Below are 112,826 nucleotides of genomic sequence, written 5' to 3' on the forward strand. Positions count from 1 at the left end.
CACTCCTTCTGCCTACGCAGTTATAAGTGTGTTGCATCGACCGGTTGAATCCGCCGCCGAGTGCGGCCCTCGGAGAGCATTCTGCCCCGCTCGAGCCGGGCCCGGTCTGGCCCGTCCGCCCCAGCCTGGCAAAGACTCGACGATTGCCACTGGAAGGCGCACCTTCCGCAAGGCTTCAGGCTACGCCTTGCGATCCGGCGGGGAAGAGGCGTGCCGCCATGGATCACGATGAGCGCAGGTAGCGACGCGCGACGCTGGCGCCCTTGCGCGCGCCGACATGGCCCGCCGAGCAAATCCTGACGCTAGGGGTCAATTTGGCGAGCTGGGCGGCGGCCGGGACCGAAACACACCTCTAAGTCGTTGATTTCAAAGAAATCACTGTTCCATTCCTAGTGAAAAAATTCCATGCTCAATGGAGATCGACACATGCTGTGGACATGAATAGGTCGAACAGACAAGAAAACCTGCTGCATGCCGCTGACCGCCATCTTGATCATGCGAGCCCTTCGACCCATTGCTGGCGCCAGGCCGGAGCTTCGAAAGGGACTGCAAAGTACTGGGTCTCGCGCGCGACCTTTCCGTCCCGGAATTCCATGATGCTCACCGTGAAGGCGCTCTTGCCCTCATAGTCGATCGCATATTCGGTCACCCAGAGATTTCCCTCTCCTACGATTCGCCGGACAACAAACCCTGAAGGCTTGCCTGGGTGATGGCTTCGAAGCGCTTGCAGGTTCTGTCGCCCGTGGATGACCTCGCCCGACTGCGGGTAGATGCACGCGGCGTCGTCGTGATAGATCTCGTGCTCAGCGACCTGGTCGCCCGCAGCGGATGCAGCCCAGTGTCGATCGATAGCCGCTCGAACCGTCTGTTCTTCCATCATCGATCTCCATTCGGGTTGGCCTGGTTCCTACCAGACACGCCACCACGGCTTGCTCCGGGCATCTTTCGCCACCGGTGCTTCCTCAAGCAGCATCTGGCCGTCCGCGCCGTAGAGCTCCGACTCTTCTCCCTGCACCTTGGCCGAAACGGCCTGGGCGAGTCGCCACATCTTGCGCCGGATTTCTTCGTCGGGGTTCTTCGCGACGAAGTTGCCTTGGTGATGCCACATCCAGGCCATGTTCCCGTCGACGCCATGCTGGGAGTATTCGAGCCATACGGCCATGCTCTGGTCATTGACGCGAAGCACGTCGCCTTCGGTTGTTGTTGTTGCTTCGGCGTATCCGTCGAGCCGCATTTCCTTGTCGGCATGAACGAGGTCGATCCACTCCTGCAGGGAGATCTCAGGGCCGTCTTCGCTGAACCAGTCTTCGCGGCGCGTGATGTAGATGTTGTAGCTCATGTCAAAGCGCATGCTCCCGCAGAAACCGATCGAGCTGGTGACTGTTGGACAACCCCAGCTTCGCAAACACATGCGCCCGGTGCGTTTCCACCGTGCGCTGCTCCAGCGGGGCGAGTTCCAGCGCGATCTGCTTGTTGGGCTTGCCTTCGGCCACGAGGCGGGCCACCTGCATCTCGCGCGGCGTGAGCTTGTCCCACAGCGCCTGCGCTGCTTGCCGTGCCTGCCGGCGCACGGCGTTCTCGCCGGCCTGCCGCAGCGCGCGGGCGATGTTGTCGAGAAGTTGTTCGTCGCTGCAGGGTTTCTCCAGCCAGCCGAAGGCGCCGTTCTGCACGGCCTCCACCGCCATGGGGATGTCGCCGTGGCCGGACAGGAAGATCACCACCAGCGGGCTTTCCTGTGCACGCAGCGCGTCGAACACCTGCAGGCCGCTCATGCCTTCCATGCGCAGGTCCAGGATGGCACAGCCCGCGCGCTGGAGGTCGGCGCCTTCGAGGAAAGCCTCGCCGGAGGCGAAGGTCTGCACCGCATAGCCGCGCGACAGCAGCAGCAGGCCCAGCGAGCGGCGCACGGCCTCGTCGTCGTCCACGATGCACAGGTTGTTGGCAAGAGCGTTCATGGCGGTGAAATTTCCAGCGCAAGGGTAAAGACTGTGCCACCGCCGGGCCGGTCGGCAAAGGAGAGGCGGCCCCGGTGGGCTTCGACGATGGTGCGGCAGATGTTGAGCCCCAGGCCCAGGCCGCCGGCCTTGGTGGTGAAGAAGGGCGCGAACACCTGCTCGGCCAGGCTGACATCGATGCCCGGGCCGTGGTCGGCAATGCGGATGCGCATGCGCCCGTCGAGCACCTCGGCGTCGATTTCCACCACGCGTTGGTCCTGCGGCGTGGCCTGCATGGCCTGCAGGCTGTTGGAGAGCAGGTTGAGCAGCACCTGCTCGAGCAGCACGCGGTCGCCGCGCACCGGGGGCAGCGTGGCGGGCACGCGCACTTCGGCGCGCACCTGGCGTTGGCGCATCTCGCCCTGCAGCAGCGCGAGCACGTTGGTCACCAGCGCCGCCACGGCGCAGTCTTCGGTGCCGACGGTGCGCTGGCGCACGAAGCCGCGGATGCGACGCACGATCTCGGCGCTGCGCTGGGCCTGCGCCATGGTCTCGTCGAGGCTGCTCACCAGCAGCGCCTGGTTGCCCTGCTCGGCAAAGGCCTTGGCCGCGCTCGCGAAGTTGCTCAGCGCCATCAGCGGCTGGTTGAGCTCGTGGGCCAGGGTGGATGCCATTTCGCCGAGGCTGGCCAGGCGCTGGGCGTGCTGCAGCTGCTCGTCGTTCTGGCGCTGGCGCAGCTCGGCGCGCTTCTGCTCGGTGATGTCGACCACGGAGCTCATCCACCCGCTGTGCCGGCCGTCGGCGTCGATCAGCGGCGCGGTGTAGACCATGGTGATCACCTCGCGCCCGTCGCGGTGCCGCAAGCGCGACTCGAAGCCCGAGCGCGCGGGCTGGCCGCTCATCATGGCGTCGTAGTGGTGCCAGTGCCGGGGTACGTCGTCGGGGTGCCAGTACGGGTAGGGCGGCAGCCGGCCGAGCAGCTCGTCGGCGCCATAGCCCGTCATCTCGCAGAAGGCCGGATTGACGTAGGTGATTCGGCCTTCGAGGTCGCGCGCGCGCATGCCGACCAGCAGCGAGTCTTCCATTGCCTTGCGGAAGGCGTGGGCTTCGTCCAGTGCGTGGGTGCGTTCGCGCACGCGCAATTCCAGGTCGCGGCGTGCGTCGCGTTGCTCGGCGAAGCGGCGTTCGCGCAGCTGCCAGTACAGGCCGCCGAGCAGCAGCACGCCTGCGACCAGCAGGCCCAGCATCCAGGTGCGTTCGCGCGCGCGGTCGACTTCGGCGTGGTCGGCCATCACCGTCAGCGTCCAGCCGAGGTCGGGCAGGGGCTCGTCGACCGCGAGAAAGCGGCGTGTCTTGCCGCCGATGCTGGTGCGCACCAGGTAGCCGGGCTGGTCGCCGCCGCGCTCGAGCTGCCACGGCAGCAGCGGGAAATCGGTGCGCGCGCCGTACTGCTGGTCGCGCCGAATGCCTTCCACGTCGGTGGGTGACAAGGCGCGCGTGGCCCGGTACATCCACGGCGCGACCGAGCTCAGGAACACGATGCCGCGCGCGTCGGTCAGCAGGATCGGGTCGCGCACGAAGGTCCAGGCCTCCTGCAGCTGGCGCAGGCTGACCTTGACAGTCACCACGCCCAGCACCGCGCCGCCGTCCGGCCGCACCGGTGCCGAGATGAACAGGCCGGGTTCGCCGGTCGTCTGGCCGAGGCCGTAGAACAGGCCGCTGCGGCCGGCGCGCGCATCGCGGAAGTAGGGCCGGTTGGCGTAGGACTCGCCGACGAAGCTCTGCGGCGTGTTCCAGTTGCTCGCGGCCAGGGTGAGGCCTTGCAGGTCGCTCAGGTACAGCGCGTCGGAGCCGGCCTGGCGGTTCACTTCCTGGATGTAGAGATTGGCGCGCTGCTTCACGGCGGCGTCCTGCGGGTGGGCGAGCGCGGCCAGCACTTCGGGGTGCAGGCCGGCGGTGAAGGGCAGGTAGCTGTATTTGCCGGCGGAGTCGCGCAGGCCGAGCACATGCACTTCCATGGCGCGGCGGATCGAGTCGGCCTGGAAGTTCGCTTCGCGCACGGCGGCCCATTGGCCGGCCAGGCCGATCAGCAGCAGCGCGAGCGCGCAGGCGGCCGTCCATGCGGCCACGTTGCGGTAGCGCAGGCGGGGCGGGGGCGCGGACGGTTCTGGCGGTTCGGGCGTGGTGGGCGGCATGGAGAAAAACGGCGCCGGCCGGCGCGGCGACCGGAATTTTGCCCTGATCGGCACGGGAGGCAGGATCCTGGCTGCCGGCCGCCGTTACCGCCCTGTCGTCATGAGGCGGCGGCACTGAGCAGCTGCCGCTGCGGCGTGCCGCGCTCCAGCTGCCCGGCCAGCGCCTGCCAGCGCACCCGCGCGGCCACCACGCTCTCTTCCTTCACATGCCCGAAGCCGCGAATCTGCTCCGGCAGCCGCGCCAGCGCGAGCGCGCTGTCGAAGTCGATGCGGTCGAAGCGCTCCAGAATGTCTTCGACCATGGCCCGGTAGTCCTCGATCAGCTGGCGCTCCATGCGCCGCTCGGCCGTGCGGCCGAACACGTCGAACGCCGTGCCGCGCAGCCCGCGCAGCTTCGCGAGCACGCGGAACGCGCGCATCATCCATGGCCCGAAACTGGTCTTCACCGCACAGCCTTCGGCATCGCGGCGGCCGAGCACCGGCGGCGCAAGGTTGAAGCGCAGCACGGGCTTGCCCTCGAACTGCTCGTTGAGCTTTTCCATGAAGCGCGGATCGGTGTAGAGCCGCGCGACCTCGTACTCGTCCTTGTAGGCCATGAGCTTGAACAGCCCCGAGGCCACGGCCTTCGCCAGCACGGTGCCGCCGCGCTCGCGCTGTTCGAGCACGCGCACGCGCTCGACCAGTTCCGCATAGCGCTGCGCATAGGCTGCGTTCTGGTACGACGCGAGGAATGCGGTGCGGTCCTTCACCAGTGCCTCGAAGCTCTGCGGCCGCTGCAGCGCCACGACCTTCTGCGGCGAGGCCTCGCGCGTCACCGCCGCGAGGTCGAGCGCCGCCTTGCGGCCCCAGCGGAATGCCGCCTGGTTCGCCTTCACGGCCACGCCGTTGATCTCGATGGCCTTGTCCAGCGCCTGCGCCGACAGCGGCACGAAGCCCTTCTGGAACGCGAAGCCCAGCAGGAACAGGTTGGCCGCGATGGCATCGCCCATGAGCCGCGTCGCCAGTTGCGTCGCGTCGACGAAGTCGACGCGACCTTCCACCGACTCCTCGATGAGTGCGCGCACCTGCGCGGCCGGAAACTGCCAGTCGGGCTGCTGCGCGAAGTGCCCGGTCGGCTGCTCGAAGGTGTTGACCAGCGCATAGGTGCGCCCCGGCCGCATGCGCGCGATGGCGTCCGGCGCGCCGGCCGTGAGCATGTCGCAGCCCAGGATCAGGTCGGCTTCGCCGGTAGGGATGCGCTGCGCCTTCAGTTGCGCCGCGTCGCGCGCGATGCGCACGTGCGAGGTCACCGAGCCGTTCTTCTGCGACATGCCCGTCATGTCGAGCACGCTCACGCCTTTGCCCTCGAGGTGCGCCGCCATGCCGATCAGCGCGCCGATGGTGATGACGCCCGTGCCGCCGATGCCGGTGATCAGGATGTTGTGCATGCCGTCGAGCGCGGTCTGCTTCGGCTCTGGCAGCGGTGCTTCCTCGGCCGCGGACTTCGCGGTCACGGGCGCCTGTTTGCGCGGCTTCACGCCTTCCACGGTCACGAAGCTCGGGCAGAAGCCCTTGATGCAGGATTCGTCGGCGTTGCAGGCGCTCTGGTCCACGCTGCGCTTGAGGCCCAGGTCGGTCTGCTTCGGCAGCAGCGCCGTGCAGTTCGACTGCTCACCGCAGTCGCCGCAGCCTTCGCATACCGCGTCGTTGATGAACACGCGGCGCGCGGCCTGCGGGAACTCGCCCTTCTTGCGCCGGCGGCGCTTCTCGGCCGCGCAGACCTGGTCGTAGATGAGCACCGACACGCCCTCGAACTCGCGCAGCTCGCGCTGCACCGTGTTCAGTTGGTCGCGGTGGTGCACGGTGAGCACGAAGCCATCGCGCTCTGGCGGCAGCATGCTGCGATCGGCCCAGCGCGTCGGGTCCTCGGCCACCAGCGCGAGGCGCTTCACGCCCTCGGCCGCCATCTGGTGTGCGATGCGCGGCACGGTGATCGGGCCGTCGACCGGCTGGCCGCCCGTCATGGCCACCGCGTCGTTGTAGAGGATCTTGTAGGTGATGTTCACGCCCGCCGCCACGGCCGCGCGGATGGCGAGCGAACCCGAGTGGTAGTAGGTGCCGTCGCCCAGGTTCGCGAACACGTGCCTGCGCTTCGAGAACCATGCCTGCCCCAGCCAGGGCGCGCCTTCGCCGCCCATGTGCGTGGTGGTCTTGTTGTGCTCGGGGTAGATGGCGGTGGCCATCACATGGCAGCCGATGCCCGCAAGCGCGAGGCTGCCTTCGGGCACCCTGGTCGATGTGTTGTGCGGGCAGCCCGAGCAGTACCAGGCCGGTCGCGAAGGCGTGGCCACGGCCTTGCCGAGCACCACGTCCTTCGCGTCGAGGATGGCCAGCCGCGTGCGGATGCGGTCGCTGGTGTGGAAGCGCGCCACGCGAGCGGCAACGACGCGCGCGATCTGCGCCACCGAGAAGTCGGCCGTGGCCGGCAGCAGCCACTTGCCGCGTGGATGCGCGCCCCATTCGCCCTGTTCGTCGAACTTGCCGATCACGCGCGGGCGCACGTCCTCGCGCCAGTTGTAGAGATGCTCCTTGAGCTGGTACTCGACAATCTGGCGCTTTTCCTCCACCACCAGGATCTCTTCGAGCCCGTCGGCAAACTCGCGGATCGAATCGGGCTCCAGCGGCCAGGGCATCGACACCTTGAAGAGGCGAATGCCGATGCGCGCGGCTTCGTCCGCGTCGATGCCCAGCTCTTCCAGCGCCTCCAGCACGTCGCGGTACGACTTGCCGGAGGCCACGATGCCCAGGCGTGCCTTGGGTGAATCGATGGTCACGCGGTTCAGCCGGTTCTCGCGCGCATAGGCGATGGCGGCGTAGATCTTGTAGTCCTGCATCAGCGCTTCCTGCTTGCGCGCCTGCACGCCGAGCGTGTCGGTCGACAGGCGCGCATGCACGCCGCCGGGCGGAAAGACGAAGTCCGAGGGCAGCCGCGTGTGCACGTCGAGCGCACCGGCGGCGATGGAGCCCGACGACTCGACCGTGTCCGCCAGCGCCTTGAAGCCGACCGGCAGGCCGGCGAAGCGCGACATCGCAAAGCCGTGCAGGCCGAGTTCGATGTATTCCTCCACGCTCTGCGGATAGAGCATCGGGATCATCGAGGCCGCGAACAGGTGGTCGCTCTGGTTGGGCAGCGTGGAAGAAGAAGCGCCGTGGTCGTCGCCCGCCACCAGCAGGACGCCGCCGTTGGGCGAGGTGCCCGCGTGGCTCATGTGCTTGAACACGTCGCCGCAGCGGTCCACGCCGGGCGCCTTGCCGTACCACATGGCGAACACCCCGTCGACCGCCGCTTCGCCGGTCAGGTGCACCTGCTGCGTGCCCCAGACGGCGGTGGCGGCCAGTTCCTCGTTCACGCCGGGCAGGAACTTCACCGCGTTGGCTTCCAGCTGCGGCTGTGCCTTCCAGAGCGCCTCGTCCAGGCCGCCGAGCGGCGAGCCGCGGTAGCCCGAGACGAAGCCCGCGGTGTTCAGTCCCGCCTTCCGGTCGCGCCATTTCTGCACGAGCATGAGGCGCACCAGTGCCTGGATGCCGCTGAGGTAGATCCGGCCTTCGGTGGCCGTGTATTTGTCGTCCAGCGCAACGCTGGCCAGTTCGTGGGATGCCATGACAGAAAAAGACTCCGGGTAGGACTCGTGGAATGCGGGCATGGCCCCGGTAGGGTGCCGGCCTGCGAAACGCCCCGCCGGGGTAGGCGGCGAGGCAGCAACGATTCTTCCGCCGCGCGCGCGGAAAGTGCTTCTTCGTTTTGGCCGGCTGGCAGGGTTTGCAGAAGATCTGTCTTTTTCTGCGGCATCCGGCCGAAAGGATTTCGTCGGCGCTCCGGCGCCGCGCCGGCCGCACGAGCCGGCCGCACAATGGCGGCCCCGCAGAACGACGAGAACCCGATGAGACCCGACCTCGATTCGCTGGCGCTTTTCCTGCGCGCCATTGAGCACGGCAGCCTGTCGAAGGCCGCCGCCGAGAGCCACATGGTGCTGTCGGCCGCGAGCCGCCGCCTGGCCATTCTCGAGGGGCACCTGGGCGTGGCGCTGCTGAACCGCACGTCGAAGGGCGTGACGCCCACCGGCGCCGGCGAGTCGCTGGCCATGCATGCGCGCCAGATCCTGCGCGACGTCGATCGCATGCGCGCCGACCTGTCCGACTACGCGCAGGGCGCCACCGGCCGCGTGCGCCTGCATGCCAATGCCTCGGCCATGGGCCAGTTCCTGCCCGACGACGTGGCGAGCTTCCGCGTGCGCTACCCCGAGATCCGCGTGAGCGTGGAGGAGCACCGCAGCGTCTACATCGTGCAGGCCATCCGCGACCGGCAGGCCGACGTGGGCGTCATCACCAGCGAGGCGGTCGACCCCGCGCTCAACTTCATTCCCTACCGCACCGACCGGCTGGTGGCCATCGTGCGGCAGAAGCATCCGTGGCGCGGGCGCGAGGTGTCCTTCGAGGAACTGCTCGACTTCGATTTCGTCGGGCTGGAGGACGACTCGGCCATCTCCCGCACGATGGAAGACGCCGCCATGAGCGCGCGCAAGGTACTGCGACTGCGTGTGCGGGTGAAGAGCTTCGAGGCCGTGTGCCGGATGATCGAGGCGGGCATGGGCGTGGGCATCCTGCCCGAGGGCGCCGCCGTGGCCTATCGCAAGGAGATGAAGCTGCGCTTCATCAATCTCAGCGACGCATGGGCCTCGCGCCGCATGTACCTGTGCACGCGGCAGGAGGCGCTGACGTTTCCGCAGCGCCGCCTGGTCGACCACCTGCTGGCGCGCGGCATTCCCTAGCGCACGGCGGTCAGCCCGGCGGCTGCCGGCGCTTCGCGAGCCAGTTCCACCCGGCGCCCGCGGCCATCAGCACACAGGTGCCGAGGAACACGGCGCGCATGCCCACGTGCCCGCCCACGAAGCCGCCGAGCAGCGGCCCCGCGACCTGGCCGGTGTACTGCGCCGAGGTCGAGTAGCCGAGCATGTTGCCGGCCACGCGCTCGGGCACGTTGTGGCGGATCACGCTCGCGATGCACGGCAGCAGCCCGCCGAGCGACAGCCCCATCAGGAAGCGCAGCACCACCAACTGCCAGCCCGAGGTGACGAAGGCCTGCGGCACCAGCAGCACCGCCGACACCGCGAGGCAGCCGACGATCACGTTCCAGTGGCCCACCCGGTCGGCCAGCTTGCCGAGGCGCGAGGCCGAGAGGATGCTGCCCAGCGCGGCCGCGGACATCACGAGGCCGGCGACCATCGTCACGCGGTTCGGGTCCTCGACCAGCGTGGCCACGTACACCGTGATGATCGGCTCGATCGACATGTTCGCCAGCATCAGCAGCATGCCGGTGAAAAGCATCGCGACCAGCGGCCGCTTGTCGGGCACCGCGGCCCAGCCGGCTTCGGCCGCGCCGCGCTGCTTCGACGCGGCGGGAGTTCTCCTTTCCTCGCGGATCAGGAAGGCGGTGGCCAGGAAAGCCACGAAGATCATCGCGCCCGCCGCGAAGAAGGTCGCGCGGATGCCGATCAGCGGCGGCAGCACGCCGCCCACCAGCGGGCCCACGAGGTTGCCCGCCATGATGGCCGACGACATGGTGCCCAGCGCCCAGCCGGTGCGCGCCTTGGGCGTCTGCGTGGCCACGAGCACCATCGAGCCCGAGGCATAGCCGCCCAGCAGCCCGGCCAGCAGCCGCAGGCCGACGAGCTGCCACACGTTGCCCGCGATGCCGATGAGCGCCATCGCCACCGACATGCCCAGGCTCGCGCGGATCAGCATCGGCTTGCGGCCATAGCGGTCGGCCAGCCGGCCCCACAGCGGCGCCACCAGCGCGGCGCTGAAGAAGGTCGCGCCATAGGCCGCGCCCGACCATTGCACGATGGCCGCATGGTCCTTCACGCCCAGCTGCTCGACGTACAGCGGCAGGAACGGCAGCAGCAGCGTCATCGCGATGATGGTGGTGAAGGAGCCGAACATGCACACGGCGAGGTTGCGCTGCCAGTGGGTGTCGGTGGCGGTGTCCGCTGCTTCTGTTGCGGCGGCGTCTGTGGTCGTCGGATTCGTCATGGGGCGGGCCCATTGTGTGACGGCGCGGGCGATGGCGCGCCTGCCGATTGGCGGCGGGGCCCATCGCCGTGCGGGAAGGGCGCGCAGCGGCGGCCCGCTCAGGTCAAAGCGGCCGGACCTGCCATGCCGAGTCAGGCCCGAACAGTGCCTGGCACTTGGGGCATTCCTCGGAGAAGAACGGAATCGTCGCCTTGCACGATGGGCACACGCCCATGCGCACGGGGGCCTCGAAATCGCCCGCCATGGCCGTGCCGGCGAACGGGCCGAACGGTGCCGGTGGTGGCGCGAGCGGCACCAGGGAAGTGAGCAGTCGTTCCTTCAGCGCGGTGCGCGTCTGCTCGTCGAGCCCCTCGCGATCGACGTATGCATCGACGGACTTGCGCCGCTTCTCGAGCCAGTCCGGCTGGTTCTGGCGCCAGACGGTGAACGCCTCCGCCAGCAACATGCGCAACACGGCCGGCGACAGGCCCGTGAAGAGCAGGTGCAGCTCGCCGACGTGCGTGACCAGCGAGATGAAGGTCTGGGCGCTCGGCTGCGTGGTCGAGCTGGTGACCTCCTTGTTGGTGGAGCCGCCGGACAGCAGGCCACCGAACAGGCCGAAGTCCGGGTAGGTGTGCCCCGTCGTCGTGATCGCGTGATTGCCGAGCGAGAGTTCGGCCAGCTCGAAGTAGGGCACCGCCACGGGCTCCCGGCCTTCCACTGCCACGGCCACGCAGGTCGTGCCGAAGGCCAGCGCGACCTTCTCGTCTCTGAAGAAGGCATAGCCTGCCGCGCTCACGACCGTGCATTTCGGCAGCGTGGGCGTGTTCGGCAGCGGCGCGAAATCGAAATCGAGGCGCAGGGGTGACGTCATGGCGGCCGTGGCCGGGGATTTTCAGCGGGTCTTGACTTGCGAGCGCACGAACTCGAACACCGAAGTCTTCTCGCTCGCCGTCACCTCGAGGCGGATCACGTCGTCGGGCCGGGGGTTCGGGTCGCAGCAGTTCTTCAAGACCAGGTCGCCCGTCACCATCTGCAGCGGCTCCACCGTGTTCAGCTGCAGGATCGAGTTGGCCGACTGCTCCTGGCTCTCCGCGTTGTATTCGATCTGCCGGATGCCCAGCACCGTGGCGCCGCCCACGGCCGCGCCGGCCAGCATGCCGGCCACGGGGTCGTAGACGCGCACCGTGTTCGTGCCGGCGAAGCTCGTGATGCCGTGGCGGCCGACCACCGAGCCTGAGTAGTTCTGGCGGTAGGTCTGGCGCGAGGCACCATAGGCCGCCGCGCCGGCGGCCAGTCCGCCGATGATGGCCAGCGCCACCTGCTTGGCCTGTTTCTCCGACTGGATCTCGGCAATGCGCTCGCTGTAGGTGTAGATCTGCACCGGCGCCCCGCGGAAATAGGCCTTGACGTTGTCGGTGCTGAAGTTCACGGGCGCGGCCGTGTTGTTCGCGTAACCCAGCGTGAAAGTCGGCTGGGTCGGGCCCTGCATCTTGAAGCGCGAGTAGACGAAGAGCTCGCGCGATTCGTCCTTCTCGGTCAGCGTACCCACCCCGTCGGTGTACTTGATTGTCTGCGCGGTGTCCTGGCTGGGGCGCGGTGTGTAGGTGATGTTGGCCGTGGCGCAGCCGCTGACGAACACCGAGATGGCAACGACGCAGCAGAGGGTACGCATGGAAGAGCCGCTGCGGGACTCCAGCCGGACAGGGGAGGGTTCGAATTTGCGCTGCAATGCGCCGCTGACAGCAATCACCGGGACTCCGTTCGTTGTGCTGGGGTAAGACTTGGCCCGGTGGCCGAACTGACCAGGGCCTGACCGCACAATCGTAACTTAACGTATCTAAATGTCAGAGGATCGTTACTGACAGCAGTGTGGCTGCGCAGGCCAAGGTGGGAGCTTCTGTGAATTTGTTCACGAATTGCCGACGTCAGGGTGCCACAGGCTGCCCCATGCGCCGACCAGCGCGATGAGCCCGCCTGCCATGACCACTGTGACAGCCGCGCCGAGCCCGCCGAACAGCAGCGCGCCGAGCCCCGCGCCGGCCATCATGGCCGCGGCCGTCAGCGCGAGGCGCAGGCGGATGATGCTGGCGAGTTCGGCGCCTTCGAGCCGTGTCTGCAGGAAGGTCATCATGGGGATGAAGAACATCGGCCCGCCCAGGCCCGACACGAAGGCCGCGGCCATCATCGAAGGCAGCCATGCGGCCTGCGGCAGCAGCCAGAACGGCAGTGGCACCACCGCCAGCGCACCGCCGAGGACGACGTAGCCGTTGAACATGAAGCGGCCGAGCCGCGCTGGCCGGTGGGCAGCCACCCAGAAGTTCGACAGGAAGTCGCCCGCGCCGTATGCGGCCACAAGGGCCGCCACCGCGCCGAGGCCGCTCAGGCCAAGGCCCGACAACCCTGTCTGCGCGACCAGGAACGGAAGGCCGAGGCTCACGCCGATGGTCCAGGCTGCAAGCACTGCGGTGTTGGCCAGCAGCAGGAGGCGGATGTCCTTGTGCCGGACCATGAGCGTGGCACCCTGCATCAGGCGCCGGGAGACCGGCACCGGCGGGGCGGGCGCGGCGGGCCTCTCTCCGAGCTTGCCGAGCTTGCCCATCGCGGCCACGGCCCATGCGGAAGCGAGAAAGCTCACGGCGTTCACGGTCAGGAAGTGCAGCACCGGCAGCACCGCGGCCAGCAGGCCGGCGGCGAAGGGGCCGGTCAGCCGCGACAGCCGCGTCGTGGCGTCCAGCAACGCATTGACGCCCTGGACCCGCTCCTTCGTTCCCGCCACATGTGGAATGCTGGACAGCAGCGCAGGCTGGAACAGCGCGCTCAACGCCGCCAGCGCCATTGCCGACGCGACGAGGCTCCAGAGCGTCAGCCCGTAGATGCCCGCGAGCACCACGGGCAGCACCGCGACGAGCGCCGACACCAGGTCGGTGCCGATCATCGTGGCTCTTGGCGAGAGGCGGTGCGCGAAGAGCCCGGCACCCAGGCTCACAACCAGCACCACCGCGTGCTGTGCCAGGGGCAGGAGGCTGGCGCTGGAGCCGGCAACTTCGATGGCGAGCCACAGCACGGCCATGCGGTTGAGCTCGCTGCCGAAGCCGGAGAAGGCGAGGCCGGCCCACAGGCATGCGGTGCGGCGTTCGCGCAGCAGTTCGATGAACGGGTGCATGGCGCGATTGTGCGCATTCGGCCCGCCAGCAATCTCGCCACCTGGTTGCCGCCCCGCAGGATGGCCACGGCCTGTATGGCGGCGGTCGTATGATCATCCGGCACCATGCGCAACTCACTCGACTTCAGTTCCTGGCAGGGCCTTCTGACAACGCTGCTGGGCCTCGTTGTGGTGTCCCTGGTGGCGGTGGGCATCCGCCTCGTCGTAATGCACGGCGTGCAGCAGCGGCGCGAGCGGCAGAACCGCCAGATCAACGAACGGCTCAAGACGCTGATCGCAGCCTACAAGGTGCTTGGCGGTTCTTTCACGGGAGACCTGTCGGTGGATCCCAGCCATCTGCGCGAACTGCGCGCGCTTGAAGGCGCGGAGACGTCAGCGCTCACCGCCTCCGATCGGCGCCGGCGCATCCGTGATGCGGTCGAGGCTGCGCTGTCGGACGTCATCCTGCTGGGCACCGAAGAACAGGTGCGCCTCGCGGCGCAGGCTGCCAACGACATGGTGGCAGGGAGGCCGGTGGAAACGGCGGAATTGGTGGTGTCGCTGCGCCTTTTCATCCGTGACGTGCTCGACCTCGATCCGATCCCGCCGCATCTCGGCATTCCCAAGCAGGGCCCGGTGCGGGCCAAGGGTGCTGGCTCGCGCGAGGGCGGAGGAGGGAAGGGCAGCGGGGGTTCAGGAAGAGGCAGTGGTGCGGAGGGCGGTGGTGGCCTTGGCGCGGGCCTGCCCGGCGAGACCGCGCACGACCCCGCCTCGTCCTAGCGCAATCGTCGTTGCGGTCAGATGCGGTGCGTGCGGCGTGCGTACAACATCGCCAGCGCCAGCCCTGTGACAGCCGCGCCGCCCCATGCAAAGGCCGGGCTGCGAAGCGCGCGTTGCAGGCGTGCGCGGCGCCCCTGCTCCTGGGCTACGCCGGTTGCGGCCTGCTCCTTGGGCGAGAGCGGGCGCGCGACGTTGGGGTTTTCTTCGCCCTCCAGCACTGCTTGCGAAATATCGAGCGGGGTCAGCGAGTCGTTGACGGTGGATGCGGTCATGGTGGCTGGCCTTTCTTTCTTCTCTCGGTGATGAAACTGTGGCCCTAGGCTCGCGCAGCCCGGCGCCGCGGCCCTAAGGCGAAGCGCCGACATTGAAGTAGGCCAATGCCCCGGCCGCGTCGTGGGCGGCGCCCCGGCTTAAAATGCCGCTCCCTCGCAGCCGGGCGTCCCGGCCGGCTGCGGGGTTTTGCATTTCCGGGGCCATGTAGAGGAACACCATGTACAAAAACCTCGCGGGCCGCGCCGTTCTGGCGTGGGCAGCCGCCTGTTTTTTATCTCCCGCCTTTTCGCAGCCGCAGCCGCAGCAGCAGGCCCCCAAGGCACCGCTGAAGATCGGCTTCGTCTATGTCACGCCGGTCACCGACGCCGGCTGGGTGCGCCAGCATGAAGAGGGCCGCAGGGCCGTCGAGGCGGCGCTCGGCGACAAGGTCAGGACCACTTATGTCGAGAACGTGGCCGAAGGCGCCGATGCCGAGCGCGTGATCCGCGACCTCGCGCAGCAGGGCAACCGGCTCATCTTCACGCCGAGCTTCGGCTACATGGAGCCGACGCTGAAGGTGGCGAAGGACTTCCCTGACGTGAAGTTCGAGTCCATCACCGGCTACAAGGCCGCGACCAACGTGGCGACGGCCAACGCGCGCTACTACGAGGGGCGCTACCTCGCGGGCATCGCGGCCGGCCGCATGACGAAGACCAACGTGGCAGGCTACGTCGCGGGCTTTCCGATTCCCGAGGTGCTGCAGGGCATCAACGCCTTCACGCTCGGCATGCGCTCGGTGAACCCGGGTGCCAAGGTGCACGTCGTGTGGCTCAACGAGTGGTTCGATCCGCCGAAGGAGCGCGACGCGGCGATGGCGCTGTTCAACCAGAACGCCGACGTGGTGGCCTTCCACACCGGCTCCACGGCCGTGATGTCCGCGGCGCAGGAGCGCGGCAAGCTGGCCATCGCGTACCACTCCGACATGCGCAAGATCGCGCCCGACGCGCAGATCGTCGCGGTCACGCACCAGTGGGGCGGCTACTACACGCAGCGTGCGAAAGCCGTGCTCGACGGCACCTGGAAAAGCGGCAGCCTCTGGGGCGGCGTGAAGGAAGGAATGATCCGCGTGGGCGACTTCGGCACCAAGGTGCCCAAGGCCGTGCAGGACGAAGTGCTGGCGCGCCAGAACGACATCGCCGCCGGCAGGCTGCAGCCGTTCCGTGCGGTGGCGGCCGATGTGCGCGACAACGATGGCCACGTCGTGATCGCCAAGGGGGCCCAGCTGGGCGACGAGCAGATCCTGAAGATGAACTGGCTGGCGGAGGGCGTGCAGGGGCGGGTGGGGCGCTGAAACACGTCGGCCCGGTGGCGCGACCACCGGTGGCCGCCGGTGCTGGATCGCACCATCATTCCCAACGGCGCAGCACCTGGTTCAGGCCTTGGGCCTGCGATGGCGCCGGTCCTTGAATGTTCGATGGTGTCCGCGAAAAACGCGGCGCTGGTGCGGGGTGTGCCACGCCGTCCACATCGACGAACGCATCGCGCGCGACCTGATGCGGGTGAGCGCGCGCCTCGCCGAGTGCGAGCACCGGCGCGAAGCAGGCGTCGCTTCCTTCCAGCAACGCAGTCCATTCGTCGCGCGTGCGGATCAGGAAGATGCGCTCCAGCTCCGCACGCAAAGCGGGCCAGCGCGCCCGGTCGTTCTGCGCATCGCGCAGGGCGGGGTCCACGCCGAGGCGTTCGCACAGGTCCGCAAAGAACTGGGGCTCGATGGGGCCTATGCACACATGCCGCGCGTCGGCCGTCGCGTAGGTGCCGTAGTACGGTGCCCCGCCGTCCAGCGCGTTGCGGCCGCGCTGCTCGACGAAGGTTCCGCGCAGTGCGCTGCTGGCGAACAGGCTCATCAGCGAGTTCACTCCGTCGGTGATGGCCGCATCGACCACCTGCCCCCGTCCCGAGCGCTTCGTCTCGTGCAGCGCCGCCAGGATGCCCGCGACCAGGTACAGGCTGCCGCCCCCGTAGTCCCCGACCAGATTGAGCGGCGGCACCGGTGCGCCACCCGGGGCGCCGATGGCGTGCAGGGCTCCGGTCAGCGCGATGTAGTTGATGTCGTGGCCGGCCGACTGCGCCAGCGGTCCGTATTGGCCCCAGCCGGTCATGCGGCCGTAGACCAGGCGCGGGTTGCGCGCCGCGATCACGTCGGGTCCCAGGCCCAGGCGCTCCATCACCCCGGGGCGAAAGCCTTCGACCAGCACGTCCGCGCGGTCCACGAGTTGCAGCACCTGCGCGCGTGCCTCCGGGCTCTTCAGGTCGGCGAGCACCACGCTGCGGCCCCGGCCGGTGATGTCGCTGCGGTCGCCGAGCTTGCGGCCCGGCCGGTCGATGGTGACCACGTCGGCGCCCATGTCGCTCAGCAGCATGCAAGCGAAAGGACCGGGTCCGAGCCCTGCGAACTCGACCACCTTCAAGCCTTCGAGAGGCCCGCTCATGACGCACCCCTCAGCCGCCATTGGAGCAGCGAGAACGCCGGTTGCGCTTGCGCGTGATGCTCGTACACACCCTCGACTTCGGCGCCCATGGCCACTGTCTGCATCGGGTCGCCCAGCAGGTTGCCGACCATTCGCACATGGCCGGCGTCGGGCAGCTCGACGAGCACCACCAGGTAGGCACCCCGCCCTTTCAGGGCCGCATGCGCCGGGTGCCATACACGCTCCCAGCTGAAGATGCGCCCGCGCGGCGCCACCTCTTCCCAGGCCGGGTCGAATGCGTGGCAGCGGTGGCACAGCCATTCGGGGCCGAATTGCCAGGTGCCGCATGCGACGCAATGCTGCACGCGCAACCGGCCCTCGCGAAGGCCCGACCAATAAGGCGCCGAGAGGCCGTCGGGCTCCGGCACCGGAACCGGCAAGCCGGGCGGCAGGTAGTGCGTGGTCGTCGTGTCGTTCACAGCACGTTCTCCGATGCCAGCAGCAGGTCGCTCACGGGGGTGACCATCGGCCCGCCGATCACCAGCGCCACGTCGCTGCGGCGGGCCTGGCTGGTGGAGGTGCCGCGCACCTGGCGCACGGCCTCCAGCACCAGCTCGAAGCCGTGCATGTAGCACTCCGCCAGGTTGCCGCCGCTGGTGTTCAGCGGCAGCCGGCCCGCGGGCGCGAGCAGGTTGTCGAGCGTGAGGAATTCGTTCGCCTCGTCGGGGCGGAAGAATCCGTGTTCGGCCAGCGCCATCGCCACGCCGCCGGTGAAGTTCTCGTAGCTTTGCACCACGCCGACATCGGCGGGCGTGATGCCGGCCATGGCGTACAGCTCGGGTGCCACCGTGGTGAAGCTCGCGCTCGCGTAGTCCGGCGCATTGTGGGGAATGGCGCCTGCGCGGTAGCCCGAGCCGGTCGCCGCGCCGAGCAGGTAGGCAGGCTTGCACGCGAAGTCTTTTGCGCGCTCGGCGGCCACCAGCACGATGGCCGCGGCGCCGTCGTTTTCCATGCAGCAGTCGTACAGGTGGAAGGGCTCGCAGATCCAGCGGGAGGCGTCGTAGGTGGCTGCGTCCAGCGGCTTGCCGTGCATCACGGCACGTGGGTTCGCTTGCGCATGATGGTAGGAGGCCATGGCGATGGCGCGCATCGCTTCCTGCCGCACACCGTGCTCGTGCATGAAGCGTTGCACGCGCATGGCGAAGCGTTGCGGCGGCGAGAGCACGCCGTAGGGCATCAGGTAGGCCTTCTCGCCGGAGATGGTGTCCACGCCCTGCACCTGGCCGAAGCGGCCGTTCTGCCCTTGTGCCAGCGCGCGGAACACCACCACGCAATCGGCCAGCCCGGCGGCAATGGCTGCCGCGCCGTTGGCCACGGCCGCGCAGCACCCGCCGCCGCCGCCGCCCCATTGCATGGTCGCGCTGCGCAGGCGGTGTGTGCCCAGCGCTGCCGCCAGGCGCGATGCGTCGCTGCGGTCGTCGCTGTACGAGGCGAAGCCGTCAATGTCCCTCGGGTCGATGCCCGCGTCCGCGCAGGCCGCGATGATCGCCTTCAGCGCGAGCTTGAACTCGGCGTCGGGCGACTGCCCGTGCTTGTAGTACGGCGTCTCGCCGATGCCGACGATGGCGACACGGCCGCGCAGCGACCTTGGCGTCATGCTGGCGCGCCAGCGGTTTCGTGCCGCACGGCCGGTGGACCGAAGGCGCCGGCCTGGGCCAGCCCTGCCAGCCGGACGTCGTCGTAGCCGAGCGCCTCGCGCAGCACTTCATGCGTGTGCTGCCCGACGGTGGGAGCGGCCACCGGGTCGGCGATGGGCGTGCGGCCAAAGCGAATGGGCAGCGCCATGTTGGGCACCCAGCCGACGCCCGGATGCGGAATGCGCGTGACCAGCCGCCGCTCGCGCGCCTCCGGAGAGCGAATCGCCTCGCCCACCGAGCGCACCTCTCCGCACGGCACGCCGGCCGCGCGCATGCGCGCCTGCCAGTGCGACCACGGCTGCAGCGCAAAGGCTTCGCCCAGGAGCGCAAAAAGTTCTTCGCGCCGCGCGGAGCGCTCGCGTCCGTTGGCGAAGCGCGGGTCGTCGGCCACGTCCGGCCGCTCGATCACCTGTGTCATCAGCCGCTGGAAGATCTTGTTGTTGCCGCAGTTGATGTAGAACGAACGGTCTTGCGCTTCGAACACGCCCGAAGGGCAGGTGTCGGGGCTGGTGTTGCCATGGCGCTGGGGCTCGGCGCCGCTGAACACATGCTGCAGCGTGGCGTAGCCCGTCATCAGCACGGCGTTGTCGAACAGCGCGACTTCCATCGACTGGCCGTGTCCGGTGCGCTCGCGCGCCACCAGTGCGCCGAGTATGGCGTTGGACGCCATCATCGCGGTGCTGATGTCCATCACCGGTGACAACGCGCGCACGCCCTGCCGGTCGGCATAGCCGTTCATCGACACGAAGCCGCTCTCGGCCTGGGCAATGGGGTCGAAGCCCAGGCGGTCGGCAAATGCACCTTCGCGTCCATAGGCCGAGACCGAGCAATAGACCACCTCCGGGTTGGTCCTGCGGATGCTTTCGTAGTCCAGGCCGAAGCGCTCCATCACACCGGTGGAGAAATTCTCGACCACCACGTCGGCCGTGGCCACCAGCGCGCGCGCCACTTCCAGCCCTTCGGGTGTCTTCAGGTCGAGCGCCACGCTGCGCTTGTTGCGGTTCGACCAGAGAAAGGGCGCGCCCTGGGCGAGCTCGGGGTGTACCGGCGGGTATTGGCGAAAGTCGTCGCCCCGCCCGGGGGCCTCGATCTTCAACACGTCCGCGCCCATGTCGGCCAGCATCATGGTGGCGAACGGGCCCGCGATGAAGTGCGTGAAGTCGACCACCTTGATGCCTTCGAGCGCCTGCGGCGCGCCCGCGGGGCGGGGCGTGTGTTCGGGGAAATCGGTTTCGAGGTTTTCAAGCATGAAGGTGGTTCTCACATCTGTATGTTGGCTTTGCGCACGACCGGGCCCCACTGCGCCATTTCGTCGCGGATGAGCTTCTCGAGTTCCTGCGGCGTGCTGCTGCGCGCCTCGACGTTGCGCTCGGAGAACATCTTTCGCACTTCGGGTCGCGCGACAGCGGTGCTTACCGCGGCCTGCAGCCTGGCGATGACGTCCTGGGGGGTGTCCTTGGGCGCGAGCACGCCGAACCATGCCGAGCTCCTGAAGCCTGGCAGGTCGTCCGCGATGGCCGGCAGGCCCGGCACCGTTTCGGTGGGCTTGAGCGTGCCCACCGCGAGGTAGCGCACCTTGCCCGAATTGACGAGCGTGGCGCCGTCCAGGCCGGTGACGAAGGCGGCCTGCAGCTGGCCGCCGGCAAAGGCCGTCATCATCGGCGCGCCGCCGTTGTACGGAATGTGCTGCAGCTTCAGGCCCGCGGCCTCGTTGAAGTATTCGGCCGTGAGGTGCGACAGCGAACCGTTGCCGACGGAACCGATGTTCAAGGACGTGCCGTTCTTCTTCGCGTACGCGAGGAACTCCTTCATCGTCCTGGCGGGGCTGTCGGCGGGCACGGCCAGGATCATCGGCGTGATGGCCACGGTGGAGACGGGCCGCAGGTCCTTCAGCTCGTCGTACGGCACCTTGCGCATCAGCCCGACCACGGCGTTGGGGCCGGTGTTGCCGAACACCAGCGTGTAGCCGTCGGCCGGGGCCTTCGCGACGTAGTCCACCCCGATGGTGCCCCCCGCCCCGGGTTTGTTCTCGACGATGACGGTCTGGCCCAGCGTCTCGCTCATCGATTGCTGGATGGCGCGCGCGAGCTGGTCGGTGCTGCCGCCGGCGGCATACGGCACGATCATGCGAATCGGCTTGCTCGGGTAGTTGCCTTGGGCGAATGCGGGCGACACGCCGGCCGCGAGCCACATGCACGCGGTGCACAGCAGGGTGCGTCGGGGGAGGAATGCGGGTTTCATGGTGAGGTCTCCTTGTTTTCGTGAATGCGTGGGCCGGTTCAGGTCGGATCGATTCAGTTGCCGAGCACGGTCGACCAGTAGCTGCGGGCGCGGTCCATGTGCTGCAGGATGAGCAGCTGCGCCTTGGCCGAATCTCTTGCGCGGATGTGTTCGAACAGCCGGCGGTGGTCGCGCAGCGAGGCCTTGCCTTGTGCCGTGTCCTCGAACATGGCCTGGCGGCGCTCGCCCGTGAACCGGTAGAAGGCATGCAGCACGCGCACCAGCACCGAGTTGTGCGTGGCGTTGACCAGCGCGATATGGAACTCGGTGTCGGCGGCGGCGATGTTTCCGTGTTGCAACAGCACTTCTTCGGTACGCCGCAGCACGGCTTCCATGCACTCCAGGTCGGCGTCGGTGCGGCGCTGGCAGGCGAGGCCGGCGGCCAGCACCTCCAGATGACCGCGCACTTCCATCGTCTCCGCCACCTCCGCCGGCGTGGGCGTGCCGCCCATGTCGGTGAGCATCACCAGCGCCTCGAAGCTGGATTCGCGCTCCACGTGCCGCAGATAGATGCCCGAGTTGGGCCGCGACTCGACGATGCGCAGCGTGACCAGCGTGGCGAGCGCCTCGCGCACGGCGTTGCGGCCCACGCCCAGGCGCTCGGCCAGGTCGCGCTCCGAGGGCAGCCGATCGCCGGGTTGCAGGCGGCGGTCGCGCAGGTACGCCAGGATGCCGGCAATGGCGCCCTGGCCGGCGTGGCTGCCGGCAGGTTCCTGCGCATCGGCGGAGTGGGCGAGCTTGGTGGCCATGGTGTGCCTGCCGCTCAAAGGTCGAGCACCAGCGTCTTCGAGCGCGCGCCGGAGCAGCAGATCATGATGTTGTCGTTGGCCTGCTTTTCCTCGGCGCTCAGGAAGTCGTCGCGATGGTCGGGCTCGCCCGCGATCACCTTGGTGCGGCAGGTGCCGCACACGCCGGCGGTGCAGGCGTACGGAACGTCGACGGCGTGGTCGAGCAGCGTGTCGAGAATGGTCTTGCCCGGCGCCACGGCAAGGCGCTGGCCGCTGCGCTCCAGCACCACGTCGTAGCCGCCTTCGGTGGCGGCCTCGCTGGCGGCGGCGAAGCGCTCGAAGTGCACCGTGGCCGCGGGCCGCGAACCACAGGCTGCGAGGAAGGCGTCGATCATGCGCGCCGGGCCGCAGCAGTACAGGTGCGTGCCCTTTGGCGCCTCGCGCACGATGGCGGCGATGTCGAGCCGGTCAGTGCGCGAAGAGCCGAAGCAGAAATCGACCTCGCGCCCGTCGCCCGCCATGGCGCGCAGTGCGTCGGCGTAGGCGGTCTCGCGCGGCGAGCGGCTCGCGTAGTGCAGGCGCCACGGCCGGCCGAGCTCGCGCAGCCGGCGCAGCATCGACATGATCGGGGTAATGCCGATGCCGCCCGCGATGAACACGGAATGCGCCGCGTCTTCCATCAGGGCGAAGTCGTTGCTCGGCGGCGTGGCGCGCAGGCGGTCGCCCACGCGCGGCGTGGCGTGCATCCACGCCGAGCCGCCCTGGCCTTCGGCGTCGCGCTGCACCGCCACCACGTAGCGGCCCCCGTCGGAGGGTGCGTTGACCAGCGAATAGCTGCGCACCATGCCGTGCGGCAGGTGCAGGTCGATGTGCGCGCCGGCGGTGAAGGCGGGCAGCGCGCAGTCGTTGGCCGAAACGAACTCGTACGACGCGATGCCCTCCGCCTCCAGCCGGATCTGGCGCAGGCGCAGGTCGATGGGAGCGGGCATGTTCATGGCGTGTAGCCGAAGTCGGCGCCCAGCCGCGCGGTCATCGCCTCGCGCCCCGAATCGTTCCACGACTCGCTGGCAGGCAGTGTGAGAGACACCGCGCGCACCATCGGCAGGTCGGGGTCTTCGATGCGCGGCGGGCGCTGCTGGCGCACCGAGAGGTTGCGCACGGTTTCCAGCAGCAGCCGGCGCGTCATGGCGATGCCGGTGTCGCTCATGCCCAGGTGCTCTTTCGATCGGTCGTAGATCGGCGCGACGCCCGACTGGCAGGCCGCATCCTGCACCCACAATCCGGGCAGGCCGGAGAACCACGTCTTGGTCTGCGCGTCGTAGTTGAAGAGGAACGCGCTCTGCAGGTTGAATTTGGTCCAGTACTTCGCGTAGGGCTCAGTGGGCGGGCGCGGCGCATAGGCGTTGACGCTCGGGTGGCCGGTCTCCCGGCCCGCGTGGCCGTTGTCGAAGATCTTGCGGGTCTTTTCGTAGAACGGCTGCGTCGGGTGGTACGAGAACATGATGCACAGGGTGTGGTGGTCGTCCAGCGGCACCCAGGCGTGGCCGCTGAGCTCGGGGTACTGCGACTGCGGCGGTACCAGCGTGTAGAAGGGCAGAAGGAACTGGTTCACACGCCAGTAGTGCGTGCGCTCGTCGAGCACGCGCTTCGAAGCCACGCTCATGCCGAAGTCCTGCCGCTTGCATTCGAAGGTGGGACGCAAGTCTTTCTTGGCGGTCCAGTCGCTGATGGCGCCCTGCTGGTCGATGCGCCCGTGCAGGATGGGGGCGTGCGCCGAGTCGATCTCGCCTTCCACCGCCTGCAGCCAGTTGCACTCCTGCACGCGGAAGCTCACGTACACGTTCTCCTCGGGCACCAGGTTCCACTCCAGGTTGGGCAGCGGCGGCAGGTTGTCGCGGTCGGGTCCCATGTAGGTCCAGGCGATGCCGTTGCGCTCGCGGCAGGGGTAGTTCTTGATTTGGACCGTGTCCTTCAACCGGCTCTGCGCGGGCTCGGCCGGCGTATCGAGCACATGGCCGTCCACGCCGAACTTCCAGCCGTGGTAGATGCAGCGCACGCCGCAGTCTTCGTTGCGCCCGAAAACCAGCGGCGCGCCGCGGTGCGGGCAGGCATGGTCGATCAGGCCGACGCGGCCTTCGCTGTCGCGAAACGCCAGCAGCTCTTCGCCCAGCAGGCGCACGCGCTGGGGCTGCCCGTCGGCCTGGAGATCGCGGCTGGGCAAGAAGGGAATCCAGTAGAGGCGCATCAGTTGCCCCATCGGGGTGCCGGCGCCGACGCGGACCAGGGTTTCGTTGTCTTCGTGGGAGAGCATGGAAGCAGATTCCTTATGGAGCAGGTGCGGGGCGGACACGGGCCCTGGTTCTGGTGTGTCCACTTTGGAGAACCAAATTGGTAGAACCAATGCTATCTTTCGGCAGCTGGGCCTGTAAAGCTGGAAGATCAATAACCTTTAAAATGGATCAACCATAGGAGTTTTTATCGATGGACCCTGAGACAAGGAATGCGCACGACGCCGCCAATGCCGCGCAGGCCGCCGCCTTCGACGCCGTGCTCGACGCCCGCTACAGCTGCCGCGGCTATCTCGCGGAGCCTGTGCCGCGCGAGGTGATCGACGCCATCCTGCGGGCCGCGCAGCGCACCGCCTCGTGGTGCAACTCGCAGCCATGGCAGATCGCGGTGACCAGCGCGGCCGCCACCGAGCGCTTGCGCCTGGCCATGGCCACCCCGGAGGCATCGGCCGACCCGTCCTTCGACATCGCGCCCCCCGCCGAATACCGCGGCGTGTACCGCGACCGGCGGCGGGAATGCGGCTTCCAGCTGTACGAAAGCGTGGGCATCGCGCATGGCGACCGCGAGGCCTCGGCACGGCAGGCTGCATTGAACTTTGGCTTCTTCGGTGCGCCGCACATGGCGCTGGTCACCACCGAGGCGGTGCTGGGCACCTACGGCGTGCTCGACTGCGGCGCATACGTGAGCAACTTCATGCTGGCAGCCCGCGCGCGGGGCGTCGCGAGCATTGCGCAGGCGGCCATCGCTTCGCGCGCGAAGTTCCTGCACCGCTGGTTCGACGTTCCGGAAGATCGCCAGGTGGTCTGCGGAATTTCTTTCGGCTACGAAGACACGGCGCACCCTGCGAACCAGTTCCGCACCTCGCGCGCCACCCTCGGCGAAGCGAGCCGCTGGATCGACTGAGCGAGGCGGTGGCCCGGCAGCCCGGGCTCTGGAGTGACGCTCAGAGCTTGATGCGACCGGAAGCCACCAGCTTCTTGGTCAGCTCCAGCTGCTCGGCGAGAAAGGCCGAGAGCTTGGCCGGGCCCCACCCTGCAGGCTCGAAGCCCAGTTCCAGCAGCTTGGGAGCCACGTCAGGCAATTTGACGATGCGCGCCATCTCGGTCGAGAGCTTGTCGATGATCGCCTTCGGTGTGCCGGCCGGTGCAAACAGCGCACCGAAACCCGGCATCACGACCTCGGGGTATCCGGCCTCCGCGAAGGTCGGCACGTCGGGATACAGCGGAAACCGGCTCGGGCTTGCGACTGCCAGCGCACGGATTTTTCCGGGGTAGCGGGAAACGCCCCCCAGCGACACGACTGCCGTGTCGATCTGGCCGCCGATGAGGTCCTGCAGCGCGGGTGCTTCACCCTTGTAGGGCACATGCACCGTCTCGATGCCCGCCGTCATGTTGAGCAACTCGCCGACGAAGTTGCCGCCCGATCCGGGTCCGTACGAGCCGTAGGAAATCTTGCCGGGCTTGCTCGTGGCGAGGTCCACCAGTTGCTTCAGCGTCTTGATGTTCAGCGATTCGCGTACGCCGATGGCAATCGGCGTGAGCGCCAGCATGCTGATGGGCGCGAGCTCCGACATTTTGTAGGTCTGGGTGGGTTGTAGCACCAGGTTGCTGATCAGCGCGCTGTAGTTGACCAGCAGCGTGTAGCCGTCGGGTGTCGCCCGCGCCACGGTGGCGGCCGCAATGGCACCGCTCGCGCCGGCCCTCGATTCGACGATGCTCGGCTGGCCCCAGGCCTCGGTGAGCTTCTGTCCGATGACCCGCATCATGGTGTCGTGCCCCCCGCCGGCCGCCGTCGGGATGATGAACTTGATGACGTTGTTCGGATAGGCCGGGTCGGCCCAGGCGAAGGAGGGCAGGGAGGCGGCCCCCGCGATGGCGAGGCCGGTGGCGAGGGTATGGCGGCGCGCTGGGTTCATCGGATGTCTCCTGGTTCGTCTTTGATTTGCATTGGTTGAACCATAATTAGTTCTGCGACAATGGTCAATCCGCACCTGCCCGGGCAGGCACACTGTCGGCTCCGAGCCCAGCGCTTCCATCGTTCGTGACCTAGAGGAGGAAAAAGCCATGTCGGAAACCACCCCCGTTTTTGCGCCCGTGCGCATGCGCCGCGCATTCGAAGCCATCTGCGACCAGATCCGCCAGCAGCTGGCGGACGGCCAGCTCGCCGCGGGTGACAGGTTGCCCAGCGAAAAGGAACTGTCGGAGCAGTTCGGCGTGAGCCGCAGCGGCGTGCGCGAGGCATTGCGAAGCCTCGAGATGGCCGGCATGGTGGAGGCGCTGACCGGCATCAACGGCGGCTTCTACATCAAGCAATCGCATCCCGACGGCATCACGCAGGCGGTGCGCGACATGGTGGCCCTCAACCAGGTTCCGGTGTCCGACGTGACCGAGGCGCGCATCCTGCTGTGCGACCTGGCGATCAAGCTGGCCTGCGAGCGCGCCACCGACGAAGACTTCGCGGCCATCGAGGCCGACATCGACCGCTTCGCGGAGCTGGTCAGGCAAGGCAAGCCGGTGCGCGACAGCGCGCTGATCACCGAGTTCTACCGGCTCATCGGCCGCGCGACGCACAACGAGGTGATCGTGATGCTGATCGACGCGCTGTCGGAGATATTGCGCGGGCTCATCGCGCAGCTGCAGGCGCCGCACAGCAACGTGGTGCAGGTGCGCCGCAAGGTGCTGCGCCTCATGCGCGATCGCGATGCGGCCAAGGCCAGCGCGGCGTTGGCCAAGCACCTGACTGCGCTGCACCTCCTGCTGGAAGACATGGAGCGCAAGAAGGCGCAGCGCTGAGCCGCGTCAGCGGGGCAGGCCGAGCCCGCGCTGGGCGATCAAGGTTCGCTGGATCTCGTTGGTGCCGATGCTGATCACCCACATCAGCGAATGGCGCAGGTTCTGCTCGATGCGGCCCTGGAGCAGGGCGCCGGGACTGCCTTCCGACAAGGTGCCTTCCATGCCGAGAATGTCGAGCGCCACCTCGCCGAGGCGCTCCATCAGTTCACCCGAGTACACCTTGCTGGCGGCCGCGTCGTGCAACGGTGTTTCGCCGGCGTCCACGCGCTCGGCGCAGTGCATCATCATCTGGCGCCCCACCTCGATCTGCGCCGCCAGTTTGCCGATCTGTTCCCGTACCAGCGGATCCAACCGCATCGCACGCCCATCCAGCTGCGCGCCGCGGATGTAGTCACACAGCAGCTCGAAGGCGTGCGCAACCTTCATCACGATGCCCCCGCCGATGAAGCCGCGCTCCGTGGCCAGAGCACCTACCAGCACCTTCCAGCCGCCGTTCAGCTCGCCGACCATCGCATCGGCGGGGACGCGCACGTTGTCGTAGAACACGTTGGCGAAACTGCCGCCGTACATGGTCGTCGAGGTCTTGACGGTGATGCCGGGCGTGTCCATCGGCACGATGAACAGGCTCAGCCCGGCGTGCGGGGGGCTGGCGTCGGGGTTGGTGCGGGTGGCCAGCAGCATGTATTCGCCCCAGTAGGTGGTGGTCCAGATCTTCTGGCCATTGATGACGTAGTGGTCGCCGTCGCGCACGGCGCGGGTTCGCATGGAGGCCAGGTCGGAGCCTGAATCGGGTTCGCTGTATCCCATGCCGTAGATGGCCTCGCCGCGCAGGATCTGCGGGAGGTAGCGCTCCTGCTGCGCCGGCGTGCCGTGCACCTGCAGCATGGCCGCCTGCACGGGGGCGCCGGCACGCGGCGCTTCGGCGCGCTCCATTTCCTCGACGAACGCGAGCTGTTCGAACGCACCCCGCGCTTGGCCGCCGAAGCGCTCGGGCCAGCCCAGTCCGATCCAGCCGGTCTTCCCCAGGTCGCGCGCGAAGTCGCGGTCGTACTCTCGCTGCTTGAATCCCAGGCGGTCGTGCGCTGCCTTGCGTTCACCCGACCAGTGCACCTTCAGCCATGCGCGCACCTCTTCGCGGAAGGCGTTGCCCTGGGCCCCGAGGTCGTATTCGGGCAGCGCGTGGGGCACCTCGCCCAGGAAGTAGTCGGCAAGTTCCTCCCTGGCACGGCGCATGCCGCCGTGGCGCAGCACGTCGAGATGGACCTGCTTGAAATGCCGCGGCGCTTCGTGCTCTTCGCTGTAGCCGATGGCTCCGAAAGTGTGCTGGGTCTCGAGCGCCACTTGGCGCAGGGTGTCGCCGGCGACCGCGCAGGCGGCGTGCGCGAAGACGCGCCAGTTGCCGGTGCCCAGATCGTGCTGCCGCGCGGCATTGGCCAGCGTGAGCTGCGCGCCCATCAGCGCGATCTGGTTGTTCGCGAGCTTGTGCTGGATGGCCTGGAAGCTCCCGATCGGGCGGCCGAACTGCTTGCGCTCGCCGGCGTACGCGACCGCCATCTCGAAGGCACGCGCGGCGGCGCCCTCGGCGCGCGCGCACAGCGCCAGGCGGCTCATGAGCTGGAGGTCGTCCAGCGCCTGGGCCGATACGGCGAGCAGCGTGGCCGGCACGTCGCGCAGCGTGACGCGGCACATGCCGCTGGCGCCCATGGCCGGCGTGGCGTCGATTCGCACGCCAGGGGCGCCGGCGTCGACCAGCGCGAGGCCCGCGGCGGCCGCCGTGCCCGAGACAGCGACTGCGAAATGGGTGGCGCTGTCCGCCGCCTCCAGGAAAGAAAGCTCGCCGGTCACGCTGCTGCCGGCCAGGGTGGCGCTGCCCGCGCTGCGGTCGCCGTCGAAGGCGCCGAGTGCCAGTACCACGCGCGCCTGCCCGGTGCGCGCCGCTTCGAGCAGCGCGTGCTCGTCGCCAGCCGCGGTGCGCAGGGCGGCCAGATGGAGCAGTGCGATGTGATGCAGCGGCACCGGGCAGGCGGCGCGGCCCATCTCCTCCATCGTGATCACGATCTCCCGCAGGCCGCCCTCGCTGCGATCGCTGCCGAGCGCGGTCAGGCCCTGGTCGGCGAGCTGGCGCCACGCCTCTTTCACGCGGCCGGGGTCCCTCGCCCATTCCACGGCGTTGGCGCAGGGCCAGTGCCTGGACAGGAAGCCTCGCACCGAATCGCGCAGCATGGCGCGTTCTTCGTCACTGGGCATGTTGTGCTGCATCGTCGGATTCTCCTGAAAGTCATCAATGGTACAACCATTGTGAATTTACAGGGCGGGGGAGTAGACGCTCGGCGGTGCGAGTCCGCGCATTTATCATTGGCTCAAAGGTCCAACTTTTTATGGGTTCTCCGGGAGAAACAACATGAACGCCAAAGAATCGCAAACCACGCAGCCGCAGGCCGCAGCGCCGGTGTCGGCCGCGAGGTTCCAGGTCATCCGCTCGGCGCGAGCCTTCGAGGAAATAGCCCAGCAGATACGCACAGAGCTGGCGCAGGGGCGGCTCAAGGTCGGCACGCGGCTGCCGTCGGAGCGCGCGCTGTCCGAGCAGTTCGGCGTGTCGCGCAACACCCTGCGCGAAGCGCTTCGCTCGCTGGAGCACGCCGGGCTCATCCGGCTGCAGAAGGGGGCTACCGGCGGCGCCTTCATCAGCGGGCGCAGTGGCGACGCGATCGCCACGGGCCTGATGGACATGTATCACATGGGGGCCATCCAGCCCGAGCAACTGACCGAGGCGCGCATCTGGCTCGAGTCGATCCTGGTGCGCGAGGCCTGCGCGCGCGCCACGCCGGCCGACATCGAGGCGCTGAGCAGCAACATCGACGCGGCCGAGGAGGCCACGCGCAATGACGACTTTCCCGCGCGCGCCGCCACCAACCTCGAGTTCCACCGCATCCTGGCGCGAATGACGGGCAACCCGATCATGGTGATCGTGATGAACGGCGTGCTCAACGTGCTGGCGGAGTTCATCGGCCAGGTCGGCCACTACGAGAACGCCTACGTGCTGCCGTCTCGCCGCCGTTTCCTGAAGCACCTCGCCGCACGGGATTCGGACGCCGCGGTGGCGGAGATGGAATCCATCCTCAAGCGACTGCAGCGCAGCTACTTGTCGAAGATCGAGGGCGGCGATGCGCAGGAGGCCGAGGCAGCTCCGGCCGCCGCGAAGACGCGCGCCAAGCCGGCCGCCAAATCCCCCGCCAAGCCGGCATCCAAGCCCGCAGCCAAGCCAGCCGCGAAGACGCCGCGCTAGCTGTTCCAGCAGCCCATCGCCAACCGCTCGCCGAAATGCGAGCGGTTTTTTTTTGTCCGACCCGAGGCCAATCCCGCTTGACAGCGCGCAGTCGAATTTCTAGCATTTAGCAATGGTTCAACCAAAAATGGGTTCTATGACGCAAGACAACGACAAGCCTTCGACGGGAGAGTTGCTCGCCGTGTTGCTGGCGCGTGATTTCGAGGACGGTGAAAAAGTCATCATCGGAACCAACTCCGATATCCAGCTGGCCGCCTGCAACCTCGCGCGAAAAATGCAGGCGCCGCGGCTGTGGTGGATATCAGGCCCCGGCGGCATGGTCAACCCGGTGCGCAACCACCTGCTGTCCACCGCCGACTCGGAGAACATCGAGTCTTCGGAGGCCTGGATGGACCTTCCGAACATGATCGACTTCATCGACTGGAAGATCCACTTCTTCGACTTCGCGATCCTGTCGGCGCTGCAGGTCGACCGTTTTGGCAACATCAACACGGTGGTGGTCGGTGACCAGGCAAAGCCGAAAGTGCGCGGCCCCGGCACGGTCGGCATCAGCGCACTGTGCGGGCTGGCCAAGCGCTTCTACGTGGCGCTCACGCGCCATGACAAGAGCGCCTTCGTGCCCCGCGTGGACTTTCTCTGCGGCCCCGGTCACATGGAAGGCGGCAACTCCCGCGAAGAGGCCGGCCTGCCCGCGGGCGGCCCGAAGCTGGTGGTGTCGCCGCTGGGCGTGTTCGACTTCGAGCCGGTTTCCAAGGCCATGCGCGTGCGCTCGGTGCATCCGGGCGTGACGCTCGAACAGATCCATGCCGCCACCGGTTTCGAGATGCGGGTCGACGGCACGCCGCCCGTCACCGCGATGCCATCCGCAGAAGAGCTGCATCTCCTGCGCACCCACGTCGACACCCGCGGCACCCTTCGCCGCAAATTTCCCTGACAAGGCGCCTCATGAGCAACAAGAACAAACTGATTTCGCTGGACGAGGCCGTGGCGGTCGTCAAGGACGGGGACCGGGTGGGCCTGGGCGGCTGGATCTTCAATGCACAGCCGATGGCGCTGGTGCGTGCACTCATCCGCAAGGGCGTGCGCAACCTCGACCTGGTCCCCGCGCCCGGCTCCATCGCCCCCGACATGCTGATTGGCGCCGGTTGCGCGCGCAGCACCGCCTGCGTGTTCATCAGCTTCGAGCAGTTCGGCCTGGCCCCGCACTTTCGCCGCCAGGCCGAGGCCGGCACGCTGAAGGTGTACGAACTCGACGGCCCTGGCATCGCCGGCGGCCTGCGCGCCGGCATCTGCGACATGCCGTGGACCGCCATTCCGGACCTGGGCACCGACCTGCCGCGCCACACGCCCGAGCACTATTGGCCCCTGCCGTCGAAGCCCGGCGAGCGCAGGATGCTGGCCGCCGCCGCCATCAAGCCGGACGTGTGCCTGCTGCATGCCCAGCAGGCCGACGAATACGGCAACGTGCAGTACCTGGCGACGCCGTTCTTCGACGCCATGCTCGCGCAGGCTTCGCGCCACGTGATCGTCTCGGTCGACCGCATCGTGTCGAGCGACACCATCCGCCGCTCGAACCACCTGACCAAGCTGCCGAGCGTGATGGTCGATGCCGTGGTGGAGGCGCCCTACGGCGCGCACCCCACGTCGTCGCCCTCGCTGTATCGCGCGGACGAGCGCCACCTGAAGGAGTACGTGAAGGCCAGCGTGAGCGACGAAGCCTTCGCCGCGTACCTGAAGCGATACGCCCGCGATGCGGGCACCCACGGTGACTACCTCGATACGCTCGGCGCGTCCCGCCTCGCGGGGCTTGCCGTGTCCGAGTCGAACCTCGCCTGAAAGCCACCCGATGAGCAACACCCCAGCCGCCAAGCCCGGCATCCTGGACGGCGTGCGCGTCCTCGACTTCACCGCGATGATGTCCGGCCCGTACTGCACGCGGCTCATGGCCGACCTCGGTGCCGAGGTCATCAAGGTCGAGCCGCCCGAGGGCGACTACATCCGCCTGCGTGCCCCGCGCCGGGAAGGCCGAAGCACCTACTTCGCGCAACTCAACGCCGGCAAGAAGAGCCTGGCGCTCGACCTCAAGAAGCCCGAAGCCATCGCGCTGATCCGCGAGATGGTGTCGAAGTGCGACGTGGTCGTCGAGAACTACCGTCCCGGCGTCATGAAGCGGCTCGGGCTCGACTACACGTCGCTCTCCGCGCTGAACCCGAAGCTGGTGTACTGCTCGATCTCGGGCTTTGGCCAGGAAGGCGACTGGGCTGGCCGAAGCGCCTACGCGCCGGTGTTGCATGCGGCCAGCGGCTACGACATGGCCAACCTCGACTACCAGGAAGGCGATGTGGAGCGGCCGTTGAAGAACGGCATCTTCGTGGCCGACGTGCTGGGTGGCTCGCTGGCGTTCGGTGCAGTGCAGAGCGCGCTGTTTCGCGCCGCGCGCACGGGCGAGGGCGACCACGTCGACCTGTCGCTGATGGATGCGATGCTCGGCATGCTGGTGTACGAATGCCAGGAGGCGCAGTTTCCGGCCGAGCGGCGCCGGCCGCTCTACCGCCCCACGAAGGCCAGGGACGGTTTCCTGCTGATCGCGCCCGTGAGCCAGAACAACTTCGAGGCGCTCGCGCGCGGCACCGGGCACCCGGAGTGGATCACCGATCCGCGCTTCGCCATCAGCCATGACCGCGAGCACCACTGGGGCGAGCTGATGCAGTTGCTGGACGACTGGGCCGGCCCGCAAAGCGCGGCCGAATGCGAGGCGGCCATGAACGCGGCCGGCGTGCCATGTTCGCGCTACTTCACCGTGCGCGAGGCGATGCAACTGCCGCCGCTGCAGGAGCGGCAGGCGTTCCAGACCATCGACGACGGCTCGGGGCCTTTCCAGGTTCCGAACCCCGCCTTTCGCTTTGCCCGGACCGCCGCGCATGCGCGCAACAGCGTGCCGGCGCTGGGCGGCGACGGCCCCGCGTTGCTCGGCAGCCTGCTGGGCCTGAGCGACGAACGCGTTGCCGCATTGCGGGAAAGCCGCACGCTGCACGTGCATGGGTGACAGAGGGCTTTTTTCGTGCACAAGAACAGGAGACAAGCATGCCGACGATCGAATGGAAGCGTCTTTTCAGACCAAGGGTGAACGCAAAGGCGAAGGCCAGGCTGCTGTGGACCGCGCTGCTGGCCGCGGGCGCGATGGCATTGCCGCAGGCCGGCATCGCGCAAGCGTCGAGCTTTCCCAACAAGCCGATCACCATCATCGTGCCGTACCCGCCGGGCGGCACCACCGACGTGCTGGCGCGGGTGCTGCAGGAGCCGATGCAGCGCTTCCTCAAGCAGCCGGTGATCATCGAGAACAAGGCGGGCGCTTCCGCGGTGCTGGGCACCAAGTTCGTGGCGAAGTCGCCACCCAATGGCTACACGCTGCTGTTCCCCAACAACGGCCTCGTGATCTCGCCGCAGGTGTCGAAGGATGCCGACTATGCGCCGCTGAAAGACTTCGCGCCCATCTCACTGGTCTCGCTGCAGCCGATGATCCTGGTGGTGAACCCGGCGGTGCCCGCCAAGTCGGTGCAGGAGCTCATCGACTACGCCAAGGCCAACCCCGGAAAGCTCGACTTCGCAACCGCCGGGCCGGCCTCGTTCGGCCACCTGGCGACCGAACTGTTCAGCCGCCGGGCCGGCATCCGGATGACGCACATCCCCTACAAGGGGCAGGCGCCGACCACGCAGGCGATCCTCACCGGCGAGTCGAAGGTGCTGCTGAGCACGAGCTCGTCGCAGATGAACGCGTTCATCAAGGACGGCAAGGTGCGGCTGCTCGGTGTTTCTTCACTGCAGCCGTCGCCATTGGCGCCGGGCGCGCCGCCCATTGCGAACACGCTGGCCGGCTTCAATCCCGAGGTGTGGTTTGGGCTGTTCGCACCCGCCGGTACGCCGCGCGATGTGGTGGCCAAGCTCAACGAGGCCATCGTCAAGTCGCTGGCATTGCCTGAAGTCAAGGAGAAGTTCGAAACCGCCGGCGCCTTTGCGACGGGCAGCACGCCCGAGCAGCTCGGCGCGCGCATCGCCGAGGAATACGGCACCTGGACGACGGTGATACGCGAGGCGGACATCAAGTCCGAATAGGCGCCTCGCTTCTTGCACCGGCAAGCAAAAAGGGCCGCGACAATCGCGGCCCTTTTGTCGTCCGCGTCCGCTCAGGCAGGCTTGAACATCGGGATCGCGAAGCCGCCTTCGGCCGGCTTGAAGCTGACCTCGACCCGGTCACCGATGCGCAGCGCATCGAGGTCGCAGTCGACGATGTTGGTGAGCATGGTCAGGCCCTCGTCCAGCGTCACGTAGGCGAGCGCATAGGGAATGGGCCCGGCCCGCCGCGTCACGCTCACGCTGTAGATCGTGCCCTTGCCCGACGCGTCCACCCATTCGGTGTCGCCCAGGCAGTAGGGGCACAGCGCGCGCGGATACCAGTGCAGCTTCGCACAGGCGGTGCAGCGCTTGATGCGCAGCACGCCTTCCTTCGCGGCGCTCCAGTAGGCCTCGGTGGCCGCATCGACAATCGGCGCGCCCAACGGGCGCTCTTGGTACATCGTGGTCATTTCAGCTTCTCTCCATGATCAATGTGGCGCTGCCGTGGCGTGAGCCCAGCAGGCCGCCGGTGCCTTGGGCCAGCGCAAGGCGGCAGTCGGGCACCTGCACCTTGGGGTGCGCTTCGCCGCGCAGCTGGCGAACCGCCTCGATCACCTTGGTGATGCCGCCGCGGTTGGCCGGATGGTTGTTGCACAGGCCGCCGCCGTCGGTGTTGAACGGGAGCTTGCCGATGCCGGAGATGAGGTTGCCGTCCATCACAAACTTGCCGCCTTCGCCTTTCCTGCAGAAGCCCAGGTCTTCCAGCTGCATCAGCACGGTGATGGTGAAGCTGTCGTAGATCGACGCGTACTGAATGTCCGCCGGCGTCACGCCCGCTTCCGCGAATGCGATGGGGCCAGACACGGCCGCGCCCGAGTAGGTGAGGTCGACCTGCCCGTTGGCCTGGCCCTTCACGGTTTCGCCCGCGCCGAGCACGGTGACGATGGGGCGCTTCAGCGCGCGCGCGATTTCGGGGCGCACCACCAGCAGCGCGCCGCCTCCGTCGCTCACCACGCAGCAGTCGAGCTTGTGCAGCGGGTCGGAGATCATGGGCGAAGCCAGCACCTCTTCCACCGTGACCGGTTCGCGCAGCATCGCATTCGGGTTGTGCTGCGCATGCGCCGCGGCCGCGACCTTGATCCATGCGAGCTGCTCGCTGGTGGTGCCGAACTCGTGCATGTGACGCGCCGCGGCCAGCGCGTACATGTTGACGGTGACGGGCGCATAGGGCATCTCCCAGGGCACGTCCGGCGTGGCCGCGGTCACGTTGCGCGGACCCGTGCCCACGGTGCTGGCCTCGCTGCGCGGGCGGCCGGCCAGCGTGATCAGCGCTACGTTGCACTTGCCCGCGGCAATCGCCTGCGCCGCATGGGAGACCTGGATCAGGTAGGCGGAGCCGCCCGTGTCGGTGGTGTCGACATGGCGCACCTTCAGCCCGAGGTAGTCGACCATGCTGAGCGGCCCGAGGCCGGGCGCGTCGCCGGCGCAGAAGTAGCCGTCGACGTCCTGCAGCGACAGGCCGGCGTCGGCCAGCGCGCCGCGCGCGCATTCGGCGTGCAGCTGCGCCACGGTCTTGTCGGGTGCCTTGCGCGTGGGGTGTTCGAAAGCGCCCGCGATGCAGGCCTGTCGTTTGATGCTCATTGATTGCTCCGTGTTCTTCCCCGTGCGGGGCCATGAAATCGACCGGATCCAGCGTCTCGCAAGGCTTGACGGTGTTTCGGTCTCATCATTATCATTGGTTCAACCAAAATAAATCAAGACGCAAACGCGTTCGGCGATGAACCAGAACCTCTACGCGCAGTTCGAGCAGCGCTTTCCGCACGACGACGGCGCCCCCGCCATGGTGTTGCCGGGCGGGCGGCTCTACACCTACGGCCACTTGAAGAGCGAAAGCGCGCGCTACGCGCGGCTTCTCACGTCGCTGGGCGCGCAGCCCGGCGACCGCATCGCGGTGCAGGTGGAAAAGTCGGCTTCGGCCGTCTTCCTGTACCTGGGCGCGCTGCGCGCCGGTTGCGTCTTCGTGCCGATGAATCCCGCCTACCAAAGCGTTGAACTGGCCCACTTGCTGGGGGACGCGCGGCCGCATGTGTTCGTGGTCCGTCCGCAGGCCGCGGCCCAGGGGCGTGTGCTGGCCGCGGCAGCCGGCGTGCCCCATGTACTTGAACTGGGCGATGACGGGGAAGGCGAAATTGCGCAGGCCGCGGCCCGGCAGGTGCCGCGCTCGGCCATCGCGCAGCGCAGCGCCGACGACCTGGCGGCAATCCTGTACACGTCCGGCACGACGGGGCGGCCCAAAGGCGCGATGCTGACACACCGCAACCTGGGCGTGGGCGTAAGCACGCTGCATCGGTCCTGGGCGTTCGAGCCCGGCGACGTGCTGCTGCACATCCTGCCGATCTATCACTTTCACGGCCTGTTCGTTGCGTTGCACTGTGCACTGTGGAACGGCAGCGCGATGCGGTTCGAGCCGCGATTCGATGCCGCGCGCGCCGTCGCGTTGCTCTCGTCGAGCACCGTGTGCATGGGCGTGCCGACGCATTACGTCCGCATGCTCGGCGAACCCGGGCTCGACGTCGCCGCATGCCGCGGCATGCGGCTGTTCGTCTCGGGCTCGGCTCCCTTGCTGGCGGACACCTTCAACGCGTTCCGGCGACGCAGCGGCCACGCCATCCTCGAGCGCTACGGCATGACGGAGGGCGGCATGTTCGCGTCCAACCCCTACCTCGGGGAGCGCCGCTGCGGCACGGTGGGCCGTGCGCTGCCCGGTGTATCGCTGCGCGTGGTCGATGCCGGGGGCGCGCCGGCGGCGCCGGGAGAGACGGGGCAGATCCAGGTGAGGGGCGCCAACGTCTTCGCAGGTTACTGGCGGCTGCCGGAGAAGACCTCCGAAGAGCACACGGCCGACGGCTTCTTCAAGACCGGCGACCTGGGCCGGTTGAGCGAAGACGGCTACCTCACCATCGTGGGGCGCGACAAGGACCTCGTCATTTCGGGCGGACTCAACGTCTACCCCAAGGAAATCGAGGAGGTCATCGACGCGTTGCCGGGCGTGCGAGAGTCGGCCGTCATCGGGCTGGCGCATCCGGACTTCGGCGAAGCGGTGGTTGCCGTGGTGGTGCGCGACACGTCGATCGACTGCACCGCGGTCCCGCAGGCCGCGGACGTTGTCGGTGCGGTGAAGGCCAGCCTGGCGGCGTTCAAGGTGCCCAAGACCGTTCATTTCGTCGAGGAACTGCCCCGCAACGCGATGGGCAAGGTGCAGAAGAACCTGCTGCGCGAACGCTTTGCTCCCGGCCCGGGTGCAAGTGCAGCAAAGAACACCAGAAAGAAGAGACAACATGACCCCGCATGAGCTCAGCACGTGGCCGCACAGCTTGCCACGCGACATCGATATCCCACCCACCAACCTGTGTGCCAACCTCCTGGTGTCGGCCATGCGCTACCCCGACAGGGCCGTGCTGGTCGACGACTTCGGCAGCCTCGGCTACGCCGAGCTGGTCGATCAGGTCGAGCGCATCGCAGCATTCCTGCAGAACGAACTGGGTGTGCAGCGCGGCGACCGGGTGCTGATCTACCTGCAGAACGGACGCGGCTGGATCGCGGCCTACTTCGCCATCCTGCGCATCAATGCGGTCGTGGTGCCGGTGAATCCGATGAACAGGCGCGACGAGCTGCCGCACTACCTCAGCGACACGGGCGCGGTGGCTGCCTTCTGCAGCGCAGACAACGTGGCGGAACTGCTTGCCGCGCCTGCGGCCCAGCAACTGCGCCGCGTGATCGTGGTGGGCAACCCGGGGCCGGCCGAGATGCAGCCCGAATCCGCGCAAGGTCCGTCGCGCACGACAGGCCTGCGCCGCGTGCTCGCCGCGGCCTCCGGCGCGTTGCAGCCGCTGGAGCATCTGCCGGACGCGCTGGCCCTCATTCTCTACAGCTCGGGCTCCACCGGTGCGCCCAAGGGCTGCATGCATACCCACCGCACGCTCATGGCCAGCACCGTGATCGTCGCGCACTGGATGGGGCTGGTGCCGCACTCGGTCCAGCTGGTGGCGCTGCCTTACTTCCACATCACGGGCATGCAGAACCTGATGAACGCGCCCATCTACGGCGGCGGCACGCTGGTCCTGATGAAGCGCTGGAACCGCGACGAAGCCGCGGAGCTCATCGCGCGCCACCGCGTGAGCCATTGGACGGCGATGCCGACGATGGTGATCGACTTTCTCTCGAGCCCGCGCCTTGCGGAATACGACCTGAGCTCCGTGCGGCGCATCGGCGGCGGCGGAGCAGGCATGCCCGAGGCGGTGGGCGAACGCCTGAAGGCGCTGACGGGGCTGGACTTCCTGGAGGGCTACGGCCTCTCGGAAACCGCGCACGTGTCGGGCAATCCGCCTGCCGCGTTCAAGCGGCAGTGCCTGGGCGTGCCGCTGTTCAACACGGACCTGCGCATCGTCGATCCCGACACGCTGGCCGAGCTGCCGCCCGGCGAGGTGGGCGAGATCGTGATGGCGGGGCCGCAGGTGTTCGTCGGCTACTGGCGCAACGAGGAGGCCACGCGCACCGCCACGCTGGAGATGGACGGCAAGCGCTTCGTGCGCAGCGGCGACCTCGGCCGGCGCGACGAGGAGGGCTACTTCTTCATCGTCGACCGCCTCAAGCGCATGGTCAACGCGTCGGGCTACAAGGTCTGGCCGGCGGAGGTGGAGGCGATGCTTCACGAGCACCCGGCCATCGCTGAGGCATGCGTGATAGCGGCCGTCGACGCCTACCGCGGGGAGACGGTGAAGGCGGTGGTCGTGCTGCGCGATGCGCAGGCCGGCGTGCGAGAGGCCGACATCATCGAGTGGGCCCGCAACAAGATGGCCGCCTACAAGTACCCGCGCCTGGTCGAGTTCGTCGCGGAACTGCCGAAGTCGCCTACCGGAAAGATCGCCTGGCGCCAGCTGCAGGACGCCGAGCGCGCGAAAACCCTGCGTGCCGCGGCTTGATGCCGGCACCAAATCCAAATATCATTGGTTCAACCAAAACGAAGCAACAGGATTTCCATGCAGAATCTAGTCACTCTTGAAGGCCGCACGATCATCGTCACCGGCGCGGGGCAGGGCATTGGCAAGGCCATCGCAGAACTGGTCGTCGACATGGGCGGCAACGTGGTTGCCGTCGACCTGAATCCCGATACGCTCAAGTCCGCGATGGCCGAGCTTCCTTCGGCACGCGTGCAGCAGGTGGTCGGCAGCGTCACCGACGCGGCGCTGGCGGCCAGCGCGGTCGAGGAAGCGGTGACCCGCTTCGGCGGCGTGCACGGCCTGGTCAACAACGCGGGCATTACACGCCCCGCCATGATCGAGAAGATGACGGCCCAGCAGTGGCAGGACGTGATCGATGTGCACCTGACCGGCACCTTCTTCTGGCTCCAGGCCGTGGGCCGCCACATGGTGTCGCGTGCCAAGAACGGCGACACCAGCGGCGGCGCCATCGTCAACATTTCCTCGGATGCGGGCCGCAAGGGCTCCATCGGCCAGGTCAACTACGCGGCCGCCAAGGCGGGCATGCTCGGCGTCACCATGACGGCGGCGCGCGAATGGGGAAAGTACAACATCCGCACCAACTCGATCTGCTTCGGCGTGGTCGAGACGCCCATGACCGAGGTGGTGCGCGGCGAGAAATTCCGCGACGGCATGCTGGCGCAGATTCCGCTGGGTCGCTGGTCGACGCCGCAGGAAGTGGTGAAGACGGTGTGCTTCCTGATGTCCGATGCTGCCTCGTACATCACCGGGCAGCACCTGGGGGTGAACGGCGGCTTCCACATCAGCCTGTAGGCGCCCGACCGTGAAGACGCGCCTCACCGAACTGCTCGGTATCCGCTATCCGATCGTGCAGGGTGGCATGCAGTGGGTCGGCCGCGCCGAGATGGCCTCGGCCGTATCGAACGCTGGCGGCCTGGGCATGCTCACGGCGCTCACGCAGCCCACGCCCGAGGACCTGGCGCGCGAAATAGAGCGCTGCCGCGGCATGACGGACAAGCCCTTCGGCGTGAACGTGACCATGCTTCGCAGCGTGAATCCGCCTCCCTACGAGCGCATCTTCGCCACCATCGTCGAGAGCGGCGTGAAGGTCGTCGAGACCGCGGGCAACGTGCCCGCCGAGGTGGTCGCCCTGCTCAAGCGCAACCGCATCGCCGTGCTGCACAAGTGCACCTCGGTGCGCCACGCGGTGGCGGCGGAAAAGCGCGGTGTGGATGTCATCAGCATCGACGGCTTCGAGTGCGCCGGCCATCCGGGCGAGGACGATGTGCCGGGGCTGGTGCTGATCCCGGCCGCCACGCGTGCGCTCGGAATCCCCGTCATCGCCTCGGGCGGCATTGCCGATGGACGCGGCATGGCCGCCGCGCTGGTGCTGGGCGCCGAGGGCGTGAACATGGGCACGCGCTTCGTCTGCACGCAGGAGGCGCCTGTGCACGACGCCATCAAGCAGGCGCTGGTGAATGGCAGCGAGCGCGACACGCGTCTCATTTTTCGCAGCATGGGCAACACCGCGCGCGTGTTCGCGAACGCGGTTGCGAACGAGGTCATCGCCGCCGAGCGGCGCCCCGGCGGCTGCGCCTTCGAAGACGTTCGCGCGCTGGTGTCCGGCGCGCGCGGCAAGGCTGCGCTCGAATCCGGCGAGGTGGACGCCGGTCCCGTCTGGGCTGGCCAGGTGATCGGATTGATCGACGACGTGCCGACGTGCGCAGCGTTGCTGGAGCGCATGGTGGCCGAGTGCCGCCAGCAACTCGCACGCGCGGCTGCATTCTTCTAGCCGCCGACTCGCATGCGAGATCTTGGCACCGAAGCGCTCGCAGGCTTCATCCGCGCGCACGGCCGACGTTCACAGGGGCGGTGCCGTGCCCGGATTCATTTCTCTCCAATGACCAGACCATGTTCATGCCCCCCGACAGCAGACTGCATCTCGATCCGCAGGACGAGTACACCCACACGCCCGAAGCGGCCGGCAACTACAACGAGAGCATGTACTTCAACGCCTTCGACACGGCGCGAGGCATCGGCGCGTGGATGCGCCTGGGCAACCGGCCCAACGAAGGCCATGCCGAGATGACATGCTGCGTGTACCTGCCCGACGGACGCGTCGGCTTCATGTACGGGCGCCCGCCCATCTCCCACAACGAGGCCATGGACGCGGGAGGCCTGCGCTTCGAGGTGCTGGAGCCCTTCAAGCGCCTGCGCGTGAGCTACGAGGGCGAGCTGCTGATCATGGACGACCCGCATGCCATGGCCGACCCCGGCAGTGCCTTCAAACGGTATCCGAAGCGGCGCGCCGCCATCTCGCTCGACTACGAGGGCATCTCGCCGATGCACGGTGGGGAAATCGTGGCGCTCGACGGCAGTCGGCTCGAGCTCGACCCAGAGCACTCGGTCTACCGCGGCCATACCGAGCAGAACATGGCGGTGCGCGGCCACATCACCGTGGACGGCGTGCGCCACGAGATCGACGGCTTCGGGTACCGCGACAAGTCGTGGGGGCCGCGCCACTGGCACAGCTTCTATTGGTACAAGTGGCTCCCCGTCACATTCGATCGCGGTTTCGGCGTGCTGCTGTCCGTCAAGGGACGCAAGGGCGGCCTGCCCAACAACGTGAGCGGCAACGTGCTGCGCAACGGCCGCTACGAACCGGTGCTCGAAGGCCGCATCGCGACCGTCTACGACGACAAGTACTACCCGGTGCGCTTCACCGCGCTGGTTCGCACCGCCGAGCGCAGCTACACGCTCGAAGGCGAGGTCGGCGCGCTGGTGCCGTTGCGCCACAAGAGCGCCAGCGGGGAGCCGGGCGCCTATACCCGCATCACCGAAGGCATCACCACCTACCGGTGCGAGGGGCGCACCGCGCTGGGCATGTCGGAGTATTGCGACGTGATGGTCAATGGCACGCCGATCTCGGTGCTGGAGGAGCCCGCATGAACACGCTGGCCTACGCTGTGGAAGACGGCGTCGCGACGCTGACGCTGAACCGGCCCGAATCGAAGAACGCGATCAGCCCCGAGATGGCCGACGAATTGGGCGAGCTGCTGGCGCGCATTCGCGCGGACGAAGCGGTGCGTGTGCTCGTCGTCACGGGTGCGGGCGGCGCCTTCTGCGCCGGTGGCGACGTCAAGGCGATGGGCGAGGGCGGCCCGCGCACGCCCGAACAGCGGCGTGCCGGCATGGCGCGCTATACGCGCATCTGCACCGAGCTGATGGCGCTCGACCGGCCGGTGATCGCGGCGGTCGACGGCGTGGCCTTCGGCGCGGGTTTCAGCATCGCGCTGATGTGCGACATCGTGCTGCTGAGCGATCGCGCGCGGCTGTGCATGGTGTTCCAGCGCATCGGCCTGGTGCCGGACATGGGGGCCTACTACACGCTGCCGCGCGTGGTGGGCCTGCAGCGTGCGAAGGAGCTGATTTTCTCCGCGCGGGAGATCGACGCGGCCGAGGCGCTGCGTCTGGGCATCGCGATGGAGGTGCTGCCCGCCGAGAGCCTGATGCCGCGCGCACGCGCCATTGCGCGCAGCTTTGCCGGGGCCTCGCCCGTGGCCATGAGCGTCTCCAAGCGGGCGCTCCAAAGCTCGCTCGGCAGCGACCTGCCGACCATGCTGGAGATCGAAGCCGCGGGCCAGGCGCTGGCTTCCAACAGCGAGTACGCCAAGGAAGCGGTGCGCCGCTTTGCCTCGCGCGAGCCCGCCCAGTTCCGCTGGCCGGCGGCAGGCTCGTGAACATCACATCGCTCCACACTGAAACACAAGGAACAGCAGATGCTCGACTATCGCAAGGCACGTGACTGGCACTCAGGCGACGTGCAGCACGTGTACACCCCCAAGGACACGATGCTCTACGCGCTGGGGCTCGGCCTGGGCGCCGACCCGCTCGACGAGAGGCAGCTGCGCTTCGTCTACGAAAAGGAACTGGTGGCGCTGCCGACCATGGCTGCCGTGCTGGCCTCGCCAGGTTTCTGGATGCGCGAGCGCAAGGAGATCGGCATCGACTTCATGAAGCTCGTGCACGGCGAGCAGTCGGTGCGCCTGCATGCGCCGCTGCCGCCGTCAGGCACCGTGGTCGGGCGCACGCGCGTGACTCGGGTGGTCGACAAGGGCGAAGGCAAGGGTGCGATCCTGCATGTGGAAAAGGAACTCGTCGGTGCCGCGCAACAGCCGTTGGCCACGGTCGAGAGCGTCTACTTCCTGCGCGGCGACGGCGGCTTCTCCAGTGCGGACGGCCAGGCCGACGAGCCCGCGCCCGCTGCGGCAGCCATGCCCGAGTCGGCGCCCGAACTCGTGCTCGACCTGCCCACGCGTGCTGACCAGGCCTTGCTCTACCGCCTGTCGGGCGACATCAACCCGCTGCATGCCGAGCCTGCCTTCGCAGCCAAGGCCGGCTTTGCACGGCCCATTCTTCACGGGCTTGCGACCTGGGGCATCGCCGGGCGCGGCTTGATCGCCGCGTTCGCGGATTTCGACGCGACGCGCCTGTCGGCCATGCGCGCGCGGCTGTCGGCACCGGTCTATCCCGGCGAGACCATCCGTCTGGAAGGCTGGCGCGACGGCGGCGAAATCGCTTTCCGCGCGCGGGTGGTGGAGCGCGATGTGCTGGTGCTCACGAACGGCCGGGCCGAACTGCGAGGCACGTCGCGTTGAGAGCCTGGCAGGTCGAAGCACTGAGCGATCCGGGCCGGATGCGGCTGGCCGAGCTGCCGGTGCCCACCCCGGCGCACGACCAGTACCTGGTGAAAGTGGAGGCAGCGGGCCTCAATTTTCTGGACACGCTTGCCATCAAGGGCCGGTACCAGACCAAGCCGGCCCTGCCGTTCACGCCCGGCGTGGAGGTGGTAGGCACCATCGTCAGCGGCGAAGGTGCCGGCACGCGCGTGGCCTGCGCCACGCCGGCCGGCAGGTTCGGCGGCTTCGCTGAATATGCGCTGGTGCCGCGTGCCGAGGCGATGCCCATCGCGTCCAACGTGGCGCCCGGTGCCGCCCTGGCGTTGCGCGGCAACTACCCGACCTCGCTCTACGCCCTGCGGCATGCCGGGCGCCTGCAAGCAGGGGAAACCTTGCTGGTGCACGCTGGCGCCGGCGGTGTCGGCAGCGCGGCTGTGCAACTCGGCAAGCTGATGGGCGCGCGCGTCATCGCCACCGCGGGCAGTGCCGCCAAGCGCGACGCCTGCCTGGCACTCGGCGCGGACGCGACCATCGACTACACCGACGCGAAGTGGGTCGACGAGGTGCGCAAGCTTGCACCGCAGGGTGTGGACGTGATCTACGACCCGGTCGGCGGCGACATCGGCGCGCAAAGCGTGCGCTGCCTGGCCTTTGGCGCGCGGCTGCTGGTGATCGGCTTCGCCAGCGGCGCGTTGACGCCGTTGCCCGCCAACCGCCTGCTGCTGGCCAATGCCTCGGCCGTCGGTGTGTTGTGGGGCGAGGTGCGCAAGCGCGAACCGGCGCTGGCGCGGCAACTGGGCGAAGAGATTCAGGGCTGGTACCTGTCGGGGCGGATTCGGCCGCTCGAGGCCTCGGTGTTCGACTTCGAGGATGCGCCGGCGGCGCTCGCGGCGCTGGAACGGCGGCAGACCTCGGGAAAGGCGATTCTTCTGTTGCGCCGTTGAGGCGTGCGTTCCCGCCGCGCCTGCGTCATAATCAATGGTTCTACCAAAGGAGATATCGTGGATTTTGACCTGCCCCCCGAAGCGGAAGAAATGCGCGTTGCCACGCGCGACGCCGTCGATGCGTTGCTCAAGCTCGAAACGCGCTACCAGGAAACCGGCGAAGTGCCTGAGCAGGTGGAGGCCACCCTGCGCGAGATGGGCTTCTACGGCATGTCGATTCCAGAGCCCTATGGCGGCATGCCTGTCGACCACCTCACCAGCGTGGCGGTGCAGCTCGAGCTGGCGCGGCTGCCGCCGCAGTTCTGGCCCTTCGTGCGCTCCGCGCTCGGGCCGGGCGTGCACATCATCGTGGACCATGGCTCGGAAGCCATCAAGAAGAAGTGGCTGCCCGAGATTGCATCGGGACGTTCGCGCAACTGCATTGCCATCACCGAGCCGCACGCCGGCTCCGACGCCGCGAAGATGACGACCACGGCGCGCCGCGACGGCGACCACTACGTGCTCGACGGCGTGAAGACCTTCATCTCGAACGCCAACCATGCGCATTCGATCACCGTGCTCGCCTCCACCGACCGTTCGGCCGGCAAGAAGGGCATTTCGGCCTTTCTGCTGGACACGACCACGCCCGGCTTCAAGGTCACGCGGACCATGCCCACCATGGGCTGGATGGACGACAGCCTGTGCGAGATTTCCTTCACCGACTGCCGCGTTCCGGTGGAGAACCTGCTGGGCGAAGAGGGGCGCGGTCTTTCGTATGCGATGTCGGGGCTCAACGAAGGCCGGCTGAATGTGGGTTGCCAGGCGCTCGGGCCGGCACAGATTGCGCTCGACGAAACCATCGAGCATGCCAAGACGCGTGTCACCTTCGGCCAGGCGCTGGGTGAGCACCAGGCCATTCAGCACATGATCGCCGACATGGCCATGGACCTGCATGCGGCGCGCATGGTGCTGTTCGAGGCCGTGTGGCGCGCCGCGCGCGGCGAAGACGCACGAATGAAGGCGTCGATGGTGAAGGTGATCTGCACCGAGGCCGCATGCCGCATAGCCGACAAGGCGCTGCAGATCTTCGGCGGCTCGGGCTATTGCCGCGGCACCATCGTGGAGCGGGTATACCGCGACCTGCGCGTGCTGCGCATCTATGAGGGCGCGTCGGAAATCCACCGCAACATGATCGCCAGGCAGCTGCTCGCCTGAACGTGGCGCCGTCCGTGCCCGGCGCGCTGCCGGGCACGGGCCTCAAGCCGTCAACGCATCAGCTCGCGTGCGATCACCACGCGCTGGATCTGGTTCGTGCCCTCGAAGATCTGGTTGAGCTTGGCGTCGCGCATCATCTTTTCCACGGGGTAGTCCTTCACGTAGCCGTAGCCGCCGAAGACCTGCACCGCGTCGGTGGTCACCTTCATCGCCACGTCGCTCGCGAAGCACTTGGCCATGCTCGCGAACTTGGGCAATTGGCTCCAGTCGCCGATGTCGGCGAGCCGCGCGGTTTCGTACACCAGGCAGCGCGCGGCCTCGATCTGCATGGCCATGTCCGCCAGCATGAACTGGATGCCCTGGAACTCGATGATCGCCCGCTTGAACTGCTTGCGCTGTCTGGCGTAGCCCAGCGCCGCATCGAGCGCGCCCTGGGCCAGGCCGACCGACGCGGCGGCGATGGCGGGGCGATTGAGGTCCAGCGCGCGCATGGCCGAGCGGAAGCCCTTGCCTTCCTCGCCCAGGCGGTTTTCCGTCGGCACGCGCACGTTGTCCAGGTACACCGGCACGTTGATCGTGCCCTTCATTCCCATCTTGCGTTCGTTGCGGCCGAAGGTGAGGCCCTTGCTGTTCTTCACGTCCACGATGAAGGGGCTGATATCGTCGGCGCCGCCGCGCTCACCGGTCTTGGCGAACACCAGGATGTAGTCGGCGCGGCTGCCGAAGGTGCACCACTGCTTCTGCCCGGAGAGCACGTAGCTCTCGCCGTCGCGCACGGCGCGCGTGCGCATGCCGCCGACGTCGCTGCCGCAGTCGGGCTCCGAGATGGCGATGGCGGTCACGGTGCGGCCTTCGGCCAGCAACGGCAGAAAGCGCTGCTTCTGATCCTCGGTGCCGAAGTGCATGATCGGCAGCGCGAACATGGTGTTCATGCCCGCCATGAGTGCGCACGACTCCGAAACTCGTGAGAGTTCTTCCCGCGCGATGCACACCATCGTCAGGTTCGCGCCCGGGCCGCCGTATTCCTCCGGCACCCAGAGCTGCAGCAGGCCCATGTCGCCGTAGACCGGAATCAGCTCCTCGGGAAAACGGTCGTTCTCGTCGATCTCCGCGGCGATGGGCGCGACGTGGCGCTCGACCATGCGGCGCACGCCGTCGCGGAATGAAATCTGTTCTTCGGTGAAGTTCATGCGGGTCTTTCGGTATGTGGCCACTTCGGGTTGTTGATGGCGAGCGCCTCGCCCAGGCCTTGGCGCAGCTGCGCGGCCAGGTCGGCGTCGATGGGTATCTCGCCTGCGCGGATGGCGTCGGCCAGCTCGCGGCTCACGGCCTTGGAGGCTTCATCGTGCGGCTGGCCGAGGCGCAGTTCGCGCTCCACGATGCGCAGCACGTTCGCCGTCACGCGCGCCTGGAAGCGGTGGTAGCCGTCCAGCGTGGGCAGCAGTTCGTCTTCGAGGTAGCGGGCGGCGGCCAGCAGCAGGGTGCCGGCGGGAGGGACGGAGTTCGGCATGATGGGGTCAGGCCTCGATGAGTTGGAAGAAGTCCCACAGCGGCTCTTCCATGCGCCGGCCGACCGCGCACAGTTCCAGGCTTGCGGGGCTGCCGTCGGCTCGCACCGAAAGCCCGCGCCGCACGCAGCCGATGGCCCACTTGAGGTTGGAAAAGGCCTCCCAGAAGCGCACGCGCAGCGGGTCCACCGGCCTGCCGCTCGCGCGCTCGTAGGCCGCGTACAGGTCTTCGCGCGCCCCGAAACCGCCCGCCTCGCCCGCGCCGCCGAAGCGCCAGGTGCGCATGCACAGCACGCCCAGGTCCTGCATCGGGTCGCCGACCCGGGCAATCTCCCAGTCGAGCACGCAGCGGATGCCTTCGGTGCCGACGATCAGGTTGCCCGTGCGAAAGTCGGAATGCACGAGTGCGTCGGGCCAATCGACCGGCAGGTTCTTGCGCACCCATTGCACCGCGTACTCGAGCGCCGGATGGCTGAAGCCCGTTCGCGCCAGCAGGCCGGCGTACACCTCGAGCTCCCGCGCGGGCGAGAGCCGCTGCAGAAAGGGAAGCTCGGCGACCGGCATCGAGTGGATCGCCGCGAGGATGGTCCCGGCCTGGGCGGCCATCGCGCGACGGGCCCCGGCATAGGCCGGGTCGGACACGAGCTTTCGCCCCAGCGTCTCGCCCTCGACGCGTTCGGTGACGTAGCCGCGCTCGAGGCCGTCGTGCACGTCGAGCACGGCGAGCACCGCGGGTGCCGGCACGCCGTGCGCGCGCGCCGCGATCATCACGCGCGCGTCTTCGGCCGCGTCGAGCTTGGGCGCGGCGAGGCCGGGGGATGCCGATGCCGACGCGGTCATTGTGGGCATCTGCTGCAGGATCATCGGGCGGCGCCCGTCAACCGTGAGCAGGTCGAACGACCAGGTCGTCTTGGTCGCGCCGCCGGTGAGCCGGCGCAAGTCCTCGACGCTGCCATGCAGGCCCGCATGGCGCTGAAGCGCGAGGGCGAGGCGGCGCGCGATGTGCGGGGCGTCCACGTCAGATCTTCCGGCCCGCGGCCTGCCAGAACGGGTCGCGCAGCCGGCGCTTGAAGATCTTGCCGCTGTCCTCTCGCGGCAGCGCGGCATGGAAGTCGAAGCGGCGCGGCACCTTGTACCTGGCGATGCGGTCCTCCAGAAAGGCGCGCAGCGCATCGGCGTCGGGTGCGGTGCCGGGCATCGGCTCGACGGCCGCGGCCAGCGATTCGCCCATTTCCTCGTCGGGTATGCCGAAGACGGCGCAGTCGCGCACGAGCGGACACTGCAGCAACACGGCCTCGATCTCGGCCGGATAGATGTTCACGCCGGCCGAAATCACCATGTCGGAGCGGCGGTCGCACAGGTAGAGGTGGTCGTCCTTCACGTAGCCGACGTCGCCGCAGCTGATGAGGCCGTCGCGCTCCACCTCTTTCCGCTTTTCGGGATGGTTGTGGTACGTGAAGTCGGCGTAGGCCGGCACGCGCACGAAGATCTCGCCGACCTCGCCGGGCGCCACCGGCTGGCCGTCTTCTCCGTAGAGCACCATGCGCGCATCGGGGTTGAGCCGGCCCACGCTGCCGGGGAAGGCGAGCCAGTCTTCGGGCGTGCTGAGCGTGGCGGTGCCGACCTCGGTGCCGCCGTAGGTCTCGTAGACCACCGGGCCCCACCAGTCCATGAGGGCGCACTTGGTCTCGGCCGAGCAGGGCGCGCCGGTGTGTGTCACCCACTTCAGGGAACTCAAGTCGTAGCGCTCGCGCACGTCTTCGGGCAGCTTGAGCATGCGCACGAACATGGTTGGCACGGCCACCATGTGGCTGATGCGGTGCCGCTCGATGGCGGCGAGCACGGCCTCGGCGTCGAACCGGGTCTGCATCACCAGCAGGTCGCAGATCGGCAAGGCCTGGCGTGCGTAGGCGTTGGGCGAGGAGTGGTACAGCGGGCCGCCGATGAGCGCCCGCACGCCCGGCTGCAGGCCGTAAACGCGGCGCATCAGCTGCACGTACGCGGCAGCCTGTTCCGGCGTGGCCGCGTCGCGTTTCACGCCCTTGGCCCGGCCGGTGGTTCCCGAGGTGTAGATCATGGTCGCGCGGCTGCGCCGCGGCGGGCCGTCCCATGGCGCGAAGGCTCCGAGCCAGGCGTTCCATTCCGCCGCATCGGCCGGCACCTGCGTCGCGGCTTCGGCCAGCGAGAAGGCGCGGACCGCCTCGGGCGGCGTGGGCACGGTGATGACCACGGTGCCAGCGGGAATGTGTTCGCGCACCGGCGCGAGAAGGTCGGCATGCCCGACCACCACCTTCGGCGCCACATCGTTCAGTATGTAGAGCACCTCTTCGGGTTTGCCGTGCCAGTTGATGGGCACCGCGTAGGCGCCGAGCGCGGCGGCCGCCTGCTGCGCTTCGAAGAAGGCGAAGTCGTTGCGCAGCAGCAGCGCGATGGCATCGCCTTCTCGCACGCCCGCCGTATCGAAGCCGCGCGCGGCGCGCAGCGCGCGCTGCATCAGGGCGTCGCGCGCCATGCTGCGCTGGTCGAGGAACACCTGGCTCATGTCTTCGTGTCTCCGTGGTCTGCGATCAAGAGCCAGGCTCTTGCAGAAAGGCCAGGTTCCGTCAATGGTTCAACATATGATAAATCTTGCTTCGCCGTGGTGGCAAGGGGGCGATCCCGATGCAGGCGCCAACGATCAAGGCGCGCAGTAAGGCCAATCGGGTTGTGAGGTTGCGCCATTGAGCGCAGCCTTCCGGGCCGGGACACTGACTGCATCATGAGCCAATCACCCTGGATGACCCCGGAACTCGAAAACTTCCGCGACAACGTACGGCGCTTCTACGACAAGGAACTGGTGCCCAACGAAGAGCGCTGGGGCCGCCAGCAGCATGTGGACCGCGAGGTCTGGCGCAAGGCCGGCGCTGCCGGCCTGCTTTGCGTGGGCATCTCGGAGGAATATGGCGGCGGCGGCGGCAACTTCATGCACGAGGCCATCCTGTTCTACGAGCAGACCCTGGCCATCGTGCCCGGCCTGGGCAACGGCGTGCACACCGGCATCGTCGCGCACTACCTGGAGAATTTCGGCACCGAAGCGCAGAAGCAGCAATGGCTGCCGCGCATGGCGAGCGGTGACCTCGTGGGAGCGCTGGCCATCAGCGAGCCCGGCGCGGGCTCCGACGTGCAAGCCATCCAGACCCGCGCGGTGCGCCGGGACGACCACTATGTGGTGAACGGCGCCAAGACCTTCATCAGCAACGGCCAGCTGGCCGACCTGGTGTGCGTGGTGGTGAAGACCGACCCCTCTGCGGGCTCGCGCGGCATCTCGCTGCTCATGGTGGAGACCGCGAAGGTCCAGGGCTTTCGCCGCGGCCGTGTGCTCGACAAGATCGGCATGCATGCGCAGGACACCTCGGAGCTGTTCTTCGACGACATGCGCGTTCCCTGCGCCAACCTGCTGGGCCCTGAAGAGGGGCAAGGCTTTCGCCAGCTCATGAAGGAACTGCCGCGCGAGCGCGTGGTGACCGCGATGAGCGCGCAGGGCTCCATGGACCGGGCCATTGCGGAAACGCTGGCCTACGCGCGCCAGCGCAAGCTGTTCGGCGACACGTTGTTCGACTTCCAGAACACCCGCTTCAAGCTTGCCGAATGCCAGACCAAGGCCACCGTGTCGCGCGCCTTCATCGACCGCTGCATCGACCAGCTCGCGCGCGGGGAACTCGACGCCACCACCGCCGCCATGGCCAAGTGGTGGTGCACCCAGACCTGCGGCGAGATCGTCGACGAGTGCCTGCAGCTGCACGGCGGCTACGGCTACATGACCGAGTACCCGATTGCGCGCATCTACCAGAACGTGCGCATTGGTCGCATCCTGGCGGGCAGCAACGAAGTGATGAAGGAACTCGTGGCACGCGACATGCGGCGCGCCTCGGAATGAGTGCCCCCGGCAAATGAATGACGACATGAACGACGCATTCCGCCCCCGCATCCTCGAGGGCAAGGTCGCGGTGGTTGCCGGTGCGTCCAGCGGCATCAATCTTGGCATCGCGCAGCATCTGTGCCGCGCGGGGGCCAGGGTGGCCATTCTGAGCCGCAGCGCAGAGCGCATCGAGGTGGCTGCGCGCGCTGTCTCGCCCGACCCTGCCGAGGCCATCGGCTTTGCCGCGGACGTGCGCGACTACGACGCCGTGTCGAGCGTCTTCTCCAGGACCGCGTCGCGCTTCGGGCCGATCGACATCGTTGTCTCCGGGGCTGCAGGCAACTTCCACGCGCCGGCCGCGCAGCTGTCGCCGAACGGGTTCCGCACGGTTATCGAAATCGATCTGATCGGCACTTTCAACGTGCTGCGCGCGAGCTTCGAGCACTTGCGCCGGCCCGGCGCTTCCCTCATGTCGATCACCGCGCCGGGCGGTAGCCATCCCTCGATGTTCCAGTCCCATGCCAATTCGGCCAAGGCCGGCATCAACATGCTCACCAAATGCCTGGCCATGGAGTGGGGGCCAGGTGGTGTCAGGGTGAACGCGATCTCGCCGGGGCCCATCGCGGGCACCGAGGGCATGGCGCGACTGGCGGCCACGCCGGAACGCGAAGCGCTGCTCAAGGGCCGGCTCGCGCTGCGCGATTACGGCAGCAAGCGCGACATCGCCGATGTGGCGCTCTTCCTGTGCAGCGACAACTCGCGCTACATCACCGGGACGGTGATCGACTGCGACGGTGGCAGCGCGCTGGGCGATGCCTCGGGCGACGCCTTGGCGCCGCCCGCCCTTGCCGCTGGCAAGCCCTGATTGACACCGATATGGCCAGCTCACTAGCATTGGATCAACCATTAAAAAGAGTGCTTCGGCTCGTCCGCACTCAAGGAGACTCCATGCCGTCAGCTGCTTCCGCCACGCCAGCCGCGTATGCCCGGCCCTTGCTCGACAAGGCGCATGCCGAGGACAGCCCGCCCCGAGGTCTTCATCACACGATCCCCATGTGCTACGTGCTTTCCTTCCTGGGCGGCGCGCAGGACCGTGGCATGGATGTGCCCGCTCTGCTGGCGCGCCACGGCATCTCTCCCGCGATGATCGATTCGCCGCTCTCGCGCGTTTCGGTGGCGCAGTTTGCCGCGCTGCTCAAGCACCTGCGCTGGCGCATGCGCGACGAACTGCTCGGCTTCGGAAGCCGGCCCGTGAAGCTCGGCACCTTCGTGCTCGCAACGCGCCAGATGATGCGCTGCGCCACGCTGGGCGAGGCCTTGCGCGTGGGCTTCGGCATCTACCGCCTCGCCATCGACGAATTCAGCGCCCACCTGCGAATCGAAGGTGCGATGGCGCGCGTGGTCATCGGCGAGACTGCCGAGGGTCGGCGGCCCGGGTTCATCCAGTCGGCATTTCTGTACTGGGTGCTGGGGCTGGCGTCATGGCTGGTGCAGCAACGCATCGCGCTGCGCGAGGCCGCGCTCAGTCGCGACCTGCCGTCCGAGTCGTACCGGGAGAGCGGCCATCTGTTCAATGTTCCGATGCGCTTCGGCGCTCCCACCTCGAGCATCGCGTTCGATGCAAGCTGGCTCGCCGAGCCGGTCATGGCCGACCCCCTGCACCTTCAGGCGTTGTCCCGCGAACTGCCGGGTGCGCTGCTGGTGCGCTTTCGCGACCACTCGAGCCTGACCGAGCGCGTGCGCCTGCGGCTGCAGCACCAGCTTGCGGCGGGCCTGCCATCGCTCGAGCAGACTGCCTGGCACCTGAAGATGACGCCGCATTCGCTGCGGCGTCGCCTGGCCGAGCACGGCACCAGCTTCCAGGGCATCAAGAATGCGCTGCGCCGCGACGCGGCCATCGAGCTGCTGACGCGCTCCAGCCTGCCCTTGAGCGACATCTCGCAACAACTCGCCTTCTCGGAGCCCAGCACGTTCCATCGCAGCTTCAAGCTGTGGACCGGCGTGGCGCCGGGCGAGTACCGCCGCGTGCACGGCACCGCTCAGGCGGGCCCGGAGTGCGCCTGAATCCTCCCAGTCTTCCGACCCATCCAAGAAAAAGCCGGCCATGAACCATCCGTCGATCATCGCGCGCTCGCATCCCGACAAGACCGCTGCCCTCATGGCGCAATCGGGAGAACGCCTGTCCTACGCCCAGCTCGAGGCGCGCTCCAATCAGGGCGCTCACTTCTTGAGAGCGCTCGGGCTGAAGGCCGGCGACCATGTCGCGGTGATGCTGGAAAACCACCTGCGCTTCTTCGAGGTGTATTGGGCCACGCAGCGCACTGGCCTCTACTTCACGCCCGTGAGCACGCACCTCAGCGCGCAGGAGGCTGCCTATATCGTGAACGACTGCGGCGCGCGCCTCGTGGTGTCCTCCGCGGCGCTGGCCGACAAGGCGCTTGAACTCAAGGCGCTTTGCCCCGGGGTCGAGCATTTCGTCTGCGCCCACGGCCGCATCCCGGGCTACGCCTCTTGGGAGGAGCACACGGTCATGCAGCCCGAATCCCCGGTCTGCGACGAGGTGGGGGGGCACAACATGATGTATTCGTCGGGAACCACCGGCAAGCCCAAGGGCATCAAGGTGCCCTTCGCGAACAACCCGATCGGCGCAATCGTGCCGATCATGCAAGTGTTCGCACGCAGCTTCGGCTACGGCCTGGACACGGTCTATCTCTCGCCAGCGCCCCTCTATCACTCGGCACCGCTGGGCTTCTGCGCGACGGTGCAACGGCTGGGCGGCACCGTGGTCGTGATGGAGAAGTTCGAGCCCGAGGCTTTCCTGGCCAACGTGCAGGAGCACAGGGTCACGCACACCCAGGTCGTGCCGACCATGTTCGTACGGCTGCTGAAGCTGCCAGCGGAGGTGCGCGCCCGCTACGACGTGTCTTCGCTCGTGTGCGCGCTGCATGCCGCCGCTCCCTGCCCCGTGGAGGTGAAGCAACAGATGATCGACTGGTGGGGCCCCTGCATCTTCGAGCAGTACAGCGGCTCCGAAGGCATCGGCTGCACCATGATTTCCGCGCCCGAATGGCTGGCGCACAAGGGTTCGGTGGGCCGCGCGCTGATGGGAGACGTGCGCATCGTCGCGGAAGATGGCAGCCTTCAGCCGACCGGCACGGCGGGCGCGGTGTACTTCGCCAACAGCCGCCGCTTCGTCTATCACAACGACCCCGGCAAGACAGCGCAGGCCTTCAACGAACAAGGCTGGTCGACGCTCGGCGACGTGGGCTATCTCGACGAGGACGGCTACCTCTACCTGACCGACCGCAAGGCGTACATGATCATTTCGGGCGGGGTCAACATCTACCCGCAGGAAGCAGAGAACGCCCTGGCCCTTCACCCCGATGTGGCCGACGTGGCGGTGTTCGGCGTGCCCAACGCGGAGTTTGGCGAAGAGGTCAAGGCGGTGGTGCAGCCGGCCGACTTCGCGCGCGCAGGCCCGGCGCTGGAGGCCGAACTGATCGCCTATTGCCGCGAGCGCCTCGCTTCGATCAAGTGCCCGCGCAGCATCGACTTCGAGGCGCAGCTGCCGCGCCAGGACAACGGCAAGCTCTTCAAGCGCCTGCTGCGCGACCGCTACTGGGCCGGACACGCGAGCCGCGTGATCTGAGCCACCCACCTGCACGGAGGCCTCGATGCAACACGACACGGCGTTCGACTTCGCCGGCAAGACCACGCTCGTCGTCGGCGGCACCAGCGGCATCGGCAACGGCATCGCGCAGGCCTTTCGGGCCGCGGGATCGGCGGTGCATGTATGGGGAACGCGCGCTGCCCCCGGTGACTACCGCACCGACGAGGGCAGCGATCTGCGTGGCCTGCATTTCTCGCGTGTCGACGTCTCGGACGCGGCCGCCGTCCATGCCTTCGCGCCCCCGTTCGATCGGCTCGACGTGCTGGTGCTCGCGCAGGGCGCTGTCGAGTACCGCCGCGCCGAGTTCGAGGACGCGACCTTCCGCCGCGTGGTCGACGTCAACCTCAATAGCGTGATGGCCTGCGCGAGCGTGTTCCACCCGCTGCTCAAGGCGGCGGGTGGCGCGGTGATCGTGGTGAGCTCCATCTCGGCCTACCGCGCCGCGCTCGGCACACCGGCCTATGCGGCGTCGAAAGCCGCGGCGCTGTCGCTCACGCGCTCACTCGGCGCGGCCTGGGCCACGGACGGCATTCGCGTGAACGGCATCGCGCCCGGGCTGGTCGCCACCAAGATGACCCGCGTCACCACGGACAACCCGCAGCGGCTCGCGGCGACCGTCGCGCGCATTCCGGCCGGACGCGTCGCCACGCCCGCCGACATGGCCGGCGTGGCGCTGTTCCTTGCTTCTCCGCTCGCGCGGTACGTGATCGGCCACACCATCCCCGTCGACGGCGGGCTCAGCGCCTGAGGGCGTTGCACAACACCAGGAGACAACACATGAGCTGGGGATTCGAGACCGACGAGGCGTTCCAGAAGGAACTCGACTGGATAGACGACTTCGTGCGCAACGAGGTGGAGCCGCTGGACCTGCTGCTGGACAGCCCCTACAACGTGGCCGACCCGGCCCGCAACCGGCTGGTGCGCCCTCTGCAGCAGAAGGTGCGCGAGCGCAAGCTCTGGGCCTGCCACCTCGGCCCCGAACTGGGCGGGCAGGGCTACGGGCAGGTGAAGCTGGCGCTGATGAACGAGATCCTCGGGCGCTCGGGCTTCGCGCCCACGGTGTTCGGCTGCCAGGCGCCGGACTCGGGCAACGCGGAAATCCTGGCGCACTATGGCACCGAGGCGCAGAAGAAGCGCTACCTGCATCCGCTGCTGGCCAACGAAATCGTCTCCTGCTTTGCCATGACCGAGCCGCAGGGCGGCTCCGACCCGCAGGTCTTCACCACGCGTGCCGAACGCGATGGCGACGACTGGCTCATCAGCGGACAGAAGTGGTTCGCATCGAACGCCAACTACGCCTCCTTCTTCATCACGATGGCGGTGACCGACCCGGACGTTTCGGCCTACAAGGGCATGTCGATGTTCATCGTGCCGGCCGGCACGCCCGGCCTGAAGATCGTGCGCGACGTGCACCTGGCCGGCCGCAAGGCCCACGGGCATGGCCACGGCTACCTGGATCTCGACCATGTGCGGGTGCCGTCCGACCACATGCTCGGCGGGCCGGGACAGGCCTTCGCGGTCGCGCAGACGCGCCTGGGCGGCGGGCGCATCCACCATGCGATGCGCACCATCGGGGAGGCGCGCAAGGCTTTCGACATGCTGTGCGAGCGCGCCGTGTCGCGGCGCACGCAGCACGGCAGGCTGGCGGACAAGCAGCTGGTGCAGGCGATGGTGGCCGACTCCTGGATCGAGCTGGAGCAGTTTCGCCTGCTGGTGCTGCGCACCGCGTGGCTGATCGACAAGCACAACGACTACCAACTGGTGCGCAAGGACATCTCGGCCGTGAAGGCGGCCATGCCCAAGGTGCTGCACGACATCGTGGCGCGCGCGATCCAGGTGCATGGATCGCTGGGACTGACCGACGAGATGCCGCTGGTCGAGCAGATGGTGTCGTCCCTCATCATGGGCCTGGCCGACGGACCGACCGAGGTGCACAAGATCACGCTTGCACGCGAGTTGCTCAAGCAGGTGGCGCCGTCCACTGCACTGTTCCCCAGCTACCACCTGCCGCGTGCGCGCGAACGCGCAATGGCCCTGTACGGCGCGGCGCTCGAAGGCGCCGACGGGCTTTGAGCGGGATGCAGGCCGCGGCCGACGCGCAGGCGTGGCATGAGCTGGTCGACCCGGCGGCGCTGGCCGCGTGGATGGACACGCAGGGCCTGCGCGGGCGCGAGGGTGGCGATATCACCCACGCCACCTTGCTGGCCGGCGGCACCCAGAATGTTCTGCTGAAATTCGAGCGGAGCGCGCGCAGCTTCGTGCTGCGCCGCCCGTCGCGCCACCTGCGGGCCAACAGCAACGAAACCATGGGGCGCGAGGCCCGCGTGCTGGCCGCGCTTGCGGGCAGTGCCGTGCCGCACCCCGTCTTCATTGCAGCCTGCGCCGATACCGCGGTGATCGGCGCGGCTTTCTATCTGATGGAGCCCGTGGACGGTTTCAACGCCGCCCACGCCGGCTTGCCGGCGCTGCATGCGTCCGATCCTCTGTTGCGCAGGCGCATGGGTTTTTCGATGGTCGATGCCATTGCCGCGCTCGCGGCGGTCGATGTGGCGGCCGTCGGCTTGTCCGACTTCGGCCGCGCCGAGGGTTTTCTCGAGCGGCAGGTTCCACGGTGGCGCAAGCAGCTAGAAGGCTATGCCGCATGCGAAGGCTGGCCCGGTCCGCAGTCGTTGCCCGAGGTGCGCCAGGTTGGCGACTGGCTCGACGCGCATCGACCGGCTGCATTCACGCCTGGCCTGCTGCATGGGGACTTCCACATTGCCAACGTGATGTTCCGCCACGACGGGCCCGAGCTCGCGGCCGTGGTCGACTGGGAACTCGCGACGGTGGGCGACCCGTTGCTCGACCTGGGCTGGCTGCTGGCGACATGGCCGCGCCCTGACGGCTCTCACCACACGCTGAACCGGATTCGGCCGTGGAACGGATTCCCGCTGGGGCTGGAACTGGTGGAGCGCTATGCGCAACGCAGTCAGCGCGACCTTTCGGCCATCCGCTGGTATGCGGTGCTCGCCTGCTACAAGCTGGCGATCATCCTCGAGGGCAGCCACGCCCGTGCCTGCGCGGGCCAGGCGCCGCGCGACACCGGCGAGCGGCTGCACGGCGCCGCACGCGGCCTGTTGCGGCGCGCTGTGGACTGGATCGAGCACCCATGAACCGGCGCGCGCGTGGTCGGCGAGGTGTTCGGCGCCTGCCTGTTCGCGACGAACGACTTCGGCCGCATCAAACGATCAACCCAAACGAAAGACACGTACATGCCAGGACCGCTTGCAGGTATCAGGGTGCTCGAAGTCGCGAGCATCGGCCCCGGGCCCTTCTGCGCCATGATGCTCGCTGACATGGGGGCCGAGGTGATCCGCATCGACCGCCGTGCCGACGTCGGCCGCACGCCCTGGGTGCCGCCGCGCGCCGACATACTGTCGCGCGGGCGGCGCTCGCTGGCGCTCGACCTCAAGCAGCCCGAAGGCGCGCAGGTGCTGCTCGACATGGCCGCGCAGGCCGACCTGCTGGTCGAGGGCTTTCGCCCCGGCGTGATGGAGCGGCTTGGCGTGGGGCCCGAAGCCTGCCTCGCGCGCAACCCGAAGCTGGTGTACGGCCGCATGACCGGTTGGGGCCAGAGCGGGCCGCTCGCACAGGCGGCCGGCCACGACCTCAACTACATCGCCCTCAGCGGCGCATTGCACGGCATCGGTCATCCCGACACGGGTCCTGTGCCGCCGCTCAACCTCGTGGGCGATTTCGGCGGCGGCGGCGCGATGCTGGCCTTCGGCCTGGCTTGCGCGCTCATCGAGGCACGCGGATCGGGGCGCGGCCAGGTGGTCGATGCGGCGATGACGGAAGGCTCGGCGCTGCTGATGTCGATGTTCTACAGCACCCATGCGGCCGGCCGCTGGCATCGGCTGGGCGAGAACATGCTCGATGGCGCGGCGCATTTCTACGGGACATACCGCTGCGCCGACGGCCGGTGGCTTGCGCTGGGCTCGGTCGAGCCGCAGTTCTACGCGCTGCTGCTCGACACGCTGGGCATCGGGAACGCCGCCGAGTGGCCGCAGCACGAGCGCGCCCGCTGGCCCGAGCTCAAGCGCAAGCTGGCCGAGCGCTTCGCCACGCGTACCCGGGACGACTGGTGCGCGCTGATGGAGGGCACCGACATCTGCTTTGCGCCTGTGCTCGATCTCGACGAAGCGCCGCGCCACCCGCACGCGGTGGCGCGCGGCAGCTTCGTGAGCGTCGATGGCACGGTGCAGCCCGCACCGGTGCCGCGCTTCAGCCGCAGCCAGCCGGCGACGCCGCACGGCGCACCGGTCGTCGGCGCGCACAGCGAGGCCTTGCTGGCGGCCTTCGGCTTCGACGCCTCGCGCGTCGAGGCGCTGCGCGCCGCCGGCGTGTTCGCGCAGGCCGCGTCATGAAGCGCCTGGCGGGCCGCTCGGCCATCGTGACCGGCGCGGCGTCGGGCATCGGCGCGGCCACGGCAAGGCTGTTCGAGGAGGAGGGCGCGCGCGTGCTCGCGGTCGACCGCGATGCGGCACTGCTGGCCGAAACGCATGCGGGGCGGGACGGCATTCGCACGCTGGCGCAGGACCTGACCGGCGAAGATGCGCCGCGTGCCGTGGTGACAGGGGCGCTCGCCGCATTCGGCGCCATCGACATCCTGTTCAACAACGCCGGCACCAGTGCCAACAGCCTGGCCGAGGCCATGACCGACGCGCAGTGGGACAACGTGCTCGACGTGAACCTGCGATCGATGTTCCGGCTCACGCGCGAGGCCATCCCGGCGCTGAAGCAGCAGGCCGCGAAGACGGGCCGGGCGCGCATCCTGAACACGTCGTCGGTGATGGCGCGCGACACCGACATCGGTCTGTCGGCCTACGCCGCCTCCAAGCACGGCGTGGCGGGTTTGACGAAGACGCTGGCGCTGGAGCTCGGCAAGTTCGGCATCACGGCCAACCACATCCTGCCGGGCGCCATCGTCACCGGGTTGACGCGGCGCAGCTTCGAGCAGGCGCACATCAGCGCGGTGTGGGAGAAAAAGGCCGCGCTGCGCCGGCTGGGCCAGCCTGGCGATATCGCGCGCGCCGCGCTGCTGCTGGCGAGCGACGAGGCCGACTTCATCACCGGCCACGGGCTGGTGGTGGACGGCGGGCTCACGCTGCGGGCCTGATCAGCCGCTTGAGCCGGTCAACGATGAACAGGTAGCCCTCGGCGTCGCGGTGCACGAGGTCGCCGGTGCGCAGTAAGCGACGGCCGTCGATCTCGCGGAAAGCCTCTGCGTCCGCCTGCGGTTGCAGACGGCCATCGATGCGGTCTCGGTCATGCCCCAGCCCTCGAGGTAGCGCACGCCCAGTTCGTCGGACAGGCGCAGGCTCACCGCTTCGGGCAGGCCCGTGCCCCCGCCCGTGATGGTGCCGAGGCTCGCGATGTCGAACGCGCCCTTGGGCCAGAACGGCGAAGGGGCGCCTCGAAGCGGGGCGAGGGCATCGGCGATGGTCGGCATGGTGCGGCTTTCAGTGTCCGGTCCAGCGCGGGGCGCGGCGCTCGGCGAAGGCCCGCGGGCCTTCGAGGTAGTCATCGGTCTTCACAAGGCGCGCGATGGCGTCACGTGCCAGCGCCTGGAGCGCCGCCTCGTCCAGGTCGGGCGCACGGCGCGCGACGGCCAGGCTCTCGGCCACCGCGAAGGGCGCGTTGGCGCAGACGCGCCCTGCCAGTTGCAGCGCGCTGTGCAGCACCTCGCCGGGCGCGACCACGCGATTGACGAGGCCCAGCGCCAGCGCCCTGTGCGCATCGATGGGGTCGCCGGTTGCGATCATCTCCAGCGCAATGGCTCGCGGCAGCGAGCGCGGCAGGCGGTAGATGCCCCCAGCCGCGGCGATGAGCCCGCGTTGAACCTCGGGCAGGCCGAAGATGGCGTGCTCCGAGGCCACTACCAGATCGCAGGCGAGCATGAGCTCCAGGCCGCCGGCCACCGCCGCGCCATTCACCGCGGCAATCCAGAGCTTGCGCCGCCGTGCGTTCACGAAGCCTGCAAAGCCGCCGTCGGGCGTGGAGCGTGCGCTGGGCGCGCTGCCCCCGGCCAGCTCCTTGAGGTCGGCACCGGCGCAGAAGGCTTGGCTGCCGGCACCGGTGAGGATGGCCACGCGGATCTCCGCATCGGCCTCGACGGCCTGTACATGCTGCTCCAGCGCCCGTGCGAGCGCGGCATTGACCGCGTTGCGTGCCTGCGGGCGGTTGAGCGTCAGCACCGCGATGTGCACGCCGGCCCGGTGAAATTGGACGACATCTTCAGGGTTCATGAGGTTCCTTCTGCGGTGATGCAGCCATGCAGCGATGCAGCGATGCAGCGGTGCATCCGGCAGTGCCGGGTAGGCGTTTCGGCCAACGCAACTGCGCGACTGCGCCATTGCGGGACGGGGCGGGCACTTTCCATACTGGCCGCAGGCGGACATCGATCCGCCGTACAACCACCCTGGAGACAAGACATGCATCCTCGATCCCGTTGCGCGCGGCTGTCGCGCCTCGCTGTCGGTGCCGCGTTGCTGGCCGCGGCGCTGGCGTCGCATGCGCAGGACTACCCCACGCGCGCCATTGCTCTGGTCGTGCCCTTTCCCGCCGGCTCGCCGACCGACGCCATGGCGCGAGAGATCGGGGCCGACCTGCGCGCGACGCTCGGCCAGCCGGTGGTGGTGGAAAACCGCTCCGGCGCCAGTTCGCTCACCGGCACGCAGTACGTTGCACGCGCCGCGCCCGACGGCTACACGCTGCTGCTCATGACGACCAGCCATCTCATCAACGCGCAGCTGCAGCCCAAGCCGGGCTACGACCCGTTCGACAGCTTCGTGCCGGTGACGGAGCTCATCAAGTCGCCGGTGGTGTTCGTGGTGCGCTCGACGTTGCCGGCGACGAACATGGCGCAATTCGCCAACTACGCCAGGGGCCGTTCGGTGTCCTATGCCACCTGGGGCATAGGCTCCAACACCGACATCTACGGCGCGATGATTTCCGACGCGATCAAGGCCGGACTGCTGCGCGTGCCTTACAAGGGCGAAGCGCCGCTGGCCAACGACCTGCTCGGCGGCCAGGTCGACAGCGCGATGATGACCGTCGGCATGTACAAGGCCCAATCGAAGACCGGCAAGCTGCGCGCGCTGGCGGTCAACGGCCCGAAGCGGCTGGACGCGTTTCCAGAGCTGCCCACGCTGCTGGAGTCGGGTGTTCCGGGGCCCAGCGTGGCCGGGTTCGCGGGCATCCTGGCGCCGGCGGGCACGCCGGCGGCCATCGCGGACAAGCTGGCCACGCACATCCAGCAATACATCCAGAAGCCCGAGGTCGCGGCGCGCTGGAACGAGCAATGAGGTTTCCAGGTGTCCCCGGTTCATCGCGCGGCGTTCGGCGAGCTGATGCGCAAGGATGCCGTGCGCTGGAGCGAGGCCATCAAGTCGGCCGGCATCAAGCTGGACTGATCGAAGCGCGGTGCGCCGCATGGGCTGTGTCGGTCCATCGCGCTTCGGTTCCGCGCACCTGCACGTAGAAGCTTTCGAAGCCCCTTGCCTCACTCGAAACGCTCGTTTGCCGCAGCCTTTTCCTGCAGCAGGGGCGGCGGCGCGAAGCGGCTTCCGTAGCGCTCTGCCAGCACGGTGGCACGCTCGACGAAGCGCGGCAGCCCGTAGGCATTGATGTATTGCACCGTGCCCCCGGTCCAGCGCGGATAGCCGACGCCGAGGATGGAGCCGACGTTGGCGTCGCGCGCCGAGGCGAGCACACCTTCTTCGATGCAGCGCACGGCCTCTATCGCCTGCACGAACAGGAAGCGCTCCTTCAGGTCGTCGAAGGGCACCGCCTTGCCGGAGGGCGGAAAGTGCTTGGCCAGGTCTGGCCACAGCGTCTTCGGCTCGCCGGGCGGGTAGTCGTAGAAACCTCCACCGCCCGCACGGCCGGGGCGGCCCAGGTCGGCGACCATTTTCTCGAGCACCGCCCATGCCGGGTGATGCGGCAGCGGCTTGCCTTCGGCGGCAAGGTCGGCGGCCGCCTGCTTTCGCACGGAAAGCGTGAGGCTCATGGCCACCTCGTCCATCACCGCAAGCGGGCCGACCGGCATTCCAGCCTGCAGCGCCGCGTTCTCGATGGTCGCGGCATCGACGCCTTCGGCCAGCATGGCGGCGCCTTCACGGGTGAAGGTGCCGAACACGCGGCTGGTGTAGAAGCCGCGGCTGTCGTTCACGACGATCGGCGTCTTGCCGATCTGCTTGACGAAGTCGTAGGCGCGCGCGAGCGTCTTGTCCGATGTGCGCTTGCCCTTGATGATCTCCACCAGCGGCATGCGGTCCACTGGCGAGAAGAAGTGCAGGCCGATGAAGTTCTCTTGCCGCTCGTACGCTGTCGCCAGTCCGGTGATGGGCAGCGTCGACGTATTGGAGGCCATGACGCCGCCGGGAGCCAGGTGCGGCGCGGCTTCGCGCACCACCTGTGCCTTGAGTTCGCGGTTCTCGAACACCGCCTCGATCACCAGGTCGCAGCCGGCCAGGTCGGCGGCGTCGGCGGTGGGCGTGATGCGCTGCAGCGCGGCCTGCATGCGCTCTTCGGTCATCGCGCCCTTGGCCACTTGCCTGGCGAATACTTTTTCGCTGTAGGCCTTGCCCGCCTCCGCCTTCTGCACCGTCGTGTCTTTCAATACGCAGGCCACGCCGCGCGTGGCGCAGGCGTGGGCGATGCCCGCGCCCATCATGCCGGCGCCCAGGATGCCAACTTTCGAGAAGGTCGCGCGCGGCACGCCTTCGGGGCGGCCCTTGCCGGACTTGGTCTCGTTCATCTGGAAGAAGAAGGTCGTGATCAGGTTCTTCGCGACCTGCCCGGTCACGAGTTGAACGAAGTGACGCGTCTCGATGCGCAGCGCGGTATCGAAGTCGACGCTGGTGCCTTCGACGGCGGCCGAGAAAATCGCCTCGGGCGCCGGGTAGCAACCCTTGTGTTTGCGGATCAGGGTGACGGGCGCCGTCTTCAGCCATGCAAGCGGTGCCGGTGCGCCCGCGGTGGCGCCCGGCAGCCGGTAGCCCTTGCGGTCCCAGGGCTGGGTGGCGTCGGCGTGGCTGGCGATCCATTCGCGTGCGAGCGCCAGCAACGCGGGCATGTCGCCGGCCACGCCGTCGACCAGGCCGAGGGCCTGCGCCTTGGCAGGCGAGAACGACGTGCCGTCCAGCAGGAAGGGCATGGCCTTCTCGAGCCCGAGGTGGCGCACCATGCGCACGATGCCGCCGCCGCCCGGCAACAGCCCGAGGCCCACCTCGGGCAGGCCCAGGTCGAGCTTGGGGTCGTCCAGCGCAAAGCGCGCATGGCAGGCCAGCGCCAGCTCGAAACCGCCGCCCAGCGCCGTGCCGTTGAGGGCCGCCACCACGGGCCGGCCCAGCTTCTCGAGCCGCCGCATCGTCGCCTTCATCGCCATCGCGCGGTCGAACACGGCCTGGCCGTCAGCCGGCCCCACGGCCAGCAGGTCGTTCAGGTCGCCGCCGGCGAAGAACGTCTTCTTTCCAGAGGTGAGGATGACGCCGGCGATGCCCTCGCGCTCGGTCTCCAGCCGCTCGACCGCGTCGGCCAATGCCTGGCGGAACACGCCGTTCATGGTGTTGGCGGCCTGGCCGGGCATGTCGATGGTCAGGGTGACGACGCCCGTGGCGTCCATGTCGAAAGTGATCGCTGTCATGGGATGTTGCTCAGAGTCGTTCGATGATGGTGGCGATGCCCATGCCGCCGGCCACGCACAGCGTGACCAGGCCGCGCTTGAGCTGCCGGCGCTCCAGTTCGTCGAGCAGGGTGCCCAGCAGCATGCAGCCGGTGGCGCCCAGCGGGTGTCCCAATGCGATGGCACCGCCGTTCACGTTCACCTTCTCGGGCGGCACCTGCATGTCGCTCATGAAGCGCAGCACCACCGATGCGAAAGCCTCGTTGACTTCGAACAGGTCGATGTCGTCGACGGTGAGGCCGGCCTTGCGCAGCGCAATGCGGCTGGCGGGCGCGGGTCCGGCCAGCATGATGGTGGGCTCGGCACCGACCACGCCAACCGACACGACGCGCGCGCGCGACACGAGGCCCAGTTCGCGGCCCTTGGCCTCGGTGCCGATCAGCATCAGCGAAGCGCCGTCCACGATGCCCGACGAGTTGCCGGCCGTATGCACGTGGCGGATGCGGTCGACCTGCGGGTACTTGAACTGCGCGATGGCATCGAAGCCGAACTCGCCCTGCTGGGCGAACGCCGGCTTGAGGCGGCCGAGCGAGTCGGCGGTGGTGTCGGGGCGGATGTACTCGTCCTGCGCGAGCACGGCAAGGCCGTTCGCGTCCGTCACCGGCACGACCGACCGGTCGAACCAGCCCTGGCTGCGCGCGTTCGCGGCCTTGCGCTGGGAGGCGGCGGCGAAGGCATCGACGTCGTCGCGGCTGTGGCCGTCCAGCGTGGCGATCAGGTCGGCACCGATGCCCTGTGGCACCGGCTGCAGCCGGAAGTTGAGCGGCGGGTAGGTGTCGCGCGCATTGGGTGCGCCCCCCATTGCAACGCGCGACATCGACTCCACGCCACCCGCGACCACCAGATCTTCCCAGCCCGATCGCACTTTCTGCGCCGCGATGTTGACGGCCTCCAGGCCCGAGCCGCAGTAGCGGTCGAGCTGCACGCCCGGCACGCGCCAGTCCCAGCCCGCATAGAGTGCCGCGGTCTTGCCGATGCACATGCTTTGCTCGCCGTAGGGCTGCACGCAGCCGATGAGGGTGTCCTCGATCTGGGCGGTGTCGAGGTCGTTGCGGCGCTGCAGCGCCCGCATCAGCCCGCCAAGCAGCGCGACGGGGTTGACTTCGTACAGGCTGCCATCGGCCTTGCCCTTGCCGCGTGGTGTGCGCAGTGCATCGAAGATCATTGCTTCCTGCATGTATTTTTCCTTCTTTCGGTAGACGTGTCGGGGGCGTTGCGAGTGAGTTCGCCCGTGCTGCACCCAGTGTGTGTGGGCAGTGCGGCAAGCTCAATGACGGATGAGCGCAATGTCATTGGCGGGAATGAGCAAGCGACGCATCCGCTGCAATCAGCAAAGCGCACTGCGGCGGTTCAGGGGTCCTGCCGCGCGCCATCGTCGAAGGTGAAGACCACGCGGCCGAAGCCGGCGCGGTCGTTGGTCTTTTCGGCCGCCTCGTCGAAGCGCTCGACCGGCAGCACATGGCTCACCAGCGGTCGAATGCGGCCTTGCCCATGGAGCGCCAGCACCTCGGTGCGCAGCGCATGCATGAGCGCCGGTGTGCGTTCGCCCGCCTGCCGCGCGTCCACGCCCACCAGCGAAGCGCCCTTGACGATGCTCAGGTTCGACTTCAGCACGCCGATCTCCCCGCCCGCGAAGCCCACCATCAGGTGGCGTCCGCCCCAGGCGAGGGTGCGAAACGCCGCATCTGTCGCATCGCCCCCGATCGGGTCGTACACGACGTCCACGCCGCCTGGGGCGGTCAGCGCCTTGACGGCGGCTTTCCAGTCGCCGGTGGTGTCCACCACCGCATCGGCTCCGGCGGCCAGTGCCGAGCTGCGCTTCGTATCGGTCGATGCGGCGGCGATCACGCGGGCGCCGAGAATCTTGCCGAGCTGCACCGCGGCATGCCCCACGCTGCCGGCCGCTCCCAGCACGAGCAGGGTTTCGCCGGGGGAGAGCTGGGCGCGCGATCGCAGCGCGTACAGCGACGTGAGGTAGGGCGCGAGAAGCACCGAGGCTTCTATCAAGTCCGCCTGCGGCGGCAGCCCGAACGCCAGCGATTGGGGAATGCAGATGTATTCGGACCACGCCCCCATGCGCGTGCCGCAGACGCGGTCGCCCAACCGCAGCCGGCCGTCGGCACCGTCACCCAGGGCATCCACCACACCGCTGAATTCGCTGCCCGGGACAAAGGGCGTGGGAGGTCTGACCTGGTACCCACCCCGTGCAAGCAACAGGTCGACGAAGGAGATGCCGCAGGCGCGGACCCTGACGCGCACCTGGCCTGCGGAAGGTTCGGGGATGGCCGCGTCTTCGAGCCGGATTCTGTCTTCGGGGCCGTATCCGCGCACCAGCAGCGTTTTCATTCAGGCGTGTCTCCGGTGGCGTTCGCTTACTCGATGCGGATCGAGCTGTCCTTCTTGATGGCGATCCATTGCTGCCTGGCTTTTCTCATGACGTCGCCGAAGGCCGCGGGCGAGAGCGGCGCGGCGACTTCCAGCGCGTTGTTCGCCATGTCCTGGCCGAACTCCGGCGTGGCCATGATCTTGTAGATGACGGCGCTCAGCCGGTCGACCACCGGCTGCGGCGTGCGCGCGGGGGCGAAGATGCCGCAGAAGGTTTCGGTGCTGATGCCCGGAACGCCGAGCTCCTCGAAGGTGGGGATGTCCGGCAGGCCCTTCCAGCGCGTGCGCCCGGAGGCGGCCAGCGCGCGAATGCGGCCATCGCGCCCGTACTGCACCGCGGTCGTGCTGGAGACGACGGCGGCATTCAGGCGGTCGCCCAGCAGGTCGGGAAGCATGGGGGCCTCTCCCTTGTAGGGAATGTGGTTCATCGTGATGCCCGCGCTGCGCGCCAGCATCTCGCCGAAGAAGTGCGAGCTGGAGGCATGCCCGGTGGTGCCGAAGCTCAACGGCGCCTTGGCGGCCTTGGCCTGCTGGATGAAGCTCTCCAGCGTCCTGGCGCCTTGCGGCGGCACGGCCCAGATGGCCGCGATCTCATACAGCCGGGCGACCGGCGCGAAGTCTTTCAGTGCGTCGTAGTTGACGTTGGGCAGCACGATGGGGTTGCTGACCAGCGCGGTCATGTTCATCAGCAGCGTGTAGCCATCGGCCGGCGCGCGCGCGACCAGGCTGGAGCCGATCAGGGAGTTGGCGCCGGGCCGGTTGTCCACGATGACCGGCTGCCCCAGTTCTGCCTCCATGCGGCGGCCCAAGGACCGGGCGATGGCGTCCGTCTGCCCGCCCGCGGGAAAGGGCAGCACGATGGTGATGGCCTTCGACGGCCAGGGGGCGTCCTGTGCGACGGCTGCATTCAGCGCGGGCAAGGAAGCCGCCAGCGCCAGCACCTGGCGGCGGTTGAGTGTCATGGTGTCTCCGTTTTTCTGGGGAAAGGCCGCGGACCCATGCGGTGCGGCCCTGTCATGCCGAACCCAGCGGTGCGCAATGGCCAGTGTGGGCCTGCGCCGCAGCTGGCTCAATGACCGTTGCGCGCAAAGTCGTTGGCTGGAATGCGCAGCCACCATGGCTCGTGCGGCGGGGCATTTCGGCCTGTTTGGCGGGCGCTTGCGGTCATGGTCCGCGAGGCTTGCGCGATCTAACCTGCGCCGCAACGACATCGAGAACGGAGACAAGCATGCGCGCAGACCAAGACACAGCCCTTGCGCCCGGTACCGTGGCGGACACCGACGACCCGGCGTCGCGCATCGCGCTGCGGGTCGCGGCACGGCGCGACGAGGCGCAGGGCATCGTTTCATTCGAGCTGAGACATCCCGAAGGCCTGGCGCTGCCGCCGTTCGACCCCGGCGCCCATCTGCTCGTGGAAGCCGCGCCCGGCATGACGCGCGCCTATTCGCTGTGCAACGACCCGGGCGAGCGCGACCGTTACCTGATCGCGGTGCTGCACGGTGCGGACCCGCATGGTGGTTCGGCCGCACTGCACCGGCACCTGGTGCCCGGCATGACCCTGCGCGCCAGCAAGCCGCGCAATGCGTTCGCCATGAGTCCGGCCGCGCGGCGGAGCATCCTGCTCGGTGGCGGCATAGGCATCACGCCGCTATTGGCGATGGCCGAGCTGCTGGCGTCGCGCCAGGCGGATTTCAGCTTGCACTATTGCACGCGCGACGCGGCCCGCACGGCGTTCGCGCAACGCATCGCCAGCTCGCGCTTCGCGGCGAACACGCAGCTTCACCATGATGACGGACCCGCATCGCAGCGCTTCGACGCAGAGCGCGTGCTGGCGCGCCCGGATGCGCACACCCATGTCTACGTGTGCGGGCCGGCGGGCTTCATTGCGCATGCGATGTCGACCGCGCAGCGCCTGGGCTGGGCCGAGAGCCAGTTGCACCGCGAGTACTTCGCCGCGCCCGCGATCACAAAAGGGACTGTCGCCGACGGCGTCTTCGACCTGGTTCTGGCGTCGAGCGGCCGCCGCATCGCGGTGAACGCGGGCCAGAGCGCGGCCCAGGCATTGCAGGAAGCGGGCGTGCCGCTGGTGATGTCGTGCGAGCAGGGCGTTTGCGGCACCTGCGTGACCACGGTGCTGCGCGGCACGCCCGACCACAGGGACCACTACCTCACGCAAGAGGACCGGCAGCGCAACGACTGCTTCATGCCGTGCTGTTCGCGCGCGTTCGGCGGCGAACTGGTCCTCGACCTCTGACAGTTCACGCATTTCGACAACCCTAGGAGACAGACCCGATGAGCATTTCCGACATCGACGGTGAAATAGCCAGCCACCAGCTCTACGCAGATCCGCTGCGCATGCATGCAGTGTTCGACAGGCTGCGCCGCGAAGACCCGCTGCACTGGACACAGGCGCCCGGCCATCCGCCGTTCTGGGCCGTGAGCAAGCACGCCGACGTGGTCGAGGTCGGCAGGCACCCCGACGTGTTCGTCGCCGCGCCCAAGACCTTCCTGCTGGACGACGAGGACCTGCGCGTGCGCATCGCCGAGACGGCGGCCACGGGCGGCAAGCTGGTGCGCACCATGATCCACATGGACGACCCGGACCACAGGAAATACCGCGGGCTGACGCAGTCGTTCTTCATGCCCGCCAACATCAAGCGGCTGGAGACCATCATCCAGGACCGCGCGCGGGCGTTGGTCGGGCGGATGCTCGAACGCGCCGACGGATGCGAGTTCTGCAACGAGATCGCGGTCTGGTTCCCGCTTCAGATCATCATGACCCTGCTCGCGGTGCCCGAGAAAGACCACGCCTACCTGCTGAAGCTCACGCAGCAGTTTCTGGCGCCCAAGGACGCGACCCTCAAGCGCGACGGCCCCGAGGCCCAGGGCAAGGGCGCGGTGGCGCGGGAGTATTTCACCTACTTCGGCAAGATGCTGGCAGAACGCCGCGCAGCGCCCCTCGCAGACGACCTGGGCTCGCTGATCGCCCATGCACAGGTCGACGGCAAGCCGCTGGAGACGATGGAAGCGGTGTCGTACTACGTCATCCTGGCGACCGCCGGGCATGACACCACCAGTTCCTCGATGGGCAGCGGCCTGTACAACCTGTTGCGCCAACCCGGTGAGCTGGAGCGCCTGCGCGCGCGGCCGGAGCTGATGGCGTCGGCGGTGGAAGAGATGTTTCGCCATGGCAGCCCGGTGAAGCATTTCGTGCGTACGGCCACGCGCGACTACGAACTGCGCGGCAAGACCATCCGCGCCGGCGACGAAGTGGCATTGATGTATCACTGCGCCAACTTCGACGAGGAGGTGTTCGACGACCCCAGGGCCTTTCGCGTCGACCGCGCGCCCAATCGGCAGATCGCGTTCGGGTTCGGCGTGCATGCATGCCTCGGGCAGAACCTGGCGCGCAGCAGCATGCGGGCGTTCTTCACGGAGCTGCTCGCGCGCACCGCGCACATCGAACTGATGGGCGAGCCGGCTTTCATCGCGAGCAACCAGGTCGGTGGGTTGAAGGCGCTGCAGGTGCGCACCACCCCCCTGGCGGCGAGCGCGACGGATGCGCAGCCGGCGGGAGCGGCCGCATGACGATCCGACCCGAAACGCAGGTCCTGCCGGCACCGGCCATGACCATCGGCGGTCGCGCGGTGCGGGCCACACAGACATTCGACGTGGTCGACCCTGCCATCGGCCAGGTGTTCGCGCAGGCGCCCGATGCGAGCGATGCGCAGCTCGATGCCGCCGTGCAGGCGGCACGCGATGCCTTTCCCGCCTGGGCGGCACTGCCCTGGGGCGAGCGCCAGGCCATGCTGGCCCGTGTGGCGGGCATCTACATGGCCAACCAGGAAGAACTGGCGAGGCTCCTGACGCGCGAACAGGGAAAGCCGCTGGCGCGTGCCCGCTCCGAGGTTGCGGTGGCCGCGCACTGGTATGCCGAGTTTGCGAAGATGGCGCTGCCGGAGCTGGTACTGCAGGACACCGCGCAAGCCCACGTGGCGGTGCGCCGCGTACCGGTGGGAGTGGTGGGGGCCATGGTGCCGTGGAACTACCCGGTGGTGCTTGCCGCCTGGAAGATTGCGCCGGGCCTGCTCGCCGGCAACACGATGGTGCTGAAGCCCTCGCCGTTTACGCCGCTCGTCACGCTGCGCCTGGGTGAGTTGCTGCGCGAGGTCCTGCCGCCCGGCGTGCTCAACATCGTCAGCGGAGGCGAATCGCTCGGCCCGCGAATGTCGGCGCACCACGGCTTCGACAAGCTCTCGTTCACCGGGTCGTCAGCCACGGGCCGCGCCGTGATGCGTAGCGCCTCCGGCACGCTCAAGCGCCTGACGCTGGAGCTGGGCGGCAACGACGCCGCCATCGTGATGCCCGACGTCGATGTCGACGCGGTGGCCAAGGAATTGTTCTGGGGCGCCTTCGTCAACAGCGGGCAGATCTGCATCGCCGCCAAGCGCCTCTACATCCATGAGGCGATCTATGCGCGCATGGCGAAGGCGCTGGTGGCACTGGCTGAAGCCACCCGCATGGCGCCAGGCGACGCGGAGGGCGCGGAACTGGGGCCCGTGCAGAACCGCCGGCAGTTCGACCGGCTGCGCGAGCTGCTGGCCGACTGCCGCCAGCGCGGTTTGCGGCTGCTCAGCGGCGGCGAGCCCGCGTCCGGACCCGGCTATTTCTTTCCGGTGACGCTGGTCGACAACCCGCCGGACGACGCCCGCGTCGTGCGGGAAGAGCCTTTCGGACCGATCCTGCCGCTGCTGAAGTTCCGCGACGTGGACGAGGTGGTCGCGCGTGCGAATGCGTCGGAGTATGGGTTGGCAGGCTCGGTCTGGTGCCGCGACGAAGCGCAGGCGCTGGCCATCGCGCGGCGGCTGGAAACCGGGACGGTCTGGATCAACGAGATCCAGACCGCTTCGCCGCACAAGCCCATGGCGGGCCACAAGCAGTCGGGGCTGGGGGTCGAGAACGGCCTGGAGGGTTTGATGACCTACACCCAGCCGCAGACGATTTCGCTCAGGCGGGCCGCCTGAGCGCTGCTGAAGCCCAACACAACCACACGCACAAGAGAACCCATCATGCAACTCAAAGACAAAGTCATCCTCGTCACCGGCGCGGCCAGCGGCATCGGGCGCCAGGCCTGCCTGACCCTGGCGGGCGGTGGCGCGCGCATTTTCGCGAGCGACCTCGACGGCGCCGGCGCTGCCGAGACGGCAGGCCGTATCGAGGCCGAAGGCGGCAGGGCCGCGAGCTTTGCGCATGACGTGACCGATGCCGCCGCGTGGACACGCGTGATCGGCGAAATCGAGCGGCAGGCCGGACGGCTTGACGGACTGGTCAACAGCGCCGGCCTGATGGTCGTGCGGCCGTTCAAGGAAACGGACTTCGCGCTCTACCGCCGGCAGCAATCGGTGAACGTCGACAGCGTGTGGCTCGGATGCCAAGCGGCACAGGCGCTGCTGGCAAGCACGGCTCGGGAAGGCAAGGACCGTGGCACGACGGCCTCCATCGTCAACATCTCGTCCATCCTCGGACAGAAGGGCGGGAGCATGCATTCGGCCTATTGCACCTCGAAGGGCGCGGTGCGGCTCATGACGAAGGCCCTGGCCGTCGAGTTGGGGCGGCTGCAGATCCGGGTGAACTCGGTGCATCCGGGCCTGGTCGAAACGCCGCTGGGCATCGGCTCGATGCAGGACATGATCAGCCACGGCGTGCCGCTGCCCTCGATCGAGGCCGCGGTCGGCATGGTGGCGCAGCGCACACCGCTCGGGCGCATGGCGCAGCCTGCGGACGTGGCCAACGTGATCGCGTTCCTCTGCGCCGACGAGTCGGCCTACGTCACCGGCACCGAACTGACGGTGGACGGTGGCTACAGCATCAACTGAGCGTCGGGCCGGTGCGCAGGCGCCGGTACGCGAGCGGCGTCATGCCCGTGGCGCGCTTGAAGGCGCGATGGAACGCGCTGGGCTCCGAGAAGCCCAGGCGGTAGCCCACCTCGGCCACGCTCAGCTGTGGCTGGTTCAGCAGCCGCATGGCGGTGTCGCGCCGCAGCGAGTCCACGATGGCGCGATAGCTCTGGCCTTCCTCGTGCAACCTGCGGCGCAGCACCTTGGCCGTCTGGCCCATCGTCGCGGCGAGTGCGTTGAGGCCTGGCAACTGGGCAATGTCCCAGCGCCGCAGGCAGCGGCGCACTTGCAATGCAAGGGGAACATCCTCGCTGTAGGGCGCCACGCGCCGCAGCGGCCAATGGAGGATGAAGATCTTCAAGCCTTGCATGTCGGCGACCAATCGAGCTTCGAGCCAGCGCGCGTCAAACGCGATGCGGCTCGGTGTGCCCCGGCGAAGCGGCGCCTCGAACAAGGTGTCGGCCGGTGCAAGGTCGGGGTAGGACACGGGCAGCGTTACCTCGCGCAGTGCGATTGGCCGCTGCACCATCCACGACATGAGACCGATCGCTCCATACAGCAACACCAGGTGGCCGGTCGCGCGGTACCGGTCGGGCGGCGTGAGGTCCACGATTTCCAGCGTTGCGGCGTCGCCCTCCACGCGCAGCCTCGGCGCAAAGTCGTCCAGTACGAGGCGGTACAGGCTGCAGCCCAGTCGCATCGCCTCGCCGAGGTTGGCGCAACGCAGCATCTGCCGGGCAACGAGCAGGAAGGTGCCCACGCGCACCGGCCGTGTGGCGAGGCCCATCATCTCGTCGCGCAATGCGCGCTGCATGCCGCGCAGGGCGCGCGCGAATTGCACCAGCGTGACCACGTGCGAAGGGTTGTCGAGCTGCGCGGGCGTCAAGTGGCAGCGGCGCAGCAGTTCTTCGGTGTCGCAGCCCCTGGCCTGCGCGGGCGCGAGCAGCAGGCGCAGGTAGCGCAGGGCAAGGCCGTCGCCGCCGCCTTTCAAGTGAACGCGGGGTCGGTCCACCACGGATAGAAGTCGGGCATGCCGGTGCTCACCTTGTCCGGGAACCTGGCGGGCCGCTTCTCCTTGAACGAGGTCACGCCCTCCGCGCTGTCGGCGGAGCCGCCGCGCGATTCGAGCCCCGCGCTCTCCAGCCGGTGCGCTTCCATGGGGTGGCTGGCGCCCAGCATGCGCCACATCAGTTGCCGCGTGAGGGCCACGGACACCGGCGCGGCGTTCTCCGCGATGTCCAGTGCCTTTGCCTGCGCGCGCGCAAGCAGTTCGCCCGGTTCGCACACCTGGCTCACGAGCCCGCCGGCCAGTGCCTCGGCCGCATCGAACACCGTGCCGCCCAGACTCCATTCGAGCGCCTTCGAAATGCCCGCCACGCGCGGCAGGAACCAGCTGGCGCATGCGTCGGGCACGACGCCCCGGCGCGCGAACACGAAGCCGAAGCGCGCGTCGCTGGACGCGATACGCACGTCCATCGGCAGCAGCATCGACGCGCCGATGCCCACGGCCGCGCCGTTGATCGCACCGATCAGCGGCTTGGTGCAGGCAAACAGGCGCAGCGCGAGCACGCCGCCGCCGTCGCGGCCGGGCTCCTCCCCCGGCTCGGGCGCGCGTGCCGGCGACGACGTATCGAAAGCCCGCGCGCCTTCCGACAGGTCGAACCCCGCGCAGAAGGCGCGGCCCGCGCCGGTGACGACGATGGCGCGCACGGCGTCGTCGGCGTCGGCCAGGTCGAGCGCCCGGCATAACTCGCGACGCATCAGGCGCGTCATGGCGTTGAGCTTCTCGGGGCGGTACAGCGTGAGCGTGAGGACCGGCCCGGAAAGATCCCAGCGGATGGTTTCGAACACTGCCTCGCTCATTGCATCTCCGCCAGCCGCGTCGCCTGGGCCTCGACGTCGCCGAAGAGCTGGTCGATCAGCGTCAAGCGGCGCAGGCAGTGGCCCACGGCGTATTCCTCGGTCATGCCGATGCCGCCGTGAAGCTGGATGGCTGCGTGGCAGAGGCTGCGGCCATGCCGGCCGATCATCAGCTTGGCGCGCGCGAGGTCGGCGCGAGCATCGTGCGCATCGAGGCCGTCCGCTGCAATGGCCGCGGCGATCGCCATGCTGCGGCACATCTCGAGGCTGACCAGCATCTCCGCCGCCCGGTGGCGCAGCGCCTGGTTTTCGCCGATCAGGCGGCCGAACTGCTTGCGTGTGTTCAGGTAGTCGATGGCGAGCCGGTAGGCCGATTCCATGGCGCCCACGGCATCGGCGCAAACCGCCGCGGTGCCAGCCGCCAGGGTGCCCTCGATGGCCTTCAGCGCAGTGGCGCCGTCGCGCGGATCGCCGAGCGGCAAGGCCGCTGCCGCGCTGAAATGGAGTTCACCGCCCGGCGTGTCGTCCACCATGCGGTGGGGGCGGCAATCCACGCCTTGGGCGGAGGCGTCGACCAGGAAGAGGGCGAGGCCGTTCGCATCGCCCGGGGCGCCCGCGGTGCGCGCGCTGACCACGAACCGGTGCGCGGCCGTGGCGTGCAACACATTGCACTTGGCGCCGTCGAGGCGCCATTGGCCGCCGTCCTGCCGTGCCGTGGTCTCCACCCACAGTGCAGCCTGGTGCCCGCCGGCTTCGTCGTGCGCCCAGGCCAGGCGAACCTCGCCGCTGGCCACATCGGGCAGCAACTGCGCCTGCACGGCGTCGTTTCCGGCCAGCCGCAGTGCGGTGCCGCCGAGCACGATCGATGCGAGAAAGGGCTCCAGCGACAGCGCGCGGCCCAGCTCCTGCATCACCGGCAGCAGGTCGACCGCGCCGCCGCCGAAGCCGCCGTGTGCCTGCGGCAACGGGAGGGCGGTGAGCCCGAGCTCGCCGAGTTGCCGCCACACGGGCTGGCTCCAGCCGGCGGGCGTGGCGGCGATGGCGCGGCGCTGCTCGAAACCGTAGACGTCGCCCAGCAGGCGGGCCAAGCTGCCCTGCAGCGCTTGCTGCTCTTCGTTGAGTTCGAAGTTCATCGTGACCTACCCCAGGATCGTCTTGGAAAGAATGTCCTTCTGGACCTCGCTCGTACCGCCGTAGATGCTGGCCGCGCGGCTGTAGAAATAGCGCATGGCCAGCGGGCCCGCCCAATGCCCGGCGCCCTCGCCGTCGTGCGGGCGGCGCTCCATGGCCGCGGGCCCCGCGATGCGTTGCAGCAGCTGGGCGATGTCCTGCTGCAGCTCGGTGCCCTTCAGCTTCAGCACGGAAGCGAAGCCGGGTACCTTCTGCGCGGTGTCGGGCGACAGCAGAAAGCGCCAGTTGGTGATTTCGAGCGCGCGGATCTCGGCGTCGAGCATGGCGATTTCGCTGCGCAGCCTGGGGCTGTCGAGCAGCGGCTTGCCGGCCTGGGTGCGCTTGCCCGTGAGTTCGCGGGCATAGTCCAGCCGCTCCCTGCACAGACCCACGTTGGCGATGCCCGTGCGCTCGTTCATCAGCAGGTATTTGGCGCAGTCCCAGCCGCGGCCTTCCTCGCCGACCAGGTTGTCGAGCGGCACGCGAACCTCGTCGAAGAAGACCTCGTTCAGGTGATGCTGGCCGTCAATCGACGTGATCGGTCGAATGGTGATTCCCGGCGTGCGCAGGTCGATCAGCAGGAACGAGATGCCGTGCTGCTTCCTGCCCTCGCTGTCCGTGCGCACCAGCGCGAACACCCAGTCGGCCAGGTGCGCCGTGGTGGTCCAGATCTTCTGGCCGTTGACGACGTACTCGTTGCTTTCGCGCCTGGCGGAGGTGCGCAGCGAGGCCAGGTCGGAGCCCGAGCCCGGTTCGGAGAAGCCCTGGCAGAACCAGATGTCGAGGTTCGCGAGCTTCGGCATGAAGAAGCGCTTCTGCGCCTCGGTGCCGAACTTCAGCAGCACCGGCCCAAGCATGCCGACATTGAACACCTGCGGCAATGGCGCGGGTGCGCGAAACAGCTCGTCGAGCAGGATCAGCCGCTCGGCCTGGCCGAGCTCGGCGCCGCCGAACTCGCGCGGCCAATGCGGCGCCGCCCAGCCTTTCTCGTTGAGGATGCGCTGCCAGGTCACGGTGTCCTGCTTGCGCGGCGGATGGCCCAGGCGCAGGCGCTCGCGAATGTCTGCGGGAAGCCGGTCTTTCACGAACTGGCGTACTTCGTTGCGGAACGCGGCTTGGTCGGGGGTGAGGTCTAGATCCATCGAGCGGGTGGCTGTGCCTGAGAGTTGCCTCGAAGGATCATAGCCGATGAATCGTCATTGGATCAACCATTTGAGGACGTGGTGACGGATGGGCGCCGCATTCGGCAATGCCGGGAGTGCGTTCGGCATATAGCACTCATATGCGCATGGAAATTGCGGTTGTCCGGCGCTGCATTACCCTCCGCAACCACGATGAAAAAAGCCTACCGCGCCTCCCTCCTGCGATTCGATGCCCACGGCCAGCCTGTTTTCGATGAAGACGGCCTGCTGGTGGTCGCCCCCGACAGCACCGGCCGCCAGCGCGTGCTCGATGCGGGCAGCCATGCCGCCGTCGCGCCGCGCCACCCGGACGCCCACACGACCCACCTGCCCGGGCGCATCCTCGCGCCGGGCTTCGTGGACATGCACATCCACTTCCCGCAGACGGACATCATCGGCTCGCCCTCGCCGGGGCTGCTGCCCTGGCTCGAGAACTACACCTTCCCCGAGGAAGGCCGGTTCGCCGACCCCGCGCACTCGAACGAAGTGGCCGACGTGTTCTTCGACGAGCTGCTGCGCAACGGCGTCACCACCTCGCTGACCTTCGCGACCTCGCACGTGGCCTCGGTGGATGCCTTCTTCGAGGGCGCCCGGCGCCGCGGCCTGCGCATGATCACGGGCAAGGTGCTGCAGGACCGCAACTCGCCCGACGGCGTGCGAGACCAGACCGAGCAGAGCCTGATCGACAGCGAGGCGCTGATCCGCAAGTGGCACAACACCGACCGGCTGGGCTATGCCATCACGCCGCGTTTCGCGCCCGCGAGCACCGATGCGCAGATGCGCGGCGCGGGCGAACTGGCGGCCAGGTACGCCGACACATGGATCCAGTCGCACGTGGCGGAGAACCGCGACGAAGTGAGCTGGGTGCGCGAGCTCTACCCGAAGGCGCGCTCCTACCTCGACGTGTACGCCGGCTTCGGCCTGATGCGCGAGCGTGCGGTGTACGCGCACTGCATCTACCTCGACGACACCGACCGCGCCCTGCTGCGCGACACGAAGACGGCCGCCGCGGTGAGCCCGACCAGCAACCTGTTCCTGGGCAGCGGCTTCTTCGACTTCGGCGCGGCCGACCGCGTGGGCTACCCCTACGGACTGGCCAGCGACGTGGGCGGCGGCACCAGCTTCAGCCCGTTCCACACCATGATGGCCGCCTACTACGTGGGCCGCGAGGGCCAGACCAAGACCGGCCTGAGCATCGCGCCATCGGAGCTCTGGTGGCGCCACACCGGCGGCGCCGCGCGCGCTCTGGGGCTCGACGGCGTCATCGGCAACCTGCAGCCCGGCTGCGAAGCCGACTTCCTGGTGCTCGACCCGGCGGCCACGCCGCTGCTGGCGCGCAAGACGAAACGCGCCGACACCTTGGAGGAAATGCTCTTCGCGATGATCGTGCTCGGCGACGACCGGGTGGTCGAGCGCACGGTGATCTCGCAGGCTGGCTGAGGCTCGAGAGGGCGAGCCCACCCATGCCACAATCGCCGACCCAGCGAGCGCGGCGCAACCTCTTCCAGGAACACCGCGGAACCGGCTTTGCCGGGCCGCTGGTGTTGCCCCTTGAGGGGTTGGCGTAGCGACACGAAGTGCGCGAAGACTGGGGTGTTTTTCAATGTCTATCAAGAGCGACAAATGGATCCGGCGCATGGCCGAGAACGAAGGAATGATCGAGCCCTTCGAACCGGGCCAGGTGCGCGAGTCCTCTGGCCACAAGATCATCAGCTACGGCACCTCGAGCTACGGCTACGACATCCGGTGCGCGCCCGAGTTCAAGGTCTTCACCAACATCCACAGCACCGTGGTCGACCCCAAGAATTTCGACGAGAAGAGCTTCGTCGACATGCATGGCGACTACTGCATCATCCCGCCCAACAGCTTCGCGCTGGCGCGCACCGTCGAGTACTTCCGTATCCCGCGCAACGTGCTCACCATCTGCCTGGGCAAGAGCACCTACGCGCGCTGCGGCATCATCGTCAACGTCACGCCCTTCGAGCCCGAATGGGAAGGCTACGTGACGCTCGAATTCAGCAACACCACGCCGCTGCCCGCGAAGATCTACGCAGGCGAAGGCTGCGCGCAGGTGCTGTTCTTCGAGAGCGACGAGGTCTGCGAGACCAGCTACAAGGACCGGGGCGGCAAGTACCAGGGCCAGCGCGGCGTGACTCTGCCGAAAACCTGACCCGCCGCCGCGCCTTTCGCTGACGGCCGGTTACCCCGGTGGCCGCCGGGCCAAGTACCATCCTCCGGTCACCGGCGACAACTCCTGCAAAAGGCCGGTAAGGAGCGTGCGATGAGATGGGAAGGCAACGAACAATCGGACAACGTCGAGGACCGCCGCGGTGAAGGCGGCGGTGGTGGCGGCGGCTTCATCGGCGGGCGCAGCATCGGCATCGGCACCGTCGCGGTCGCGCTGATCGCCGGCTGGGTCTTCGGCATCAACCCGCTCACCGTGCTGAGCCTGCTCAGCGGCGGTGGAGGGCCTGCGCAGGTGCAGCAGCAGCCCCAGCAGGGGCCGGCACCAAAGCCGCCGGCGAACGACCGCGAAGCGGCCTTCGTCTCGACCGTGCTGCGCAACACCGAGGTGGTCTGGACCGACATCTTCAAGCAGAACGGCGGCACGTACCACGCGCCACGCCTCGTGCTGTTCCGCAATGCCACGCCCACGGCCTGCGGCACGGGCCAGTCGGCCATGGGGCCGTTCTACTGCCCCGGCGACCAGAAGGTCTACATCGACCTCGGTTTCTACGACACCCTGAAGAACCAGCTCGGCGCACCGGGCGAGTTTGCGCAGGCCTACGTCATCGCGCACGAGGTCGGCCACCACGTGCAGGACGAACTCGGCATCACCGCCAAGGTCGACGGCATGCGCAATCGCCTGAGCCAGACCCAGAACAACGCCATGAGCGTGCGCGTGGAGCTGCAGGCCGACTGCTTCGCGGGCGTGTGGGCCCACCATTCGCAGGAGTCGAAGAAGTGGCTCGACCCGGGCGACATCGAGTCCGCCATGAACGCCGCACAGAAGATCGGCGACGACGCCTTGCAGCGCTCCGCGGGCCGTGCGGTGGTGCCCGACAGCTTCACCCACGGCACCAGCGCACAGCGCCAAAGATGGTTCGGCGCGGGCTACCAGAGCGGCGACATCAAGGCCTGCGACACCTTCAACGCGCGCAGCCTTTGAGATCGATGGGCCCGCAGGGCCCGTGCCTGCTGTCTTGCATGCTATGAAATAAATAGCAATTCCGCCGGCACGGACGTTGTCACGGCGCGGTCACTGCTGTTTTTTGCGGCAGTGCGACAATAGAGGGCTCAATGACAAGTTCCTTCTCCAATCTATCGCTGGCGGAACCGCTGGCGCGCGCCGTGGCCGAAATGGGCTACGAGACCATGACACCGATCCAGGAGCAGGCCATTCCGGTCGTGCTTTCCGGGCAGGATGTGATGGGCGCCGCCCAGACCGGCACCGGCAAGACCGCGGCGTTCTCGCTGCCGTTGCTGCAGCGCATGCTCAAGCATGAAAACGCCTCGACCTCGCCCGCGCGGCATCCGGTCCGGGCCCTGGTGCTGCTGCCCACGCGCGAACTGGCCGACCAGGTCGCGCAGCAGGTCAAGCTGTACGCCAAGTACACCAACCTGCGCAGCACGGTCGTATTCGGCGGCATCGACATGAAGCCGCAGACGCTGGAGCTGAAGAAGGGCGTCGAAGTCCTGGTGGCCACGCCGGGCCGGCTGCTCGATCACATCGAAGCCAAGAACGCGGTGCTCAACCAGGTCGAATACGTGGTCCTCGACGAAGCCGACCGCATGCTCGACATCGGCTTCCTGCCCGACCTGCAGCGCATCCTGAGCTACCTGCCCAAGCAGCGCACCACGCTGCTGTTCTCGGCCACGTTCTCCCCCGAAATCAAGCGGCTGGCCGGCAGCTACCTGCAGAACCCGGTCACCATCGAGGTGGCGCGCCCCAACGAGACAGCTTCCACCGTCGAGCAGCACTTCTACAGCGTGAGCGACGACGACAAGCGCCGCGCGCTCAAGCAGATCGTGCGCCAGCGCGGCATCACGCAGGCCTTCGTGTTCGTCAACAGCAAGCTCGGTTGCGCGCGCCTCGCACGCTCGCTGGAGCGCGACGGTCTGCGCACCACTGCGCTGCACGGCGACAAGAGCCAGGACGAACGCCTGAAGGCGCTGGCCTCGTTCAAGGCCGGCGAGGTCGACCTGCTGGTGTGCACCGACGTCGCGGCCCGCGGCCTCGACATCAAGGACGTGCCCGCCGTCTTCAACTTCGACATCCCGTTCAACGCCGAAGACTACGTGCACCGCATCGGCCGCACGGGCCGCGCCGGCGCCTCGGGGCTGGCCGTGAGCTTTGCCAGCGGCGGCAACGACGTGCGCCTGGTGGCCGACATCGAGAAGCTGATCAAGAAGAAGATCGATCTCGAGCCCGTCGAGTTCGAGGAAGACCGCCCGCGCGGCCGCATCAACGACGGACGCCGCCACTGGCGCGAGGAAGGCGAAGCGGGCGACGCACGCGACGTGCTCGACCAGCCGCGCGAACGCGCCAGCCTGGGCGGCGATGCTCGCCGCGGCGGCGGACGCCCGCACCGTGCGCCCGCGGCGCCGCGTGACCCGTTCTTCGACAAGCCCTACGAGCCGGGCGAACCCGACGCGACGCCGGCCTGGGAAGCCGCCGCCAAGGCCACTCCCGCGCGCGGCATCTCGAGCAACATCAAGAGCAAGCGCAAGGTTGCTGCGCTGTTCAAGAGCGCCGAGCCGAGCTGACCGGGCGGCTTCCACGTAAAAAAAGCGGCGCTCTCGAGCGCCGCTTTGCATTTCGGCTCAACGCCAGCCGCGGTGCCAGCCGTACTGCGGGTGGTGCCAGCCCCAGCCGTAGCGCGGGTGATAGGCCCAGACAAAGCCGACGCCCGGCGAGACATATGTCGGCGCCACGTAGGCCACGCCCGGAGGCGCCGAGTAGACGGGGGCGGCCGGGGCGACCACGCAGCCGGTCAGGACTGCTGCGGCCAGCGTGGCGGCGGACAGGGCAAGGATCGGGACTCTCATGGCGAAGCTCCTTTGATGAGTTGTTGTGCGCTATGCACAACCAACGCTTCGGCCTTTTGCCGGATGACGGCCCTGGCCGCCTTTACCCGGCCTACACAGTGTCACCGCCGTGTTGTGATCCTTTCAAAACGCTTGCACTTCGAGCACGCTGAAATGATGGGTTCCATCGCGTTCCAGCTGCGCCACCAGGCCGTACTCCCAATCGAGATAGGCCTGCATCGCCTCCGCGGGCGCATCGGTGCCTTCGTAGGGCCGGCGGTAGCGGTCGGTGCGCGGTGTCGCAAGGCGCGTCTCGCCGCTCTCGGCTTCGAGGCCCGCGGCAAACCAGGCGGCGTTGCCGCCCGCCAGCACCAGCACTTCGACATCGGCCTTGCCCCGGGCATCGAGCAGCGCACGCACGTCGGCCGCCGCATAGCGCGCGAGCAGGCTGCTGCCGCAGGTCAGCACGTAGCGGCGCGACGCGGGAATGACCGCGTCCAGCGCATGCGCCAGCTGCGCACGAATCGCATACCACGCGCCCGGGATGTGGCGCCGGACGTAGTTGGCGCTCGTGGTCACGTCGATCACCGCGGTGCCGGACGACGGCTGCCCAAGCAGCGCGCAGAGTTCGCCAGGCGTGATCTCCGCCACCACGGCCGCGACGGGCGGGTAGGCGGGCGCGGGGGGCTCCTTCTCGCTGAACGCCGCGGCCTCGGGCACGGCGTGCGGCACATAGGCCTCCCATCCCATCTGTGCGAGCCAGGAGGCGCTCATCGATGCGCGCACTCCGTCGTCGTCCACCAGCACGATGCGCGCGCCGCGTACCGGCACCTGGTGATCGGTCTCCTGCACCAGCTGGCCGCCGGGCGCGTTCGCAAAGCCCGGCAGATGGCCCGCGGCGTATTCCTCGGGCGTGCGCACGTCGAAGCGATACACGGTGCGTCCTGGCGCCTCCAGTGTCTGCAGCGCGGCCAGGTCGATGCGCCGCACGCCGGCCGCATCGGCCACGCGGTGCGCATCGGCCTGCGCCTGTGCGCGATGCGCGTCGGACACCGCGGCGGGCGCCTGCCGGCCGGCGCCGTGGTCCAGCACCTGGCCCGCCAGCTTCCAGCCGATCGTGCCGTTGCGCAGGGCCGCCACCGGGTTCGGAATGCCGGCGTTCACCAGCGACTGCGTGCCGATGATGCTGCGCGTGCGGCCCGCGCAATTCACGATCACCCGCGTGGCCGGGTCGGGCGCCAGCTCGCGCACCCGCAGCACGAGTTCCGCCCCGGGCACGCTCGTGGCAGACGGAATGCTCATCGTCTGGTATTCGTCGAAGCGGCGCGCGTCGAGCACCACCACGTCGGCCCGGGCATCGATCAACGCCTTCACCTCGGGTGCCGACAGGGACGGCGTGTGCCGCTCGTGCTCGACCAGTTCGCCGAAGGACTTGCTCGGCACGTTCACGTCGCGGAACAATTCGCCACCCGCCTTGCGCCAGCCCTCGAGGCCGCCGTCGAGCAGGTGGACGTTGGTGTAGCCCAGCGCGGCGAATGCCTTGGCGGCCAGCGGCGCGAGGTCGCTGCCGCCGTGTTCGCCGTACAGCACGATCAGCGTGTCGCGCCGCGGAATGCGCCGCCATGCCTCGATCTCGATGCGCGAGAGCGGCAGGTTCGCGGCCCACAGCGGGTGTTCCTGCGCGAACGGGTCTTCCTCGCGCACGTCGAGCAGCGCGGTTTCTTCGCGGGACAGCAGGCGCTCGCGCACGGCGGCGAAGGACAGGAGGGGAAAGGAAGCAGTCGTCATGCGGCGGTCGGCGAAGATCTGAGTTCGGCGCTGCGGTCCCACAGGTTGGGCAGCAGCGTGTTGGAGTATCCGGAGACGAAGGGCTTGCGTCCGCCCTCCGGCGGGTAAGTATGACGCCGCACGGCGCCGATGTTCGCGCCGTAGACGTGGATGCTGATCGACACCCGGTCCATATGCGCGTTGTGCACGCGGTGCAGGTCGCCGACGGTGGGCGACACCGCTTCCACGTCGCCGGCATCGAGCCGCACCGCCTCGCCCTTCGGCTGTGCACGGCCTTGCGCATCGAGCGCATGGCCCTGGCTGTACTCGGCACCGCGCAGCATGCCGATCAGTCCCCACACCGTGTGGTCGTGCACCGGCGTGGCCTGCCCCGGCCCCCACACGAAGCTCACGACCGAGAAGCGCTCGGTGCTGTCCGCATGCAGCAGGAACTGCTGGTAGCGCGTCGGGTCGGGTTTCGCGAAGGCCTCGGGCAGCCAGTCGTCGCGCGCCACCAGCGTGCGCAACAGCGCGCCGCCCTCCGAAAGAATGCGGGGCTCGTCGGGTGCGCCGTCGAGCAGCCGGCCGAAGGCGCCGACAAATTCGCGAAGCGGCGCGATCATGCGGCGCGCTTCCAGAGCTGCGTGTCGGTGATCGCGCGCACGTCCACCCGCACCGGCAGGATGCCGTCGCGCGCCGAGCGGTCGGCCACGACCTGCAGCGCGGCGATGTCCGCCTCGCTCACCGGCCGCCCCGCCACCGACGCCCGCGCGGTGATGATGCGGGAAGCCTCGATCGGCAGCCGCGTGAGCTGGCTGTATGCCTGTGCATAGGCCTCGGGGTTGGCCAGCGCCCAGTCGCCCGCGCGGCCGAGCCGGTCGAGGAACTGCACGATGGCCGCGCGCCGGGCCGGGTCGGCCAGCGAATGTTCGCTCGCGGTGATGAAGCCCAGCGCGGTGTTGATGCCGCGCCCGTCGCGCAGGATGCGCCCGCCCTGCTGCACCGCGATGGTGTAGTACGGATCGAAGATGGCCCAGGCGTCGATCTGCCTCGATGCGAAGGCGGCGGCGGCATCGGTCGGCAGCACGAACTTCACCGTCACCTCGTCGCGCTTCACGCCGGCCTCCTCGAGCGCGCCGTACAACTGGTACTGCGAGATGCTGCCGCGCGCCGACGACACGATCACCGTCTTGCCGCGCAGGTCTGCCACGCTGCGCAGCGGCGAATCGTGCTGCACCACGATGCCCAGCGAATCGGCCTTGCCGACGCGGGTGGCGACGATCTTCAGCGGCGTCTTGCCGACGGCGGCGGCCAGCACCGGCAGGTCGCCGGCCATGGCCGTGTCGACCGCCGCGCCGCGCTGCGCCTCGAACAGCGGCGCGGCGCCCTGGAAGTTGGCCCAGCGATAGGCGAACGGCGCGCCTTCGAGCGCGCGCGAGGCCTCGAACAGCGAGCGCAGGCCGCCGGCCTGGTCGCCCAGCACCAGCGTGGCCTGCGGCGGCGTTTGCGCAAATGCACGCAGCGAACCGGTGGCGGCCAGCGACAGCGCGGCGCCTTGCTTGAGCCAGCCGCGGCGCGAGGCGCTGGAGAAGAGCAGGGACGTCATGCGGCGTCTCCCGAAGGCAGCAGTGCGCGCTTGCCCGCTGCAATCAGGATCGCGTCGTTCTGCGGCGTATGGATGCGGCTGCACAGCACGTCGCGGTAGTGCCGCTCCAGCGGGTTGTGCCTTGTCAGGCCGTGGTTGCCGCTGAGCTGCAGCGCGAGTTCGACCGCACGCACCGCATTGCCCGTCACCGTGTATTTCAGCAGGCCGCTGTCGGCCGCGGGTTGCGCCTGGCCGTCGTCGACGGCGGCGGTGGCGTCGTCGAGCAGCACGCGGTTGGTTCGCAGCAGCGCTTCGATCTCGCCCACGTGCTCCTGCACGCGCGGCAGGCTCGCCAGCGGCGCGCCGAGACTGCCGGGCGCGCGCTCGTTCAGGAAGCCGACCAGCCAGTCGCGCGCGGCCGTGGCCACGCCGTCGTAGAGGGTGCCGAGCAGCACGGTCATCCAGGCCTGCTGCGTGGCGTGGGCGTCGATGTCGGTCTGGCTGCCGGCATCGGGCGCCCAGTCGGACGGCGCGCGCAGGTCGACCGCGTGGTCCGCGCCGACGGCGACGTTCTCGAACACCACCTCGTGGCTGCCCGAGGCCCGCAGGCCCAGGTGGTCCCAGCTGGCGATCACCCGCACGCCGGGGGCCTGGCGCGGCACCAGGAACACGCCGGTGCGCGGGGCGGGCTCGTCGGTGCGGGCCCACACCGCGAGCCACGAGAGGCCCTCGATGCCGGTGGTGTAGAGCTTGTGGCCGTCGATCTTCCAGCCGTCGGCATCGCGCCGCGCCACAGTGGCCGGCAGGCCGCCACGCGCGGGGGAGCCCAGCGCGGGCTCCACGCGCAGCGCGTTGATCAGCGCGCCGTGCTCCACCGCGTCGCGCGCCACGCGTTCGCGCAGGTGCGGCGGCCAGCGGCTGTCGCCGCGCGTCAGCGCGTGGTGCTGCAGATAGGTCATGGTGAGGATCAGCGCGGTGGCCGGCTCGCCGCGCGACACGGCCGCGATCACGCGCCGGGCCGTGGCCAGCGTGGCGCCGCCGCCACCGTAGGCGGCGGGCGCCACCAGGCCGATCAGGCCGTGCGCCTGCAGCGCGTCGAAGTTCTCGCGCGGGAAAGCGCCGCTGTGGTCGTGATCGGCCGCGGTGGCGGCGAATCGGGCCGACAGCTGCGCCAGCAGCGCGGGCGCGGCCAGGCCGCCCGGGGGCGTGGATGGATGTTCCCCGGCCGTGGCCGAGGGGCGTCGCAAAGGGAGTGCACTCATGGTTGCGCACGGTAGCCGGCCGGCCGGCGCCGTAAAACGATGCATCCCGCATATGCAAACTCGTTTTTCTGTGTTTGCATCCGTGCCGCCTCTGGGTACGGTCCGGTGCATGAAACCAGATCTCTCGTTGGAACGGCGCCGCCTGCTGCAGGCAGCCGCCGCATGGGGCGCGGCGGCTTCGGCCGGCTGGGCCCGGGCCGCCGCGCCGTCGGCCGACCTGTCGGGCGTCACGCTGCGCGTGGGCACGTACAAGGGGCTCTGGCGGCCGCTGCTGGCGGCATCCGGCCAGGCCAACACGCCCTACAGGATCGACTGGCGCGAGCTCAACAACGGCGTGCTGCACATCGAGGCCATCAACGGCGACGCGCTCGACCTGGGCTCGGGCAGCGAGATCCCGCCGGTGTTCGCGGCGCGGCAGAAGTCCAGCGTGCGGCTGGTGGCCGTGACGCACGAAGACCTGAACAACCAGGCCACGCTGGCGCGCAAGGACGCGCCGATCCGCACCATCGCAGATTTCAAGGGCAAGCGCGTGGGCTATGTGCGCGCCACCACCTCGCACTACTACCTGGCCAAGCAGTTGGCCGAGGCGGGCCTGTCGTTCAGCGACATCCAGGCCGTGAGCCTCACGCCGTCGGACGGCCTCTCGGCCTTCGCGCGGGGCGATCTGGATGCCTGGGCCATCTACGGCTACAACGGCCAGCTTGCGCGCACGCAGTACGGCGCGCGCACCATCAAGACCGGCGTGGGCTACCTGTCGGGCAACTTTCCCATCTACGCCAACCCGCGCGCGCTGGACGACGCACCGCGCCGTGCCGCGCTGGCCGACCTGCTGCAGCGCCTGCAGCGCGCCTTCGCGTGGAGCAACGGCAACTTCCTGGCGTACGCCCGCGCGCAGTCGGCCGAGACGCGCGTGCCGGTGGGCGACATCGTCGAGCTCTTCAACGGCCGCAGCGGCGACTACAGCCTGGGCCCCGTCAGCGACGCCGTGGTGCGCAGCCACCAGGACGTGGCCGACACCTTCCTGAAGATCGGCGTGCTCGACGGCCCGGCCGACGTGAAGCCCTTGTGGGACCGCAGCTTCGAGAACCTGCTGCGCCTGCCCGCCGCCTGATTTCCCTCTCCCAACCCAGACAAGGACAACGACATGAGCCAGCCACAGCAAGACGGTGCCGTCGAATTCATCGGCATGATCCAGGGCCAGAAGGTCTCTGAAATCCACGCGGCAAAGGGCCCGGCGCTCGACCGCGACTACGTGCGCGCCTTCGCGCAGGCGCACGAGACCGCCGGCTTCGACCGCGTGCTGGTGCCGCATCACTCGACCAGCCCCGACGCCACGCTCACGGTGGCGCATGCCGCATCGGTGACCGAGCGCATCCACTTCATGCTCGCGCATCGCCCCGGCTTCGTCGCGCCCACGCTGGCGGCGCGGCAGTTCGCCTCGCTCGACCAGTTCAGCGGCGGCCGGCTCGGCGTGCACTACATCTCCGGCGGCTCCGACGAGGAACAGCGCCGGGACGGCGACTGGCTCGACCACGACCAGCGCTATGCCCGCACCGACGAATACCTCGAAGTGCTGCACAAGGTGTGGACGGCCGAGAAGCCCTTCGACCACGAAGGCGCGCACTACCGCTTCCAGAACGCGTTCTCCGCAGTCAAGCCGCTGCAGACGCGCAACGGCAAGCCGCACGTGCCGGTGTATTTCGGCGGGGCCTCGGAGGCCGCGATTCCGGTGGCGGGCAAGTACGCCGACGTGTATGCGCTGTGGGGCGAGTCGCTCGACCAGGCGCGCGAGCTGACCACGCGCGTGCGCGCCGAAGCGGCGAAGCACGGTCGCAGCGTGCGTTTCTCGGTGTCGTTCCGCCCGATCCTGGCGCAGACCGAAGAGGCTGCATGGGCCCGCGCGGAGAACATCCTGGCCGAGACCAGGCGCCTGCGCGTGGTGCAGGGCTACAACCGCGGCGGCCCGCAGCAAAGCGAAGGCGCCAGGCGCCTGCTGGCCGCGGCCGAGAAGGGTTCCCGGCTCGACAAGCGCCTGTGGACGGCCGTGGCGCAGGAGATCGGCGGGCGCTCGAACAGCACCGCGCTGGTCGGCACGCCCGAGCAGGTGGCCGATGCGCTGCTCGACTACTACGACCTGGGCGTGACGACCTTCCTGATCCGCGGCTTCGATCCGCTCGAGGATGCGCTGGACTACGGGCGCGAGCTGATCCCGCGCACGCGCGAACTAGTGGCGCAGCGCGCCGCGTCCATCCGCAAAGCCGCCTGATCTGACTTTCTCCCTCCCCCTCTGGGGGAGGGCAAGGGTGGGGGCAGGCGGCGTCGAACGCCGTCATGGCGTTGAAGCTGTCGAGCCCCCATCCCAACCTTCCCCCAGAGGGGGAAGGAGCCAGAACCGAACACCTAGGAAACCCATGAGCGCCGTTCTTTCCATCGACCGCAATGCCCCCCAGCCGCTGAAGCTCAACCCGAACCCGCAGCAGAAGTACTGGTTCGACCCCGTGCCCCCGCGTCCCACCGTGCAGGCCGAGCGCCGCCATCGGCAGGAGCGCCTGGCCGGTGCCTTCCGCCTGTTCGCGCGCTTCGGCTTCGCGCAGGGGCTGGCCGGCCACATCACCGCGCGCGACCCCGAGTTGACCGACCACTTCTGGGTCAACCCGCTGGGCATCCATTTCTCGCGCATCCGGGTGTCCGACCTGCTGCTCGTCAATTCGAAGGGCGAGACCGTCATCGGCGATCGCCCGCTCAACAAGGCTGCCTTCGCCATCCATGCGGCCATTCACGAGCACAACCCGAAGATCATCGCCGCGGCCCACACCCACTCGACCTACGGCAAGGCCTGGTCCACGCTGGGCCGCAAGCTCGACACCCTCACGCAGGACAGCTGCGTGTTCCACGACGACGTGGCGCTGTTCGACGACTTCACCGGCATGGTGGTCGACACCAGCGAGGGCGAGCGCATCGCGCATGCGCTGGGCGACCGGAAGGGCGCGATCCTCAAGAACCACGGCATCCTGACGGCCGGCCCCACGGTGGAGGCCGCCGCGTGGTGGTACATCGCGCTGGACAACGCCTGCCACACGCAACTGCTGGCCGAGGCCGCCGGCAAGCCGCAGCCCATCGACGAGGCGACCGCGCGCCACACGCACAGCCAGATCGGCGGCCCCGAAGGCGCGATCCACTCCTTCGACAGCCTCTACGAAGGCCTGGTCGAGGCCGAGCCGGAGCTGCTGCTGTGAAGACGAACGCCACCCTTTCCCGCCGCGGCATGCTGCGCGCCGGCGGTGCGGCCGCGGTGGTCGCATCGGGCGGCCTGATCGCCTCGCAGGCCTTCTCGCAGTCGTCGCGCAAGCTGACCTTCGCATGGAACGCTGCCGCTTTCTGCCTGTCGCCCGTGGTCGTGGCGCAGGAGCGCGGCTACTTCGAGCGCAACGGCCTGCAGGTCGAGCTCATCAACTACACGGGCTCCACCGACCAGTTGCTGGAGTCGCTGGCCACCGCCAAGGCCGACGCGGCCGTGGGCATGATCCACCGCTGGCTCAAGCCGCTCGAGGCGGGCTTCGACGTGAAGATCGTCGGCAGCTCCCACGGCGGCTGCGTGCGGCTGGTGGGCGCGAAGAGCGCGGGCGTCACCAACCTTGCGAGCCTCAAGGGCAAGGTCATCGGCGTGTCCGACATCGCGAGCCCGGGCAAGAACTTCTTCTCGATCCTGCTCACCAAGAACGGCATCGATGCCGACAAGGACGTCACCTGGCGCCAGTACCCGGCCGACCTGCTCGATGTGGCGGTGAAGAAGGGCGAGATCCAGGCCATTGCCGACGGCGACCCCAACATCTACCTGATCGAGAAGCGCAACCAGGGCGCCTACGTCGAGGTGGCGAGCAATCTTTCGGGCGAGTACAAGGACAAGGTGTGCTGCATCGTCGGCGCGCGCGGCGAGCTCGTGCGCAAGGACAAGGCGACCGTCGCCTCGCTGGTGCGCGCCATCGCCCAGGCTTCCGACTACGTGGCCGAGAACCCGAACGAGTCGGCCAGGCTCTTCGCCAAGTACTCGCCCAACGTGGCGGTGGAAGACCTGCGTGCGCTGCTGGGCACGCTCACGCACCAGCACCATCCGCTGGGCCGCAAGCTGCGCGACGAGGTCGAGTTCTACGCGCGCGATTTCCGCGGCGTGGGTGTGCTCAAGAAGAGCACGGACCCGGTGCGCTTTGCCGACCATGTTTCCTTCGATCCGCTCGCATGAGCAACCACAGCACGTTCATGACTCTCCATAGTTCACGCCGCCGGTTTCTCGTCCAGGGCGCATCGGTGGCCGCCGCCGTCGCCGCTGTGCCCGCCCTGGTTCACGCACAGGGCCGGCCGGTGCTCAAGGCCGGCGACCAGAAGGGCGGCCTGCGCGCGTTGCTCGAAGCGGCGGGCGGGCTGGAAGGGCTGGGCTACGACATCCAGTGGTCGGAGTTCCCGGCGGCCGCGCCGCTGGCCGAGGCGCTCAATGCGGCCGCGGTCGATTCGGGCCCCATCGGCGACGCACCGCTGATCTTCGCGCTGGCAGCCGGCACGCGCGTGAAGGCCATCGGTGCGAACCGCTCCGACTCCTACGGCACGGCGGTGCTGGTGCGCCCCGATTCGCCGCTGAAGACCGCCGCCGACCTCAAGGGCAGGAGCGTCGCGACCAACCGCGGCTCCATCGGCCACTACGTCACGCTCAAGGCCATCACTTCGGCCGGGCTGAAGCCCGAGGACGTGAACATCCGTTTCCTCGCGCCCGCCGACGCGAAGCTTGCGCTGACGCAGGGCTCGGTCGATGCCTGGGCCACCTGGGAGCCGTACACGGCGCTGGCCGAGGTCAGCAACCATGCGCGGGTGCTCGTCAGCGGGCGCGGGCTGCTGCCGGGCCTGAGCTACCTTGCGGCCACCGACGGCGCCATCGCCGCCAAGCGCCCGGTGCTGCAGGACTTCCTGCAGCGCGTGGTGAAGGCACAGCTCTGGTCGTACCGCAACGTCGACGCCTACTCGGCCGCGCTGGCGCGGATCATCGGCATTCCGCCCGAGGCGGCGAAGCTGCAGTTCGAACGCCGCCAGCAGAAGTGGGTGGCCATCGACGCGCAGGTCATTGCGGACCAGCAGGGGACGGCGGACTTCTACCGGCGGGTCGGCCTCATCAAGCAGCCGCTTGATGTGAAGGGGACGTTCGATACAGGCTTCGGGGTGGCTGGCTAGCTTGCTGCCCCGCGTCGAGCGAGCACCAAGCGGGCCCCGTCTTGTCCGCTTCGAGCGAACACCATGCCGCCGCTGGCTTGCCCGCCTCCAGGGAGCACCACGCGGCCGCGTTCGTGGCCGCCGGCTCGCCGAATTCCTCGACGCACAGGCGCTGCATCTCCTGGTAGGCCGCCTGCAGGGCCTTGGCGTCTTCCTCTCCGCGCAGGCCAAGGTACGGGAAGTGGTGCAGGAAGTAGCCGAAGGTGGCCTCGCAGTCGGCCGCGTACTTTCTCGTGTCGAGAATGTGCATGTGCCAGAACCGGTCCACGTCCTGCTCCGGCGCGAGCGTCAGTTCGGGGTGCCTGGCGTGCAGCATCAGGTAGCGCTTGTAGGCCACCTCCATCCGGTCCGCGTAAGCCGCCGGCCAGCCGTAGCCGTCTTCCTTGCGGCAGGCCTTGAACTTGATCAGCGTGAGGTCGAGCGCCTCAATCGCGGCGATCGTCTGCGCCAGGGTCCTGGCTTGGGTGGAATGAGGCATGAATGCTCCTGTTGAGTGACTGGAAGGTCCGGGCGAACGTGCCCGGGGACGATTGCTCCGAAGATCCGGCCGTCAGGCCGCCACCGACGGAACAAACTGGTTGCGCAGGTGACGCGCCATGAAATCGCGCACCTCGTCGCAGGTCACGGGCTTGCACAGCCAGTAGCCCTGGGCCTCGTCGCATTCGTGGCTGCGCAGGTAGTCGAGCTGGGCCATGGTCTCGATGCCCTCGGCCACCACCTTCATCCGCAAGCCGTGGGCCAGGGTGATGATGCCGTCGATGAGCGCTCGCGCGTCGGCGTCGCGCGTCAGGTCGTTGATGAAGGAGCGATCGATCTTCACCGTCGACAGCGGGAAATGCTTCAGGTAGGAAAGCGAGGAGTAGCCCGTTCCGAAATCGTCGATGGCCAGGCCGATGCCCATGTCCCGGATGGTGCGCAGCAGCTTCGTCGCATGGTCGGGGTTCGCCATCACCGCGCCTTCGGTGATCTCCAGCTCCAGCAGCGCTGGCTCCAGGCCCGAGGCTTCCAGGGCGGCCCGTATGTCGGCGATGAGCGTGCGGCTTTCGAATTGGCGCGGCGAAAGATTGACGCTCACGAGCACCGCAGGCAAGCCGAATTGCTGCCACGAACGCGAATCGGCGCATGCCTGCTCCAGCGCCCACTTCCCCATGGACACGATCAGGCCGGTCTCTTCGGCGATCGGGATGAACTGTGTCGGCGAAATCGTGCCCAGAAGCGGGTGGTGCCAGCGCATCAGGGCCTCGACACCGGAGATGTGCTGGCTCTGCAGGTTCATCTTCGGCTGGTAGTACATCTCCAGCTCGCCACGCTCCTGGGCATGGCGCAGCGCGCTTTCGAGCATCAGCTGTTCGGTGCTCCGTGCATTCATCTTCGCCGCGTAGAACCGGTAGGTGTTGCGGCCCTTTTCCTTGGCGCGGTACATCGCGGTGTCGGCGTTTTTCAGCAGCGCCTCGGCGTCGTTGCCGTTCTCCGGATAGAGACTCACACCGACGCTGGCACTGACGTGCAGTTCGCGTCCCTCGATGACGAACGGCGCTGCGCAGCAGGCCAGTACTTTCTCGGCAAGCACCTCGGCATCCTTCGTGGCGGACAGGTTCTCCAGCAGCAGCACGAATTCGTCGCCGCCAAAACGCGCCACGACGTCGGTGTCGCGCAGCAGCGCCGTCAGGCGCTCGCCGCAGATCCTGATCATCTGGTCGCCCACGCCGTGGCCCAGCGTGTCGTTGATGTGCTTGAAGCGATCCAGATCGACGAACATCACCGCGAACGGCTTCTGCTGGCGGTTGCTGCGCCTGATGGCGTGGGCGAGCTCGTGCTGCAGCGCGGCGCGATTGAGCAGCCCGGTCAGCTCGTCGTGGCTGGCGATGAAGCGAAGGCTCCGCTCGGCCAGCTTGCGCTGCTTGTACTGGGCGATCTGCAAGGTGATCACGCGCAGGGATTCCAGCGTCTCGGCGTCGGCCACCTGCGGATTGGAGCCGAAGAGCTCCAGCGCCGCGGTCGTGTCGGCGGTGGTGATCGGCACGATGAGGCCGGCGGCCAGTCCGGCCTGGCGGGCCATTGCATCGCGCGCGAAATGGCCCGGAGCCGCCAGCGTGTCGATGCGCACGACGCCGCCGATTCCCCATGCGCGACCCAGCGAACCTTCGCTTGGCCGGTAGGTGAGCGTGCGGCTGGCGTCGACGAATTGCCGCAGCGCCGGGTCGTCGCCGGCGTGCCAGGCTGCCGCACAGCGAGCTTGGCCGTCTTCGCCGACGCTCCACAACGCGCCGCAGTCCCAGCGCAGGTCGGTGCATACCGCCTCCAGCGCCAGCGCGATCACCGTCTCGGTCCTGCCGTCGCCGGCGAGCAGCCGTGCGATCCTGTATTCGAGCTTCTGGCGCAATGCGTCCTTGCGCAGCCGCGTGGCGTCGCGCACGGTGCCGCGCACCCATCGCCTGCCTTCATCTTCGGCCGACTGGGCGATGACATGGAGCCAGCGTTCGGTGCCGTCGGGCAGGCACAGGCGGTGCTCGAATTCGCTGCGTTCCGTGGACTGGGAGGCCCAGGCGATCCGCTGTTCCACCTCGGGGCGTTCCGTGGCTGGAACGCGCGAGAGCAGCGCTTGAAGGTCCGGCTGCGAGGCTTCGGTCTCGAAGCCCAGGATGCGCCGGGCTTCTTCGGAGCACTGCAGGGCTCCGGTCTCGGGATCGAGGATCCAGCTTCCCAAGCTTGCTAGGTGCTGGGCTTCCTCCAGCTGCCGCTCGCTCCTGCGAAGGTGGTGGGTCATCTCGTTCGCCAGGACCTGGGCCCGGCTGCGCGAGGCGGTCAGCGAGAGGACGATGCCGGCAAGCAGCATGCTGGTGGCCAGGCCGCCGAGGACGATGAGCCACGGAATGGCCTTGTCGAGCGGGCCGAAGACCTGGGTCTCGTCCTGCTCGACTTCCACCAGCCAGGAGCGGCCGCCCAGCTCGAAGCCGAGCATCCGCTCGAGGCCGCGCTCCGCAGCGGCGGCGGGCTTCGCCGAGGCCGCGCTGTCGAACAGCAGTTGCCGCTCGCCGAACGAGGTCGGCGTCACGAACCGGGTCTCGACGCGCGTTCCGATCGCACCCCGGCCCGGCCCGGCATCGATCAGGCGCAGCCGGGGCGCCGTGGCGGGGTCGGCCCCGGCCACGTCGCCCAGCATTCCCGCGACGCTGAAACCCGCGCCGACCGAACCGGCATAGGCACTGCGCCGCTGCTCGAGCGTGTCGAGCGGTCGGCCTGCGCGATAGACCGGCAGCCGCATCGCCAGTCCGATGTCGGACTCGCGGCCCGGGATGCGCACCTTGCGGCCCGACATGACGAGCCCGCCGGTGTCGCGCCCCTGCTCGAGTGCGTCTCCCCTGTCGGGCATCGCACCCAGGTCGTTGCCGAGCAGCTTCTCGTTGCCGGCCTGCGGCTCGATGTAGATCAGCGGGTAGTAGGTGGCGCGCTCTCCGGGCGGCTTGATGGCGAAGCCGGCGGCCACGCCGGTGTCCAGACTCGCATCGCCGCGGACCTGTTTCTCGAAGGACTGCCTTTCGCCGGCCGCGACCAGCGGCGCGTAGTTGACAGCCTGGAAGCCGGGGTAGGCGCGCGCCAGGTTCAACCCCGCGACGTAGTCCCTGAAGTCGCTCCGGGTCACGGGATCGGAGGTATTGAACCGCGCGCGCAGGCCGATCAGGACGGCGATGTAGTCATCGAAGCGGGCTTCGACCTTGCGTGCCAGATCGAGGGCGGCGGCATCGAAGTGCGCCTGCGCGCTGCGCGCGATTTCCTGGCGGGCGGACACGCCGAGGGCGATCGAGAGCGCCGTGCCGACCACGAAGATCGATACCGGCAAACGGATCCTGACCCACACGGACAATGACATCGGACTTGATCCTGTCGTTGACACAGGCCGCTCAGCTCCGCGTGCAGCAGCGTGCATCGTTGGCGCAATGTATCTGGCTGGCGCAAGAGCGTCACGCTATTTGTCTCGGCGCAAGCCGGGCCGTGCACCGGCGGCATATTTGAATGCTTAAGAATTAATTGTGTTGCGCAGACTTGCGTCGAGCGACGAAACGTAGCCAAGTCCAAGACTCGCGTAGATGCGTCCCCCGGAGGCGCGCTGCCGCTGGATAGAGTCGTTGCATGACTTCCGCCACCGACACCCTCTACGCCATCGCCCCCGCGCCCGTCCACTCGCTGCCCATCCAGGGCGAGCGCGCGCGCTTCCCGGTCAACCGCATCTTCTGCGTGGGCCGCAACTACTCCGAACATGCCCGCGAGATGGGCCACAACCCCGACCGCGAGCCGCCGTTCTTCTTCATGAAGCCGGCCAGCGCCATCGTCGCGGACGGCGGCGAGTTCGCCTACCCCACGCTGTCGAAGGACGTGCACCACGAGATCGAACTGGTGGTCGCGCTCAAGACCGGTGGATCGGACATCGCCGCTTCGGACGCGCTCGCCCACGTGTACGGCTATGCCGTCGGCCTCGACATGACCCGCCGCGACCTGCAGTCCGAGGCCAAGAAAATGGGCCGCCCGTGGGACACCGGCAAGGCCTTCGACGGCTCCGCGCCCTGCGGCGAACTGGTGCCCGTGGCCCGGGCCGGCCATCCCGCGGCGGGCGAGATCCGCCTCGAAGTGAACGGCGCCCAGCGCCAGGTCGGCGACCTGGGCGACATGATCTGGAACGTGCCCGACACCATCGCCTACCTGTCGACCCTGTTCACCCTGCAGCCCGGCGACCTGATCTTCACCGGCACGCCCGCCGGCGTGGCGGCCGTGCAGCGCGGCGACCGCATGCGCGGCACCGTGGCGGGCGTCGGCGCGCTGGAGGTCGTGGTCGTCTGAGCCTGAAGGCGGCCCGCGCGCCGGGCTGGAAGTTGGCGTACCCTCGCGGCCAGAAGCCTGCCGCCACGCCAGCCCCGATGCGCCCCTCTCATCCCACGTCCGTACGCACCTACGGCATGCACGAGCGTGCCGACCACCTCGACTTCGACATCCGCTTCCAGGGCGCGCGCAACGAACTCACGCTGCCGCACCGGCATGCGTACTTCCAGATCCAGATCGGCATCGAAGGGCATTCGCAGCAGGCCATCGGCGGCGAGGTGCGCCCCTTCGGACCGCGCCACCTGAGCTTCGTGCTGCCGTACCGCGTGCACGTGATTCCGCATCCGCCCGAGGCGCTGTACTGCATCGTCAACTTCGACCAGCGCTTCCTGTGGCCCGAGCTCGACGTCGATGCGCTCGACCTTGACGACGTGCCGCTCTCGCGCTACCCCGACCTCGCGCCGTTCCTGTTCCAGGAGTACGTCGACTTCGCCTTCGACGAGGCCGACTTCGCACGCATCCGCGGCTGGCTCGACGAGCTGCATGCGCTGAACGCGGGCCGCAGTTTCGGCGCCAAGATCGCCATGCGCGGCATCGTGCAGCAGATCATCGCGCTGGCCTGCATGCGGCAGGAGCAGGCGCTGATGCGGCTCTCGCTGCAACATGACGGCAAGACCTCGCAGCACGACGCATTGCAGCGCGTGGTGCGCTACGTGCGCGACAACCTCGACAAGCCTCTCTCGCTCACCGATGCGGCCGCTGCGGCATTCCTGTCGCCCAACTACCTGGCCAACCTGCTGCGCAAGGAGACCGACCGCACCTTCACCGACCTGGTGACCGAGCGGCGCATCGAGCGCGCGAAGGAACTGCTGTCGTCCACCTCGCTGCTGGTGCGGGAGATCGCGCACCAGTGCGGCTTCGCGGACGAGGCGTACTTCAACCGGCGCTTCCGGCAGTGGGTGGGCGTCACGCCGCGCAGTTTCCGGCGCGAGCATGTGGTGAACGCGCGCTAGCTGGCTTTCTGGCCGGCGACATCCGCCGCCCGCGCCAGCATCGACAACCGCTTGACCAGCGGTTCGAACAATTCCGCCGGCGTATTGCCATACCCCAGCACCAGCCCGTTGTCCGAAGGCTGCGGCTGCATGGCAAAGGCCGACAGCGGGGAGGGCGCGATGCGGTGCCGCAGCGCCTCGGCGGCGATCCTGCGGTCTTCGAAGCGTGCTGGCAGCCGCACCGTGAGATGCAGGCCGCAGTAGCCGCCCTCGATCTCGTGGGGCACCTGCAGGTGCCTTTGCAGCGCGAGTCGCAGCGCATGCTGCCTGTCGCGGTACAGCCGGCGCATGCGGCCAAGGTGCCGGCTGAACTGTCCGCTCTCGATGAAGTCGGCCATGGCCAGCTGCTCGTGGCGATGGCCGCCGCGCAGCATTTCTTCCATGGACGCCTGCACGGCCGGCATCAGTTGTGTCGGCACGACCAGGAAGCCGAGCCGCAGCGACGGGAACATGGTCTTGCTGAAGGTGCCGACGTAGAGCACGGGCGCCTCTTCCACCAGCCCCTGCATCGCGCCGATCGGCTCGCCGGTGTGGCGGAACTCGCTGTCGTAGTCGTCCTCGATGATCCAGGCGCCGTGCGCGCGTGCCTGCGCAATCAGCGCGAGCCGGCGCGAGATACCGAGCACCGCGCCGCCGGGATACTGGTGCGAAGGCGTGGTGTAGATCAGCCGTGGCGGGTGTCTCACCCAGTCGCGCTCGCTCACGCACAGGCCCTCGGAATCGACCCGCAGCGGCACGATGCGCATGTCGCCCGCGTGCATGGCGGCTTTCACGCCGCGGTAGCCGGGGTCTTCGACCCAGCCGGTCTCGCCGGGGTTCGACAGCAGCCGCACGCACAGCGAGATGGCCTCCTGCGCGCCTTCGCAGATGACCACCTGGTGCGGCTCGCAGCGCACGCCGCGCGCGATCGACAGGTGCCGCGCGATGGCCGCGCGCAGCGGCGGCTCGCCCAGCGGGTCCCCATAGCCCAGGGCCGCGGGGCCGGCGGCGCGGATCGCGCGGTCGAGCGCGCGCCGCCATGCAGCCGCCGGAAAGTGCGACAGCGCGGGCACGCCCGGCCGCAGCGCCATGTCGGCGTCGGCGCGCGAGACGGCAGGCTTGATCTTCGAGAGGCGCAACGCGGTTCCCGGCACGGCGCCTGCCTTGCCGGCGCGCCTGGGCGGCAGGGCAGGCGAGGAGAGCTCGATCACGCGCGTGCCCTGGCGGTCGGGCTGCACATAGCCTTCGGCGGCAAGGTGCTCGTAGGTCGCGGTAACGGTGTTGCGCGAAATCGCGAGGGACTCGGCCAGGGCGCGCGAGCCGGGCAGCCGGCTGCCGGGTGCGAGGCTGCCGTCGAGGATGGCGCGCTTGAGCCGGTCGTACAGCTGGCGCTGCATCGAACCCGCCTCGCGGCCCTTGGCGAGCGGGGTGTCCAGCAGGGCAGCAGGTGAGAGAGAAGGCCGTGGCACCATGAAATGATAAGAACGTGGAGCTTTTTCTGGAGCCAGCATGCGGGTACTTTACATAACCCGACTCGGTGGTCGTTCCTGTTTTTTTCCGAAAGACGCCTCATGCTTGCCCGCCACAACGACTTCGGCCAGTCCATCGGCCCCGAACTGCCCGGCTGGACGCCACGTCCCCTGCCGCCGCGCCGCGCCCTCGAGGGCCGCTTCTGCACGCTCGAGCCGCTCGATGCCGCCAGGCATGCCGACGACCTGCACGCGGCCTACGCGCTGGCGCCCGACGGCCGCGACTGGACCTACCTGGGCATCGAGCGCCCCGCCGACGTCGGCACCACCCGGGCCTACGTCGAGCGCATTGCCAGCAGCACCGACCCGATGCATTTCGCCGTGATCGACAGGCAAAGCGGCCGTGCCGTCGGTTCGCTGGCGCTGATGCGCATCGACCCCGCCAATGGCGCCATCGAGGTCGGCACGGTCAACTTCTCGCCGTTGCTCAAGAAGACGCCGATGGCCACCGAGGCCCAGTACCTGCTGATGAAGCTCGTCTTCGATGAACTCGGCTATCGGCGCCACGAATGGAAGTGCGACGACTTCAACGAACCCTCGAAGCGCGCGGCCTTGCGGCTGGGCTTCCAGTACGAAGGCCGTTTCCGCCAGGCGGTGGTCTACAAGGGCCGCGGCCGCGACACGGCCTGGTTCTCGATGATCGACAGCGAATGGCCGGCGCTGCGCACCGCGTTCGAGCGCTGGCTTGCGCCCGGGAACTTCGACGCGCAGGGACGCCAGCGCATGTCGCTCGACAGGTTCCGGCTGCCTTCCTGAGGTTCAGGACGCGCAGGCCTGGCGCTACTTGCCCGGCTTCTGCGACTGCTCGCAATCGACCTGGATCAACTCGCGCTCGTCCAGCGTCGCGCCGATGCGCACCGCGCTCAGGCAGCCGCCCCACACGCAGCCGGTGTCGGTCGAGAGCAGATCGGGACGCGAGAGCCAGCCCAGCGTCGACCAGTGGCCGAAGGCGATCGTTGCCCTGGCGGTCTTGCGGCCGGGCACGTCGAACCACGGCATGTAGCCTTCGGGCGCGGTGGCGGCACTGTCCTTGGCCTCGAACTCCATCACGCCGTCGGCCGTGCAGAAGCGCAGCCGCGTCAGCGCATTGACGATGGCGCGCAGGCGGGCGCTGCCGGTGAGCGTGTCTTGCCATTGCGCCGGCTCGTTGCCGTACATCGACAGCAGGAATTCGCCCAGCGCCGGGCCGCGCAGCACCGATTCCACCTCCGCGGCCAGCGCCAGCGTTTCGCCCACTGTCCACTGCGGCAGTACGCCCGCATGCACCATCAGCAGGTCGCCGCCGCCGATGCGCATGTGCAGCGCCATGTGCTGGCGGCGCACCCAGTCGAGCAGCGCTTCGCTGTCGGGTGCCGCCAGCAGTTCGGCCAGGGTGTCCTTGCGGCCGGCCTTGCGCGCACCGTGCGACACGCCCAGCAGATGCAGGTCGTGGTTGCCCAGCAGGCTCAGCGCCGAAGCTCCGTAGCCCTGCACGCGGCGCAGCACGGCGAGCGAGTCGGGCCCCCGGTTCACCAGGTCGCCGAGCAGCACGATGGTGTCGCGGCTAGGGGAGAAATCGATCTTCTGCAGCAGCCGCCCGAGGGGGGCGTCGCAGCCTTGCAGGTCGCCAATCAAGTAAAGTGACATTCCCTCATTCTCCCCCTCAGTTCATGGATGTCTTCCTGCTGGCCTTGCTGACGACGCTCAACGCGGCGTTCGCAATGTCCGAAATGGCCCTTTCCACCAGCCGCCGCGCACGCCTCGCGGCCTTGGCCGAAACGGGAGACGCCGGCGCCGAGGCGGCGCTCAAGCTGATGGAGTCGCCGACGCAGTTCCTGTCCACGGTGCAGATCGGCATCACCTCCATCGGCATGCTGAGCGGTATCGTCGGCGAGGCGGCCTTCGCGGCGCCGCTCGCGGTGTGGATGGAATCGGTCGGCATGGGCGCCGGCACCGCCAGCGTGGTGTCCACCGCCGTGGTCGTCACCTGCATCACCTTCTTCACCATCATCTTCGGCGAGCTGGTGCCCAAGCGCATCGGCCAGCTCTACCCCGAGCCGGTAGCGCGCTTCGTGGCGCGCCCCATGCGCGGGCTGGCCAAGGCGGCCAAGCCCTTCGTGTGGCTGCTGGCCGGCGCTACGGCCGCCACGCTGAGGCTGCTGCGCATCGACGCAAATGCGGCCCGCTCGGTCACCGAGGAAGAAATCTCGGCCAGCCTCGAAGAGGGCGTGGACGCCGGCGTCATCGAGCAGCATGAGCACCAGATGGTGCGCAATGTGTTTCACCTCGATGACAGGCGCCTGTCGTCGCTCATGATTCCGCGCGCCGACATCGAATGGCTCGATGCCTCGTTCACCGTGCGGCAGGCGCTGCAGAAGGTGGCGGACGCGGCTGCGCTCAACCTCGTGCATTCCTGGTATCCGGTGTGCCGCAATTCGCTCGACGACGTGGTGGGCGTGATCAGCGTGGCCCACCTGCTGCGGCTGGGCGCCGCGCACACCGGCGTGCTGGGCCAGGAAGCCACGCCGGCAGTGTTCGTGCCCGAGACCCTCACCGGCATGGAACTGCTCGAGCAGTTCCGCGAGCGCGCCGGGCGCCTAGTGTTCGTGGTCGACGAATACGGCGTGGTGCAGGGCCTCATGACCCCGCGCGATCTGCTCGAAGCCATCACCGGCGAACTGCAGCCCGGCATGCAGACCGACGCATGGGCGCGCGAGCGGCCCGACGGCGTGTGGGAACTCGACGGCCTCATGCCGGTGTCCGAATTGCGTGCGCGCCTTGGCATCCGCGAGCTGCCCGATGAAGAGCGGGGCCGCTACAACACCGTGGCCGGCCTGCTCATGTCCGTGTCCGGCCACCTGCCGGAGGTCGGCGAGCACATCGATTGCGCCGGCTGGTGCTTCCAGATCGTCGCGCTCGAAGGCCGCCGTATCGACCGCGTGCTGGCATCGCCCGATCCGGCGGTGGCGCCCGAGGCCGAGTAGGGCGCGGCTCATGCTGTCGCTGCTTGCTCTCAGCTGTCCGCAATGCTCTGCGCCGCTGCCGCGGGCTGCGCGCTGGCGCACCGTCGATTGCAGCTATTGCGGCGCCACCATCGTGCGCGGCGAGGAAATCGTCGAGCGCGAGAGCTTCCGCGCCGCGTTGCGCAGGGCGAATGCCGATGTGCCCGGCGGGCGCGTCCTTGCATGGCGCGGCGCGCGTTATCGCGTACTGGCCCCGCTGGCCACCGGCGAGCACAGCGAGGTGCTGCTCGCGGAGCGCCTGGGCGCGCTACCCGAACGCGTGACCATGAAGCTGGCCCGCGACAGCGCAGCCAACGGCGTGCTGCTGCGCGAAGCCTCGGTGCTCCAGGCCTTGCAGGACCTGTCGGTTCCGGGCGCCGCCTACTTCACGCGCCGGCTGCCGCAACCGGTGGGCACGGGCATCGCCGAAGGGCTGGGTGACGGCGCCCGCCAGGCGTTGGTGCTGCGCCACCCCACCGGCTTCTGGGGCAGCCTGCAGGACGTGGAACAGGCCAATCCGAAGGGCATCGACCCGCGCCATGCCGTATGGATCTGGCGCCGCATGCTGGAGGTGCTGGCCTTCGTGCATGGCGCCGGCTGGACGCACCGCGGCCTGTCGCCCGCGCATGCGCTCGTGCATCCGCGCGACCACGGCGTGCTGCTCATCGGCTGGTCGCGTGCACAGCATGCCGCCGGTTCGGCCCATGCGGCCGCGGCTGCGCGCGACCTCATGCAGGCCGCGTGGACCGTGCGTGCCTTGCTGCACGGCGGCGAGGGTGATGCGGCCGACGCCCCAGGTTTCGGCGCGCGCACCCCCTCGCCGCTTGCGGCGCTGCTGCGCCAGTGCAGTGACGACTTCACCGCCTGCGAACGGCTCGGCGCGCAAGGCATCGAGCAGGCGCTCTCGGCGGCCTCGCGCGAAGCTTTCGGCGCGCCGCAGTTCGTCCATTTCGACCCCGCGCCGCGCCGCGGCGCCTGACCCCCTTCATCTTCCTTCCGCATCAAGGAGTCACTACATGGGCTACGGAAACTACTCGCATGCCGCCCACACGGCACTCATCGCCGACCGCGCCGCCAAGCCCGGCGCCGAGGTCTTCACCCAGCGCTCCACCCATCCGCTGATGAACCCGCAGGGGCTCAAGGTGCGCGAGTCGCGCGACAACGCCGACCACCCCAACTCGCTGGGCATCGTCTTCGCGCTCGACGTCACCGGTTCCATGGGCGACATCCCGCAGACCCTGGCGCGCAAGGAGCTGCCCACCTTCATGAAGCTGCTCACCGACTGCGGCGTGGCCGACCCCCAGCTCATGTTCATGGCCATCGGCGACGCCACCTCGGACCATGCGCCGCTGCAGGTGGGGCAGTTCGAATCGACCGCCAACCTCATGGACCAGTGGCTCACCTGGAGCTACCTCGAAGGCGGCGGGGGCGGCTCCGGCGAGGAAAGCTACGAGCTGGCCTTCTATGTCATGGCCCAGCACACCGACATGGACTGCTGGGTCAAGCGCAAGAAGCGCGGCTATCTGTTCGTCACCGGCGACGAGCTGCCGTACCCCGCCGTGTCGCGCCATCAGGTGGAAGGGCTGATCGGCGAGAAGCTCGACGAGGACATCCCCATCGAGGAGGTCATTGCCGCAGCGGCCGAGACCACCAACCTGTTCTTTCTGATCCCCGACGCGCAGCGCCGCCGCCGCTGCGAAGGCCGCTGGCGCGAACTGCTGGGCGATCACGTCATCTGCATGGATTCGCCCGACGACGCCTGCGCCGTGGCCGCCGGCATCGTCGCGCTCACCGAGAAGGCCGTCCCCAGCCTCGAGGCACTGGCCGGCGTCATGAGCGGCACCGGCATGGCCAAGGAACGCGTGGGCGGCGTGCTGCACGCACTCGACGGCTACGCCGCGCTGCTCGATCCGGCGGCATCGCGCCGCGCGCCACCGGCCGTGGCCACCGCCGCGGCCGGCCCGCGCTCGTCGTGGTGGAAGCGGCTCTTCGGCTGATCGCAGGGTGAGCGCCGCAGCCTTCATGGCCACGCGCTACGTCTCGCTGCTCGGCCTCGGCTTCGGAGACTGCGGCAAGGGGCTGTTCACCGATCATCTGAGCGGCGCTCTGGGGGCGCACACGGTCGTGCGGTTCAACGGCGGCGCGCAGGCGGGCCACAACGTGGTGCTGGCCGACGGACGCCACCACACCTTCTCCCAGTTCGGCGCCGGCAGCTTTCATGCGGGAGTCGGCACGGTGCTGGCGAGCCCGGTGGTCGTGCACCCGACCGCGCTGCGTGTCGAGGAAGAGGCGCTGCGGCGCGCGGGCGTGAACGACGCCTTCTCGCGCCTGCTGGTCGATGCGCGTTGCCGCGTGACGACGCCGTTCCACCAGGCGGCCGGGCGGTTGCGTGAATGGGCGCGCGGGTCTGACGCGCACGGCAGTTGCGGCGTGGGAGTCGGTGAAACCGTTCGGCATGCGCTGGCCGCGCCGGACGAGGCCTTGCGCTACGGCGACCTGCCGTTCCCGGCCCGCGCGCTCGAAAAGCTGCAGGCCTCGCGCACCGCGCTGCTTCGCGAATTCGCGCACACGGCCTTCTCGCATGCCGGCGCCGCGCAGGAACTGTCTGTGCTGCAGGACGAATCGCTGGCACGGCGCTGGCTCGATGCCGTTGCGCCATGCCTGGCGCAATCGCCCCCCGCCAGCGCGGACCGCATCGCCGAGCGCCTCGCGCGGGCCGGAACCGTGATCTTCGAAGGCGCGCAGGGCGTGCTGCTCGACGAGTGGCGCGGTTTCCATCCGCACACCACGTGGAGCACGATCTCTGCGGCGGCGGTCGAGGCCGTGCTGCGCGACGCGGGCATCGACGCACCGGTGCAGCACCTGGGCGTGCTGCGCAGCTATCTCACGCGGCACGGCCCGGGCCCGCTGCCGACGCACGACCGCGCGCTCGACGCGCGCCTGCGCGAGCCGCACAACGCGGATGAAGGCTGGCAGGGCGTGTTCCGCAGGGGCCATCCCGATGCGGTGCTGCTGCGCTACGCACTCGACGCGGTCGGCGCGCTCGACGGACTGGTGGTGAGCCACCTCGACGCCGTCGATGGTGCCGGACTGCGCTGGTGCGCCGGCTACCGCACGGAGGACGCAGGCCGCCTCACCGCGCTGCCGGCCGGCGGTGTGCGGGACCTTGCGCACCAGCACGCCCTGACGCGGTTGCTGCAGGGCGCCGAACCCATCTACGAAGCGCACCCCATCGCCACGGCGCACGCATGGGTCGCGCATGCCGAGGCGCTGAGCGGCTTGCCCGTGCGCTTCGGCGCTTTCGGCCCGACGCGCGAGACCGTGCGCGACCGCAAGCATCTTCCTTGATCAGAGCCTTCGTGAGCGAGTGGAACATTCCACTTGTCGTCGGTGCCGGTCTGAGCGCCATCGCGGCACTGCTGCTGCCGGACCTGGATCATTCAAGCGGGTCGATGATTTGCATGGCCATCATGGCGGCGACCTGGTGCTGCAGGCTTTTGCAAAGCGAGTGCAGGCGAGGCTGCGATCGGCGGACGTGTTCGCCCGATTGGGCGGCGAGGAATTCGCGGTGCTGCTACCAGACACCGATGGAATGCGTGCAGATCAGGCGCCCTACCAGGCCAAGTGGCAAGCCGCAATCGGGTGGTGGTATGGGAGAGCGAGACATTGGCACGGGCAGAAGCCGCCGCCGCGTGACCAATTCATGGGAGGCGAAAAGTATTCATTCGACGCAAACTCGCCGCCTCCAGTTTCAAGGTGGCGCGCATGCCGAAGTTGTCCGAATACATCCGTGAGAAGTTTCCCGTCGACCTCGTCCTGGGCAAGGTCCGCCATGCGATCCAGTTTGCCGAGGGCGGCGGCATCAAGGCCCTGGGCCTGGACATGACGGCCCAGGAATGCCAGGCGATGGTCGACAAAGTGGTGCTGACCCCCGCCGCCGGCAATCACCGCCATGTGCGCTTCATCGGATTCGACCAGGAGCGCGTCAACGGACTGGGCGCCGGGCTCGACATCGCGCTGCGGATGCTCGAGGAAGCGAAGCGCAACGTCGGCCTTCACACATGGCCAGGCAAGACGCACTTCGAAAGCATCTTCGGCTCGCGTGCATGGCATGGCAGCAGCGCCACCCGCAAGGCGGGGGCGGCCGCCGGCAACGCCAACGCCGAATCCGGGTTCGCGTCGCGCGCGAGCTATGTGCGCGCCAAGATCGACCAGATGATGGACGACCTGCGCGATCCGCGCTGGATTCTGTACAAGAGCAACGAAGCGGGCGATGCCGCGGCCCTGAAGGGCGGCCGGGGCGGCTATCTCATGGCGATCGGCCCGGCATTTCCGCGCGGAGCGGTCGGGCACTTCCATGCCGGCGTGCTGATCCACGAGGTGGGCCACAACCTCGGGCTCGCCGATGTCTGCGGCGAATGCCAGCAGCATCGCCAACTGCTCGACGCCACCCACTATGCGCCGCGGTCGGACGCCAACATCCCGCAGTGCACCGGCAACACCCCTCACGGCGCGATGGCCGCCTCGGGGAAGGGCCACTTCATCGGCTCGAAGCAGGTGAAACGTCTGGCGGACGCGCACAAGAACGCCACCATCTACAACACCGACTCCTACCGCTGGTACTGCTATGCCTTCTTCAAGAACGAGGTGGATGCGGGCATCTCGGCGCACAAGGCGCTGTTGGAGCCGGCTTGAGCCGAGCCTCTGAAGATCTGAGGCATAGAGTTACATTTGTCTCCCAGGAGGCACGACATGACTGGATTCTGGCGTAGGAGCAAGGCTGATTCGGAAGAGGAGAAGCGGGCGATAACTGAAGTACTTGGCAGAGGCGGAGCAAAGCCAGAGCCCCAGGCAAAGTGGTCGCCCGGAGTATTCGACGACATCGAGTGGCGTCGCTTCGAGGCTTTATGTGAAGCTCTATTCGCGCAAGCAGGCGTTCGTACCGAAAGCCAGTCACACGGGGCCGACGGCGGAATCGACATCTGGCTTTATTCGGCCAATAGCCCGAAACCGATGATCGTGCAATGCAAGCACTGGAGAAGCAAGCCCGTAGGTGTGCAACAGATGCGTGAATTTTTCGGAGTTCTCAAGGCACACGATCTGCAATACGGCACATTCGCTACCAGCTCGACATTTACCTCCGACGCACTGGAATTCGCTAGGAGCAATGGCATAAATGCACAAGACCGCGCGGGGTTGCTGCAACTGATTTCGCGACGCACAGCCGATCAACAAGCTTCACTTCTGAAGGTTGCCTACGATGGCGAGTTCTGGCGACCAACCTGCGTCAAGTGCGGAGTGAAGATGGTGGAACGTCAGCCCAAAGACGGGGGAGTCCCGTTCTGGGGCTGCGCCAACTTCGCAAGGCTGCGCTGCATGAACAGAATGCAAATGGCGGGCAAGCGCTGATTGCCGCTATCCGCGGTTGCCGCGAGCCACGGCAATCAACCTGCATTTTTGTGCCGCCTGCCCTGCGTTGAGCTGTGACAGCCCATGAATCAACTGACGCCTTATGCCGTGGTGCGCGTCAAATGTCTTGTGGCAACGGGCAATGACTACGACGGCTGGTGCGTGAACAAACGCCCGCCTGCGATAGGTGATGTCGGGACATTGCTCGACGTCCTTGCAGCGCCGGACCTGCCCTATAGATACGTGGTGGAAAGCTGCGCCGCTGATGGCATGACGGTCTGGCCGGGAGATTTCCTCGCAGAAGAATTGGAGCCTTTCGAAGGTCAGCGGCGCCCGCTCACCAGGCCACCCCATCCCCCAGCAGTTCCCGCCGCGCCAGCAGGAACGCGGCCGCATTCCAGCTCTGCCCCGCCATTCCCATCGGCGCCAGCGTGCGCCCGTGAAACCACTCGGTGAATCGCCAGTCGTCCTGCGCGTTGGCCTGTGCCAGCCGCGCGAGTTCGGTCCATGCCTGCTCATGCAGCCCAAGCCGCGCCAGCGCCATCACCCAGAAGCCGCCGACGAACGGCCAGATGCCTCCGTTGTGGTACTGGTGCACGATGTTCTGCTGGTGCCGGCCCATGTATGCCCGCCACAGCTCATGCTGCTGAGACAGCGGATGCAGCACCACGCGCACCGGGTAAGGCTGCGATGCGTTCGCCGCCTCGATGGTCTGCACGATGCGCTGCGCCATCGCGGCGTCGGCCAGGCCGCTCTGAATGGTCAGCACGTTGCCGAACACGTCGCCTTCGTCTCCGACGACCGCGAGATTGACGAAGCTCAGGTACAGGCCCGGATCGCGCCGGCCACGCCGCGCGTAGTGGCGCAGCAACCGCGCGCGGTGGTACTCGGGCAGGTCTCGCTGGAACGGATTGAACAGGTGGTTGAAGTGGTGCCGGGTTTCTTCCGCATGCTGCAGCGCGAAACGGCGCTTGACGTCGAACCACAGCGCGTTGGTGTAGAGCACATAGCCGGAGCGCGGCATGATGTCGGCCCAGTCGCTGGCCTCGTTCTGCTGCAGCAGGCGGAAGTGCTGGTGCTCCTGCGCGAGCAGCCAGTGGATCGCGCGTTCCACCTCGGCCTGCCAATGCGTGGCTTCCACGTTGCCATGCCTGCGCACGTGGTCCACTGCAATGAGCCACCACAGGGTGGCGTCGATGCAGCCCAGGTACCAGAAGTCGGCGTCCTGGCCCTCGGGGTCGACGTACTTGGGAATCTGCCCGTTCGGGGCCTGTTGCGAAGCGAGCGCGTCGAGGCTGGCCACGGCGCCTTGTTCCAGCGCCGGTACGCCGGTGCCGCACATGGCCATGACGCAGATGGCGGCGTCGCGGCCAAAGATGCGCGTGTAGCGCCGCGCCACGGCGGCCTCGGTGCGGCTGGCGGCCAGGATGCCGTGCGGCGTGAGGTTGTCCTGCAGCAGTTCGAGGGACGCCCGTGCGCAGGTGTCGATGAGCGCGAGCGCGGGAGCGTCGAGGTTGTGGGCGGGGGTGGTCGTCATGGGGCTTTCTTTAGCTCAAGGCATTGACGTCACGAAGAAGCGGACAGGTTCAGGTCGTCGACAGTGTGTGCGGGTCAAGTATTGCAGTGTTTGCATTCGCGCTATGGATTTCGGGGGCATCGCTGCCGCTGGCCCTGCAGCAGGGACGCGCTTCGGCGTATGTTCGCCTGCTGGATTCGCCAGGAGAGACTGCAGCCCCGGCCTTTCCGGCCGGCGCCTTTCCTCTCGTCCTACAGACTGGCCGCGAGGCATGGGCCAGCATGCGCGCATGAAGAGCAAACCGATCCTTGCAGGCCTCGCCGTGGCCGTTTGCTTTGCGGCTGGCCTGGCTGCCGCCGAACCCGTGAAGCTGCCCGTGGACAACGACGACAAGGGCACCGTGTATGTGGCGCCCAACGTCAACCTCACCGAAACCTCGGCCTACACCACCGGTGCGACCGTGGGCGTCGAGCGGCGCGACGGCAGCGGCGCCTACATCGGCACCGACACCTCCACCCCCCGGCCGACCTATTCGCTCGGCGCGAGCACCGGCGGCAATGTGTCGCTCACCGGCGGTGTGTCGTCGGACGGCAAGGCCAACAACGGCGTGAAGGCCGGCGTGACCATCAAGTACTGACCGGCAGCAGCCTCAGACAAGCGTGCCGTAGACGATGAACCCGTCGTGCGACGCGACCTTGTCGTACAGCGTGCGGCCTGCGGCGTTCGTCACATGGGTCTGCCAGTACACCCGGTGGCCGCCTGCCTGCTTCACACGTTCATACACGCCTTGAATCAGCTGGCGCCCGACGCCGCGGCCGCGCTCCGATGGCAGCGTGAACAGGTCCTGCAGGTAGCAGGTCGGCTCGATGCGGGTGGTGCTGCGGTGAAACAGGTAGTGCGTGAGGCCGACGAGCTGGCCGTCACGCTCCGCGACCAGCGCATGCACCGGCTCGTAGGCGTCGAAGAAGCGCTGCCACGTCACCTGCGTGATCTCGTCGGCCAGGGCCGTGGGGCCCTCGCGTCCGTAGAAGGCGTTGTAGCCGTCCCACAGTGGCTTCCACGCCGAATGATCTTCCGCCACGGGAGGACGGATAGGAGAGAAGAAGAGCTTGTCATGAGGCTGCGGCTGCCTTGCCTTGGTGGAAAACGGACAAGCCCGCGATTGAAACATGACTGGGCTCAGGGCAGGAAAAAAGCCTTGAGCAATTCTTCAGGCAACTGGCCGCGCAGGCCGATAGCGACGACTCCCGCGCGCGCTTCGCCGGCCGGTGGCGCGGTCTTGCGCAGCGTGCCGTGGCGGCCGGCGAACTGCACCTCCGACCATTCATCGCCCGCGTCCCCTTGGCCGGTGCGCAGCACGCCCTTCAGGCGCAGCACGCCGGGCGGCATGTCGCGCAGCCAGGCACGCAGCCTGGCGACGGGAATCACCGCTTCGGGCTGTGCATTCCACGTCTGGAACAACCCGCCGTGATCGGGTGCGTCGTGCGCGTGATGATGGTTGTGGCAGCCAGGCCCGCAGGCATGGGGCAGCGTGTGCGCCGCATGCGGCAATCCCGACAGCAGAACCAGCGGCACGGCCGACTCCACGGTCTGGATGCACGGCGTGCCTGGCGCGGTCGCCGCGACCCAGGCATCGGCGCCCGCCAGCGCATCGGCGGATGCGATGTCCGCCTTGTTCACCACCACCAGGTCGGCCGACTTCACCTGCCGTGCCAGCGTGTCCGCCAGCAGCGGGTCGCGAGACTGCTGTGCCGCCGCGCTCGCATCGACCAGCACGATGACGCTTTCCAGGCTCAGCTCCGGCGCCGCCATGCCGATCTGCGCGATGCGCCACGGGTCCGACACGCCGCTGGCCTCGATCACCACCGCGTCGAACGGCGTCCGGGCCTCGATCACTTCCACCAACGCCCGCCCCAGGTCGTCGCCGATCTGGCAGCACACGCAGCCGTTGGTCAGCGCGGTGGTGTCGCCGTGCGTGGCGGCGATGAGATCGGCGTCGATGTTGAGCGCGCCGAAGTCGTTCACCAGCACCGCCAGGCGCAGCCCATTCGCCTCGCGCAGCCAGCGGTTGAGCAGCGTGGTCTTGCCCGCGCCCAGGAAGCCGCCAATGACCGTGAGCGGCAGGCGCTTCCGTTTCGGGTCTGTCGATGCGGTCACGCGGTCTTCAGCCCCGCTGCGCCTGGAACACGCGGCCCGACAGCACGGTGCCCCAGACGCGCGCGTCCTTCAGCGCCATCGGGTCCATCTCCAGCGGGTCGTCTTCCAGCACGCAGAAGTCGGCGCGCTTGCCGCATTCGATGCTGCCGATCTCGCCGTCGAGCTTGAGCGTCCAGGCCGCGCCGAGCGTGATGGCGCGCAGCGCCTGCGGCACGGTGATGCGCTCGGCCTCGCCCAGCAGGCGGCCCTTGGGCGTGATGCGGTTCACGGCGCACCACGCGGTGAACAGCGGGCCCAGCGGCGTGACCGGTGCGTCGGAGTGGATGGCCAGCGGCACGCCCGCCGCGAGCGCGCTGCCGCAGGCATCGAGGCGGTTGGCGCGGTCGGGGCCCATGGTCATTTCATAGTGCTGGTCGCCCCAGTACCAGATGTGGTTGGCGAACAGGTTGGCGCACAGGCCCAGCGACGCCATGCGGCGGAACAGCGGCGCATCGATCATCTGGCCGTGCTGCAGCGTGTGGCGGTGGTCGGGACGCGGCGCGCGCGTGAGCACGCGGCCGATGGCGTCGATGGCCACTTCGCTGGCCTCGTCGCCGTTGGTGTGCGTGTGGATGGTGAGGCCGGCGCGGTGGTAGGTCTCGAAGTCGGCCTCGTACTGCGCGGGCGCCGTCACCCAGATGCCGTTGGGCGCGCCGTTGAAATGCCCCGGCCAGCGCAGCCGTGCGGAGAAGCCCTGGATCGAGCCGTCCAGCATCATCTTCACCAGTCCGTAGCGCAGGCGGTCGGTGTTGCGCGGCACCAGCGACTTCACATGCTCCGCGCCCTGTGCGGCACCGTGCGTGCCATGGAAGGCCTGGAATGCGGGCAGGATGCGCACCGCGAAGTCCTCGTCGCGCGTCACTTTCTCGAGCACGCCGCAGTCGTCCGCGGCGAGCTTGTTGACCAGGTCGGTCGCGGTGGTCACGCCCTGCAGGCAGGCCAGCCTGGCGAACGAGCGCACGCCGGCCTCGGTCATCGGCGCGAGCAGGCCGGCGTTGCCGATCTTGCGCAGCACCAGGAACATGGCGGCCGGCTCCTGCAGCTCGCCCGTGGGTTCGCCTTCGTCCGCGCCTTCGGCGAACTTGACCACGCCCTCGACCTCGTTGTCGCGCGTGATCTCGGCGATGCGCAGCATGGCACTGTTGACGTTCATCAGGTGCCCGTTGGCATGGCCGATGACGATGGGCCGCGTGGCGCTCGCGCGGTCGACGTGATGCACCGTCATGCGTTCTCCGCCGAAGTAGATGGGGTCGAAGCCCCAGGCAACCAGCGGCTCGGTGTCGGGCACGCCGTCCGCCGTCATCTTTGCGGCGACTTCCGCCAGGCGCGAG

At 68.4% G+C, this 112,826-nt stretch carries 101 protein-coding genes (1 of these 101 running past the window's edge); 52 read left to right on the forward strand and 49 right to left on the reverse strand.

Features of this window, described 5'->3' with window-relative positions; translation table 11 throughout:
- Window positions 1-493 precede the first annotated feature (493 nt).
- From QRN67_RS06475 to QRN67_RS06495, 5 genes are all read right to left on the reverse strand, one after another.
- On the reverse strand, window positions 494-877 hold the full coding sequence (locus QRN67_RS06475) for a nuclear transport factor 2 family protein (protein WP_285411155.1): 384 nt from the start codon (window positions 875-877) through the stop codon (window positions 494-496).
- Window positions 878-907: 30 nt separating this feature from the next.
- Window positions 908-1,339 carry a hypothetical protein gene (locus tag QRN67_RS06480; protein WP_285411156.1) on the reverse strand — a complete coding sequence of 144 codons (432 nt, stop codon included), beginning with the start codon at window positions 1,337-1,339 and terminating at the stop codon, window positions 908-910.
- Window position 1,340: 1 nt separating this feature from the next.
- A complete protein-coding gene (locus QRN67_RS06485) occupies window positions 1,341-1,955 on the reverse strand; it encodes a response regulator transcription factor (protein WP_081268913.1) in 615 nt (204 codons plus the stop codon).
- Window positions 1,952-4,129 carry a sensor histidine kinase gene (locus QRN67_RS06490; protein ID WP_285411157.1) on the reverse strand — a complete coding sequence of 726 codons (2,178 nt, stop codon included), beginning with the start codon at window positions 4,127-4,129 and terminating at the stop codon, window positions 1,952-1,954. The genes QRN67_RS06485 and QRN67_RS06490 overlap by 4 nt, the downstream gene beginning before the upstream one ends.
- Before the next feature lie 98 nt (window positions 4,130-4,227).
- The gene (locus QRN67_RS06495) at window positions 4,228-7,770 is read right to left on the reverse strand and encodes an indolepyruvate ferredoxin oxidoreductase family protein (protein WP_285411158.1); all 3,543 of its coding nucleotides are present in this window, start codon (window positions 7,768-7,770) and stop codon (window positions 4,228-4,230) included.
- A 279-nt stretch (window positions 7,771-8,049) separates the two neighbouring features.
- Here QRN67_RS06495 and QRN67_RS06500 point away from each other — a divergent pair, with 279 nt between their 5' ends.
- A complete protein-coding gene (locus tag QRN67_RS06500) occupies window positions 8,050-8,937 on the forward strand; it encodes a LysR family transcriptional regulator (protein ID WP_081268972.1) in 888 nt (295 codons plus the stop codon).
- Between the two features lie 10 nt (window positions 8,938-8,947).
- Here the strand turns inward: QRN67_RS06500 and QRN67_RS06505 are convergent, their stop codons facing one another.
- From QRN67_RS06505 to QRN67_RS06520, 4 genes are all read right to left on the reverse strand, one after another.
- Window positions 8,948-10,198 (reverse strand): MFS transporter, encoded by a 1,251-nt coding sequence (locus tag QRN67_RS06505; RefSeq protein ID WP_285411159.1) that lies wholly within the window; start codon window positions 10,196-10,198, stop codon window positions 8,948-8,950.
- 103 nt (window positions 10,199-10,301) lie between these two features.
- Window positions 10,302-11,051: a hypothetical protein gene (locus QRN67_RS06510; protein WP_285411160.1), complete on the reverse strand. Its 750-nt coding sequence runs from the start codon at window positions 11,049-11,051 to the stop codon at window positions 10,302-10,304.
- Window positions 11,052-11,072: 21 nt separating this feature from the next.
- Complete coding sequence (locus QRN67_RS06515; protein WP_106938165.1) at window positions 11,073-11,852, reverse strand: hypothetical protein; 780 nt, start codon at window positions 11,850-11,852, stop codon at window positions 11,073-11,075.
- A 237-nt stretch (window positions 11,853-12,089) separates the two neighbouring features.
- Window positions 12,090-13,343, reverse strand: a complete 1,254-nt coding sequence (locus QRN67_RS06520; RefSeq protein ID WP_285411161.1) for an MFS transporter — start codon at window positions 13,341-13,343, stop codon at window positions 12,090-12,092.
- A gap of 105 nt (window positions 13,344-13,448) precedes the next feature.
- Here QRN67_RS06520 and QRN67_RS06525 point away from each other — a divergent pair, with 105 nt between their 5' ends.
- Complete coding sequence (locus QRN67_RS06525) at window positions 13,449-14,102, forward strand: hypothetical protein (RefSeq protein ID WP_285411162.1); 654 nt, start codon at window positions 13,449-13,451, stop codon at window positions 14,100-14,102.
- Between the two features lie 17 nt (window positions 14,103-14,119).
- Here QRN67_RS06525 and QRN67_RS06530 read toward each other — a convergent pair whose 3' ends face one another.
- Window positions 14,120-14,374 (reverse strand): hypothetical protein, encoded by a 255-nt coding sequence (locus QRN67_RS06530; protein ID WP_285411163.1) that lies wholly within the window; start codon window positions 14,372-14,374, stop codon window positions 14,120-14,122.
- A gap of 218 nt (window positions 14,375-14,592) precedes the next feature.
- Between QRN67_RS06530 and QRN67_RS06535 the strand changes: the two genes are divergently transcribed.
- A complete protein-coding gene (locus QRN67_RS06535) occupies window positions 14,593-15,705 on the forward strand; it encodes a BMP family ABC transporter substrate-binding protein (protein ID WP_285411164.1) in 1,113 nt (370 codons plus the stop codon).
- A 55-nt stretch (window positions 15,706-15,760) separates the two neighbouring features.
- Here the strand turns inward: QRN67_RS06535 and QRN67_RS06540 are convergent, their stop codons facing one another.
- From QRN67_RS06540 to QRN67_RS06575, 8 genes are read right to left on the reverse strand one after another with little or no spacing between them, the layout of a single operon-like run.
- Window positions 15,761-16,843 (reverse strand): CaiB/BaiF CoA transferase family protein, encoded by a 1,083-nt coding sequence (locus QRN67_RS06540; RefSeq protein ID WP_285411165.1) that lies wholly within the window; start codon window positions 16,841-16,843, stop codon window positions 15,761-15,763.
- Entirely contained in the window at window positions 16,840-17,301 is a 462-nt protein-coding gene (locus QRN67_RS06545; RefSeq protein WP_285411166.1) for a Zn-ribbon domain-containing OB-fold protein, read from the reverse strand. Before QRN67_RS06545 ends, QRN67_RS06540 begins: the two co-directional genes overlap by 4 nt.
- Window positions 17,298-18,479: a thiolase C-terminal domain-containing protein gene (locus QRN67_RS06550; RefSeq protein WP_285411167.1), complete on the reverse strand. Its 1,182-nt coding sequence runs from the start codon at window positions 18,477-18,479 to the stop codon at window positions 17,298-17,300. Before QRN67_RS06550 ends, QRN67_RS06545 begins: the two co-directional genes overlap by 4 nt.
- Window positions 18,476-19,768: a CaiB/BaiF CoA transferase family protein gene (locus tag QRN67_RS06555; RefSeq protein ID WP_081268900.1), complete on the reverse strand. Its 1,293-nt coding sequence runs from the start codon at window positions 19,766-19,768 to the stop codon at window positions 18,476-18,478. The genes QRN67_RS06550 and QRN67_RS06555 overlap by 4 nt, the downstream gene beginning before the upstream one ends.
- 11 nt (window positions 19,769-19,779) lie before the next feature.
- Entirely contained in the window at window positions 19,780-20,760 is a 981-nt protein-coding gene (locus tag QRN67_RS06560; RefSeq protein ID WP_081268899.1) for a Bug family tripartite tricarboxylate transporter substrate binding protein, read from the reverse strand.
- 53 nt (window positions 20,761-20,813) lie between these two features.
- On the reverse strand, window positions 20,814-21,548 hold the full coding sequence (locus tag QRN67_RS06565; RefSeq protein ID WP_285411168.1) for a FadR/GntR family transcriptional regulator: 735 nt from the start codon (window positions 21,546-21,548) through the stop codon (window positions 20,814-20,816).
- Between the two features lie 14 nt (window positions 21,549-21,562).
- Entirely contained in the window at window positions 21,563-22,522 is a 960-nt protein-coding gene (locus QRN67_RS06570; RefSeq protein ID WP_285411169.1) for a PDR/VanB family oxidoreductase, read from the reverse strand.
- Entirely contained in the window at window positions 22,519-23,838 is a 1,320-nt protein-coding gene (locus tag QRN67_RS06575) for a Rieske 2Fe-2S domain-containing protein (protein WP_081268896.1), read from the reverse strand. The genes QRN67_RS06570 and QRN67_RS06575 overlap by 4 nt, the downstream gene beginning before the upstream one ends.
- 170 nt (window positions 23,839-24,008) lie before the next feature.
- Here QRN67_RS06575 and QRN67_RS06580 point away from each other — a divergent pair, with 170 nt between their 5' ends.
- On the forward strand, window positions 24,009-24,719 hold the full coding sequence (locus QRN67_RS06580; RefSeq protein WP_081268895.1) for a nitroreductase: 711 nt from the start codon (window positions 24,009-24,011) through the stop codon (window positions 24,717-24,719).
- A 40-nt stretch (window positions 24,720-24,759) separates the two neighbouring features.
- Here QRN67_RS06580 and QRN67_RS06585 read toward each other — a convergent pair whose 3' ends face one another.
- Window positions 24,760-25,731: a Bug family tripartite tricarboxylate transporter substrate binding protein gene (locus tag QRN67_RS06585; protein WP_285411170.1), complete on the reverse strand. Its 972-nt coding sequence runs from the start codon at window positions 25,729-25,731 to the stop codon at window positions 24,760-24,762.
- Window positions 25,732-25,879: 148 nt separating this feature from the next.
- Between QRN67_RS06585 and QRN67_RS06590 the strand changes: the two genes are divergently transcribed.
- Window positions 25,880-26,608, forward strand: coding sequence for a FadR/GntR family transcriptional regulator (locus tag QRN67_RS06590; RefSeq protein WP_106938179.1), 729 nt, complete (start codon window positions 25,880-25,882; stop codon window positions 26,606-26,608).
- A gap of 6 nt (window positions 26,609-26,614) precedes the next feature.
- Here QRN67_RS06590 and QRN67_RS06595 read toward each other — a convergent pair whose 3' ends face one another.
- Complete coding sequence (locus tag QRN67_RS06595) at window positions 26,615-28,867, reverse strand: acyl-CoA dehydrogenase family protein (RefSeq protein WP_285411171.1); 2,253 nt, start codon at window positions 28,865-28,867, stop codon at window positions 26,615-26,617.
- Between the two features lie 142 nt (window positions 28,868-29,009).
- Between QRN67_RS06595 and QRN67_RS06600 the strand changes: the two genes are divergently transcribed.
- The 5 genes from QRN67_RS06600 (at window position 29,010) to QRN67_RS06620 (ending at window position 34,007) form a co-directional block, all read left to right on the forward strand.
- Entirely contained in the window at window positions 29,010-29,894 is an 885-nt protein-coding gene (locus QRN67_RS06600) for a FadR/GntR family transcriptional regulator (RefSeq protein WP_285411172.1), read from the forward strand.
- Between the two features lie 136 nt (window positions 29,895-30,030).
- Complete coding sequence (locus QRN67_RS06605; protein ID WP_285411173.1) at window positions 30,031-30,828, forward strand: CoA-transferase subunit beta; 798 nt, start codon at window positions 30,031-30,033, stop codon at window positions 30,826-30,828.
- A gap of 11 nt (window positions 30,829-30,839) precedes the next feature.
- Window positions 30,840-31,730: a CoA transferase subunit A gene (locus QRN67_RS06610; protein WP_106938183.1), complete on the forward strand. Its 891-nt coding sequence runs from the start codon at window positions 30,840-30,842 to the stop codon at window positions 31,728-31,730.
- 10 nt (window positions 31,731-31,740) lie between these two features.
- Complete coding sequence (locus tag QRN67_RS06615; protein ID WP_285411174.1) at window positions 31,741-32,940, forward strand: CaiB/BaiF CoA transferase family protein; 1,200 nt, start codon at window positions 31,741-31,743, stop codon at window positions 32,938-32,940.
- Between the two features lie 38 nt (window positions 32,941-32,978).
- Window positions 32,979-34,007 (forward strand): Bug family tripartite tricarboxylate transporter substrate binding protein, encoded by a 1,029-nt coding sequence (locus QRN67_RS06620; protein WP_081268889.1) that lies wholly within the window; start codon window positions 32,979-32,981, stop codon window positions 34,005-34,007.
- Window positions 34,008-34,078: 71 nt separating this feature from the next.
- Here QRN67_RS06620 and QRN67_RS06625 read toward each other — a convergent pair whose 3' ends face one another.
- Both QRN67_RS06625 and QRN67_RS06630 read right to left on the reverse strand, forming a co-directional pair.
- Window positions 34,079-34,468: a Zn-ribbon domain-containing OB-fold protein gene (locus QRN67_RS06625; protein WP_503010875.1), complete on the reverse strand. Its 390-nt coding sequence runs from the start codon at window positions 34,466-34,468 to the stop codon at window positions 34,079-34,081.
- Window positions 34,469-34,478: 10 nt separating this feature from the next.
- Window positions 34,479-35,648 (reverse strand): thiolase family protein, encoded by a 1,170-nt coding sequence (locus QRN67_RS06630; RefSeq protein WP_285411176.1) that lies wholly within the window; start codon window positions 35,646-35,648, stop codon window positions 34,479-34,481.
- Between the two features lie 136 nt (window positions 35,649-35,784).
- Here QRN67_RS06630 and QRN67_RS06635 point away from each other — a divergent pair, with 136 nt between their 5' ends.
- The 9 genes from QRN67_RS06635 to QRN67_RS06675 all read left to right on the forward strand — a co-directional run bounded on the left by QRN67_RS06635 (window position 35,785) and on the right by QRN67_RS06675 (window position 45,824).
- Entirely contained in the window at window positions 35,785-37,359 is a 1,575-nt protein-coding gene (locus QRN67_RS06635; protein ID WP_285411177.1) for an AMP-binding protein, read from the forward strand.
- Window positions 37,346-38,989 (forward strand): long-chain-fatty-acid--CoA ligase, encoded by a 1,644-nt coding sequence (locus QRN67_RS06640; protein ID WP_285411178.1) that lies wholly within the window; start codon window positions 37,346-37,348, stop codon window positions 38,987-38,989. Before QRN67_RS06635 ends, QRN67_RS06640 begins: the two co-directional genes overlap by 14 nt.
- 57 nt (window positions 38,990-39,046) lie before the next feature.
- Window positions 39,047-39,820 (forward strand): SDR family NAD(P)-dependent oxidoreductase, encoded by a 774-nt coding sequence (locus tag QRN67_RS06645; RefSeq protein WP_285411179.1) that lies wholly within the window; start codon window positions 39,047-39,049, stop codon window positions 39,818-39,820.
- A 10-nt stretch (window positions 39,821-39,830) separates the two neighbouring features.
- The gene (locus tag QRN67_RS06650; protein WP_285411180.1) at window positions 39,831-40,799 is read left to right on the forward strand and encodes an NAD(P)H-dependent flavin oxidoreductase; all 969 of its coding nucleotides are present in this window, start codon (window positions 39,831-39,833) and stop codon (window positions 40,797-40,799) included.
- Window positions 40,800-40,918: 119 nt separating this feature from the next.
- Window positions 40,919-41,956 carry a DUF7064 domain-containing protein gene (locus QRN67_RS06655; protein ID WP_285411181.1) on the forward strand — a complete coding sequence of 346 codons (1,038 nt, stop codon included), beginning with the start codon at window positions 40,919-40,921 and terminating at the stop codon, window positions 41,954-41,956.
- Window positions 41,953-42,747, forward strand: a complete 795-nt coding sequence (locus QRN67_RS06660; RefSeq protein ID WP_285411182.1) for an enoyl-CoA hydratase/isomerase family protein — start codon at window positions 41,953-41,955, stop codon at window positions 42,745-42,747. The genes QRN67_RS06655 and QRN67_RS06660 overlap by 4 nt, the downstream gene beginning before the upstream one ends.
- A 39-nt stretch (window positions 42,748-42,786) precedes the next feature.
- Window positions 42,787-43,665 carry a MaoC family dehydratase gene (locus QRN67_RS06665; RefSeq protein WP_285411183.1) on the forward strand — a complete coding sequence of 293 codons (879 nt, stop codon included), beginning with the start codon at window positions 42,787-42,789 and terminating at the stop codon, window positions 43,663-43,665.
- Window positions 43,662-44,630 carry an NADPH:quinone oxidoreductase family protein gene (locus tag QRN67_RS06670; protein ID WP_285411184.1) on the forward strand — a complete coding sequence of 323 codons (969 nt, stop codon included), beginning with the start codon at window positions 43,662-43,664 and terminating at the stop codon, window positions 44,628-44,630. The genes QRN67_RS06665 and QRN67_RS06670 overlap by 4 nt, the downstream gene beginning before the upstream one ends.
- A gap of 57 nt (window positions 44,631-44,687) precedes the next feature.
- Window positions 44,688-45,824 (forward strand): acyl-CoA dehydrogenase family protein, encoded by a 1,137-nt coding sequence (locus tag QRN67_RS06675; protein ID WP_106938195.1) that lies wholly within the window; start codon window positions 44,688-44,690, stop codon window positions 45,822-45,824.
- Window positions 45,825-45,874: 50 nt separating this feature from the next.
- On the opposite strand, the gene QRN67_RS06680 is transcribed toward QRN67_RS06675, so the two are convergent.
- Genes QRN67_RS06680 through QRN67_RS06695 form a run of 4 tightly spaced genes read right to left on the reverse strand, consistent with a single transcriptional unit; the run spans window position 45,875 to window position 49,874 of the window.
- The gene (locus QRN67_RS06680; RefSeq protein WP_285411185.1) at window positions 45,875-47,014 is read right to left on the reverse strand and encodes an acyl-CoA dehydrogenase family protein; all 1,140 of its coding nucleotides are present in this window, start codon (window positions 47,012-47,014) and stop codon (window positions 45,875-45,877) included.
- Window positions 47,011-47,334 (reverse strand): DUF6285 domain-containing protein, encoded by a 324-nt coding sequence (locus tag QRN67_RS06685; protein ID WP_106938197.1) that lies wholly within the window; start codon window positions 47,332-47,334, stop codon window positions 47,011-47,013. Before QRN67_RS06685 ends, QRN67_RS06680 begins: the two co-directional genes overlap by 4 nt.
- 7 nt (window positions 47,335-47,341) lie before the next feature.
- On the reverse strand, window positions 47,342-48,349 hold the full coding sequence (locus QRN67_RS06690) for a phosphotransferase family protein (protein WP_285411186.1): 1,008 nt from the start codon (window positions 48,347-48,349) through the stop codon (window positions 47,342-47,344).
- A gap of 1 nt (window position 48,350) precedes the next feature.
- On the reverse strand, window positions 48,351-49,874 hold the full coding sequence (locus QRN67_RS06695; RefSeq protein ID WP_199852001.1) for an acyl-CoA synthetase: 1,524 nt from the start codon (window positions 49,872-49,874) through the stop codon (window positions 48,351-48,353).
- Between the two features lie 216 nt (window positions 49,875-50,090).
- Here QRN67_RS06695 and QRN67_RS06700 point away from each other — a divergent pair, with 216 nt between their 5' ends.
- The 9 genes from QRN67_RS06700 to QRN67_RS06740 all read left to right on the forward strand — a co-directional run bounded on the left by QRN67_RS06700 (window position 50,091) and on the right by QRN67_RS06740 (window position 60,058).
- Window positions 50,091-51,248, forward strand: coding sequence for an acyl-CoA dehydrogenase family protein (locus QRN67_RS06700; protein WP_285411187.1), 1,158 nt, complete (start codon window positions 50,091-50,093; stop codon window positions 51,246-51,248).
- 25 nt (window positions 51,249-51,273) lie between these two features.
- Entirely contained in the window at window positions 51,274-52,095 is an 822-nt protein-coding gene (locus QRN67_RS06705; protein ID WP_285411188.1) for an SDR family oxidoreductase, read from the forward strand.
- 83 nt (window positions 52,096-52,178) lie between these two features.
- Window positions 52,179-53,294, forward strand: coding sequence for an AraC family transcriptional regulator (locus QRN67_RS06710; RefSeq protein ID WP_285411189.1), 1,116 nt, complete (start codon window positions 52,179-52,181; stop codon window positions 53,292-53,294).
- Between the two features lie 40 nt (window positions 53,295-53,334).
- Window positions 53,335-54,879: an acyl-CoA synthetase gene (locus tag QRN67_RS06715; protein WP_285411190.1), complete on the forward strand. Its 1,545-nt coding sequence runs from the start codon at window positions 53,335-53,337 to the stop codon at window positions 54,877-54,879.
- Between the two features lie 25 nt (window positions 54,880-54,904).
- On the forward strand, window positions 54,905-55,648 hold the full coding sequence (locus QRN67_RS06720) for an SDR family NAD(P)-dependent oxidoreductase (protein WP_285411191.1): 744 nt from the start codon (window positions 54,905-54,907) through the stop codon (window positions 55,646-55,648).
- Window positions 55,649-55,677: 29 nt separating this feature from the next.
- Window positions 55,678-56,973: an acyl-CoA dehydrogenase family protein gene (locus QRN67_RS06725; protein ID WP_106938203.1), complete on the forward strand. Its 1,296-nt coding sequence runs from the start codon at window positions 55,678-55,680 to the stop codon at window positions 56,971-56,973.
- Window positions 56,974-56,978: 5 nt separating this feature from the next.
- Entirely contained in the window at window positions 56,979-58,052 is a 1,074-nt protein-coding gene (locus QRN67_RS06730) for a phosphotransferase family protein (protein WP_285411408.1), read from the forward strand.
- Window positions 58,053-58,151: 99 nt separating this feature from the next.
- Window positions 58,152-59,306 carry a CaiB/BaiF CoA transferase family protein gene (locus tag QRN67_RS06735; protein WP_285411192.1) on the forward strand — a complete coding sequence of 385 codons (1,155 nt, stop codon included), beginning with the start codon at window positions 58,152-58,154 and terminating at the stop codon, window positions 59,304-59,306.
- A complete protein-coding gene (locus tag QRN67_RS06740; protein WP_106938205.1) occupies window positions 59,303-60,058 on the forward strand; it encodes an SDR family NAD(P)-dependent oxidoreductase in 756 nt (251 codons plus the stop codon). The genes QRN67_RS06735 and QRN67_RS06740 overlap by 4 nt, the downstream gene beginning before the upstream one ends.
- Here the strand turns inward: QRN67_RS06740 and QRN67_RS06745 are convergent, their stop codons facing one another.
- A complete protein-coding gene (locus QRN67_RS06745) occupies window positions 60,059-60,391 on the reverse strand; it encodes a hypothetical protein (protein ID WP_285411193.1) in 333 nt (110 codons plus the stop codon). It lies immediately after the preceding gene.
- Window positions 60,392-60,401: 10 nt separating this feature from the next.
- Complete coding sequence (locus tag QRN67_RS06750) at window positions 60,402-61,187, reverse strand: enoyl-CoA hydratase-related protein (protein ID WP_285411194.1); 786 nt, start codon at window positions 61,185-61,187, stop codon at window positions 60,402-60,404.
- A gap of 186 nt (window positions 61,188-61,373) precedes the next feature.
- Here QRN67_RS06750 and QRN67_RS06755 point away from each other — a divergent pair, with 186 nt between their 5' ends.
- Entirely contained in the window at window positions 61,374-62,246 is an 873-nt protein-coding gene (locus tag QRN67_RS06755; RefSeq protein ID WP_285411195.1) for a Bug family tripartite tricarboxylate transporter substrate binding protein, read from the forward strand.
- A gap of 197 nt (window positions 62,247-62,443) precedes the next feature.
- Here QRN67_RS06755 and QRN67_RS06760 read toward each other — a convergent pair whose 3' ends face one another.
- From QRN67_RS06760 to QRN67_RS06775, 4 genes are all read right to left on the reverse strand, one after another.
- A complete protein-coding gene (locus tag QRN67_RS06760; RefSeq protein ID WP_285411196.1) occupies window positions 62,444-64,588 on the reverse strand; it encodes a 3-hydroxyacyl-CoA dehydrogenase NAD-binding domain-containing protein in 2,145 nt (714 codons plus the stop codon).
- A gap of 10 nt (window positions 64,589-64,598) precedes the next feature.
- Window positions 64,599-65,804, reverse strand: a complete 1,206-nt coding sequence (locus QRN67_RS06765; RefSeq protein WP_285411197.1) for an acetyl-CoA C-acetyltransferase — start codon at window positions 65,802-65,804, stop codon at window positions 64,599-64,601.
- A 173-nt stretch (window positions 65,805-65,977) separates the two neighbouring features.
- The gene (locus tag QRN67_RS06770; protein WP_285411198.1) at window positions 65,978-66,973 is read right to left on the reverse strand and encodes an NADPH:quinone oxidoreductase family protein; all 996 of its coding nucleotides are present in this window, start codon (window positions 66,971-66,973) and stop codon (window positions 65,978-65,980) included.
- A gap of 26 nt (window positions 66,974-66,999) precedes the next feature.
- Window positions 67,000-67,974: a tripartite tricarboxylate transporter substrate binding protein gene (locus QRN67_RS06775; RefSeq protein WP_285411199.1), complete on the reverse strand. Its 975-nt coding sequence runs from the start codon at window positions 67,972-67,974 to the stop codon at window positions 67,000-67,002.
- A gap of 266 nt (window positions 67,975-68,240) precedes the next feature.
- Between QRN67_RS06775 and QRN67_RS06780 the strand changes: the two genes are divergently transcribed.
- From QRN67_RS06780 to QRN67_RS06795, 4 genes are read left to right on the forward strand one after another with little or no spacing between them, the layout of a single operon-like run.
- Window positions 68,241-69,266 (forward strand): PDR/VanB family oxidoreductase, encoded by a 1,026-nt coding sequence (locus tag QRN67_RS06780; protein ID WP_285411200.1) that lies wholly within the window; start codon window positions 68,241-68,243, stop codon window positions 69,264-69,266.
- A gap of 38 nt (window positions 69,267-69,304) precedes the next feature.
- Complete coding sequence (locus tag QRN67_RS06785; RefSeq protein ID WP_285411201.1) at window positions 69,305-70,600, forward strand: cytochrome P450; 1,296 nt, start codon at window positions 69,305-69,307, stop codon at window positions 70,598-70,600.
- Window positions 70,597-72,036, forward strand: coding sequence for an aldehyde dehydrogenase family protein (locus QRN67_RS06790; RefSeq protein ID WP_199852002.1), 1,440 nt, complete (start codon window positions 70,597-70,599; stop codon window positions 72,034-72,036). The genes QRN67_RS06785 and QRN67_RS06790 overlap by 4 nt, the downstream gene beginning before the upstream one ends.
- A 45-nt stretch (window positions 72,037-72,081) precedes the next feature.
- The gene (locus QRN67_RS06795; RefSeq protein WP_106938214.1) at window positions 72,082-72,888 is read left to right on the forward strand and encodes an SDR family NAD(P)-dependent oxidoreductase; all 807 of its coding nucleotides are present in this window, start codon (window positions 72,082-72,084) and stop codon (window positions 72,886-72,888) included.
- Here QRN67_RS06795 and QRN67_RS06800 read toward each other — a convergent pair.
- Genes QRN67_RS06800 through QRN67_RS06815 form a run of 4 tightly spaced genes read right to left on the reverse strand, consistent with a single transcriptional unit; the run spans window position 72,881 to window position 77,081 of the window.
- A complete protein-coding gene (locus QRN67_RS06800) occupies window positions 72,881-73,921 on the reverse strand; it encodes an AraC family transcriptional regulator (RefSeq protein WP_285411202.1) in 1,041 nt (346 codons plus the stop codon). The two genes, QRN67_RS06795 and QRN67_RS06800, sit on opposite strands and share 8 nt — an antisense overlap.
- Complete coding sequence (locus QRN67_RS06805; protein WP_285411203.1) at window positions 73,897-74,772, reverse strand: enoyl-CoA hydratase-related protein; 876 nt, start codon at window positions 74,770-74,772, stop codon at window positions 73,897-73,899. Before QRN67_RS06805 ends, QRN67_RS06800 begins: the two co-directional genes overlap by 25 nt.
- Entirely contained in the window at window positions 74,769-75,902 is a 1,134-nt protein-coding gene (locus QRN67_RS06810; RefSeq protein ID WP_285411204.1) for an acyl-CoA dehydrogenase family protein, read from the reverse strand. Before QRN67_RS06810 ends, QRN67_RS06805 begins: the two co-directional genes overlap by 4 nt.
- A gap of 6 nt (window positions 75,903-75,908) precedes the next feature.
- Window positions 75,909-77,081, reverse strand: coding sequence for an acyl-CoA dehydrogenase family protein (locus tag QRN67_RS06815; RefSeq protein WP_285411205.1), 1,173 nt, complete (start codon window positions 77,079-77,081; stop codon window positions 75,909-75,911).
- A gap of 192 nt (window positions 77,082-77,273) precedes the next feature.
- Between QRN67_RS06815 and guaD the strand changes: the two genes are divergently transcribed.
- From guaD to QRN67_RS06835, 4 genes are all read left to right on the forward strand, one after another.
- The gene (gene guaD / locus QRN67_RS06820) at window positions 77,274-78,560 is read left to right on the forward strand and encodes a guanine deaminase (protein WP_285411206.1); all 1,287 of its coding nucleotides are present in this window, start codon (window positions 77,274-77,276) and stop codon (window positions 78,558-78,560) included.
- 163 nt (window positions 78,561-78,723) lie between these two features.
- Window positions 78,724-79,290 (forward strand): dCTP deaminase, encoded by a 567-nt coding sequence (gene dcd, locus QRN67_RS06825; RefSeq protein ID WP_056519644.1) that lies wholly within the window; start codon window positions 78,724-78,726, stop codon window positions 79,288-79,290.
- Between the two features lie 111 nt (window positions 79,291-79,401).
- Window positions 79,402-80,289, forward strand: a complete 888-nt coding sequence (ypfJ, locus tag QRN67_RS06830; protein ID WP_081268870.1) for a KPN_02809 family neutral zinc metallopeptidase — start codon at window positions 79,402-79,404, stop codon at window positions 80,287-80,289.
- 131 nt (window positions 80,290-80,420) lie between these two features.
- Window positions 80,421-81,887: a DEAD/DEAH box helicase gene (locus tag QRN67_RS06835; RefSeq protein WP_081268869.1), complete on the forward strand. Its 1,467-nt coding sequence runs from the start codon at window positions 80,421-80,423 to the stop codon at window positions 81,885-81,887.
- Window positions 81,888-81,944: 57 nt separating this feature from the next.
- Here QRN67_RS06835 and QRN67_RS06840 read toward each other — a convergent pair whose 3' ends face one another.
- From QRN67_RS06840 to QRN67_RS06860, 5 genes are all read right to left on the reverse strand, one after another.
- On the reverse strand, window positions 81,945-82,169 hold the full coding sequence (locus tag QRN67_RS06840; protein ID WP_081268868.1) for a hypothetical protein: 225 nt from the start codon (window positions 82,167-82,169) through the stop codon (window positions 81,945-81,947).
- Window positions 82,170-82,292: 123 nt separating this feature from the next.
- A complete protein-coding gene (locus QRN67_RS06845) occupies window positions 82,293-83,936 on the reverse strand; it encodes a rhodanese-related sulfurtransferase (protein WP_285411207.1) in 1,644 nt (547 codons plus the stop codon).
- Entirely contained in the window at window positions 83,933-84,538 is a 606-nt protein-coding gene (locus QRN67_RS06850) for a cysteine dioxygenase family protein (RefSeq protein WP_285411208.1), read from the reverse strand. Before QRN67_RS06850 ends, QRN67_RS06845 begins: the two co-directional genes overlap by 4 nt.
- Window positions 84,535-85,521 carry an ABC transporter substrate-binding protein gene (locus tag QRN67_RS06855; protein ID WP_106938221.1) on the reverse strand — a complete coding sequence of 329 codons (987 nt, stop codon included), beginning with the start codon at window positions 85,519-85,521 and terminating at the stop codon, window positions 84,535-84,537. Before QRN67_RS06855 ends, QRN67_RS06850 begins: the two co-directional genes overlap by 4 nt.
- Window positions 85,518-86,762, reverse strand: a complete 1,245-nt coding sequence (locus QRN67_RS06860) for an acyl-CoA dehydrogenase family protein (RefSeq protein WP_106938222.1) — start codon at window positions 86,760-86,762, stop codon at window positions 85,518-85,520. The genes QRN67_RS06855 and QRN67_RS06860 overlap by 4 nt, the downstream gene beginning before the upstream one ends.
- 109 nt (window positions 86,763-86,871) lie before the next feature.
- Here QRN67_RS06860 and QRN67_RS06865 point away from each other — a divergent pair, with 109 nt between their 5' ends.
- The 5 genes from QRN67_RS06865 to QRN67_RS06885 all read left to right on the forward strand — a co-directional run bounded on the left by QRN67_RS06865 (window position 86,872) and on the right by QRN67_RS06885 (window position 91,979).
- On the forward strand, window positions 86,872-87,873 hold the full coding sequence (locus tag QRN67_RS06865; RefSeq protein ID WP_081267550.1) for an ABC transporter substrate-binding protein: 1,002 nt from the start codon (window positions 86,872-86,874) through the stop codon (window positions 87,871-87,873).
- Window positions 87,874-87,906: 33 nt separating this feature from the next.
- Window positions 87,907-89,028, forward strand: a complete 1,122-nt coding sequence (locus QRN67_RS06870; RefSeq protein ID WP_285411209.1) for an LLM class flavin-dependent oxidoreductase — start codon at window positions 87,907-87,909, stop codon at window positions 89,026-89,028.
- A gap of 145 nt (window positions 89,029-89,173) precedes the next feature.
- Window positions 89,174-89,998 carry a class II aldolase/adducin family protein gene (locus QRN67_RS06875; protein WP_081267552.1) on the forward strand — a complete coding sequence of 275 codons (825 nt, stop codon included), beginning with the start codon at window positions 89,174-89,176 and terminating at the stop codon, window positions 89,996-89,998.
- A 29-nt stretch (window positions 89,999-90,027) separates the two neighbouring features.
- Window positions 90,028-91,002: an ABC transporter substrate-binding protein gene (locus QRN67_RS06880; RefSeq protein ID WP_081267553.1), complete on the forward strand. Its 975-nt coding sequence runs from the start codon at window positions 90,028-90,030 to the stop codon at window positions 91,000-91,002.
- Between the two features lie 17 nt (window positions 91,003-91,019).
- Window positions 91,020-91,979, forward strand: coding sequence for an ABC transporter substrate-binding protein (locus QRN67_RS06885; protein ID WP_285411210.1), 960 nt, complete (start codon window positions 91,020-91,022; stop codon window positions 91,977-91,979).
- Here QRN67_RS06885 and QRN67_RS06890 read toward each other — a convergent pair.
- Window positions 91,921-92,496, reverse strand: a complete 576-nt coding sequence (locus QRN67_RS06890; RefSeq protein WP_234383052.1) for a glycine-rich domain-containing protein — start codon at window positions 92,494-92,496, stop codon at window positions 91,921-91,923. The two genes, QRN67_RS06885 and QRN67_RS06890, sit on opposite strands and share 59 nt — an antisense overlap.
- A 72-nt stretch (window positions 92,497-92,568) precedes the next feature.
- Window positions 92,569-95,889, reverse strand: coding sequence for a bifunctional diguanylate cyclase/phosphodiesterase (locus QRN67_RS06895; protein ID WP_285411211.1), 3,321 nt, complete (start codon window positions 95,887-95,889; stop codon window positions 92,569-92,571).
- 260 nt (window positions 95,890-96,149) lie between these two features.
- Here QRN67_RS06895 and QRN67_RS06900 point away from each other — a divergent pair, with 260 nt between their 5' ends.
- Window positions 96,150-96,854 carry a fumarylacetoacetate hydrolase family protein gene (locus QRN67_RS06900; protein ID WP_106938224.1) on the forward strand — a complete coding sequence of 235 codons (705 nt, stop codon included), beginning with the start codon at window positions 96,150-96,152 and terminating at the stop codon, window positions 96,852-96,854.
- A 77-nt stretch (window positions 96,855-96,931) separates the two neighbouring features.
- Window positions 96,932-97,846 carry a helix-turn-helix transcriptional regulator gene (locus QRN67_RS06905; protein ID WP_285411212.1) on the forward strand — a complete coding sequence of 305 codons (915 nt, stop codon included), beginning with the start codon at window positions 96,932-96,934 and terminating at the stop codon, window positions 97,844-97,846.
- Here QRN67_RS06905 and pdxR read toward each other — a convergent pair.
- Window positions 97,843-99,336: a MocR-like pyridoxine biosynthesis transcription factor PdxR gene (gene pdxR, locus QRN67_RS06910; protein WP_285411213.1), complete on the reverse strand. Its 1,494-nt coding sequence runs from the start codon at window positions 99,334-99,336 to the stop codon at window positions 97,843-97,845. The genes QRN67_RS06905 and pdxR overlap by 4 nt on opposite strands.
- A 99-nt stretch (window positions 99,337-99,435) precedes the next feature.
- Between pdxR and QRN67_RS06915 the strand changes: the two genes are divergently transcribed.
- Window positions 99,436-100,149 (forward strand): GNAT family N-acetyltransferase, encoded by a 714-nt coding sequence (locus QRN67_RS06915; RefSeq protein ID WP_285411214.1) that lies wholly within the window; start codon window positions 99,436-99,438, stop codon window positions 100,147-100,149.
- A 24-nt stretch (window positions 100,150-100,173) separates the two neighbouring features.
- Here QRN67_RS06915 and QRN67_RS06920 read toward each other — a convergent pair whose 3' ends face one another.
- On the reverse strand, window positions 100,174-101,019 hold the full coding sequence (locus tag QRN67_RS06920) for a symmetrical bis(5'-nucleosyl)-tetraphosphatase (RefSeq protein WP_106938228.1): 846 nt from the start codon (window positions 101,017-101,019) through the stop codon (window positions 100,174-100,176).
- 23 nt (window positions 101,020-101,042) lie between these two features.
- On the opposite strand from QRN67_RS06920, the gene QRN67_RS06925 reads away from it, so the two are divergent.
- The 6 genes from QRN67_RS06925 (at window position 101,043) to QRN67_RS06950 (ending at window position 107,783) form a co-directional block, all read left to right on the forward strand.
- Window positions 101,043-102,356: a hemolysin family protein gene (locus QRN67_RS06925; protein WP_081267562.1), complete on the forward strand. Its 1,314-nt coding sequence runs from the start codon at window positions 101,043-101,045 to the stop codon at window positions 102,354-102,356.
- A gap of 10 nt (window positions 102,357-102,366) precedes the next feature.
- Complete coding sequence (locus QRN67_RS06930) at window positions 102,367-103,353, forward strand: serine/threonine-protein kinase (protein WP_081267563.1); 987 nt, start codon at window positions 102,367-102,369, stop codon at window positions 103,351-103,353.
- Between the two features lie 37 nt (window positions 103,354-103,390).
- Window positions 103,391-104,371 (forward strand): hypothetical protein, encoded by a 981-nt coding sequence (locus QRN67_RS06935; RefSeq protein ID WP_081267564.1) that lies wholly within the window; start codon window positions 103,391-103,393, stop codon window positions 104,369-104,371.
- Between the two features lie 7 nt (window positions 104,372-104,378).
- Window positions 104,379-105,722, forward strand: coding sequence for an adenylosuccinate synthetase (locus QRN67_RS06940; protein ID WP_253819826.1), 1,344 nt, complete (start codon window positions 104,379-104,381; stop codon window positions 105,720-105,722).
- 136 nt (window positions 105,723-105,858) lie between these two features.
- On the forward strand, window positions 105,859-106,260 hold the full coding sequence (locus QRN67_RS06945) for a GGDEF domain-containing protein (protein WP_503010880.1): 402 nt from the start codon (window positions 105,859-105,861) through the stop codon (window positions 106,258-106,260).
- Between the two features lie 866 nt (window positions 106,261-107,126).
- Window positions 107,127-107,783 carry a restriction endonuclease gene (locus tag QRN67_RS06950; protein WP_285411215.1) on the forward strand — a complete coding sequence of 219 codons (657 nt, stop codon included), beginning with the start codon at window positions 107,127-107,129 and terminating at the stop codon, window positions 107,781-107,783.
- A 337-nt stretch (window positions 107,784-108,120) separates the two neighbouring features.
- Here the strand turns inward: QRN67_RS06950 and QRN67_RS06955 are convergent, their stop codons facing one another.
- Window positions 108,121-109,320, reverse strand: coding sequence for an amylo-alpha-1,6-glucosidase (locus QRN67_RS06955; RefSeq protein WP_285411216.1), 1,200 nt, complete (start codon window positions 109,318-109,320; stop codon window positions 108,121-108,123).
- A 268-nt stretch (window positions 109,321-109,588) separates the two neighbouring features.
- Here QRN67_RS06955 and QRN67_RS06960 point away from each other — a divergent pair, with 268 nt between their 5' ends.
- Entirely contained in the window at window positions 109,589-109,936 is a 348-nt protein-coding gene (locus QRN67_RS06960; protein ID WP_285411217.1) for a hypothetical protein, read from the forward strand.
- A 12-nt stretch (window positions 109,937-109,948) separates the two neighbouring features.
- On the opposite strand, the gene QRN67_RS06965 is transcribed toward QRN67_RS06960, so the two are convergent.
- From QRN67_RS06965 to QRN67_RS06975, 3 genes are all read right to left on the reverse strand, one after another.
- The gene (locus QRN67_RS06965; RefSeq protein ID WP_285411218.1) at window positions 109,949-110,380 is read right to left on the reverse strand and encodes a GNAT family N-acetyltransferase; all 432 of its coding nucleotides are present in this window, start codon (window positions 110,378-110,380) and stop codon (window positions 109,949-109,951) included.
- Between the two features lie 98 nt (window positions 110,381-110,478).
- Complete coding sequence (locus QRN67_RS06970; RefSeq protein WP_285411219.1) at window positions 110,479-111,456, reverse strand: CobW family GTP-binding protein; 978 nt, start codon at window positions 111,454-111,456, stop codon at window positions 110,479-110,481.
- A gap of 7 nt (window positions 111,457-111,463) precedes the next feature.
- On the reverse strand, window positions 111,464-112,826 hold the 3' portion of the coding sequence (locus QRN67_RS06975; RefSeq protein WP_285411220.1) for an amidohydrolase. The gene runs 317 nt beyond the window's last position; only the last 1,363 of its 1,680 coding nucleotides appear in the window; the start codon falls outside the window, past its right edge; it ends in the stop codon at window positions 111,464-111,466.

Origin of the sequence: Variovorax sp. efr-133-TYG-130, assembly GCF_030208835.1 — a bacterium.
Lineage (GTDB): Bacteria > Pseudomonadota > Gammaproteobacteria > Burkholderiales > Burkholderiaceae_C > Variovorax.

Bases quoted from the DNA above. Each gene is read 5' to 3' on its own strand.
- QRN67_RS06920 (WP_106938228.1), bottom strand. From the start codon at position 101,019: ATGTCACTTTACTTGATTGGCGACCTGCAAGGCTGCGACGCCCCCCTC.
- QRN67_RS06765 (WP_285411197.1), bottom strand. From the start codon at position 65,804: ATGCAGGAAGCAATGATCTTCGATGCACTGCGCACACCACGCGGCAAG.
- QRN67_RS06790 (WP_199852002.1), top strand. From the start codon at position 70,597: ATGACGATCCGACCCGAAACGCAGGTCCTGCCGGCACCGGCCATGACC.
- QRN67_RS06705 (WP_285411188.1), top strand. From the start codon at position 51,274: ATGAACGACGCATTCCGCCCCCGCATCCTCGAGGGCAAGGTCGCGGTG.
- QRN67_RS06605 (WP_285411173.1), top strand. From the start codon at position 30,031: ATGACGCAAGACAACGACAAGCCTTCGACGGGAGAGTTGCTCGCCGTG.
- QRN67_RS06935 (WP_081267564.1), top strand. From the start codon at position 103,391: ATGGGCTACGGAAACTACTCGCATGCCGCCCACACGGCACTCATCGCC.
- QRN67_RS06775 (WP_285411199.1), bottom strand. From the start codon at position 67,974: ATGACACTCAACCGCCGCCAGGTGCTGGCGCTGGCGGCTTCCTTGCCC.
- QRN67_RS06780 (WP_285411200.1), top strand. From the start codon at position 68,241: ATGCGCGCAGACCAAGACACAGCCCTTGCGCCCGGTACCGTGGCGGAC.
- QRN67_RS06805 (WP_285411203.1), bottom strand. From the start codon at position 74,772: ATGAGCGAGGCAGTGTTCGAAACCATCCGCTGGGATCTTTCCGGGCCG.
- dcd (WP_056519644.1), top strand. From the start codon at position 78,724: ATGTCTATCAAGAGCGACAAATGGATCCGGCGCATGGCCGAGAACGAA.
- QRN67_RS06620 (WP_081268889.1), top strand. From the start codon at position 32,979: ATGCCGACGATCGAATGGAAGCGTCTTTTCAGACCAAGGGTGAACGCA.
- QRN67_RS06905 (WP_285411212.1), top strand. From the start codon at position 96,932: ATGCGCCCCTCTCATCCCACGTCCGTACGCACCTACGGCATGCACGAG.
- QRN67_RS06580 (WP_081268895.1), top strand. From the start codon at position 24,009: ATGGACCCTGAGACAAGGAATGCGCACGACGCCGCCAATGCCGCGCAG.
- QRN67_RS06865 (WP_081267550.1), top strand. From the start codon at position 86,872: ATGAAACCAGATCTCTCGTTGGAACGGCGCCGCCTGCTGCAGGCAGCC.
- QRN67_RS06710 (WP_285411189.1), top strand. From the start codon at position 52,179: ATGCCGTCAGCTGCTTCCGCCACGCCAGCCGCGTATGCCCGGCCCTTG.
- QRN67_RS06575 (WP_081268896.1), bottom strand. From the start codon at position 23,838: ATGCTCTCCCACGAAGACAACGAAACCCTGGTCCGCGTCGGCGCCGGC.
- QRN67_RS06760 (WP_285411196.1), bottom strand. From the start codon at position 64,588: ATGACAGCGATCACTTTCGACATGGACGCCACGGGCGTCGTCACCCTG.
- QRN67_RS06915 (WP_285411214.1), top strand. From the start codon at position 99,436: ATGCTTGCCCGCCACAACGACTTCGGCCAGTCCATCGGCCCCGAACTG.
- QRN67_RS06895 (WP_285411211.1), bottom strand. From the start codon at position 95,889: ATGTCATTGTCCGTGTGGGTCAGGATCCGTTTGCCGGTATCGATCTTC.
- QRN67_RS06665 (WP_285411183.1), top strand. From the start codon at position 42,787: ATGCTCGACTATCGCAAGGCACGTGACTGGCACTCAGGCGACGTGCAG.
- QRN67_RS06615 (WP_285411174.1), top strand. From the start codon at position 31,741: ATGAGCAACACCCCAGCCGCCAAGCCCGGCATCCTGGACGGCGTGCGC.
- QRN67_RS06680 (WP_285411185.1), bottom strand. From the start codon at position 47,014: ATGAACTTCACCGAAGAACAGATTTCATTCCGCGACGGCGTGCGCCGC.
- QRN67_RS06495 (WP_285411158.1), bottom strand. From the start codon at position 7,770: ATGGCATCCCACGAACTGGCCAGCGTTGCGCTGGACGACAAATACACG.
- QRN67_RS06955 (WP_285411216.1), bottom strand. From the start codon at position 109,320: ATGACGACCACCCCCGCCCACAACCTCGACGCTCCCGCGCTCGCGCTC.
- ypfJ (WP_081268870.1), top strand. From the start codon at position 79,402: ATGAGATGGGAAGGCAACGAACAATCGGACAACGTCGAGGACCGCCGC.
- QRN67_RS06510 (WP_285411160.1), bottom strand. From the start codon at position 11,051: ATGACGTCACCCCTGCGCCTCGATTTCGATTTCGCGCCGCTGCCGAAC.
- QRN67_RS06595 (WP_285411171.1), bottom strand. From the start codon at position 28,867: ATGCAGCACAACATGCCCAGTGACGAAGAACGCGCCATGCTGCGCGAT.
- QRN67_RS06560 (WP_081268899.1), bottom strand. From the start codon at position 20,760: ATGAAACCCGCATTCCTCCCCCGACGCACCCTGCTGTGCACCGCGTGC.
- QRN67_RS06530 (WP_285411163.1), bottom strand. From the start codon at position 14,374: ATGACCGCATCCACCGTCAACGACTCGCTGACCCCGCTCGATATTTCG.
- QRN67_RS06815 (WP_285411205.1), bottom strand. From the start codon at position 77,081: ATGGATCTAGACCTCACCCCCGACCAAGCCGCGTTCCGCAACGAAGTA.
- QRN67_RS06640 (WP_285411178.1), top strand. From the start codon at position 37,346: ATGACCCCGCATGAGCTCAGCACGTGGCCGCACAGCTTGCCACGCGAC.
- QRN67_RS06925 (WP_081267562.1), top strand. From the start codon at position 101,043: ATGGATGTCTTCCTGCTGGCCTTGCTGACGACGCTCAACGCGGCGTTC.
- QRN67_RS06610 (WP_106938183.1), top strand. From the start codon at position 30,840: ATGAGCAACAAGAACAAACTGATTTCGCTGGACGAGGCCGTGGCGGTC.
- QRN67_RS06795 (WP_106938214.1), top strand. From the start codon at position 72,082: ATGCAACTCAAAGACAAAGTCATCCTCGTCACCGGCGCGGCCAGCGGC.
- QRN67_RS06645 (WP_285411179.1), top strand. From the start codon at position 39,047: ATGCAGAATCTAGTCACTCTTGAAGGCCGCACGATCATCGTCACCGGC.
- QRN67_RS06785 (WP_285411201.1), top strand. From the start codon at position 69,305: ATGAGCATTTCCGACATCGACGGTGAAATAGCCAGCCACCAGCTCTAC.
- QRN67_RS06515 (WP_106938165.1), bottom strand. From the start codon at position 11,852: ATGCGTACCCTCTGCTGCGTCGTTGCCATCTCGGTGTTCGTCAGCGGC.
- QRN67_RS06750 (WP_285411194.1), bottom strand. From the start codon at position 61,187: ATGAACCCTGAAGATGTCGTCCAATTTCACCGGGCCGGCGTGCACATC.
- QRN67_RS06715 (WP_285411190.1), top strand. From the start codon at position 53,335: ATGAACCATCCGTCGATCATCGCGCGCTCGCATCCCGACAAGACCGCT.
- QRN67_RS06890 (WP_234383052.1), bottom strand. From the start codon at position 92,496: ATGCCTCATTCCACCCAAGCCAGGACCCTGGCGCAGACGATCGCCGCG.
- QRN67_RS06540 (WP_285411165.1), bottom strand. From the start codon at position 16,843: ATGAGCGGGCCTCTCGAAGGCTTGAAGGTGGTCGAGTTCGCAGGGCTC.
- QRN67_RS06960 (WP_285411217.1), top strand. From the start codon at position 109,589: ATGAAGAGCAAACCGATCCTTGCAGGCCTCGCCGTGGCCGTTTGCTTT.
- QRN67_RS06655 (WP_285411181.1), top strand. From the start codon at position 40,919: ATGTTCATGCCCCCCGACAGCAGACTGCATCTCGATCCGCAGGACGAG.
- QRN67_RS06725 (WP_106938203.1), top strand. From the start codon at position 55,678: ATGAGCTGGGGATTCGAGACCGACGAGGCGTTCCAGAAGGAACTCGAC.
- QRN67_RS06590 (WP_106938179.1), top strand. From the start codon at position 25,880: ATGTCGGAAACCACCCCCGTTTTTGCGCCCGTGCGCATGCGCCGCGCA.
- QRN67_RS06660 (WP_285411182.1), top strand. From the start codon at position 41,953: ATGAACACGCTGGCCTACGCTGTGGAAGACGGCGTCGCGACGCTGACG.
- QRN67_RS06500 (WP_081268972.1), top strand. From the start codon at position 8,050: ATGAGACCCGACCTCGATTCGCTGGCGCTTTTCCTGCGCGCCATTGAG.
- QRN67_RS06480 (WP_285411156.1), bottom strand. From the start codon at position 1,339: ATGAGCTACAACATCTACATCACGCGCCGCGAAGACTGGTTCAGCGAA.
- QRN67_RS06755 (WP_285411195.1), top strand. From the start codon at position 61,374: ATGCATCCTCGATCCCGTTGCGCGCGGCTGTCGCGCCTCGCTGTCGGT.
- QRN67_RS06505 (WP_285411159.1), bottom strand. From the start codon at position 10,198: ATGACGAATCCGACGACCACAGACGCCGCCGCAACAGAAGCAGCGGAC.
- QRN67_RS06635 (WP_285411177.1), top strand. From the start codon at position 35,785: ATGAACCAGAACCTCTACGCGCAGTTCGAGCAGCGCTTTCCGCACGAC.
- pdxR (WP_285411213.1), bottom strand. From the start codon at position 99,336: ATGGTGCCACGGCCTTCTCTCTCACCTGCTGCCCTGCTGGACACCCCG.
- QRN67_RS06720 (WP_285411191.1), top strand. From the start codon at position 54,905: ATGCAACACGACACGGCGTTCGACTTCGCCGGCAAGACCACGCTCGTC.
- QRN67_RS06685 (WP_106938197.1), bottom strand. From the start codon at position 47,334: ATGCCGAACTCCGTCCCTCCCGCCGGCACCCTGCTGCTGGCCGCCGCC.
- QRN67_RS06840 (WP_081268868.1), bottom strand. From the start codon at position 82,169: ATGAGAGTCCCGATCCTTGCCCTGTCCGCCGCCACGCTGGCCGCAGCA.
- QRN67_RS06535 (WP_285411164.1), top strand. From the start codon at position 14,593: ATGTACAAAAACCTCGCGGGCCGCGCCGTTCTGGCGTGGGCAGCCGCC.
- QRN67_RS06550 (WP_285411167.1), bottom strand. From the start codon at position 18,479: ATGACGCCAAGGTCGCTGCGCGGCCGTGTCGCCATCGTCGGCATCGGC.
- QRN67_RS06810 (WP_285411204.1), bottom strand. From the start codon at position 75,902: ATGAACTTCGAACTCAACGAAGAGCAGCAAGCGCTGCAGGGCAGCTTG.
- QRN67_RS06885 (WP_285411210.1), top strand. From the start codon at position 91,020: ATGACTCTCCATAGTTCACGCCGCCGGTTTCTCGTCCAGGGCGCATCG.
- QRN67_RS06835 (WP_081268869.1), top strand. From the start codon at position 80,421: ATGACAAGTTCCTTCTCCAATCTATCGCTGGCGGAACCGCTGGCGCGC.
- QRN67_RS06600 (WP_285411172.1), top strand. From the start codon at position 29,010: ATGAACGCCAAAGAATCGCAAACCACGCAGCCGCAGGCCGCAGCGCCG.
- QRN67_RS06930 (WP_081267563.1), top strand. From the start codon at position 102,367: ATGCTGTCGCTGCTTGCTCTCAGCTGTCCGCAATGCTCTGCGCCGCTG.
- QRN67_RS06525 (WP_285411162.1), top strand. From the start codon at position 13,449: ATGCGCAACTCACTCGACTTCAGTTCCTGGCAGGGCCTTCTGACAACG.
- QRN67_RS06845 (WP_285411207.1), bottom strand. From the start codon at position 83,936: ATGACGACTGCTTCCTTTCCCCTCCTGTCCTTCGCCGCCGTGCGCGAG.
- QRN67_RS06625 (WP_503010875.1), bottom strand. From the start codon at position 34,468: ATGTACCAAGAGCGCCCGTTGGGCGCGCCGATTGTCGATGCGGCCACC.
- QRN67_RS06570 (WP_285411169.1), bottom strand. From the start codon at position 22,522: ATGAACATGCCCGCTCCCATCGACCTGCGCCTGCGCCAGATCCGGCTG.
- guaD (WP_285411206.1), top strand. From the start codon at position 77,274: ATGAAAAAAGCCTACCGCGCCTCCCTCCTGCGATTCGATGCCCACGGC.
- QRN67_RS06565 (WP_285411168.1), bottom strand. From the start codon at position 21,548: ATGGCCACCAAGCTCGCCCACTCCGCCGATGCGCAGGAACCTGCCGGC.
- QRN67_RS06770 (WP_285411198.1), bottom strand. From the start codon at position 66,973: ATGAAAACGCTGCTGGTGCGCGGATACGGCCCCGAAGACAGAATCCGG.
- QRN67_RS06880 (WP_081267553.1), top strand. From the start codon at position 90,028: ATGCTGCGCGCCGGCGGTGCGGCCGCGGTGGTCGCATCGGGCGGCCTG.
- QRN67_RS06475 (WP_285411155.1), bottom strand. From the start codon at position 877: ATGGAAGAACAGACGGTTCGAGCGGCTATCGATCGACACTGGGCTGCA.
- QRN67_RS06870 (WP_285411209.1), top strand. From the start codon at position 87,907: ATGAGCCAGCCACAGCAAGACGGTGCCGTCGAATTCATCGGCATGATC.
- QRN67_RS06700 (WP_285411187.1), top strand. From the start codon at position 50,091: ATGAGCCAATCACCCTGGATGACCCCGGAACTCGAAAACTTCCGCGAC.
- QRN67_RS06745 (WP_285411193.1), bottom strand. From the start codon at position 60,391: ATGCCGACCATCGCCGATGCCCTCGCCCCGCTTCGAGGCGCCCCTTCG.
- QRN67_RS06630 (WP_285411176.1), bottom strand. From the start codon at position 35,648: ATGAGCATCAAACGACAGGCCTGCATCGCGGGCGCTTTCGAACACCCC.
- QRN67_RS06585 (WP_285411170.1), bottom strand. From the start codon at position 25,731: ATGAACCCAGCGCGCCGCCATACCCTCGCCACCGGCCTCGCCATCGCG.
- QRN67_RS06695 (WP_199852001.1), bottom strand. From the start codon at position 49,874: ATGAGCCAGGTGTTCCTCGACCAGCGCAGCATGGCGCGCGACGCCCTG.
- QRN67_RS06520 (WP_285411161.1), bottom strand. From the start codon at position 13,343: ATGCACCCGTTCATCGAACTGCTGCGCGAACGCCGCACCGCATGCCTG.
- QRN67_RS06730 (WP_285411408.1), top strand. From the start codon at position 56,979: ATGCAGGCCGCGGCCGACGCGCAGGCGTGGCATGAGCTGGTCGACCCG.
- QRN67_RS06740 (WP_106938205.1), top strand. From the start codon at position 59,303: ATGAAGCGCCTGGCGGGCCGCTCGGCCATCGTGACCGGCGCGGCGTCG.
- QRN67_RS06860 (WP_106938222.1), bottom strand. From the start codon at position 86,762: ATGAGTGCACTCCCTTTGCGACGCCCCTCGGCCACGGCCGGGGAACAT.
- QRN67_RS06900 (WP_106938224.1), top strand. From the start codon at position 96,150: ATGACTTCCGCCACCGACACCCTCTACGCCATCGCCCCCGCGCCCGTC.
- QRN67_RS06485 (WP_081268913.1), bottom strand. From the start codon at position 1,955: ATGAACGCTCTTGCCAACAACCTGTGCATCGTGGACGACGACGAGGCC.
- QRN67_RS06555 (WP_081268900.1), bottom strand. From the start codon at position 19,768: ATGCTTGAAAACCTCGAAACCGATTTCCCCGAACACACGCCCCGCCCC.
- QRN67_RS06850 (WP_285411208.1), bottom strand. From the start codon at position 84,538: ATGATCGCGCCGCTTCGCGAATTTGTCGGCGCCTTCGGCCGGCTGCTC.
- QRN67_RS06875 (WP_081267552.1), top strand. From the start codon at position 89,174: ATGAGCGCCGTTCTTTCCATCGACCGCAATGCCCCCCAGCCGCTGAAG.
- QRN67_RS06950 (WP_285411215.1), top strand. From the start codon at position 107,127: ATGACTGGATTCTGGCGTAGGAGCAAGGCTGATTCGGAAGAGGAGAAG.
- QRN67_RS06735 (WP_285411192.1), top strand. From the start codon at position 58,152: ATGCCAGGACCGCTTGCAGGTATCAGGGTGCTCGAAGTCGCGAGCATC.
- QRN67_RS06490 (WP_285411157.1), bottom strand. From the start codon at position 4,129: ATGCCGCCCACCACGCCCGAACCGCCAGAACCGTCCGCGCCCCCGCCC.
- QRN67_RS06855 (WP_106938221.1), bottom strand. From the start codon at position 85,521: ATGACGTCCCTGCTCTTCTCCAGCGCCTCGCGCCGCGGCTGGCTCAAG.